The following is a 115,343-nucleotide window of genomic DNA, read 5'->3' as shown; positions in this document are numbered from 1 at the left end:
CTTCCCGCCCGCTGGGGAGCTTCTCGACCGAGACGGTCGGTGCGCCCATCTGGGCGGTCGGGATGACGAAGTCGTCCGCGTCCAGTTCGTCCGGGGGGAGAAGCTCGACGGGGCCGAACTCCTCGATGGCCTGTTTCGCCACGAGCTTGCCGACGTGGGGGTCGCCCCCGCCGCCGGTCCCGAGGACGGTCGCGCCGAGCGCGATGTCCTCTATCTCCTCGACGCCGATTTCGACCGTCATCAGTGGTCGAGCGCCCCGGCGGCCTTCACCTTGATTCGCACCGCGTTGCCGGGCAGGTACGAAAGCGGGACCTCCTCGACGTCGACGATGTCAACGCTTTCGGGGTCCGCGCCGGCCGCAAGCGCGTTGTCGGTGGCCTCGTCTTTCGCGTGCTGGATGGCCTCCTCGCGGTCCATCTCGTCGAGGCTGTAGATGCGGTCGACCTCGCCGGAGACCTGCGCGATGGCGACGCCGACGGCGTTCGCGACCTCGTAGTGGTCGGGCTTGTGGACCTCGCTCGCGCCCGCGATGTCGTCGGGGACGAGGATGCTCCCGCCGCCGACGATGACCACGGGGACCGGCTCGGCGCTCGTCTTCATTCGGTCGACCTCGCGCTCGACGCGCTCTCTGACGTACTCGCGGGCGGCCTCGACGATTTCACCGTCGACGTCCGGCGTCTCGGAGCCGATGTCGATGGTGCCCGCGGCGACTTCGAGGTCGGTCGCGGTCAGCGTCTCCCCGCCGAAACACTTCGCCTCCTCGGCCAGCTTGTAGCCGACGCTCTGGGGGCCGACGGTGACGCCGCCGTCGGTCGAGACGATGGAGCCGCCGCCGATGCCGATGGCGATGATGTCGGGCATGCGGAAGTTGGTCTTCACCTCGCCGATTTCGACGGCGACGCTGCTCTCGCGGGGGAAGCCCTCGGTGACCGCGCCCACGTCGGTCGTCGTGCCGCCGACGTCGACGATGATGCCGTTTTCGACCGCCGAGAGGTACGCCGCGCCGCGAACCGAGTTCGAGGGGCCGCTGGCGACCGTGAAGATGGGGTAGCGGATGGCGTAGTCGACGCTCATCAGCGTCCCGTCGTTCTGGCCGAAGTAGAGGTTCGCGTCGATGCCGCGTTCGTCCATCGCCTCGACGAAGGCGTTCGCGGCCTCCGAGGCGACGCTCGTGAGCGCGGCGTTGAGCGCCGTCGCGTTCTCGCGTTCGAGCAGGCCGACGCTCCCGATTTCGTTCGAGACGGAGATGGGCACGTCGTCGCCGACCTCCTCGCGGATGAGTTCGGCGACCCGCGTCTCGTGGTCGTCGCGGACGGGCGAGAAGACGCTCGTCACGGCGAAGGCGTCCACGTCGGCGAACTCGCGAACCTGCGCTCTGACCTGCTCCTCGTCGAGGTCGTTGAGGAGTCGGCCGTCGAACTCGTGGCCGCCGTCGAGGATGGCGACGTTGTTGCCGATCGCCTCGGCGAGGTCGTCGGGCCACTCGAGAAGCGGGCGGATGCTCTGGGTCGCGGGCGCGCCGATTCGGATGACGCCGACCTCGTTGAGGCCGCGGCGCTCCGTGATGGCGTTCGTCGCGTGGGTGGTGCCGAGCATCACGTAGTCGAGTTCGTCCTCGGAGACGCCGCTGTCGTCGAGGACCACGTCGAGGGCGTTGAGGATGCCCGACGTGATGTCTTCCGTGGTGGGGGTCTTCGTCTTCGCGAGGAGGTTGTCGTCGCCGTCCATGACGACGGCGTCCGTGTTGGTGCCGCCGACGTCGATTCCGATTCGGTAGTCAGTCATGTTTGGGTTGCTGGAGAGTTTCGATTGGTTCGTAGTCGATGCTGTAGTCGAAGTACCCCGGCCCGACGAGGTCGAGTCCCTCGTCGGTTCGCCACTTCGGCGAACACGGCATCCCGATGACCCGCACCCGGTGGCCGTAGGCGAGTCGCTCGGTGGTGACGGGGTCGCCCGTCTCGGCGTCCAGGACGGTAATCAGGTCGGGGGTGCTCGCCACGACGCCGCGCTCCGAGTCGCGGGCGACGAGGTTCTCGTTCTGGAAGTCGAGGGTGAACGTCCGGCCCTCGCAGTCGTCGATGCCGTCGAGGGTCGCCTCGCCGACCGCGAAGCCGCCTTCGGTTCGGCGCTCCACGTCGGTTATCTTCCCCGCGAACAGCTCGTAGCCGTCGGTGAGGTCGAGAACCGCCTCGACGGGGTCCCGCGAGCGGTGCTTGGCGGTGCGAATCGCCTCGCCGATGTCGTGGGCGAGGGACATCGAGTCGAGAATCGCGTGCTCGCGGACCTCCGAGCCGGAGAGCGCGTAGGTGCCTATCATGCACGCGCCGCCCATCTCGATGCTCGTCACGCGGGCGAACGCCTCGGCGTACTCGTTGCTGACGGTGTTCACGAGAAGCGAATTGCCCTTCTCGTCGGCGATGCTCATCGGGGTGGCGCTGACGCCGCCCATCGTGAGCGTCACCATCTGCACCTCGGGGAACGCCCGGCCCATGCCGTCGGCGTCCACGAGGGGGAGTCCGAGCGCGGCGGCGACGGCGATGGGGACGGTGCTGTTCAGCCCGCCCGCCTCGATGCTCATCGTCGCGTAGGCCTCCTGTCCGAGGTGCGTTTCGAGCGCCTCGAAGGCGGAAAGCGCCTCGGTTCCCTTCGGCATCTTCTCGACCATCACGGTCGGCGCGCCGAGCATCGCGCTCGGGATGACGAGCGCGTCGTCGGGCACGTCGCGCGGGTCGATGAGGTCGACGGGACCGTGCTCTTCGATTGCCTGCTGTGCCATCAGCTTCCCGATGTAGGGGTCGCCCCCGCCGCCGGTCCCGAGGACGGTCGCGCCGGTGGCGAAGTCGTCGATGTTGTCTGTGGTTATCTTCATGGTTCGTGGGTGTTCGATGCGACCGTCTCGTCGGCGACCGCCGCGACGGCCACCTCGGGCACGTCGTCGAACGCGTCGGCGTACGCCTCGTCGTAGATGTGACACCGGACGCTGGGGCCGGCGTCGACCGCGACGAACTGCGGTTCGTCGGTCGAACACGCGTCGGTCGCGTAGGGACACCGCGTGTGGAACCGACAGCCCGCGGGCACGTCCCGCGGGCTCGGAATCTCGCCCCGGAGCGGCTCGTGCCGCGGCTTGTACGCCTCTTCCTCGTCGGTCGTGACGGGAATCGCGGACAGAAGCGCCCGCGAGTAGGGGTGTCGCGGCCGCTGGAAGACCTCCTGCGTGGGGCCGCGTTCCTGAATCTCGCCGAGGTACATCACGGCCGTCTCGTCGGCGAAGTTGCGGACCAGAGACAGGTCGTGGGTGATAAACAGGTAGGTGAGGCCGAACTCCGCCTGTAAGTCCTCGAGGAGCGCGATAATCTTCGCCTGCACGCTCACGTCGAGGGCGCTCGTCGGCTCGTCGAGCAACAGCAGTTCCGGCTCGACGGCGAGCGCGCGGGCGATGTTCACCCGCTGTTTCTGCCCGCCGGAGAGCTCGTGGGGGTACTTGTTCCAGTACTCGTCGTTCAACTCGACGCGTTCGAGCAGGTCGACCACGCGCTCCCGGAGGTCGGACTTCGCCACGCCGCGGGCCTTCAGCGGGACCGCGAGCGACTTGCCGATGGTCCGCCGTGGGTTCAGACTCGACGTGGGGTCCTGAAACACCATCTGGACGCGCGACCGGAGGCGAGCCAGTTGCTCGTCGGTCGCGTTCGTGATGTCCTCGCCGTCGAACCTGACGGTCCCGCCGGTCGCGCCGGTCAGGCCGATAATCGTCCGCGCGACGGTGCTCTTTCCGGACCCGGACTCGCCGATGAGCGCGAGGGTTTCGCCGCGCTCGATGTCGAACGAGACGCCGTCGACCGCCTTCACGTAGTCGGACGTGCGCTTGATGATGCCGCTTTTGACGGGGAAGTACTTCTTCAGGTCGTCGACTTCGAGCAGGGGTTCGGACACGTCAGTCACCCCCCGTCTGCTTGCCCGGTCGCCGGGTCATGTGGCTCCGGGTCTCCTCGACGGTCGGCCGCTCGGACGCCGGCACGGCCTCGTCGTAGAGGACGCACTCGACGCCCGTCTGCGGGCCGCGCTCGTACATCTCCGGGCGGGTCTCCTCGCACTCGGCGGTGGCGTAGGGACACCGCGGCGCGAACCGACAGCCCGCCGGCGGGTCGAGGTACTCGGGAATCGAGCCGTCGATGCCGGTCGCCATCTCGTCGCCCGTCAGGCGCGGAATCGACGCGATGAGGCCCTGCGTGTAGGGGTGTTTCGGGTTCTCGAACAGCTCGTCTGTCGGCGCGGTCTCGACGATGCGGCCGCCGTACATGACGTACACGCGGTCGCTCACCTGTCGGGCGACGCCGAGGTTGTGGGTGATCATCAGGACGCTCAGGTCGTGGTTCTCGATGAGGTCCTTCAGCAGGTCGAGAATCTGGTCGTGAATCGTCACGTCCAGCGCGGTGCCGATTTCGTCGGCGATGAGCAGGTCCGGCTCGTTCAGCAGGGCCTGCGCGATGAGCGCGCGCTGGCGCATCCCGCCGGACAGTTGCGACGGGTACGAGTCCATGATGTTCTCGGGGTCCGGCATCTGGACCTCGCGGAGCATCTCCAAGACGCGCTCGCGGGCCTCGTCGCGCTCGCCGCTGAAGCGGCGGCGGAAGAACTCCACGACGCCCGTGTCGCTGTCGCCGCCGAACTGCGCGGTGTCGGTGAGCTGTTCGCCGATGGTGAACGTCGGGTTCAGACTCGACATCGGGTCCTGGAAGACGAGGCTCATCCGCTGGCCCTTGACGCGCTCGAACTCCCGGTCCGAAAGCGACAGCAGTTCCGTCCCGTCGAACGTGATTTCGCCGCTGACGCGGGCCGGCGGCTGATTGAGCAAGCGGAGGATGGACTTCATCGTCACCGACTTGCCACAGCCGGTCTCGCCGGCGATGGTGACGACCTCGCCTTTACCGATAGAGAGGTTGACGCCGTCGATGACCTCCGCGAGGCCGTCGAACGACTCGAAGCCGACTTCGAGGTCTTCGACGGTCAAAAGCGGGTTCTCGGCGACCGGCTCGTCGAGTCTCATCGGTTCACCTCCACGTCGAAGAGGTCACGCAGGCCGTCGCCGAGCATGTTGAACCCCATCACGAGGACGAAGATTGCGAGCCCGGCGAAGACGCTCACCCACCACGAGTCGGGCAGGTAGGACGTTCCTTGGCTGACCATCGTGCCGAGGCCGGGCTGGGGCGGCTGGACGCCGACGCCGATGAACGACAGGCCCGCGCCGATGAGGATGACGAAGCCCGCGTCGAGGGTCACCTTGACCAGAATCGGCGACAGCGTGTTCGGGAGAATCTCCCGGAAGAGGATGTGCGGCGTGCTCGCGCCGGCGAGCTTCGCGGCCTGCACGTACTCCTCGCTTCGCTCGCTGGCGACGATGCTCTGGACGAGGCGGGCGTGCCACGTCCACCACAGCGCCGCGATGGCTATCATCGCGTTCGTCAGCGTCGGCTCTAGGGCCGACGTGATTGCCAACGCCATCACGAGCGGCGGTAAGGCGAGCGCCGTGTCGGTCGCCCGCATGATAATCGTCTCAGTCCAGCCGCCGTAGTAGCCGGCGACGAGGCCGAGCAGCACGCCAACGGGGACGCCGAAGCCGAGGACGACGCCCACGAGCATGAGCGACAGCCGGTAGCCGAAGAGGATGCGCGAGAGCACGTCGCGGCCGACGTGGTCGGTCCCCAGCGGGTGGTCGACACTCGGCGGCTGGAGCGTGTTCGAGAAGTCGGTGAACTTCCCGGCGTGTTCGGGGTACGGCGCGACGACGGGCGCGAAGACGGCGAGCAGGACGATGGCGACGATGATGCCGAGACCGATGACGCTCATCGGCCTGCTGGTAAAGCGCTTCCACGACCGTTGCCAGAGTTCGCGGCGCTCGGCCGAGACGACCCGGTCGAGGACGCTCGCCGGTTCGGCGCTCATGTCGCCTCCTCCATCGCCAGTCTGATGCGCGGGTCGACGCGACCCAACAGCACGTCGACGAGGAAGTTGATGCTCACGAACGCGACCCCGATGGTCATCGTGACGCCGACGACGGCGTTGAAGTCGTTGTTCAGCACCGCGGTGACGCCGTAGGACGCGAGGCCGGGCCACGAGTAGACGAGTTCGATGAGGAACGCGTTGCCCAGAAGCGAGGCGTACAACAGCCCCAGAATCGTGAGCGTCGGAATGAACGCGTTCTTGAGCGTGTACTTGTACGTGACGAGCCACGAGGGGAGGCCGAAGCCGCGTTCGGCCTCGACGTAGTCCTGGTCTTTCACGTCGATCATGCTCGACCGGGTGATGCGCATCACCTGTCCGATGCCGGCGAGCGAGAGCGCGAGCGCCGGGAGGATGATGTGCGCCCACGCGTCGACGTGGGCCGCGAGGTTCCCCGACAGCAGGGTGTCCACGAGCAGGAAGCCCGTGAACCGCGAGACGCCCGAGCCGAACTCCGAGCCGAGTCGCCCCGTGATGGGGAGCCATTCGAGCAGGTAGCCGAATATCAGCTGGAACATGATTGCGATGAAGAAGCCGGGCACGCTCACGCTGAAGAACGCGACGAGCCGGGTCGCGTTGTCGGCGAGGCCGTCTTTGTTCTGCGCGGCGACGACGCCGAGCGGAATTCCGATGACGACGGTGAGGAACATCGACACCGTGATGAGTTCGAGCGTCGCCGGCAGGTAGTAGACGATGTCGGTGCTGACCGCGCGCTTCGTCTCGAGGCTCGTGCCGAGGTCGCCGACGAGCAGGCCCCGCATGTAGTCGAGGTACTGCAGGGGAATCGGCTCGTTCAGGCCCATCTCGGCCGCGAGCGCCTGCACCTGTTCTTCCGACGCGAGCGCGCCGAGGGCCATCCGCGCGGGGTTCCCGGGGAGCACTCGTGACGTGGTGAAGATGATTATCGACAGGCCGATGAGACTCACGAGGATGCCCGCGAGCCGGCGCACGAGGTACTGCCAGTACTTCATTCTTGGTAGAAGTCGGGGAACCAGTAGTCGAAACTCATCGACGGGCGGAAGGTGTAGCCCCGCACGTCGTCGGCGAAGGCGTGTTTCTTCGACTGGACGAAGATGAACAGGTCGGGGTACTGGTTCGCGATGCGTTCCTGTACCTCGGCGTACAGTTCGGCGCGAGCGTCGGCGTCGACCGTCGAGCGCGCCTCGTCGATGAGAGAGTCGACGTTCTCGTCTTCGAGGTGTTCCATGCTCATCCACGTCGAGGCGGCTTCAGAGTGGTACTGGTTGTAGAAAACCGTGTCCGGCGAGGGATACACCGGGCCGTAGAACACCTGATTGATGTGCGGCGTGTCCTCGACGCTCGTGGCGAGTTCGGTCATCGTCCCCCACGTCTGGGGGTTCAACTCGACGTCGATGCCGATTTCGTCCATGTTCTGCTGGAACAGAAGCCCCATCTTCTCTTCGAGGCCGTAATCTTTCACGTAGGTGTTCTGGACGGTGATGTCGCCCTCCTCGTAGCCGGCGTCGGCGAGAATCTGCCGCGCCTTCTCGGGGTCGTAGGTCGGCTGGACGATGTCGTCGTTGTGGACGCCGAACGAGGTCGGGAGCGGCCCCTGCGCGGGGAGCGACCCCGGCGCGATTTCGTTGCGCGCCGTCTCGTAGTCGAAGCCGTAGGCCATCGCCTCGCGGACGGCGGGGTCGTCGGTCGGGGCCTTCTGGGTGTTGATTTTGAAGTAGAACGTCGTCACCGTCGGGACCGACTCGACGCGGATGTCGTCTTCGGCCGCGAGCGCCTCGTAGGTCTCCTCGCTTTGGTACTGGCTCGACATGTCGAGTTCGCCCGTCTTCATCAGCGAGCGAACCGTCGGGTCGTTGGTGATGATTTGGACGGTGACGTTGTCGTACGCGCCGTCTTTGAACGAGCCCCAGTAGTCGGCGTAGCGGCTGAACGAAATCTGCGCCTGCCGCTCGAAGCCCGCGAGTTCGTACGGCCCGGAGCCGGCGTCGTTGTCGTTGAGGAACGACTGGCCGTAGTCGCCGCGGTCGCCGAAGTCGCCGTCCTCGGCGTTGTCGAGGACCTGCTGTTTGTCGACGACGAACAGTAACACGAGCGTCGCGAGGAACGGCGAGTGGACGCGGTCGAGCGTGAACGACACCGTCCGCTCGTCCTCGACGGTCACGTTCTCCTTCGAGAGCACGTTCCCGAGTAGCGACGAGTAGCCCTGATTGATATCGAGGAAGCGCTCGGCCGAGAACTGCACGTCCTCCGCCGTGACGGGGTTGCCGCTGTGGAACGTCGCGCCCTCGCGGAGCGTGAACGTGTATGTCTGGTTGTCGTCCGAGACGGTCCAGTCCTCGGCGAGGTGTCCCTGTAGGTTCCCCTCCGTGTCGGGGAACACGAGCGGGTCGTAGAGGTTGACCAGCGCGAGCACCTGCGTGTAGTCCGTCCCCTTCGCGGGGTCGACCGTCCCGAAGCGCTGGGTCGCGCTCATGCGGAGCGTCGAACTCCCGGAGTCGCCGCCGGACGACGTCTCCGTCTCCGTCCCCTCGCCGTCGCCGCCCGAGGCCGTCGTCTGCTCTTCACCGTTGTAGCTCTCACCGCCGCCGGAACAGCCGGCGAGACCGGCGATGCCGGCCGTCCCGAGGACCTTGAGGAAGTTCCGACGACTCGCCGCGTCTCCGAACCGAGCGCGGATTGACTCCGATTTCGACCCCACCTGCGACCGCGTCTGTGTGATGTCTTTTCTCGACATACGTTACTCATTCTCACAGAGTTGCAATGGCACATAAAGATACCGTATAGTAACCTAAAACAATATTCTCGGTTCAAAGTGGAATGCTGTATGAACAATATGGAACAACGTGGTTGTGTGTCTTCTAGCACACCACTCGGTTTGCGGTGGTAATCGACCGACACCGCCCTCCTCTACGGAACCACGTCCTGTCGCGGGTAACGACCGGGGCCGGTTTCTCCGCCGTCGACTGCTCTCCCACGCGCGCATCCGCGATTCATCCCTTTGTCTCCGCGACGAGTCGCGATTCCCGGGGATACCGTTATCGGTTGGTCTTCCACGAAGATTTATCAAAATAATATATAACAATCCTCGTTGGTATTTCTAAACGAGATATACCTAAAATAGAATAAGTCCCTGAAAAACAGTACATTTAGAATCTATATCCGAATAAATATAGATAAAATTATTTAATTAGGGTATATATTCGAGCAAAGTATTCTAAAATATATTCTTCTCGGAAACTCAATATGACATTTCGAACGTTGCTTACTCAAACTATCAAAATAATTTTATACTTCTTCTCGGATTCTGTTCTGTGCCAAGTCCGTAATTCGGACAGTGCTGTGTCGCTTCCGTTGGACAACGTCCCTCTCTATCTTGTTTCTAAAATTGGAATTGTAATTGACAAAACGGAGCCTCACGACCGGGCGACCGACTCCGAGCCCGTCGGACGACGTTTAAGCCCCCGTGGAAAGAACGACCACTCGATGGCATGGAAGTTCGAGCGAGTCGCGGGTCCGTTCCGGGCGACTGAGGGCCCGATTTGGACCGGCGACGCGGTTCGATTCACGGAGATAACGGAGCATCGGGTCCTCGAATACGACCCCGAGACGGGGGAGACCGGCGTCTACATCGACTCGACCGCCGGCGCGGTCGGGCTTCACGAGGGCCTCGACGGCGAGCTGTACGCCTGTGAGGCCGAGGGCCACCGCATCGCCGCGCTCACCCCGGACGAGCCCGCGACGGTCGTCGTCGACGAGTTCGAGGGGACGGCGCTCAACGGGCCGAACGACCTCGAAATCGACCGCGACGGGGATATCTGGTTCACCGACCCGGACGACAAGGACCGGGGACTGCTCGGCCACACCTCCGTCTTCCGGGCCGAGCGAGCGGACCCGAGAGACGACTGGCGACTCGTCCAGCTCACCGACGAGATGGACCGTCCGAACGGCATCCTCCTGTCGCAGGACGAATCGCGGCTCTACGTCGCCGAGTGCACCTACGGCCCGGACCAAGACACCGATTTGCGAGCCTACCCGATTCGGGACGACGGGTCGCTCGGCCCCCGCGAGATACTGCACGACTTCGGCGACCACCGCGGCATCGACGGCATGACGCTCACGGAGTCGGGCGAAATCGTCGCCTGCGCCGGGTGGGAAAAGGGCGGACCGGGGCCGTCGATTTACGTCTTCTCCCCGTCGGGCGAGGTGCTGGAACGCCACCCGTTCCCCGAGAACCGCCCGACGAACTGCACGCTCGGCGGGCCGGACGGCTCGACGCTCTACGTCGCGGACATGACGGGGTGCCTCTACGCGGCCGAGACCGACCGCTCGGCGTACGTCCGCTTCTGACCGAAAAGGGACCGTGAGGACAGATACGCTGGATTGGGTGTCGTCGGAACCGAACCCGAACTCGACGACTCCGACGCGGACGTCTCAGCGGAGCGGTTCGAACGCGTCGAGCCCCGCTTGGGACGCTTCCATGTCCTCGGACACCGCGCCGCCGCTCGCGCCGACCGCGCCGACGACGACGCCGTCGTGTTCGACCGGGAACCCGCCGCCGAAGACGACGACGCGACCGTTGTCGGTGGTGTGGAGGCCGTACACGTCGCCGCCGGGTTCGGCTCCTTCCTTCAGTTCGTGGGTCGGCTTCTTGACCGCGGCCGCGGTGTAGGCCTTGTTCTGTGCGATGTTGCTCGCGACGAGCTTCGCGCCGTCCATCCGGCGGAACCCGAGGAGGTTCCCCTCGCTGTTCGTCACCGCGAGGTTCAGCGGGACGCCGAGTTCTTCGGCTTTCTCCTCCGCCGCGTCGAGAATCGTCTTGGCTTCGGCTAGCGTTAGCTCTTGAACCATCGACTCGACCGTCGACCGCTCGGGAGAAAAAACCACCGTTCACGGGGAGAACAGCCGTCTTAGCGGACATAGCCGGCGATACGGCTATCCGAACCGAATCGAACGCCGCGCGCTCGACTGCGCGTTTTCGCGTTCGTCCGTCGTTGTCGCGTCGGCTTGAACGTACGGGTTACCGCGGGAGGGCGTTCCCCGACCGCTCGAACGACTCCACGTCGCCGGCGTCGGCGGCGTCGATGAGGTCGTTGTTGACGAACAGGCGTTCGCCGTCCGTGTTCGACAGCGAGAGGAACGTCCCCGTCCCCTCGGTCGCCCGCGAGTTCCGAACCGTGATGTCCGTCGTGTCGGCGAGCGAAATCGCCGCCGCGTCGTCGTCGGTGTGGGCCTGTCGGCCGACGAAGCCGTCGACGAGCAGGCCGTCCACGTCTTCGCAGGCCAGCCCGCTCCGGTAGTAGTCGGGCAGGTCGCCGTCGTCGTCCCACTCGACGGTCACGTCGCGCATCGTCACGTCGCGGGCGTTCTCGACGTGGACGCCGGCGATGTCGTTGGCGAAGATGGGCGTGACGACCGAACTCGGCTGGAGGTCGAAGTTGCCGCCCACCTCGTCGGCGTGCTCGCTCCCGGTGAGTTCGATGCGGACGTTGTCGAACTCCACGGTCTCGATGTCGGAGTCCTCGGAGCCGTAGACGAGCGCCCCGTTCTCGCTGCGCGCGACGATGTTCGAAAAGCGCACGTTCCGAATCCCGCCGAGGTCGGTGTCGTCGTCCCGCGGGACCGACGTGACGTAGATGGGTTCGCCCTTGCCCCACCACGGGCCGGGGAGCATGTTGGAGTTGACGACGATGTCGGTGAAAAGCACGTTCTCGACGACGCCCGAGTCGCGGTGCTGGATGCCGAGGCCGCGGTTCGACTCCTGGACGACGATGTTCTGGAACAGGCAGTCGCGAATCGTGTCGTCGGTGCCCGAGCCGAACTTGATTGCGCAGGCGCTCGACCGGAGCGTGCAGTTCGTCACGACGATGCCCTCGCAGGTCACCGGCTCGTCGGGTCGCGCGCCGAAGGTGATGCTGTCGTCGCACGACTGGATGGTGCAGTCGGAGATGTGGACGTTCTTCGTGTCGCCGAGCGCGATGCCGTCGCAGTTCGGGATGAGCAGGTGGTTGAGGATGTCGACGCCGCGGATGTCGACCTCCTCGGTCCCGTGGAACGACAGCGTCCACGCGGGCATGTCGCGGATGGTCACGTCGCGGATGCGGACGTTCGTACAGTTGTTGAATCGGAACATCGGACCGGGGCGGAAGTCGGGCTTCGCGACGGGCCAGCCCTCGGTCCCCTTCGTCCGCGAGAGGTAGGCGTCGCCCTGTCGCGCCTCGTGGGGGCCGTTCGAGATGAGCGGGTGCGACGCGCTCTCGTTGGAGTGGCCCTGAATGGGCGTGTCCATCCGCATGAACTCGGTTCCGAGGCCGTCGAACTCGCCCTCGCCGGCGATGGTGACGTTCTCGACGTCCTCGGCGAGGAAGAAGATGCGCTCGTTGTCGGGGCCGATGAACTTGTCCGTGTACTCGGCTTCGTCCTTCGCGGGGCTGACGACCGCGCCGGCTTCCAGATAGAGCGTCACGTTACTTCGGAGATGGACGGTTCCGACGGTGTACGTCCCGCTGGGGACGGTAACGGTTCCGCCGTCGGACTCCGAGCAGTCGTCGATGGCGGTCTGGAACGCCTCGGTCTGGAGGTCGTCCGTCTCGTCGGCGTAGGCTGTCACGTCGAAGGCACTCGCTGTGGGCGGCATGTACGCGTACCGTCGCGGTGGCCTATCTTTATACTACTGGTGGTCGGAGTTCGGCCGTGAGTGATGCTCGCCCAAACGTCCTGTTCGTGATGACTGACCAGCAACGGTCGGACACGATTCGGGCGCTCGGAAACAGTCGAATCCACACCCCGAACATCGACCGACTGGTCGACCGCGGCGTCTCCTTTACCAACGCCTACTCGCCCGACCCCATCTGTATCCCGGCGCGACACACGATTCGAACCGGCTGTGAGGCCGTCTCGACGGGCTACCTCGGGAACGAAAAGCGCGACGCGCGACATCTCGAAGACCGGTGCGGCCCCTTCCTCGCTCGGAGCATGCGCGAGCGTGGCTACCGGACGTTCCTCGTCGGGAAATATCACGCCCAGCCCCACGACATCGACCTCGGCTACGACCACCACCTGAGCTTCGAGGCGTTCCGCGAGGAGACCGGCCACGAGGTCAAGACGACCGCCCGGCAGGGCGCGATGGTCCACCTCCCCCAACAGAACCGACTCCCGCCGGACGACAACTACGAGGCGTGGATGACCGACCGCGCGGTCGACCTCGTCGGCCGCGACACCGACGAGCCGTTCTTCGGCCTCGTCTCGTACGAACCGCCGCACCCGCCGTTCGCGCCGTCGCCGCCCTTCAACCGGATGTACGACCCCGAGCGGCTCGGAAACCCGGTGAAAGGCGACCGCGAAACCGACCACATGGACGAGAAGATACCCGCCCAGAACCACCACTTCTGGACGACCCGCGAGGGCGGCATCGACGACACCACCGTCCGGGTCATCAAGGCGTACTACTACGGGATGATTTCGGAGGTCGACCGGCGCATCGGTCGCCTGCTCGACGCGGTCGAGGCCCGCGACGACGCCGACAACACCCTCATCTGTTTCTTTTCGGACCACGGCGAACTCCTCGGCGACCACCGCGGCTGGGAGAAGTCGTCGTTCTTCGAGTCGTCGTGTCGCGTCCCGTTCCTCGTGAGCTGGCCCGCGGAGCTTCCGGAGGGCGACCGCCGCGACGACCTCGTGGCGCTGACCGACCTGTTCGGCATCGCGACGACCGCCGCGGGCGACCAGGAGCTCCGCGACGGCGTCGACGTGCTCGGGACGATTCGGGGCGACGCGGAGCCCCGCGAGCGGCTGTTCGGCTACCACCGGACGCCGCGGCTCCCGCCGAACTTCACCGGGATGGTCCGCGAGGGCCGCTGGAAGTACGTGTTCATGCGCAACGGCGGCCGCGAACAGCTGTTCGACCTCGCGGCCGACCCGAACGAACTCGACGAGTGCGCCGCCGACAACCCCGAGGTCGTCGACGGCCTTCGCGACGCGCTGGCGGAGAAGCTGACCGACGCGGGAGCGGACGAGTTCGTCGAGAACGGGACGCTCCGGCGCGCGCCGTACCAGGAAATCGACATGGGTCGGCTCGTCCGCGAGCCGTACCCCGAGGAGCCGGCCGACGTGCTGGACTGACCGACCGGCGTCACCGGGTTCTTTCCCCCGCTCTCCCCGGGTTCTCTCCCCCGCACTCCTCGCCGTCCGGTCCCCGAAATCGCCGGTCCCGCCGTACTTTTATGAGCGTTCCGCGTAACCGACTACCACGAATGGAGATCAGCGACATCCGTACCATCCGGTTCAGCTGTGAGTCCTACATCGACCCCGACGAGAAGGGCCACGGCCACCCCGGCGAGCCGAGGGAGTCGACGCGGACCATCACGCACGTCGTCGTCGACGGCGGCCCCGACGGCTACTGCCGCGGCGGTCACGAGGCGGCCAACGAGTTCGCGAAAAAGCACCTCGTCGGCGAGAACCCGCTGTACCGCGAGAAGCTCTGGCAACTGCTCTGTCGGGCCGAGCGACTGAACAAGGGGACGCTCACCGACAAGCGCGTCGCCCCCATCGACTGCGCGCTCTGGGATATCGCCGGCAAAGACGCCGGCCTCCCGGTCTACCAACTCATCGGCGCGGCCCGCGATTCGGTCCCGGCCTACGGCAGTACGATGGTCGGCGACGACGACCCCGACGGACTCGGCTCGTCCGAGGCGTACGCCGACTTCGCCGAGGAACTCGTCGAGGAGGGCTATCAGGCTATCAAACTCCACACGTGGATGCCCCCGTTCGGCGATGACCCCGAACGGGACATCGCCGCCTGCCGGGCGGTCCGCGAGCGCGTCGGCGACGACATCGACCTCATGCTCGACGCCCATCACTTCTACAGCCGAAGCGAGGCCAAGAAAATCGGGAAGGCGCTCGAAGACCTCGACTTCCGCTGGATCGAGGAGCCGATGGACGAACACTCGATGTCATCCTACGAGTGGCTCTCGAACGAACTCGACATCGCCGTCGTCGGCCCCGAGACCGCCGAGGGCCGGATGCACACCCGAGCCGAGTGGATAAAGCGGGACATCGCCGACATCATCCGCGTCGGCGTCTACGACGTGGGCGGTATCACGCCCGCGCTGAAGGCGGTCGGCCTCTGCGAGTCGTTCAACATCGAGTGCGAGATTCACGGCCGCGACGCGCCCAACCTCCAACTGCTCGGGACGATGGCGTTCCCCGGCCGGTACTACGAGCGCGGCCTCCTGCACCCGAAACACGACTACGAGACGTACTTCCCCGGTCTCGAACACCCGCCGGACGAAATCGACGACAACGGCGTGGTCGAACTGCCGCAGACGCCCGGCCTCGGCTACGCGTTCGACTGGGACTACATCGACGCCAACCGCGCCGAGTAACTGCCTCGGCAGGCGGGACGGAACGACCTCGGACGCGACGAGAGCGAACGACGACGCGACGGCGGTCGCTCGCGGAACGCTATACGCTGTTTTTCCGGTCGGCGATTCAGTTCGACGTTCGGCGTCGGTGACGGAACTTCGGGGTCAATTGTACGCACCCCAGAGTCGGAGCAACAGGTAGCCGCCGACGCCGACGCCGACGAGCGAGATGCCCCAGACGCCGAACATCCCCGCTAGCGTCCCGTCGAGGACGAAGCGAGCGAGGAGAATCATGAAGACGCCCGAGAGCACGGTCATGATGAAGTTGCGGTTCGACGACGCGGCCTTCCGGAGCGAAGGCACGCGCGATGCGTTGACTGACATACGTACTCACACGGTCACTCTCCGAACACAAATAGATACTGTTCGCTCGGGCGTCGTTCGACCGGCTCAGACGGCTCTGCGGGGCGAAAACGGGACGGTTGGAACGAGGGTTGCGGGGTCGCGACGTCCGCGAACGGGGCCGGGTGGCTCAGTCGTTGACGATGCTCGGACTGTCCCAGTACTCGTGGGTGTCGTCGGCGCGGAAGCACCGCGCGGCGTGGCCGTCCTCGTCTTCGAACGCGCCCGGGTCGTTGGTCTCACAGACCTCACGCGCCTTCGGACAGCGCGGGTGGAAGTGACAGCCGCTCGGCCGGTTCGTCGGGTCGGGAATGTCGATTTTCCGAATCGGGAGGTCGTCGTCTCCCTCTCCCTCGTAGAGGTTCGGCGTCGCCCACTTCAGCGCCTGCGTGTAGGGGTGCTGGGGGTCGCCGATGACCTGCTCTATCGGCCCGACTTCGACGATGCGGCCGAGGTACATGACGGCGATGCGGCCGCCGGACTTCTCGGCGATGTACCGGGCGTTCGAGAGGTCGTGGCTGATGAAGACGTAGGAGGTGTCGAACAGGTCCTGCAGTTCGAGCATCAGGTCCATCATCTCCACCCGGAGGCTCACGTCGAGGGCGCTGATGGCCTCGTCGGCGAGGATGACGTCCGGGTTCAAGAGTAGCGACCGGACCAGCACGACGCGCTGTTTCTCGCCGCCCGAGAGCTGGTGGGGGAACCGCTCGACGAAGTCCTCGGCGGGCGTGAGCCCGACGCGTTCGAGGAGCGCGTAGACGCGCTTTCGGCGCTCTTCTTCCCCGAGGTTCGGGTTCCACTTCTTCAGCGGGAGCATCAGCGAGGTGAGAATGCGCTGGTTCGGGTTCAGCGCGCTCCCGGGGTCCTGGTGGATTATCTGGAGCGACCGCCGAATCTCCGAGAACGGGATGTCCGGGTCGCGGCCGTTTTTGGCCTCCCAGATGTCCTGTCCGCGGTAGGTAATCGAGCCGTGGGTCGGCTCCTGCGCGCCGATGATCGTCTTGCCCAACGTCGACTTTCCACAGCCGGACTCGCCGATGAGCGTGACCACGTCGTTCTCGCCGATGTCGAGCGAGATGCCGTCGACGGCGCGGACCGTCTGCCGCTCGCCGAACAGGCCGAGGAAGCCGCTACTGTCCGTGAAGTGGACCGACACGTCGTCAACCGAGAGGATGGAGTCGTCGACGCTCATTCCGACTCACCGCCCTCTTCGGCCGCTTCCATCGCGGGAATCGGGATTTCGTCGGACACGTCGTCGTGGTAGAAACACGCGGTTCGGTGGCCGTTGCCGCGGTCCGCCATCGGCGGTTCCGCCTCCGCGCAGGACTCGTCGGCCATCGGGCACCGCGGCCGGTACGAACAGCCGGGGATGTTGGTCACCGGGTCGGGCTTCGAGCCCGAAATCGACTGCATCTCCTCGATGGGCGCGTTCAGGTCCGGCGTCGCGTTGAGGAGCGACCGGGTGTAGGGGTGCGCCGCGTCGTAGAGAATCTCCTCGGTCGAGCCGACCTCGACGATGTCGAACGCGTACATCACGACGAGCCGGTCCGCGAGCTTGGTGAGAAGCGGCAGGTCGTGCGTGATGAAGATAATCGTCAGCTCGTACTCCTCTTTGAGCTCCTTGAGCAGGGAGACGATAGAGCGTTGCATCAGGAGGTCGAGCGCGGCGGTCGGCTCGTCCATCACGAGCACCTCCGGTTCGAGGATGAGCGCGAGCGCGACGAGCGCGCGCTGTTTCATCCCGCCCGAGAGCTCGTAGGGGTACGAGTCGAGGACGCGGTCGGGGTCTAAGTAGAGGTCGCCCAGAATCTGGTGGGCTCGTTCGAGCCCCGCCTCCACGTCGCGATTGTGGTCTTCGAGGGTCTCCCTGAAGTGGCCGCGGACTTTCTTGACGGGGTTGAACGAACTCATCGCGCCCTGGAACACCATGGCGACTTCGCCCCAGCGGAACTTCCGAAGCTCCTCTTCGTCGAGGTCGAGCACGGAAATCGGCTCGCCGCCGTCGGGCGGGTAGTAGGTGACTTCGCCGGAGGTCTCCCCCGGGCTGACGACCGCGTTCATCAACGCGGACGAGGTCATGGACTTGCCGCTCCCGCTTTCGCCGACCATGCCGAGCGTCTCGTTGCGGTAGATGTCGAAATCGACGTTGCGGACGACTCTCGATTCGCCTCGGTTCGTCCCGAAGGTGACCTCCAGGTCGCGGACTTCGAACACGACGTCTTGGTCCGGGTTCGAGTCGTTCTGATTCGACGTTCGCATTGTTTGGTTGGTAGTCATCGTCTGGTAATAGGTGTTGGCACGGGGTCAGTCCCCGCCGGTCGCCTGCGATTGGTTGTTCTTCGAGGTGCCTTTCTTCTTCGAGGTTTTCGCGTGGCGTGCCCGGAGGCGGACGTTGAACAGGCTGTCGAGCCCCTGCGATAGCAGGACGAGTCCGAACGACAGCAGGAAGATACAGACCATGGGCGCGACCATCCACGGGAGCATGTCCGGTCGGGTGAGCGCGTTGCCCTCGTACGCGAGGTTCATCATCACGCCCCAGTTGAACGTGGTGAAGGGCAGGATGCCGAGGAAGTACAGACCCACGGACTCGAAGATGATGCGTCGAGAGGTGAGCGCCCCGTTTATCATCACGTACGGCATGAGCTGCGAGAGGATGTCCCGCCGGAGAATCGACGACAGCGGGATGCCCATGATTTCGGACGCCTCGACGTAGGACTCCTCGCGGATGCTCAGCACCTGCGAGCGGACGGTCCGCGCCAGTCCCGGCCAGTTGTCGATGCCGAGGAACACCCCGACGATGTAGGGGTTCTCGGGCTGGAAGATGGCCGTGATGACGATGATGAGCGGCAGCCCCGGAATCGTGATGACGACGTCGGTGACGGTCATCAGGAACGAGTCGATACGCGTGCCGTGTTCGAAGCCGGCGACGACGCCCACGAGGGCGGCGAAGCCGACGCTCACGACCGCGCCCGCGAAGATCATCTTGAACATGCCCGGCGTCGCGTGGATGAGTTGGGCGTGAATCGGCTGGCCGAACACGTCGGTGCCGAGCGGGTACGCGAGCGATTCGAACGGCGCGGCGAGGACGGGGGCGTCACCGCTCGTCGGCCGCTCGACGAGCCAGACGCCGACGGTTCCCATGAGGAGGAAAAAGGCGAGAATCGCGCCGCCGACGAGCGCGCGCCAGTCGTCGACCGCGATGCGCGCGGGGGCGACGATATTCATTTCGAGGAATCGCTTCGTGCGGTCGGCCCGCGATTCGGGGTCCGGGTCGATGTCCTCGTCGTAGAGGTCCTTCAGGTCGAACGAGTCGGAATGTGCTTCGCTCACAGTTACTCCTCACCCACCGAGATGCGCGGGTCGATGAGCGTGTACGTGAGGTCGGCGATGAAGATGGCGGTCAGCGAAATCGCCGTGAACACGAGGAGCGTGCCCATCAAAAGCGGGTAGTCCTGCGTCTTGACCGCCTCGAACATCAGGAGGCCCATGCCCGGGTACGCGAACACCTCCTCGACGATGACGGCGCTACTGAAGACGCCGGCGATGCCGATCATGAACTGCGTGTACATCGGGAGGATGGAGTTGTGCCCGAGGTACTGCGTGGCGATGCGGGTCTCGCGGAGGCCCCGCAGTTGCGCCACGCGGATGTAGTCCTCGCCGAGGACGCGAATCGCGTTGCCGCGCATGGCGAGCGCGCCGGAGGTCGCGAGCGCGCCCATCGAAATCGCCGGGAGCGCCGCGTGTTGCACGAGACTGAGCATGAACTCGGGGTTGTACCCCGCCGCGATGCCCGAGCCGATGCGGCCGCCCGTCGGGAAGTAGTTGTTCTGGATGGCGAGGAAGTAGATGAGCACGACGCCGACGATGTAGTACGGAATCGAGTTGAGCCCGATGATGAGTGATGACACCGTGGAGTCGAACCGCGACTTCTCGCGGTAGGCCGTCATCACGCCGAGGAAGATGCTCAGCGAGTAGCCCAGAGCGAGCGCGTAGACGCTGATGAACATCGACCACGGGATACGCTGCATGATGAGCGTCGTGACCTCCTCGTTTTTGAAGAACGAGGTGCCGAGGTCCTGCCGGAGAATCACGTCAGACGCGTAGTTGAAGTACTGTACGTGCATCGGCTGGTCCGGATTCACGTTCGTGTAGAGCTGTATCATCCTGTTCAGTCGGTCGATGTCGACGCTCCCGCCGCTCTGCGAGAGGATAACGCTCCGCATCGCTTCCGTCGGGCCACCGGGCATGGCCTGATACAGCAGAAACGAGACCGTCATCGTGACGAAAAACGTCAGTATCGCTTGCCCGAGACGCTTCAACAAATACTTTGGTGTCATTATTAATAGTTTGGCTTCTAGCGTGAGAGAGCTTAATTGTGGTGGTTAAGCCCGTGGGGGGTGCCGTCTCACCTCACTGCGAGTTGGAGCTAATCCATCCGTTCTTGAACGAGAACTCGCCCGGCCGGTTCGTGTTGAGTTCGTAGTCGTCGCCCGTCGGCATGGAGAAGTCCCGCGTGTCGCCCCAGTAGCCGGAGTCCTCCTCGACGAAGACGAAGTCGGGAAGCGCGTAGTTGAACCACTGGACGAGGTCGCGGGTCCGCTCTTTGACCTGTTCTGCCGACTCGGAGTTCGGCAGGTCGTTCATCAGCTGTGCGGGCTGAATCTCCTTGCCGCTCCCCGAGATTTCGGTCGCGCCGACCTCGCTCGGGATGGTCGTCGTGAAGGGCTTGCCCGTCGGACCGGTCTCGTTCCCGCTGGAGGGGTCGCCGACCTCGATGCCGTAGAAGTTGTTCGAGAAGTACGCCGTCGGGTGCCAAAGCGCCTTCGCGACGTGCCATATCCAGAAGATGTCCGCCTCGTACGTTTGGAGGCGCTGGTAGTAGTCGGTCGAGCTGACCGTGCTAATCTCGGTCTGGAGGCCGAACGCGTTGAGCTGGTCGTTGAAGACCTTCGTCGCCTGCACCTGGGTGTTGTTGTTCTGCGTGAGCACGGTGAAGGTGAACGACTCGCCGTTCGGGTCGACCCACGTGCCGTTTTCCTTGGTGTAGCCGGCGTCTTCGAGCAGTTGCGTCGCGGCGTCGAGGTCCTTGCCCACCGGGTAGTCGATGAGCTGGTCGACGAACTCCTCGCCGAGGTACTCCTCGTGAATCGTCGAGCGCAGTGCCGTCTGGTTCTCGGCGGGCGCGCCGACGGTTCCGGCCTGTCGCATCGCGGCGACCATCGACTCGAAGTCGACCGCGTTGACGATGGCGCGTCGGACGGGAAGCCGCGCGATGTGCTCGTTTTTGAAGTTGAACGTGAACTTCTGCGTGCGGAACCAGTTGAGCCGGTAGACGTTCTCGATGTTGTCCGGGTACCGAGACTGCTGGGACTCCGACATGAGCACGTCGGGGTTCATGTCGAGCTGGTCGTTCACCGACAGCGACTCCACGTCGGCGGTCGTCTCGGGGATGATGCGCACCTTCGGGATGTCCGTGCGACTCGCGTACGGGTGGTCTTCGAACTTCTCGAGGACGGTCTCCGAGGAGTTGAAGCCGGTGACGCGGTACAGCGCGTTGCCGAGCCCCTCGTCGATGAGCTGTTGGGTCGTGATGCTCATGTCGAGGAGGTCGCTCGTCACGCTCTCGCGCTCGCTCTCGCTCGACGCTTCCTCGTAGCGGGTGAGGTACTCGCGGTAAATCGACCGCGGGGTGTTGACGAACGTCTCGGCGACGTTCGCCTTCATCAGGTTGGGCGAGACGGCCGTCTTGAACGTCCGCTCGATGGTGTAGTCGTCGACCAGCGTGTTGCTCTCGATGGGCGACTGCTCGGGCGACTGCAGGCGGTCGATTTCGAGGCCGATGTAGTAGTCTTCGGCCGTCAGGTCGTCGCCGTTCCACCACTTGAACCCCTCGGGGAACGTCAGCGTGAGGGTCCGCCCGTCGACGGTCATGTCTTCGAGCAGGTCGGGTCGGACCGTCCCGTCGGCGTAGCCGCGCGCGACTTCCTCGAACAGTTGGTCCTGCAGGGTGTGCGCGTAGTTGCCGAGGCTGTACCGGTTGAACTGCACGTCGGTCGCGGGTCGGCCCGCGGGGTAATCGAGGGTGTCGTCGGCGAGGCTCGCCCCGGATTCGGTGTTCGTGCCTCCGTCCGTGCCGTCTTCGCCGCCTCCGTCTTCGGTCGTCTGCCCCGAACTATCGAAACAGCCGGCCAGTCCAGCCGTCCCGGCCACCGCCCCGTACTTGATAAGGTCTCGTCTACTCCAGTTGGTTGAACGCTTTCCAGCCATGCGGTATCATCTATCATGATACTCCCGGTTAATATAGATACTGGATTTACCCATACTGACCATGATAGAGAAAATACCTGTTCTGCTCGGTCACGACGGTCGCGTCGGCGTCCCCGTCACGCGCTCCTCGCCGTCCACAGCAACAGTCCGAGCATCAGGACCGCTAACCCGCAGAACGTCGTCAGCTGGAGATAGACGAGCGCGTGAGTCGTCGTCCCCGGCTCGATAGACGGAAGCGAGACGAGAAGCAGGGCGATGGAGGCGAGCGAGATGACGAGGACGAACTTCATCCGGGTCTCGTAATCGCGGAGCACGTCGGCGAGACTCGTTTCGGGCATGTCTGCGTAGAGTACCGCGGTGTATTTCAGTATACTGCCCCGGCCAGCCTCACCCTCGCCGTCCCTTTCCCCGGTAGACTTAGATAAGGCGAGACGGAATGGGGGTGCATGGATAGAGGCTTAGTACTCATCGAGAACACCGACTCGCACGCCGACCTCCTGCGGGAGGCCAGAGAACACGCGCTGGGCGCGGACGCCGACCTCGTCCTCCTCGTCACGCTCACCGAAGACGAGTTCGAGGAGACCCAGGAGGTCCTCGACACCATCGGCGACGTCGAACACACGTCGTACACGGAACAGGACGCCTTCCGGGGCGCGGTGAACGACGCCGAGGAAGTCGCCCGAGAGGTCTTCGGGACCGACGACGAGGTGTCCTACGACATCGTCCCGCGAATCGCCAGTGAGAAAGAGCGTGCCGAGACGGTCATCGAAGTCGCAGAAGCGGAGGGCGCAGACCACGTGTTCATCCTCGGTCGGAACCGGTCGCCGACCGGGAAGGCGCTGTTCGGCGACCTCGCGCAGTTCGTGATTCTCAACTTCGACGGCTACGTGACGCTTCACACCGAGTGAGCGCCGCCGCGGCGGACTGACCCGACTCTCGTTTTTTCTGACCCCGCGACCGCGTAGTCGCCTGTACTCGGACGTTCGAGACTACTCCGGCGGGCTGTCCCACTCCTCGCCGTCGTCCTGCGGGTGGTAGCCGATTTGCGAGCGGGCGTGTTCGAGGTCGTACCATCGGCGCTGGTTGTCGCTCACGCCGCTGAAGATACCGAACTCGACGGTGTCGTCCTGCAGACAGCAGTCGATTTCGTGGGCGAAGTCGCGGCGGGACTGCCACATCGCCTTCATGCGACCGACGGTCTCCTCGTACTCGGCGCTCCCGCGCTCGAACTCGCCGTTCTCGACGGCGGCCTCGGCGTCGCCGTAGGGGTGGTCGTACTCGGGCATCCGGACACTGCACACCCGGAGGGCGTAGAACTGCTTGGGGTATTCGTAGTTCTCGACGTAGTACCGGCCCATGTCCTCGCCGTAGGCCTTCGACGCGCCGTAGAACGAGTCGGGGCGGACGGGGTCTTCGTGGCCGATGACGAGGCCGTGACCCGGCTCGTAAATCTCGGGGGAGAACTCGTCCTCGTAGCCGCCCATGACGTGGTTGGTCGAGAGGAGGACGAACGACTCGATTTCGTTCTCGCGGGCGACTTCGAGCGCGTTGTACATCCCGATGATGTTGGGCTCGAAGACGTCCTCCCACGTGCCGTCGGTGTAGGGGTACGCCGCCATGTGGATCATGGCGTCCTGTCCCGCCGCGGCGTCGTTGAGGGCGTCGTAGTCGGACACGTCGCCGACGACGGTGTCGTAGCCGCCGTAGGGGTGGTCGTCGGGTCGGTCGGAGCGGTTGAAGTACGTGAAGTCGTAGTCGTCGTCGTCGTGCAGGTGGTCTATGACTGCGGTGCCGCACCGGCCATAGACGCCGGTCATCAAGACGTCCATACGAATCCACTCTGACCAAATCGTAATAAATTGATGGGTGACCGCGAAATCCGACTTCGCGCCGGCGTCGCTCGTCGGCCGGGAGTCGACCCCCCGACCGTTTCGATAGTTCACAAAGCCTGACTGTTGATTCGCGGATGGGCCACTCGCGGGCGCTCTCGCGCGCGAACACCGGATTCAGGGGTTGACGATGCCTTTATCACGGTTGACTCAGATTGACTGTACCATGCCACTCGCAGACGACCGTGTACGTAGTCGTCTCCGTGGCGTCGCCGTCGGCTTGCTCACGCCGTTCGACGACGACCTGGAGATCGAACACGACAAACTCGAAGCTAACGCGAAGTCGCTTTCCGGCGACGGTATCTCGTCGTTCCTCGCGGCCGCGAACATCAGCGAATATCACTCGCTGACCCAACAGGAGCGCGTCGACGTGACGGAGACGAGCGTCGAAGCGCTCCCCGACAGCGCCTGCGTCCTCGCCGGCGTCGGCGGGTCGACGAAGGCCGCGACCGACCTGATGGAAGCCTACGACCGCATCGGCGTGGACGCGATGATGGTCATGCCGCCGGACCACACTTACGTCCACGAGCGCGGACTGCTCCGCTACTACGAGAAGCTCGACGCCGCGACCGACACGCCGCTCGTACCCTACGTCCGCGGCTTCGACCCCTCGGTCTCTTTCCTCCGCGACCTCTCGCGCATCGAGGGCGTCGTCGGCGTCAAGTACGCCATCGAGGACCCGGTCAAACTCGGCTCGGCCGTCGCCGCCGCGGACGACGACGTGGTCTGGGTGGACGGCCTCGCCGAACCCTTCGCCGTCTCGTTTTGGAACGAGGGTATCGAGGGCTTCTCGGCGGGCGTCAGCAACTTCCGCCCGGAAATCGGCCTCGCGCTGTTCGACGCGCTCACCGAGGAGAACTGGGAGCGCGCCCGCGAGATTCGCGACCTGACGCTTCCGTTCCAAGCCCTCCGCGGCGAGACGGGCCAGGACAACGACCTCCCCGGCGCGATAAGCGTCCCGGTGGTGAAGAAGGGGCTCGAACTGGCCGGCCTGCACGGCGGGTCGGTCCGCGAGCCGATTCGGTCGCTGTCGGCCGAAGACGAGCGCCGCGCCGAGGAACTGTACGAGGAACTCGACGACGGTATCGCCCGCGTCATCGACTGACCGACGGCCCGACCCGAGCGCGCCCGACGATCCGGACCGCACCGAAACCGACTGCACCACCCACACTGCCTGACGCCTCCCGACTGCGCCCGTCGGGGCACCCCCAACCGCCTTCTGCCGTCTCACCGCCGAGTCGCTTCCGCGCCGCTGTCCTCCGCATCTCTGTTCTTCTTCGACACCGTGCCGTCCTCCCGGCCGCGACGGTCAGCCACGCTCGCTTGCGTCCGACGGCGGAGCGGGTGAACCGGCCGAACCGACCGTCACGGCGTCGTCGTATTCTCGCGCGGCGTTCGCGGGTGGGGAACGGACTCCCGGCGAATTATGCCCGATTATTCATCTGCAATGGTTTCCCTGTTCCCACCTTGCGAACGTGCTTGTTCGAGGTCTGTAACTCCGGAATACGAGTGAATCGGTGATTTATCGCTTCCGGACAGTCGTCCGGCGTCGACGCCCAACGCGCGAATTCGGAGCCACAGTCGCCAGACTATTACAATCGTACGTCTGTAATTTTCCCGCCTCGGGAACCCGACTGCCGAATCGGGCTTCTTTCGCCCCGAGTCCCGCGGCGCTCGTCGCCGCGTGTCGGCGGTCGGAGGTAGGGATAAGTAGGTGCGGCGTGTGCGTGACTCACACGGCATGCAGCACGACGATATCCAGCACGACGACGTTCAGTTCCACAACGTCAGGGCGCTCCAGCGGGTCAGACCGCACGAGGGACTTCGACTGCTCCGCGTCCCGGAGGCCGTCAGGAGCGGCCTGAACACCGGCGCGCAGACGCGGATGTCCCACCCGGCTGGGACCGAGATTCGGTTCGTCCCCGAGGAGACGGTTCGAATCACGCTCTCCTCCGAGGAGCGAAACAGCCTCGTTCGCCCGTTCTGGGGGGACTTTCAGGCCAGCGGCGAGGAGTTCACGCTCGGGCCGGAACCGAAGACGGTGGAACTGTCTCTCCCGGAGTCGCTTTCCGACCTCGACCCGGTGGCGACCGGCGAGATGCGCTACGCGCCCGAGGTGTGTCGACTCGTCTTCCCCGGCGACCACCGCGGCGGCCACATCTACTATCACGACGTCGAGGGCGCGTGCCGGCCGCCGACCGCCGACGAGGTGCCGAGCCTCCGATACCTCGCGTACGGAACGTCGATTACCGAGGGCGAGGCCCCGTCGGCGGAGATGCTCACGTACGTCAACCAGACGGCTCGCCGACTGGGCGCGGACCCGATAAACCTCGGCTCCTGCGGGACCGCCTACTGCGACCCCGCGATGGCCGACCACATCGCCGCCCGCGACGACTGGGACGTGGCGACGCTCTCGCTTTCGGTGAACATGGTCGGTCGATTCTCGCCCGACGAGTTCCGCGAGCGGGCCGCTGACATGGTCGAGACCGTCGCCGCGGCGAACCCGACCAAACCCGTCGCCTGCATCACGCTGTTCCCGCACGTGCGCGAGTATCAACGGGACCACGAGGAGGCGACGCTGTCCGAGACGTTCCGCGACCACCTCCGCGACGTGGTCGCCGACTGCGGCTACGACAACGTCCACCTCGTGGAGGGACCGGACCTCCTGCCGACCGCCAGCGGGATGACGACCGACCTCGTCCACCCCGGCGACGACGCGATGATTCGCATCGGCGAGCGCCTCGCGCGCGAGCTCGAATCCCTCATGGACGATTAACTAGAATCCGTGCGATTCAGGCGCTCTCGTGCTCGAATTATCCGAACGAAATCTCCGCGAGCGTAACACGGAAGGACCCCCCTGTTCGATGGGAGGGTATGACCGTCGCCGCAAATCTGGGCTACATGCTCGGGGTGCTCTGCCTCGGGGCGCTAGCGAAGCGTCTCGGCCTCCTCGACAGCGGCCGTCGCGACAAACTCACGTTCTTCGCGTTCGCCTTCGCGCTCCCCGCGCTCGTGTTCACCTCGACGTACGACCAGCCGATTCGCGAGGTCATCGAGCCGACGCTCCTGCTGGGCTTCTGGCTCGTCCTCTTCACCATGCTCGCCGTCGGCTGGGTCGTCCACCGCCGGGTGTCGCCGGACTCGGTTCGGAGCGTCGCCATCGTCCAGTCGTACTACTCGAACCTCGGCTTCCTCGGTCTCCCGCTCGTCAGTTCGACGTTCGGCTCGCTGGCGTCGGCGAAGGCGGCCGTCATCCTCGGCGTCGGCGCGCTCACCCACGTCCCGCTGACTATCAGCGTCCTCGTGCTCGTCAACGGCGCTGACGTGTCGTTCAGAGAGGAGTTCGTCGGCGTGCTCAAGACGCCGGTCATCCCGGCGCTCGTGTTGGGCCTCGTTTTCTCCGGGCTCGGCCTCGGCGTCCCCGGCGTCCTCCTGACGGGCCTCGACGCGCTCGCCTCGCTCGCGCTCCCCGTGGCACTGCTCTCCATCGGGGCGTCGCTCACGATTTCCACCGAGTCGTTCGACTTCCGCACCGTCGGCGCCGTCGTCGGGAGCAAGGTCGTTCTGATGCCGCTTCTCGCCTTCGCGGTGTTCTCGACGTTCGCGTCGAGTTGGTCGACGGTCCAAGCCGGCGTGACGATGCTCGCGACGCCGACCGCCGTCTCGTCGTTCGTCTACGCGAACGAACTCGGCGGCGACGCCGACCTCGCGTCGATGAACGTGTTCGCCACCACCGCCGTCTCGGTCGCGACGCTCTTCGTCGTCCTCCAGTTCCTTCTCTGAGGCGGCGGCTCGTCGCTCTTTCTTTGAACGGTCCGAATTCGCGTTGCTCACGCCCTGAGTTGCCCACGAGCGCACAGCGAGCATCCACGTTCGGCATGAGAAGCTTACTTAGTGATGGGTGTGCATGGCTAGGTCGAATGTCGAGAACCTACGGTAACTTCATCGACGGCGAATGGACAGACTCCCAGTCGGGAGAGACGTTCGAAGTCACGAACCCCGCGGCGGCCGGCGAAGTCGTCAGCGTCCACCCGGCGTCCTCCGAAGCGGACGTCGAGGCGGCGCTCGACGCGGCCGTCGCCGCACAGGACGAGTGGGCGTCGACGTCCGGCCCGTCCCGCGGCGCGGTGCTCCGCGAGGCCGGCAACAACCTCGAAGCGCGCAAGGAAGAGGCGACCGAGGTGCTCGTCCGCGAGGAGGGCAAGACGCGCTCCGAGGCGGGCGGCGAGGTACAGCGCGCCATCGATATCTTCCACTACTACGGCGCGAAGGCGCGGGACGTCGGCGGCACCGTCAAGTCCGCGAGCGCCCCCGGGAAGGACCTCTACACGAAGCACGAACCCCTCGGGACGGTCGCGCTCATCACGCCGTGGAACTACCCCATCGCCATCCCGGTCTGGAAGCTCGCCCCGGCGCTCGCCGCCGGCAACACCGCGGTCCTCAAGCCGGCGTCCGAGGCCCCGGGTGTCGTCTCTATCGTCCTCGAATGCCTCGACGACGCCGGACTCCCGGCCGGCGTGGCGAACGTCGTCACCGGGTCCGGGAGCGAGGTCGGCGGTCCGCTCATCGAGAGCGAGCACGTCGACGGCGTCTCCTTCACCGGGAGCACCGCCGTGGGGACGATGGTCGCCGAGACGGCCGCCGTCGACCTCACGCGCGTCCAGTGCGAGATGGGCGGTAAGAACCCGACCGTCGTGATGCCCAGCGCGGACATCGAAGACGCCGCCGAGACCGTCGGCGTCGGCGCGTTCGGCACGACCGGCCAGTCGTGTACGGCCACCTCGCGCGCTATCGTCCACGAAGACGTCTACGACGAGTTCGTCGCGGCCGTCTCGGACTACGCCGAGTCGCTCGTCGTCGGCGACGGACTGGACGACCCCGACATGGGCCCGCACGTCTCCGAGAACGAACTGTCTTCCACGCTCGAATACATCGACATCGGCTCCGCCGAGGGCGCGACGCTCGAAGCCGGCGGGGGCAGGCTCTCCGGCGACGACTACGACGACGGCTACTTCGTCGAGCCGACGGTGTTCTCCGGCGTCGAAAACGACGCTCGCATCGCCCAAGAGGAGATTTTCGGCCCCGTGCTGGCGGTCGTCGAGGCCGACTCGTTCGAGAACGCGCTCGACCTCGCCAACGACGTCGACTACGGCCTGTCGGCCAGCATCGTCACGCAGGACCTCAGCGAGGGCAAGCGCTTCGTCAACGAGGTCGAAGCGGGCGTCGCGAAAATCAACGAGAAGACGACCGGCCTCGAACTCCACGTCCCCTTCGGCGGCTACAAGGACTCGTCGACCAACACGTACCGCGAGCAGGGCGACGCCGGACTCGACTTCTTCTCGTCGGTGAAGACCATCTACGAGAACTACTGAGCCGCGGGCCCCCGCGCGCTCAGGAGAACTTCGTGTTCAGTTCGATGACGTTCGCGGCGCTCCGGACGTAGTCCGCGAGTTCGCCGTGCAGGCGGTCTTCGGTGAACCGACTCGACGGACCGGTGATGCTTATCGCGCCGAGAATCGTCTCGTCGTTCTTGACGGGCGCGGAGACGCACCGCAGGCCGTCGATGTTCTCCTCGTCGTCGATGCCGTACCCCTGCTCGCGAATCGTTTCGAGCTCCGCGAACAGCTCTTCGGGCCCGGTGATGGTGTTTGCCGTCTTGGGTTCGTACTCCATCGCCGCCGCGATTTCCTCGATGCGCTCGGGGGGCAGGTACGCGAGAATCGTCTTGCCGAGCGACGTGGAGTACATCGGCTGTTGGGTCCCCACCCGCGACAGCGTCTCGACGGCGTGTTCCCCCTGCGCCTTGTGGAGATACGACACCTTGCCGTACTCCTCGACGCCGAACTGGACGATTTCCCCCGTCTCCTCGGCCAGCGAGTCGACCTCCTTCTGGACGATGTCGAAGTTGCCTATCTGGTCGCGGACGTGCGAGGCGACGTCGAGAAAGCGCAGGCCGAGACGGTAGCCGTCGCCCTCGCGCACGATGACGCGCCGCTCTTCGAGCGTTCGGAGGTGGCTGTGGACCGTGCTCTTCGAGTGGCCGAGTTCGTCGGCGATTCGCGTCACCCCGATGCCCGCCTCCTCCTGCAGGAGGTCGATGATATTGAACGCTATCTGGACCGAGCGGATGGTCCGGCCGGGGCGTTTGTTCGGTTGGGGGCTCATGGTGTGACAGTCGAACCAGAGCCGTATATATTTGTTCCCGCCTGGGGAACGTGCTGGCTCGGGCGACCGGGAGTCCCGAAGCGCGTCCCGGCCGGCTGGTTGACGCACGCGCCGGGCGAACCGCGGTGGCACGCGGGGTATGGGATACATTTTTCATCCCCGCACGTCTTCGTGTGGGTACTGTACCCATGCCAGCAGACGAGCTTACACCAGTCCAGCGCGCCGCGTCGTATCTCCGGTCGCTGGACATCGACGGTCAGTCATGGATTACCGGCGTCGCTATCAACGGCCTGCTCGCCGAGGGGGGAGACGAGTCGGTCGAGCGCGCGAAGCACCTCGTCGACACCGCGGTGGCGACCCAGAACGACGCCGGGCAGTTGAGCTACGGCCCGAGCTACCCGATAGAGGTCTTCAGCCACGGCCGCGAGTACGAGGCGAGCTGGGAGCTGACCGTCAAGAAGTGCATGAACACGAACAACAGCACCGCCATCGGTCACGGCGTCCTCGACTTCTACGACCGCACGGGCGAGGACCGCTACCTCGACGCGGCCGAACGCGCCTACGAGTCGCTTCTGTCCTTCGACCGGACCGAAGACGGCGGCATCCCTCACCACGACCCCGACCTCGCGGGCATCAAGTCGCTGTGGATAGACTCCGTCTACATGATGTGCCCGTTCCTCGCGCGCTACGGCGCGGCCGCGGGCGACGACGCCGCCTTCGACGAGGCGGTCGAGCAGATTCTGATTCACGCCGCGCACCTCCGCGACGGCCACACGGGGCTGTTCCGACACATCTGGGTCGAACAGCCGAACCACTACCCGCAGGGCGCGTTCTGGGCGCGCGGCAACGGCTGGGCCGCCGCCGCGTCGGCTGACGTGCTCGAACGGCTCCCTGAGGACCACCCGAAGCGCGACGACCTCCTCGACCTGTTCCGGTCGCACTGCGAGGCGCTCCTCCCGCTTCAGGACGGCAGTGGCTTCTGGCACAACCTCGTCGACGACCCGCACACGCCGCTTGAGTCGTCGGGGACGCTCATGTTCGCCTACGCGTTCGCCCGCGGTATCGACCTCGGTCTCCTCGACGAGGAGACCTACCGCCGACCCGCCGAAGACGGGCTCGCGGCCGTCTCCCGCGTCGTCGGCGAGGAGGGCGCGGTCAACCGCGTCGCCGGCCCGCCGGGCGGGCCCGAGGCGCCCCTGACGGACACGCCCTACGGGCAGGGCTGGTTCCTGATGGCCGCGGCCGCGCTCGACTGAGGGTCCGACCCGTCTTTCGTTTTGGCCCGCTCGGGGCCGGCACCACAGTTATACGCCCCGGCATACATTGACAGACGAACGCGAGCGACACAAACACTATGACCTACCACGCAGGCATCATCGGCACGGGCGGAATCGCAGGGATGGGCATCCTCGGCATGCACGACGAGGGGGCCATCGGCAGAGAGAAAATCGACGCGAGCCACGCGGGCGGCTACGCCGCGACCGACGACATCGAACTCGTCGCCGTCGCCGACGTGGACGAGTCGAAACTGGACACCTTCGGCGAGGCGTGGGACATCCCCGCCGACCGCCGGTACGTCGGCCACGAGGCGATGCTCGACGCCGAGGACCTCGACGCCGTGTCGGTCTGCACGCCGTCGTTCCTCCACCGCGACCACGTCGTCGACGCCGCGCGCTCCGCGGCCGACCCCTCAGTCGTCTGGTGCGAGAAACCCATCGCGTCGTCCGTCAGCGACGCCGAGGAGATGGTCGAAGTCTGCGACGAGACCGACACGGAACTCGTCGTCAACCACTCCTTTCGGTTCACGGACAAGCTTCGCCGACTCCGCGACCTCGTCCGCGAGGAGGGCATCCTCGGCGACGTGAAGTCCGTGAGCGCGCAGTACCGCATGGAGCTCATGCGGAACTCCACGCACGTCCTCGACACGCTCGTCTACCTCCTCGACGCGCGGGCCTCGCGGGTGAGCGGCCACATCACCGGCGAGAACGAGGCGCTCGACGCGTTGGACGCCACGGAGTCGGTCGACGACGCCGGTGGCGGCGGACACGTCGTCATGGACGACGGCACGTTCGTCACGGTAGACTGCACAATTCCGCGCGATATCTCGTCGATGACGCTGAGCTTCATCGGCACCGAGGGCAAGCTCTACATGAACAACGACGATGGCGAGTGGCGCTACTGGTCGCTCGAAGACGGCGAACACGTCGAGCGACCGCTCCCCGGCATCGAGGGCGCGTGGACGTGGGAGGACGACTACAAGGGGTCGTTCGCCAACGCGGCGGCCCACGTGCAGGACCTCCTCGACGGCGACGCCGAAAACTACTCGCCCGGCGTCGCGGCGACTCGCTCGCTCGAAATCATCGTCGGGTTCTACCTTTCGCACTACACCGACTCGACGGTCGACGTTCCGCTTCCGGGGCCGCTCCGCGAGGTGCCCATCACGTCGTGGTGAGTGCGGTCGGGTGATTAGTCGCTCACGCCGGAACGGTGTCCGGCATCACCGGACGCGAATCCGCGGTCGGAACTCTTCGGAGATACCGCGAATATCCGCGATAGATGCGGCGTCAGTACAGAAACGCGCCGTTTCGTGACACGCGACCACGGTGGTCGGTGTCGCCATCGATTCGAGACTGACCGCGAACTGTCTCTCAGAAGTCGACTGACCGGAGTTAGCTCTGAATTACAGTTCTATGAGCGTAATCTTTCGGGCGTATGGCCCGCCTCGAGGACGGGAACGTGCAATTATCGTCGTCGACCTCACCTCGACGGACGACCACCGCTGGTCGATTCAGTCCCGAATGAATTTCCGACACCACCGGACAGATATCCGGCAGGACCGGATTCGCAGAGAACTCCGAGAATCGTCCCGATATACGGGCTGATGCGGTCGAAAACGAGAGTCTATGGGGATTCATTCGATGGTGATGGTGTTGATAAATTCGGTCGGCACGACGTTTCGTCCGCCATGCCCGGACGTTTCTCGGGGCTTCGACCGTCAGACCATCCGGTAGACTTCCTCCATCCAACTGTCGTCGGTTTCGACGGTGATGCCGCTCATCTCCTCGGCCCAGTCGGCCTGCGCCTCGCTGTTGTCCATCACGTCTTGGATGGCCTCGGGGTCGTCGACTTCCATGAAGCCGAAGACGTGGCCGTCTTTCTCGAAGACGCTGTAGGTCTGCAGGCCGGCGTCGGAGTCCAAGTAGGCCGATTCGAGCGCCTCGGGGACGTTCTCGTGTTTCGTTCGGTACTCCTCTCGCTTGCCGTCTTCTATCTCCAAGTGGAACGCGATTCGCGCCATGCGGCCTCCGATTCGGCGGCACCCGTCTTAGCTTTTCGGCGGGTAAGATTTAGTACGGGGTCGGCCGTCGTCGACTGTAATGATAGATTCCCACACCCACGCGTGGGGTGCCGCGAGCCCGGAACACCCGTGGACCAACGGCCCCATCTTGGACCTCGTGGACAGCTTCGACGTACACACCGTCTACACCGCCGAGCGCCTGCTCGCCGACATGGACCGAAACGGCGTGGACGAGGCGGTCGTCGTGGGCTACCCTATCTGCGACTGGACGGACAACTGGTACACCCGACGGGTCGCCGCCGAGTACGACCGACTCCACGGCATCGTGATGCTCGACCCCTTCGCCGACGACGCGGTCGAGCGTCTCGACCGCTGTATGGAGACCGACGGCGTCCTCGGCTTCCGCCTCGGCGCGGCCTGCCCGTACGATCGCATGTGGGAGACGTTCGACCCGAGCGTGACGTGGCTCCGAGAGAGCGTCGAGGAGACCGCGTTCTGGGAGGCCGCGGTCGACCACGACGCGACCGTCCAGATTCTCTGCGACCACGGCCAACTCGACCAGGCGCTCGAACTCGTCGAGGCGTATCCCGAACTCACCTACCTGTTCGACCACTTCGCCCACGCCGGCCCCGAAACCCCCACCGACGAGGGGACGTTCGGCCGGTTCGCCGACCTCGCGGAACACGACTCGGTCGCGGTGAAGGTCTCGGAAATCGTCCACATGTCCGACTCGGCGTTTCCCTACGCCGACATGCACGACCACGTCCGGTGGCTCCTCGACACCTTCGGTCGCGAGCGGGTCGTCTGGGGCTCCGACTACCCCAACGTCAGCGACGTCGCCAGCTACGCCGAGGCGTGTAACTGGCTCAAGCAGGTCGACTCGCTGTCGGCGGCCGACCGGTCGTGGCTGACCGGGAAATCGTTCCGTCGGCACGTCGACCTCGGGTGAGCGTAACCGGTCGTCACCGCGTGCCTCGCTCGCACTGTCGTCGATCCGGTGGCTGAACTCTCCATCTCCGAATGACACCGGTATATTTATTATAATGAATCATAGTGGTTTGTAATGGCACATCATGACTGATAGTGGTTCACAGAACCGGCTCAGTAGGCGGCGGTACGTGACCGGACTCGGAGCAGGTCTCACAGCGGCACTAGCGGGTTGTATGGGTGGCGGGAACGGCGGTGGCAGTGGTTCCGATGGCGGTTCCGACGGGGGAGGCTCCGGCGGCGGTGGCGGCGACTCCGGGTCGCAGTCACTCGACTTCTGGCTGTTCGGCGGCATCCCCGCCGAACGTGAGTACATCAGTAACCACTACAGCAGTTACAGCGACCACGACGTCACCTACCAGCACCAAGAGTGGGGGCAGAAGTACCAGATTATCGCGTCCGCGGCGGCGAACAACAACCTCCCGGACGTGATGGCCGGCCAGACTCAGCAGATTCCGGATTACGTCGGCGCGAGCGCCATCCAACCGCTCGACCAAGAGCAGTTCGCCGACCAGTTGGAGGAGATAAACAGCCGGTTCATCCAGGCGAACGTCGACACGCAGATTTACGACAGCCTCGGCGACACCGAAGGAGAGCGGCAGTGGGGGCTTCCCGGCGGCTACGCCGACCTCGGTCCGTTCGTGGACATCCGAACCGACTACCTCGAACAGACGAGTTTCGACAGCCCGCCGCGCAACTGGGAGGAGCTCATCCAACTCGGCGAGGAGATGCAGGAGCTCGACGAGGTGTCGGCGGCGATTACCGCGCCGGGGACCGACTTCGGCCTGACGACCGGCTACTTCATCGGCTTCGTCTACGCCAACGGCGGTCGGTACTTCGACCCCGAGACGCTGGAGGCGACGGTCGACCAACCCGGCTTCGTCGACGCCGTCAGGCTCTATCAGGACATCGCCGAGGCCGGTCTGTTCCCCGACTCGATGGCCGAGAACGACCACATCGGTGCGGGACGGCTCCTCCGCGAGGGCGAGTCCGGCATCTTCATCACGTACTCCCACGCGAACGCGGTCTACCAGACGACCGGCGCGCCGCAGGCGTGGCTCGACGGCGAGGGCCACACCGTCACCCGCGCGCCGCTTCCGGACAGCCCGTCGGGGAGCTTCGAACCCCGCGACCTGCTCCTGCAGAACGCGCAGGGCTTCATGCTCGGCAACGGCACCGACTCGGAGGCCGAACTGCAGGCCGCCTTCGACTTCACCGAGTGGTGGAACTCCGAAGAACAGCTCGCGCCGTGGACCTACGACGCCGAGAACGACGTGGGCATCCGCGGGCGCGTCCCGACGCTCGAAAGCGCCTTCGAGGACCCGAGCGACCTCTTCCGGAGCCAGTTCGGCGACCTCGTGACGCTGTACGAGAACGACGACCTGTTCACGCGCACCTCGCGGTTCCCGTCGTTCTCGGGCATCGCGTCGGTCCAGAGCATCATCAACACCGAGGTCATCCAGCCGGTCGTCCTCGGCAACGCGACGGCAGAGGAGGCCTGTAGCGCCGCCAACGAATCGGTTCAGGAAGTCATCGACGAGGAGCTGGCCTGACGATGCGACTCGAACCGTCGCTCGAACGACGGCGGCCCAACGGCGGTGAGTTACGACCATGAGTTACTCGAAGCAGGCGAGGGGCTCGTTCGAGAGCGTCTCCGAGCGGATTCCGGAGGGCGTCAAGGTGTACCTCCCGGTCCTGCCGGTGACGGCGCTCGTCGGGCTGTTCATCCTCTACCCCATCGCGCAGGCGATCTATTCGAGCTTCTTCAACAAGGACCTGCTCGCGCCCAGCGAGGCCGAGTTTATCGGACTGGCGAACTACGCCGAAATCTGGTCGAATCCGACTATCCATCAGGTGCTGTGGAACACGCTCATCTGGGTCGTCGTCGGCAGTTCCGCCGCTATCGTCCTCGGCTTCCTGATGGGTTGGCTCCTCCACGAGAAACTGCCGTACACGAGCGTCGCGAGCGCAATCGTGCTCATCCCGTGGGTCCTCCCGCGGGTCGTCGGCGCGTCCATCTGGCAGTTCATGTTCGGCGGGTCGCAGGGCATCATCAACGAACTGCTCGTCCAGCTCGGCGTCATCGACGAGTACATCGTCATGCTCGGCTCGACGGAGCTCTCGCTGTGGCCGCCCATCATCGGGATGATTTGGCGGCTCGCACCGCTTTTCGCGCTGTTGACGCTCACGTCCCTGCAGGGCATCGACGAGCATCTCTACGAGGCCGCGCGCATGGACGGCGCGACGCCGTGGGAGCAGTTCCGGTTCATCACCATCCCGATGATGCGGTACAACCTCGCCATCGGGTTCCTCCTGATGCTCATCTACAACATCAGGAACTTCTCGATGATTTGGGTGATGACGAAGGGCGGCCCCGGCGTCTCCAGTAGCACGCTCCCGGTCATGATCTACCGGACGGCGTTCGTCGACTTCGACGTGGGGCTGGCGTCGGCGCTGTCGCTCATCCTGTTCGTCGTCCTGCTCGTGTTCTCGTACTACTACATTCAGGTGTACGACCAAGTGCGGGGTGACGTCTGATGGCGGCGAAAGACCCCGACACGGCCGCCGAGTTCCGGCGGAACGAGTCGTGGCTGTTCGACACCACGGCGGGCGCGTACGTCCGCAAGACGGCGGTTTCGCTCCTGACGCTCGTCGTCTTCGCGTTCGTCCTCTTCCCGCTGTACTGGATGGTCGTGACGGCGTTCAAGACCACCGCGGAGATTCAGCAGATTCCGCCGACGGTGTTCCCGAACGATTTCTCGTTGGAGGGCTTCCGGCTCGTCGTCGAGTCGTCGATTCAGGCGGGCGGCTACACCTCGCTTTTCGCTAACCTGTTCGGCTGGCAGGCGTCGTCGGCCATCGACATCGACATCCTGTCGCTCGTGCTGAACAGCCTGAAAGTCGCGATCGGCGCGGGCGCAATCGCGCTCGTCTTCGGGACGGCCGCGTCGTACGTGCTCTCGCGCCGCGACTTCGCCGGGAAGAACGCGCTCATGAGCATCTTCCTCGCGTCGCTGATGTTCCCCGGGACCGCCATCATGGTCCCCGAGTGGGAACTCGTCTCGGCGCTCGGCCTGTTCAACACGCACCTCGTGTTGATCTTCATCTACGGCGCGATGACCGCGCCGTTCGTCGTCTGGCTGATGAAGGGCTTCTTCGACGACTTCCCGGACTCGATTATCGAGGCCTCCCGCATCGACCAGTGTAGCTCGATAGAGACGTTCTGGTACGTCATCGTCCCGATGGCGCGGAACTCGCTCATCGCATCGTTCATCTTCGCGTTCCTCCTCGCGTGGAACGAGTTGGTGTTCGCGCTGACGCTCCTCGACAACTCGCGGTACACGGTTCCGCCGGGACTCCTGACGTTCGTACAGGGGTTCAACACCCAGTGGAACGTCGTCGCCGCGGCCTCGATTATCATCTCGCTTCCCGTCCTGCTCGGACTGGCCTACATCCAGCGCTACTTCGTGCAGGGGCTCACCGGCGGCGCGATTAAGGGATAACACCCTTCGCCCGCCGTCTCTCGGTGCCGCACGTCGCGGTCAATTTTCGTCGTCAGTCGCTAGGTTTAAGGGGTGTTCTACGGTAATGTTTTACAATGACACACCTAACAGTAGACGGTGTCACGAAGATTTTCGGCGACCCCGACAAGGACGGTGTCGTCGCAGTCGACGACCTCGACATCGACGTCGAAGACGGGGAGTTTCTAGTTTTGCTCGGCCCGAGCGGGTGCGGGAAGACGACGACGCTCCGGATGATCGGCGGACTGGAGACGCCGACCTCCGGTGAAATTCGCTTCGACGACGTCGTCGTCAACGACATCAAAGCCCGAAACCGCGACGTGGCGATGGTGTTCCAGGACTTCGCGCTCTACCCGCATATGACCGTCCGGGAGAACCTCGGGTTCGGCCTCAAGCGGGAGGACAACGGCATGTCGACGGCGGACGTCAACGAGCGGGTCGAGGAGGTGGCGACGATGCTCGAAATCGAACAGCTCCTGAACAACAAGCCCGCACAGCTCTCGGGCGGACAGAAACAGCGCGTCGCGCTCGGCCGGGCTATCATCCGCGAGCCGCGGCTGTTCCTCTTCGACGAGCCGCTTGCGAACCTCGACGCGAAGCTCCGCAAGACGATGCGGACCGAAATCGACGAACTGCAGTCCGAGGTCGGCATCACCTCCGCGTACGTCACCCACAACCAGGAGGAGGCGATGACAATCGCCGACAAAATCGCCGTCCTCAACGACGGCGCGCTCCAGCAGTTGGGTCGCCCGGAGGAGGTGTTCAACGAACCGGCGAACCTCTTCGTCGCGCAGTTCGTCGGCAGTCCGGACATGAACATCTACGACGGCGTCGTCGAAGAGGCCGCCGACGGCGTTCGCGTCGAACTCGACGGCGTGAGCTTCGAACTGCCGAGCGACGCCCTCGACGCGGAGGTCCCGCCCGGCGGCGTCAACGTCGGCTTCCGGCCGCAGGACTTCTACCAGACGGGCAAGCGGCGCGCCGACGGACTGACCTTCGACGTCGATATCCGCGTCATCGAGCCGGTCGGAACGAAAGCCATCGTTCACGGCGACGGCCCCATGGGCGACGTCACCGCCGAAATCGGCGAGTTCCACGGGCTATCGGCCGGCGACACGCTGTCGCTTTCTATCGCGCCCGAACACGTCTACCTGTTCGACGCCGAGACGGAGGCACTGCGCAAGGGCCGGCGTATCGAGAACCGGGCGTCCGTCCAATCGCAGTCCCAGTCGTCGGAGTCGGACGGCGTCGAAATATAACTCGGCGCGACTGCCCCCATCGAACGTCAGCGGGCGTGGTGTCTCGCGGCACCCAGAGCCGCGGCTTCAGCCGCGCTACCGCCGAAATTCCCCGCCCGCACCCAAACATATTAATCGGTGTGTTCACATGGTGTAACCGAGACGAACTCACACGGTTATTCGCAACTATGAAAGCCATCATTCAGACCGGGCCGCGCTCGGTAGAGACACAGGAGCGGGAGGTTCCCACTCCCGACGCAGACGAACTGCTCATCAAGGTCCACTCCGCGGGACTCTGCGGCAGTGACGCTCACGCCTATAAATACGACGGCGGCTACGAGTGGATTCCCATCCCGCGCGTCATGGGCCACGAGTACTCGGGGACGGTCGCGGAGGTCGGCGAGAACGTCGAGACGTTCGACGTCGGCGACAAGGTCATCGAGGAACCGATTCACGACTGCGGTCACTGTTTCCAGTGCAAGAACGGCCAGCCGAACGTCTGCCAGAACTTCTCCATCACTGGCATGCACCGCGACGGCGCATACACCGAGTACGTCACCGTCGCTCCCGAACACGTCCACGCGGTTCCCGAGGACGTGCCGCTCCGGCACGCCGCCATCACCGAACCGACGAGCATCGCCACGCGAGCGGTCCTCGACCAGTCGGTGACGACGCCGGGCGACAACGTCCTCGTCGAGGGGCCGGGCCCAATCGGCGTCCTCGTCGCCGCCGTCGCCGACTCGCTCGGCGCGAACGTCGTCGTCTCCGGGCTCGGGCAGGACGCGTCGTATCGCCTCCCACTGCTCGAAGACCTCGGCATCGACACGGTGAACCTCGAAGAAGAAGGCGGTCTCGACGAGCGGGTGGAGTCGCAGACCGACGGCATCGGCTTCGACGTGGTCTTCGACGCGACGGGCCACCGAAGCGGCGTCGTCTCCGGGAACGACGTGGTCCGCAAGGGCGGCCAAATCGTCGTCGTCGGCATCCCGAACTCGCCGAGCGAACTCAGCCTCACCTCGACCGTTCGCGGTGAAATCGACATCAACACCTCCTACGGCTCGACGTGGACCAACTTCGAGCAGGCGCTTCGACTCATGGAGCGCGGCGAAATCGCGGTCGACAAGATTCTCGACACCTCCTACAGCGTCGACGAACCGGCCGAGGCGTTCGAGGCGTTCCTCAACTCCGAGACCTGCAAGCCAGTCTTCCAGTTCGACGACTGAACGACCCCGCTATCCGGCCGCGAACCGCTCGACGACAGAAACTATTTTACCCGTGCCGATTGGATGTGAGATCGTACCAAACAAATCATGGAGATTACAGACATCTCAGCGACGAAAATCAGCAACGAATCGTGGGGCGAGTTCATCGAGTTCCCGCTCGTCACCATCATGTCGAAGTACGACGAGTACCGCAACGTCGACGGTGAGAACCCGCAGGCCCGCCGCAAGTGGATGGGTCCCGTGGGTGACGTGGTGGTCGAAGTCGAGACGGACGCGGGCATCACCGGCGTCGGCGTCGGCAACTGGGGTTCCGGGGCCATCGCGACCGTCGTCGAGGAGACGCTCTCGAAAATCGTCGTCGGCGAAGACCCGGTACAGCGCGAGCTTCTCTGGGAACAGATGTACCGCGCGACGCTCCCGTTCGGCCGGAAGGGCGTCGCCATCATGGCCATCAGCGCGGTCGACCAGGCGCTGTGGGACATCGCGGGGAAGGAAGCCGGCAAGCCGGTGTACGAACTGCTCGGCGGCCCCACCAAAGACGAGATTCCCGCCTACGCGTCGAACCTCCACCCCGTCGACATGGAGAAACTCGAACGCGAGGCCATCCAGTACGTCGAGGAGGGCTTCGACGCGATGAAGCTCCGTTTCCTTCACGGCCCCGAGGACGGCCGCGCGGGCATGAAGAAGAACGAGGAAATCGTCGCGACCGTCCGCGACGCCGTCGGCGACGAAATCGAAATCGCGGGCGACGCCTACATGGGCTGGTCGGTCAAGTACGCAAAGGAGATGACCCAGCGCCTCGGCAAGTACGACATGGCGTGGGTCGAGGAGCCGGTCATCGCCGACGATATCTCCGGCTACGCCGAGGTCCGCGAGGCCGCGCCGATGCCGATCTCGGGCGGCGAACACGAGTTCACCCGCTGGGGCCACGAGGACCTCCTCGAGGAGGGCGCGGTCGACATCCTCCAGCCCGACGTGGGTCGCGTCGGCGGTATCACGGAGCTCCAGAAGGTCGCAGACATGGCCGAGGTCCACGACGTGCCCGTCATCCCGCACGCCGGCACGAACCCGACGCTCCACGCCATCGCCGGGCACACGAACATGCCGATGGCGGAGTACTTCCCGACCCCAGAGTGGTTCGAGGAGCGCCAGGAGGAACGCGAGTCCACCTACGCCGACGCCATCTTCCAGAACCCGCCGTCGCCCGAAAACGGGTCGATTCCGCTCCCCGACGAGTCCGGCGTCAGTACCCAACTGAACCGCGAGGCGCTCGAACACTTCGCCATCGAGTAACGATGTCTGACATCAGCTTCGAGTACAACGTCCCCGTCTTCGCCGGCGCGCCCGACGAGGGGACCGAGCCGACGCACCGCGACACCCCGGCGTACGAGTCGCTCGACTGGGAGGCGACCAAGATGGGCGTCCAGAAGGCGGAAGAACTCGGTTTCGACGCGGTGTGGGCACCCGACCACCTGCTGTTGGGTCGCGACCACGCCGAGTACGAGTGCTGGACGCTGCTGTCGGCCATCGCCGGCTTCACCGAGGACATCAACCTCGGCTCGCTCGTCCTCTGTAACGACTACCGCAACCCGGCGCTCGTCGCCAAGATGGCGGCCACGCTCGACGTGATCTCCGACGGCCGACTCGAACTCGGCCTCGGCGCGGGCTGGCACGAACCGGAGTACGACGCCTACGGCTGGGAGTACCGCGACGGCTTCGAGCGCCTGATGCGGCTCGACGAGTCCATCCGCCTCATGAAGCGCATGTGGGCCGCCGGGACCGACGGCGCGAGCTTCGACGGGAAGCACTACCAGATAGAGGACGCTTACTGCGTCCCCGGGCCCGTACAGGACCCCCACCCGCCCATCCTCGTCGGCGGGCAGGGCGAGGAGGTCACGCTCAAACTCGTCGCCAAGCACGCCGACGTGTGGAACACCGACGTGTTCAACGGCGACGTGGAGACGCTCGAACACAAAATCGGCGTCATCGAAGACCACTGCGAGACCGTCGGCCGCGACCCCGACGAAATCGAGTACTCGTGGGACGGCCACGTCATCTGCACGCGCGACGAGGAGAAGTTCGACCGCCTGCTCGACCTGATGACGCCCATCCAGTTCGAAGAGGAGTATCAGGACCAAGCGCCCATCGTGACCGAGGAAGACGCCCGGGAGTACTTCATCATGGGGACGCCCGAGGAGTGCGCGGAGGCCATCGAGCGCCGAATCGACGCGGGCGTGACGAAGTTCCAAGGCTGGTTCATCGACTTCCCCGATACCGACGGGATGGAACTGTTCGCGGACGAAGTCATCCCGCAGTTCAACTGAGGCGTCCCGCGAGTCGAGCGCGCCGCGCTCGGTTCGCGCTCGCACTCGCGCTCTCGTTTTCGTTTCCGTCTTGGTTTCGCCGTTTCTGTCATTCGTCTATTCGAGCCCTCGTGGGGACCGAACCGTCCAGATTCTCCCACACGTGGTGGGTTCCGACTCGACGCACGACCCACGGAACATTTCCGGCGATAGCGGAAAGACATTTGAGGGATGAGGATTCATAACCAACTATGGCGAAGGACGTTCCGGTCAACGCGGTCAAAATCTCGCTCGAACTCGTCGACCTCCTGCGGGAACTCGACGGGGCGGGCGTCTCGGAGGTAGCCAAGCGGCTGGACAAGCCGACCAGCACGATTCACGACCACCTGCGGACGCTGGAGCAACAGGAGTACCTCGTTAAGGAGGGCGACACCTACTACGTCAGCACGCGGTTCCTCCAGTTGGGCGCTCACGCGCGGTCGCGACAGAAGGTGTTCAACATCGCTCGCCCCGAGATAAACGAACTCGCGCAGGTGACCGGGGAGCACGCGAACCTGATGATAGAGGAACACGGCGTCGGCGTCTTTCTGTACCGTTCGCGGGGCCCCGACGCCGTCCGCCTGGACACCCACGCCGGGATGCGCGTCCCGTTGCAGACGACGGCGCTCGGGAAGTCCATCATGGCGAACCGGCCGCGGGAGGAAGTCGAGCGAATCCTCGACCGCCACGGTTTGGAGTCGGTAACCGACCGCTCTATCACGGACCGCGAGGAGCTGTTCGACGTGTTGGAGCAGGTCCGCGAGCGCGGCTACTCGTACGACGACGAAGAGCGCGTCAAGGGCATGCGCTGTGTGGCCGCGCCGATACTCAACGAGGACGACTACGCCATCGCCGCCGTGAGCGTCTCGGGACCGAAAAGCCGGATGCGCGAGGAGCGCTTCACCGAGGAACTGCCGAACCAGATTCTCAAGAGCGCGAACGTCATCGAGGTGAACCTGACGTACTCGTAGTCGACGGGCCGCGGACTCATCCCCGTCGTCGCAATCCTGCGTAGAGCGCAACAGTTACGTATCACGCTGTGGCAGAGTGTAACGATGCAACTCGTTCGATACACCGCGGGCGGTGCCCCCGAGTGGGGCGTCCGCCGCGACGACGACGTCGTCCCGCTTTCCGGCCTCCGCGAGGACGTCACCGTCCAGAACCTCAACAGCCTCGGCTTCCTCACCGTGGTCGAGGACGCCGCGGACGCCGCCGAGGACCAGTCGGTCCCCGTCGAGGACGTGAAGCTCCTCGCGCCCGTCCCGCGCCCCGGCAAAATCGTCTGCGTCGGGCTCAACTATCACGACCACGCCGAAGAGCAGGACGAGGAAGTCCCCGAGCGCCCGCTCCTGTTCGGCAAGGCCGGCACGTCCGTCACGAACCCCGGCGACCCCATCGTCCACCCGGCGGCCATCGACGAGGTCGACTACGAGGTCGAACTCGGCGTCGTCATCGGGCAGACGGCAAAGAACGTGGACGCCGAGGACGCCTTCGACTACGTCGCGGGCTACACCGCCATCAACGACGTGAGCGGCCGCGACGCGCAGTTCGACGACGGGCAGTTCTTCCGCGGCAAGAGCTACGACACGTTCGCCCCGATGGGGCCGACGTTCGTCCCCGAGGACGACCTCGACCCGCACGACCTCGACGTCGCCTGCCGCGTCAACGGCGAGACGAAACAGGAGTCCAACACCGCCGAGTTCATCTTCGGCGTCGACGAGGTCGTCGAGTACATCAGCGGCATCACGACGCTCCGACCGGGCGACGTCATCTCCACCGGCACGCCCGGCGGCGTCGGCATCTTCCGCGACCCGCCGGAACTGCTCGAACCGGGTGACAGCGTCGACGTGGAGATCGAGAGTATCGGCACGCTCACCAACCCCGTCGTCGCCGAGCGCGACGAGTAACCGGCCGCAGTACAACGCAATTATTTATAGGATATCGCGGTACTACCGACTATGAGCACGCACACAGATACCCGACTGAGAGACAGGCATATCGTCGTCACCGGCGGCGCGCGCGGCATCGGCCGCGGCATCGCGGTCCGGTGCGCCCGCGCCGGTGCCGACGTATCGATTTTCGACACGAAACCCGAAGTGGCCGCCGAGACGGCCGAACTCGTCCGCGAGGAGGGCGGCGAAGCCGAGGTGTACGAGGTCGACGTGACCGACGCCGCGGGCATTGAAACCGCCGTCGACGCCGCAATCGAGGCGCTCGGACCTATCCACGGCCTCGTGAACAACGCGGGCGTCCAGCAGGCAATCCCGCTCCTCGAAACGACCGAAGACGACTGGGACCTCCACTTCGAGGTGAACGCCAAGGGGACGTTCCTCGTCTCCAAGGCCGTCGCCGCCCGGATGGTCGACGGCGAAATCGAGGGGAGCATCGTCAACATCTCGTCGGTCGGCGCGGAGCGACCGTTCGCCGGACAGGGCGCGTACGGCGCGTCCAAGGCGGCCGTCCTCGCCTTCACGACCGTGCTGGCGAAGGAACTGAGCGACCACGGCATCACCGTCAACGCGCTCAAACCGGGCACCGTCGAGACGCCGATGGTCGAGGAATGGCTCGACGAACACGCCGAGCAGTCCGGCAAGTCCCCGGACGAAATCCTCGCGGAGACGCTCGACGCGCACATCCTCGACCGAATCGGCCAACCCGAGGAAGTCGGTCACGTTGCGGTCCTGCTCCTCTCCGAGGAGGGCGACTGGATAACCGGCGAGTCAATCGCCGTCGACGGCGGCTACCTCAAACACTAGCGTTCGCCGCGACGTCTTCGAGAGCCGTCCGAAGCGCCCCGAACCGGTGCTTTCAATCGCTCATCTCTGGACCGCGCTCTCGGCCACAGCCACTCACTCGCTGTCCGGAATTGCCGGATATCGATTGTGTAGGACTCCGGTAGCCGGACGGACTGAAAGCGCCGTGTAAGCGTCGCGGCGCGCGCGACTGCCGCGGTGATGCGATGTCGGAGCGGCTCGGAGACGCCTACATCACCTCGCACCAGCGCACTTGGTGGTCTGTCGTCGACTCCGCGACACGCACGAGTCGTTTCAGAGACTCAGTGGCGGGCTCGCGGCGTTGAACCCCAACTCTCGCCTATTCGGCAATAATGGTCACAGTCGAAACATCGATATTGGTGTGCCGCACAGTAGCACATGGTCGGAGCAATCTGACCCATGCGCAATCAGCATCCCGTGCGACCAGCACGATAGCCATCAGTACGTCAGTCAAACTGTACGCGCGGTAGCCTCCACGAGTACGCCTGCCAACGAGTACTCATGAACACGTGGCGCGCTACCGATTGAGCACAACGTCCCATTGATGCTCTATTTTTTCGACTGCTTCGCGGTGAGTTGTGACTGTCTGCTCGCTTCGGAGTCGCCCGTCAGCGCCCGCTCGGTTCTCGTTCGAGGCCTCTCCGTGTCCACCTCACCATCCGGCATCGTCGGATGACTCCCGGGCGCTCGGGCCGTCGACCCGGGCTCCGAACCTGAAGATATTTCACGCCACCGTGTGAAAAGCGGGTAATGGGTACCGACCAAAGCACGAACCGTCGCCTAAGCAAGGTCGAACGGGTTATCGAAACGTACGATTTAGACGGCTTCGGCGAGCGACTCGCCGAGCGGTGGACGGCTCCCGAGGACAGCGACAGCCTCCGGGACCTCGCGGACCTGATGAACGAGAAGGTGCTCGACGCCGCGCTCCGGGAGGCGGGCGAAGACGTCCTCGAAGGCGAGGTCGAGAACCTGTACACGCTTCTCACCGGCGACGAGACCACGGAGGGGATGCGCGTGCAGGCGAAGAACACGCTCCAGTCCCGCGGCGTCGACGTCGACCAACTGCTCTCGGATTTCGTCTCTCATCAGGCGGTCTACACCTATCTGACGGAGATTCGCGGCGTCTCGAAGGACTCCTCGTCCGGAAACAGAATCGACAACGTCATCGAGTCCATCCAGCGACTCCGCGGCCGACTGGTCGCGGTCATCGAACAGAGCCTGAGCTCGCTCCGCAACACGAGCAAACTCCGGCTCGGCGACTTCGACGTCCTCGTGGACACGCAGGTGTACTGCCGCGACTGCGGGACGCAGTACGAGGTCATCGAACTGCTCCAGCGCGGCGGGTGCGACTGCGACGAGAGCGCATCGAACTAGACGATTACATACTTAGTTCTGTCACATTCTCTCTAATTCAACGGGTGATTTTATATTGGTGTACCTATTGGGTCAAGGTATGAGCTCAGAACAAGTGTCAAAATCGAAAGTCCACCTTTCGGTCGAGAATATCGGTGGCATCGACAACCTGTCAACGTCGTTCGAGCCGGGCGTGACGGTGTTGGCGGGTCGGAACGCCACGAACCGAACGTCGCTCTTGCGGTCCATCATGGCCGCCCACGGAAGCGACGACGTCGCGCTCAAGGGCGACGCCGACGAGGGGTCGGTGGAACTCACCATCGGCGACGAGACGTACACCCGGACGTTCGAGCGGCAGGGTGACGCCGTCATCTCCGGCGGAGAGCCCGTCCTCGACGACCCGGACCTCGCGGACCTCTTTTCGTTCCTGCTCGAGACGAACGACGCCCGACAGGCGGTCGCCCGCGGCGACGACCTCCGCGACCTCATCATGCGTCCGGTCGACGTCGAGTCCATCAACGAGCAGATCGAGTCGCTCCAGCAGGAGAAACGCGACATCGCCGACGAGCTCTCGACGCTCAGCAACCTCTCCGACCGCCTGCCGCAACTCGAACGCCGGCGGACGAAGCTCGAAGGCCAAATCGAGGAGAAAGAAGACGAACTCGCCGAGAAAGAACAGGAGGTCGAGGAGTACGACGCCAGCGTCAGCGAGCGTCAGGAAGTCGAGAGCGAACTCGAATCGAAGCTCGGCGACCTCCGGAGCAAGCGCCGCGACATCAACGACGTCGACCGCCGCATCGAGACGGAGAAACAGAGCCTCGACGCGCTCGAATCCGAGGAAGACGAACTAGCGGACGACGCCGAGGACCTCCCGGAGGTCGCCGGCGGCAAAATCGACGAAATCGAGTCCGAAATCAGCCGGCTCCGGACGCGCCGGCAGGAGATTCAGTCGACCGTCAACGAGCTTCAGTCCGTGATTCAGTTCAACGAGGAGATGCTCTCGGGAACCTCCTCGGACGTCGTGGACGCGCTCCGCGACGCCGACGACGCCGGCGGGAGCGTCACCGACCAGCTCCTCGGCGACGACCAGGTCGTCTGCTGGACGTGCGGCTCCGAGGTCGACAAATCGGAAATCGAGGGGACGCTCGAACGTCTCCGGACGCTCCGCGAGGAGAAACTCGAAGCTAATCGCAATCACCGCGAACAGCTCTCCGAACTCGAAGACGAGAAGTCCACCCACGAGCGCCGCCAGCGCGAGCGCGACCGCATCGAGCGCCGCCTCTCCGAAATCGAAAGCGAGCGCGAGACCCGCCAAGAGCGCATCGAGGAGCTCAAATCCGAGCGCTCGGACCTCGAAGCCGAAATCGACTCGCTCGAACAGACCGTCGACGAACTCGAAAGCGAGGAACACGGCGACCTGCTCGACCTCCACCGCGAGGCGAACCAGCTCGAATACGACCTCGGACGCCTCCGCAGTGACCTCGAAGACGTCGAAGACGAAATCGACGACATCGAGCGCAAACTCGACGAACGCGACGAACTCGAAGCGGCCCGCGAGGACATCGAAGACGAACTCGAAGAGCTTCGGACGCGCATCAAGCGCCTCGAATCCGAGGCCGTCGAGGAGTTCAACACGCACATGGACGACGTGCTCGACGTGCTCGAATACGACAACCTCGACCGCATCTGGATCGAGCGCACGGAAAAGCGGGTTCGGGAGGGCCGAAGGAAGGTCACGAAGTCCGTCTTCGACCTCCACGTCATCCGGACCAACGAAGACGGCGTGAGCTACGAGGACTCCGTCGCCCACCTCTCGGAGTCCGAGCGCGAGGTGACCGGCCTCGTGTTCGCGCTCGCGGGCTACCTCATCCACGACGTCTACGAGACGGTGCCGTTCATGGTCCTCGACTCCCTCGAAGCCATCGACTCGAACCGCATCTCGCGGCTCGTGGACTACTTCGCCGACTACGCCGACTACCTCGTCGTCGCCCTCCTCGAAGAGGACGCGCAGGCCGTCGACAGCGCGTACCCGCGCTACTCGCCGGCGTAACGTCGCAGACGCCGGTTGCATTCTTCGTTTTTCCCACCCGCGACGAGTCGCGTCGCGAACGCGACGTCTCGTTTCGAGTTACACTATTAGCGGTGTCACGAGGCGGGACCGGCGGCGACGTGGCGGCGCGCTCAGGAGAGCGCGATGCTCAGTTCGAGTTCCTCGGCGATGCCGAGGAGGACCTCGGTGAGACGGTCGAACTGCTCGCCTTTCATCCGATTGGACGGGCCGGCGACGCTCAGCGCGCCGAACACGTCGCCGTCCGGTCCCATGACGGGAGCCCCGACCGCGCGGACCCCGCTAATCTGCTCTTCGACGTTGAGCGCGTAGCCGCGCTCTCTGATTTCGGCGAGTTCGTCGAACAGCGCCTCCTCGTCGTGAATCGTCTGTTCCGTCTCCTTGGGGAGGCCGACCCGGTCGATGATTTCGCGGACCCGCGCTGTCGGCATGTGGGCGAGAATGGCCTTCCCGCTCGCCGTCGAGTGGAGGTAGACGCGCTTCCCCACGGTCGACTGCGTCCAGACGCCGTGTTTTCCGGGTGCGGTGTGGACGTACACGCCCCGTCCGTGCTCCTCGACGGTGAAAATCGAGCGCCGTTCCGACTCCTCGGAGAGGACGTTGGTGTAGTGTTCGGCCTTCCCGAATCTGCGTTTCCGCGTCCGGACGAAGTTTCCGAGACCGAGGAAGCGAAGCCCGAGATGATACGTATCGCCCTCTTTAACCACGTATTCCTGCGCTTCGAGGGTCGTCACGTGGGTGTGTGCGGTGCTCGGCGCGATGTCGAGTTCGCGGGCGATTTCGGTCACGCCCGCCCCGTCGCGTTCCCTGAGTAATTCGACGATTCTGAGGGTCGTGACCGTCGTTTTGAGCGAGCGGTCGTTCGCGGTTTCGGTCATTACCTGCGGGTCGTCACCATCGCACATAGTCGTTTCGCCTCTCCCGAATACCAGTTGTTAGATAGCGAATGCGGGCCACGCTGACGCCGAAACGAGTCGTTTGTGAACGATACGCATGCTTTGCGGCCGGATCGGTTTTCGAATCCCCGCCCCAGAGACGGCGAAATCGGCGACCGAAATCGGCAGAAAGCGGTTCGAGAACACCCGAATCGCCGGGATTAGGTCGCGCTCTCGATTTCGGCATCTCCCGCCCCTTCCATTCGTTCCTCGTGAATCGCAATCCGTATACCGTATTTAGAGCCCGAACGTCCACCGCTCCGGAAGTGTTATTATCGTTTCTCCAGTCCAATCGAACGAGACTCAATGAACCACAACGAGACGTTCGAGGCGGTCGAGTCGCTGGAGGCGGAACTCGTCTCACTCACCGAGTCGCTCTGGGAGACGCCCGAACTCGGGCTTCACGAGACCGAGTCCGCCGAGTTGCTCTCGTCGGTCCTCCGCGACGCCGGATTCGACGTCACCGAGGACATCGGCGGGATGCCGACGGCGTTCAAAGCGACCTACGGCGAGGGCGAGCCCCACGTCGGCATCCTCGGCGAGTACGACGCCCTGCCCGGACTGTCGCAGACGGTGTCGTCGAACAGGGAACCCGTCGAGACTGGCGCGCCGGGCCACGGCTGTGGCCACAACCTGTTCGGCGTCGCCGGCGTCGGGGCCGCGCTCGCCGCGAAGCGCGCCATCGACGTCGGGCGGGCCGAGGGGACGGTCACGTTCTTCGGCTGTCCCGCCGAGGAGATACTCGTCGGCAAGGTGTTCATGGCCCGCGACGGGGCGTTCGACGACCTCGACGCCGCGCTCACGTGGCATCCGAGCCACCTCAGCGCGCCGTTCATGGCCCAGACGCTCGCGATGAACTCCGTCGAGTACACCTTTCACGGCGAGTCGGCCCACGCCGCCGACAGCCCACAGTCCGGGCGGAGCGCGCTCGACGCCGTCGAACTGCTGAACACCGGGTCGGAGTTCATGCGCGAGCACGTCTCCGACGACGCCCGTATCCACTACACCATCCCCGACGGCGGCGGCGCGCCGAACGTCGTCCCCGCGGAGGCGACGGCGTGGTTCTACGTCCGCGCGCCGACCCGCGACGAGGTCGACCGCATCACCGACTGGCTCGACGACGTGGCCGAGGGCGCGGCGCTCATGACCCAGACGACGGTGTCGCGGCGGTTCCACACCGGCTGTTACGACTACGTGGCGAATCACGCGCTGTCTGACCAACTGTTGGAGAACATGCGACTCGCCGGTCCCATCCCGTACACCGACGAGGACCGCGAGTTCGCGGCGGAGCTTCAGGAGACGCTGTCGGCGGAGACCATCGAGGCGCGGACGGCGCAACTCTCCGAAGAGCGACGCGAGGCGGCGCGCTCGTCGGTGCTGTATCCCGACGCCCAACCCTCCTACGACGTGGGGACAGTGCTCAACGGCTCCACGGACGTCGGCGACGTGAGCTGGATTACGCCGACCGCGCAGTTCTGGGCGGCGTCGTGGCCGGTGGGGACGCCCTCGCACACGTGGCAGGCGGTCGCCGCCAACGGGAGCTTCGGGTCGAAGGCCGCGGTGTACGCCGCGAAGGTCCTCGCGGCGACGACGCTCGACCTCTTTTCGGACGACGAGTTGGTGGCGGCGGCCCGCGAGGAGTTCGAGGCGTCGGTCCCCGGCGAGTACGAGACGGCGCTCCCGGAGGGGACGGAACCGCCGTTCCACCTCACGCTGTAGGCGTCGAGCGTCGGGAAAATCAGCTCTCGTTCCGGTTCCGGTTTCGGGTCGCGGGTTCGTTCGCTTCTGTCTGTCACTCCGTCGCCGAGGCTCGCGTTACTCCAGTTCCGACCGGAGATGCGTCAGGATGCGGTCGGTCGTCGCCTCGATGACCTCTTCGAGGAACTCGGGGTCGGACTGCGTCGGGTCGCCGAGGCCGCCCTCGACGGTCAGGTCGTCGAAGTGGGCGTACTGGCGGACCTCGTAGCGGTTCTTCTTGGTCTGCGGCGTCTTGCGGTCGCCGCGGACGAGGTCGGGCCGGTAGTGCTCGATGACGCTCGTCTCGTACTCGCCGGCGTGGCCCCACTCGGTGCCGAACCGCGCCTCTAACTGGTCGCGGGCGAAGTCGGTCCAGTGGGCGTAGTACGAGTCGAGTCCGTGGTCGCGCTGGAGTCGGTCGAGAGCGAGTTTATGCGGCTCGATGTTGCCCCCGTGGAAGTTGGCGACGAGAAACCGGGTCCCGCCGTGGCGCTGGACCGACCGCCCCACGTCGATGATTATCTCCTGGTACGTGTCGGCTCCGAGCGAAATCGTCCCCGCGTAGTTGATGTGGTGCTCCGAGTAGCCGTACGGGAGGACCGGGAGAACGAGGAGGTTCAGGTCGTGTTCCGGGGCCGCCGCGGCGAGCTCCGCGGTCAGGTTCTCCGCCCGGATGGAGTCGACCGAGGTCGGGAGGTGCGTCGAGTGCTGTTCGGTTGCCCCGCAGGGGAGCACGACGAAGTCCGCCTCGTCGAACGCGGTTTCGGCTTCCTGCCACGTCATCTCCGCTAGGAGTGACTGTGACTCCGTTGAGTCCATACGGAGATACGCACAGTTGTCGTATATAATAATTTACCATCCGGCAGTATGAGTGGACAAGGGGAAACGAACACACCGTATGCAAATGCTTATGTTGGTGATGCCGAAATGATTCGGCGTCAATGATGAGAGAGAGTGTCTCACGTAGAGATATACTGAAAACGACGGGTGCGTCGATACCCGTCTTGCTCGCCGGCTGTACGTCCGACTCCGGGTCCGAAACGACGACCGAGGGTGACGGCGGCGGCACAACCACGAGCGGCGGAACGGAGACGTCCGCCGGTAGCTCCGACGCGACGATAAACATCGGACAGTCGCTGAACCCCGTCCGATTCGACCCGATAACGCAGCTTTCGAACCCCGACGCGCTCGTCGCAAACCGGGTGTTCAGCCAGCTGTACACCTACGGGGAGGGGACCGACGTGGTCCCGAACCTCGCGACGAGCATGCCGACCATCGAACGGGACAACACCCGTTATATCGTCGAAATCGTCGACAACGTGATGTTCCACAACGGCGACCCGGTCACCGCCGAGGACGTGGCCTACTCGTTCCGCGCGCCGATAGAAGAGGAGACGCCCCTCTTGGGCATCTTCAGCGTCATCGATTCGGTCGAGGCCATCGACGAGACGACGGTCCAGTTCGACCTCTCGAACCCCTACGCGATGTTCCAGCACGTTCTCACCCATCAGGTCGTGCCGGAGGCCGTCCGCGAGGAGGACAAAGAGGCGTTCAGCACCCAACGGCCCATCGGTTCGGGGCCGTTCAAGTTCGTCGAGTGGGAAGAGAGCAACTACGTCACGCTCGAACGCTGGGACGACTACTGGGGCGACGAACTGCCCAACGTCGCGGGCGTCGAGTTCACGCCCATCACGGAGTCGACGACGCGCGTCACCAACCTCCGGACGGGCGACGTGGACGTCATCGAGACGATTCCGCCCCGACTCTGGGAGACCGTCGAGAGCACCGACGACACGAGCATCTCCGAGGTCGAGAGCGTCGGCTACTTCTACGTCGCGTTCAACTGCAACGAGGGGCCGACCGCCGACAAGCGCGTCCGCGAGGCCATCGACTACAGCTTCTCGATGGACGACGCGGTCGACCGCTACATCGACCCGGCCGGACTCCGCCAGTACGGCCCGCTTCCGGGCCCGATGGTCGAAGAGTGGGATATGCCGCTCGAAGAGTGGATGGAGATTCCGAACGACAAGGACATCGAGCAGGCGACGGCGCTGTTCGAGGAGGCCGGCGTCCCCGCCGACTGGGACGCGAAAATCATCGTCCCGCCGGACGACAACCGCGAGAACATCGGTCTCTCCATCGCCAACGGCATCAAGGAGGCCGGCTACGAGGCCCACGTCGAACGGCTCGACTGGGGCGCGATGCTCAGCCGCGCGTACACCGGCAACGCCTCGGACTACAACATCTACGTCCTCGGGTGGGTCCGCTACCCCGACCCGGACGACTTCATCTACAACCTGTTCCACGAGGACTCGGAGGGCGTGAACCAGGGCGTCTACTACCGGAACGACGAGGTCATGGAGCAGATTCAGGGCGCGCGCGAGTCCACCGACCGCGACGAGCGCCAACAGCTCTACCAGTCGGCCATCTCGACGCTCTTGGAGGAGAAGGTCCACCTCCCGGCGTTCAACTACAAGAACTCCTACGGCGTGAAATCCGCCGTCAGCGACTTCCAGGTCCACCCGGTCTCGCCGCAGAACCCGCGGCTCCTCACCGACTACAACAACGTCTCGGTCGACAGATAAACGCTCACAGTCGGTAACAGTTACCAAACGTTATATGCTCACTCCCCATCCACTCCACCCATGACGACAACCGGTTACATCGGACGGCGATTACTCCAAATCGTTCCGGTCATGCTGTTCGTCGTTACGGTCACGTTCGTCCTCATCAACTCGATACCCGGCGACCCGGTTCGAATCCTCGTCGGGCCGGCCGCCGACGCGGCGGCTATCGAGGCCGCCCGCGCGAAGTACGGCCTCGACCAACCGCTGTACGTCCGGTACGTCAGGTACCTCGCGGCGGTCGCGACGGGCGACTTCGGGACGAGCATCCACTACGGTGGGATCGCGGTGACGGAGAAAATCTTCGAGCGGCTCCCGGTGACGCTCTTGCTCCTCGCGTCGAGTTTCACCCTCGCAATCGGCACCGCAATTCCGCTGGGCATCTTCGCCGCCAAGAACCGTAACAACGGCTACGACCACCTCGCCCGCGTCACGTCGCTCATCGGCGTCAGCACGCCGAGCTTCTGGGTTGGCCTGCTGCTCATCATCGTGTTCGCGTACTACGGCGACCTTCTGCCGCCGAGTGGGCTCATTATGCCGTGGGCCGACCCCGCGTCGGTCGACGGGGCGACGTCGAGACTGGACGTGCTCGTGACTGCGGCGTCGCATCTGATACTCCCCTCCATCACGCTGGGGACGCTCCAGATGGCGGCCATCACGCGCATCGAGCGGTCGTCGATGCTCGAAGTGCTCAACAAGGACTACGTCCAACTCGCCCGCGCCTACGGCGTCTCAGAGCGGACGATTCTCCGGCGGCAGGCGTTCAAGAACGCGCAACTGCCGGTGCTCACCGTCATCGGCATCCAGATGACGACCGCCCTCGGCGGCGCGGTGCTGACCGAGACGGTCTTCAACATCAACGGGATGGGGAACCTCATCATCACCGCGGTCCGGGCGCAGGACTACCAGCTCATCATGGGCACGACGATATTCTTCGCCATCGTGTTCGTCCTCGGCGTGCTCGTCGTGGACGTGCTGTACGCGGTCATCGACCCGCGCATCTCCTACGGGGGTGGTTCCGGTGAGTGATTCGACGGCCGCCGTCGGCGACTCGACCCGCGCGGGCGGCGTCGCGGACGCCGACGAGCGCTCCGCCGTCTCGCGCTCCTCGCAGGTGCTCCGACAGCTCAAGCGCAACTCGGCGTCGCGCGTCGGCCTCTACGTCATCGGGCTCGTGACGCTCGTCGCGCTGTTGACGACTATCGACGCCGACCTGTTCGACTACCAGTTCGCGGCGACGTTCTGGTACCACCCGGAGAACGACCCGGCGGGAAGCACCATCCTGCTTCCGCCGGTCGGCATCGAAAACAGCTTCGGGACGGGGTCGTGGGCGCATCCGCTCGGGACGGACCACCGCGGCCGCGACGTGCTCGTCAGACTGGTGTACGGAACGCGCATCGCCGTCCAGGTGGGTCTCATCGCGACGGGCATCGGGATGACCATCGGGACGGTCGTCGGCGCGGTCTCCGGCTACTACGGCGGCTGGGTGGACGACGTGCTCCAGCGGTTCGTCGAATCGCTGTACGCGATTCCGTTCCTCATCCTCGTCATCGCCATCATGTCCGCGTTCGGCCGCGAACTCGGCATCGCCATCGTCGGCGTCTCCATCACGACGATTCCGGTGTTCACGCGGCTGATTCGCTCACAGGTGCTGAGCGTCCGGGAGATGGAGTACGTCGAGGCCGCGAAGGCCGCCGGCGTGCGCGACCGCCACATCATCTTCCGCCACATCATCCCGAACAGCTTCGCGCCGGTGCTCGTCCAGTCGACCTTGCAGGTCGGCGTGAACATCCTCATCGTCGCGTCGCTGTCGTTCCTCGGGTTCGGGGTCCAACCCCCGACGCCGTCGTGGGGGCAGATGCTCGCCCACTCGCGGCAGTACATGATCGTCAACCCGTGGTTCAGCATCTGGCCCGGCCTCGCGATTCTCGCGACGGTCATCGGCTTCAACCTGCTGGGCGACGGCCTGCGCGACGCAATCGACCCGCGGTCGAACGACTGACGATGAACGGACCACACGTCTCACCGACCGTCCGCCGCGGGGCCGGGAGTAGCCCGGTCTCCGCCGCTCGCTCGCCCGCCGAACTATCGCTCCCTTCCCGGGACGGCGTCGGAACTCGCTCTCGCGGTTCTGCAGAGGCACCCATCTCACGCACCGACGCCCCCCACCACTCCACGACCAATGTCTGATACGCTACTCACCGTCCGCGACCTGCACACCCACTTCCGCACCGACGCGGGGACCGTTCGGGCCGTCGACGGTATCTCGTTCGAGGTACAGCGCGGCGAAGTGCTCGGTATCGTCGGCGAAAGCGGCGCCGGAAAGAGCGTCGCGGCGCGGAGCATCATGCGCCTCATCGACTCGCCGGGCGTCATCGTCAACGGCGAGGTCCGCTTCGAAGACGACCTCCTCGTCGGCGTCGAGCGCGGCGACGACCCCGACGACGAACCGCGTCAGGACCCCGAGATGCTGTCGAGCCGCGAGATTCGCGAGCGCGTCCGGGGCCGCGAAATCGCGATGATATTTCAGGACCCCACGGAGAGCCTCAACCCGGTGTTCACCGTCGGCGAGCAGTTGAGCGAGATTATCGGGCTCAACCGCGACGTGTCGGCGGCCGAGGCCGAGGCCATCGCCGTCGAGCGCCTCCGCGAGGTCGGCATCCCCGAGGCCGAACGCCGGATGGACGACTACCCCCACGAGTTCTCCGGCGGGATGCGCCAGCGCGTCCTCATCGCGATGGCGTTCGCGTGCGAACCGAGCCTCGTCGTCGCCGACGAGCCGACCACCGCGCTCGACGTGACCGTCGAGGCGCAGATTCTCGACCTCGTGAAGGACCTCGCGGCCCGCTACGACACCTCGTTCGTCTGGGTCACCCACGACATGGGCGTCGTCGCCGAGATATGCGACCGCGTCGCCGTGATGTACCTCGGCGAAATCGTCGAGCAGGCGACCGTCGACGACCTCTTTCACGACACGAAACACCCCTACACCGAGGCGCTTCTCGGGTCGATTCCGCGGCCCGACCGCGACGTGGACGGCCTGTCGCCCATCGAGGGCATCATGCCGGAGGCCATCAACCCGCCGAGCGGCTGTCGCTTCCACACGCGGTGCCCGCACGCCCGAGAGGCGTGTCTGCACGTCCACCCCGACGCCCGACTCGTCGACGAGGGCGGCGAGGGAGACGGCGACGTGGCGATACAGGCCGGTGACGGAACCGCCGTCACCGAAGTCGCCGCCGCGCCGCACCGGGCGGCGTGCCTGCGCAACGACTCGTTCGCCGAGGCGGGCTACTGGGAGAGCGCCCCGCTCGACGACGCCGAATCAGCCTCCGGGTCGGCCGCCGCCGAGTCGGATTCCGCCGAGACCGGTGACGCCGCCGAGACTGGGACCGGTTCAACGTTCGACCCCGACGCCGACCCGCTCCTCAGCGTCCGCGACCTGCGGAAGTACTTCGACGCGAGCGACGGCTTCCTCGACCGCCTCCGGTTCGACCGCGACGCGGGACTGCTTCCCTTCTCGGTCGACCGCGAGCACGTCCGCGCGGTCGACGGCGTTTCGTTCGACATCCTGCCCGGCGAGACCCTCGGCCTCGTCGGCGAGTCCGGGTGCGGGAAGTCCACGCTCGCGCGGACGCTCCTCCGGTTGGTCGACCCGACGTCCGGCGACATCGTCTTCGACGGGGAGAACCTCGCCGAACTGTCGAAAGAGGAGCTTCGCAAGCGCCGCAAGCGAATGCAGTTCGTCTTTCAGGACCCGCAGGCGTCGCTCGACCCGCGGATGACCGTCGGCGAAATCGTCGAGGAGCCGATGCAGGCCCACGGGCTCTACGAGGGCGAACGCGAGGCCCGGGCGCGCGAACTGCTGGAGACGGTCGGCCTCGACGCCGACCACTACAACCGCTACCCCCACCAGTTCTCGGGCGGCCAGCGCCAGCGGGTCAACCTCGCGCGGGCGCTCTCGGTCGACCCCGACTTCATCGTCTGCGACGAGCCCACCTCGGCGCTCGACGCGTCGGTGCAGGCGCAGGTGCTCAACACGATGAAGGAACTTCAGGACGAGTTCGGGCTGACGTACCTCTTCATCAGCCACGACCTGAGCGTCATCCGCCACGTCTGCGACCGCGTGGCCGTGATGTACCTCGGCGAACTGGTCGAACTCGCGGACAAGGACGACCTGTTCGAGTCGCCGAAACACCCCTACACGCGGGCGCTCCTCTCGTCGATTCCGGTGCCCGACCCGCGGGTGTCCCGCGAGACTGTCCCGCTGTCCGGCGACGTTCCGTCGCCTATTCACCCGCCGACCGGCTGTCGGTTCCACACCCGGTGTCCGAGCCTCGTCGCCCCGGGGGACCTCGACCTCGGCGACGAGGAGTGGGACCGCGTGCGCCGGTTCGTCAGAGCCGTCCAGCGTGAATCCCCGGATATCGTCGCCGACGACGCTCGCGCGACCTACTTCCCCGACGGGCTCCCCGCCGGCGACGCCGGCACGACCGTGGAGCGCGCGCTCTCGCTCGCGGCCGACGGCGCGTGGCGCGACGCCGCGTCGCTCCTGACGGAGACGTTCGTCGAGCCGAGCGTCTGTACCTCCGAGGTGCCGACGCTGGAGTCGCCCGACGGACTCGACCGTGTCGTCAGCTGTCACCACTACTCCTGAAAAAGCGCCGCCGGCTTTACCTCGCCCTCACGCCGACCCGAACCGGTCGGCGACTTCGGCCACGGTTTCGAAGGCGACGCCCGGCGCGTCGGCGACGTGTTCGACGAACGATTCGAGCCGGGCGAGCCGGTGGGACTGCCCGATGACCTGCGGGTGCATCGTGAGGACGAACACGCCGCCGTCGACGTTGTCCACCATCCAGTCGAACTGCTCGCGCCACTGGCGGAACACCGCTTTCTCGTTCGCGTAGCCCCGCTTTCGGTTGAAGGCGAACGCCGGGAAGTCGTCGCGTTGCCACGAGACGGGCACCTCGACGATGTCGGTCTCGGTGCCGCGTTCGAACGGCGCGTCGGCGGGCGCGGCCCACCCCTCGCGGACGCGGTACGGCTCGAAGTCGGTCGCCATCTGGCTCGAGTCCCACTCGAAGCCGAGTTCGTCGAGGATGCCGAGCGTGTGGGTCGAAAAGTCCCACGAGGGCGAACGGTAGCCGGTCGGCCGCCGACCCGTGAGGTCGACGATGCTCTCGACGCCGCGTTTCACGTCGTCGTACTCCGCCGCTCGCGACTCGTACTGTCGCGGGCGGGTGTGGGACCAGCCGTGGTGCTGGACGTCGTGGCCGCGGCTCCACACCTCCTCGGCGGCCTCGGGGAAGCTGTCGATGGTGTGGCCCGGCGTGAACCACGTGGTCTCGACGCCGAACTCGTCCAAGAGGTCGAGGACGCGGGGCGCGCCCACGTCGACGCCGAAGAGTCCTCTCGACAGTTTCGTCGGGCTGTCCGGCGATTCGAACGAGTGTATCCACGAGGAGACGCCGTCGAAGTCGAAGGTGAGGCAGACGCTGTGGTGAGTCACGCTTCGACGTACGAAAATAGATGTGATAGCTGTTTCCATGCCGCACTCGCGGGACGCGGCCCACGCCGGGTCGATTCGCGGACTCCCGACCCGCAGGTTACCGAAACGCCGGCGCGACGCGCTCGGCGAACAGCTCGGCGCTCGTGGTCTCGGGGAAGTCCACGAACTCCACGACGACCTCGCCGAAGCCCATCTCGTCGAACGTCTCCAGTCGCTCGCGGACCTGCTCCGGCGTGCCGACGAGCGGGTACTCGCTGTCGGCGACGTTCTCGGGCTTGAACCGCGGGAAGTGCTCGTCGAGCAGGGCGTCGAGTTCCGCCTCGTCCTCGCGGAGCAGACACCGCGCGAACCACGAGCGCTCTATCTCCTCGAACGGACGGCCGTAGCCCTCGCAGTGGCGTTCCAGCACGTCCAGTTTGTGTTGCATCACCTCCGGCGGCCCCCAGAAGTTCCACGAATCGGCGTACTGGGCGGTGATTCGGAGCGTGAACGACTCGCCGCCGCCGCCGACCATGATGGGCGGATGCGGGTCTCGGACGGGATGCGGCTGACACATCGCCTCGTCGAGGGTGTAGTAGTCGCCGTCGAAGCTGACCGTCTCCTCGGTCCACAGGCGCTTGAGTATCCGAATCGACTCCTCCAGCATCCGGAGGCGGGTCGGCGCGTCCGGCCAGTCGTAGCCGTAGGCCCGCGCCTCGCTCTCCTTCCAGCCGGCACCCATGCCGAGTTTCAGCCGTCCGTCGCTCACGGCGTCGAGCGTGGCGGCCTGCTTGGCGAGGAGCGCGGGGTTTCGGAAGTGGTTGTTCACCGTCTTCGGGTAGAGGTACACGTCCTCGGTCTCGCGGGCGATGGCGGCCAGCGTGACGAAACACTCCGTCGTCGGGCCGCTACCGGTCATGACGTGGTCGGGGACGGCGACGCCGTCGAAGCCGAGACCTTCCACCGCCACGGCGAACTCGATCTGCGCGTCCCACGAAATCTCGTCGCAGAACGCCAACTGGGAGTGAACGGAGTCGCCGGCGCTGGTCGGAACGTTGACTGCGAACTGCATACGAACGGCTCACGCGCGACCACGAAAACAGTTACCACTCCACTCACCGCGTTATTCGCCTCGACCGCGGCGCTCGCACCGCGCTCGGCTCCGACAGTACCGCTCGTCGGCACCCCGACAGTACCGCTCGCCGCCACCCCAACACGTACTACGGTTCGGGCCCTCCCGAACCACATGACGGACAATCAGCGCGCGGCAGTCGTGACCGGCGCGTCCAGCGGTATCGGGCGGGCGGTCGTCGAGCGACTCCGAGCGGACTACGACTACGTCGCTTGCTTCGATATCGAGACCGGCGAGACCGACTGGGACGACGAGCGCGTCCACGAGTTCGCCGTCGACGTTCGCGACCCCGACGCGGTCGCGGACGCGGTGGCGGCGGTCGAATCGGTCGCCGACGTGGCGGCGCTCGTGAACAACGCGGGCATCTCGCGGGCCGTCTCTCTCGCGGACCTCGACCCGGACGAGTGGGACCGCGTCCTCGACGTGAACCTCAAGGGGCAGTACGTCGTCGCCCGCGCCGTCGCGCCGGCCATGGTCGAGCGCGGCGAGGGTGCCATCGTCAACGTGTCGAGCGTCGCCGGCCTCCGCGGGAGCGCCACCGGCGGCGTCCACTACTCCTCGTCGAAGGCGGGCGTCTTCGGGCTCACGAAGGGGCTGGCGAAACAGCTCGGCCCCGAGGTGCGCGTCAACTGCGTCGCGCCGGGGCTCGTCGAGACGCCGCTTCTCACCGAGTCGAACCTCTGGACCGAGGAGGCGCTCGCCGAGTACGCCGCCGACCTCCCGCTCGAACGCATCGGGACGCCCGAGGAAGTCGCCGACGTGGTCGCGTTCCTCTGCGACGGCGCGGGCTACGTGACGGGCACGGTGCTGACGGTCGACGGCGGGTCGATGCTCCGGTGACGCGTTGAGTGACTGCGGCCGCGGTCGGTCTGGCCCATCGCCCGGACCGAGTGGATATCTCAATCATATAAAATATCGAGCTATAATCTATTTCTTATACTTTTGTCGAACGGGCGGTCGACTTCGGACACGTCGTCGTCTGCGGTCGCTTCGAGTCCCGCCCTCGGTTCTGTTTCGACCGATTCGCCCGTTTCGAGTGTCGACACCGGTCTCGACTCGACGTTCACGTTTCCGTGGTGACTCCAGTCTCTCCCCTCCCGCGGGTGTTCGAGTAACGACCGACTGCGAGCGCGATATGGTTCATTTGCCCCGTGATTTTCCTGTTTTTGGCGACGAACCTGATGACTGGTGGTCGTCTTATTCGAGACGGATTTCGTCGTGACTGGGGTTATTCTCCGAAACTGGCGAACTGAGCGTTCGAAGCGACTGAGACGACGGTTTCGCGCCGATGTGGAGGTCAGTTGGCTCTCAAAGACATGACCCGTTGTGATTACTCAAAATACAGTACTGTCTACTTAATAGTCAGGGAAACAAGATTTCTCTCCGCTCGTCCCGCAACGTTGAGCCTTTCAAAACATATTACGCCGCCGCCGCTGTACCGGACGCTCGGGCACAACCATGGACTACGTCAAAGAAGACGACACGGTCGTCGTCAGGCTGGACCCCGGCGAACAGGTCCTCGACTCGCTCGCGACGGTGCGCGACGAGTTCGACATCGAACACGGCTTTCTCACGGGTATCGGCGCGGTCGACTCCGTCACGCTCGGCCACTACGACGTGGGCGACCAGGAGTACCTCGAAGAGGAGTTCACGGGCCAGTTCGAGGTGACGAGCTTCCTCGGCAACATCGGCCCCGACAAGATTCACACGCACATTCAGGTCGGCACGCGCGAGTTCGAGACGCTCGGCGGCCACTGTTCCGGTGCGCGCGTCTCCGGGACGTTCGAAGTCGTCATCCATCTCGGCGAGACGCCGCTGACCCACCACCTCGACGAGCGGACCGGTCTCGACGTGTTCGACATCTGAACCGGGCCGGACCGGGGCGGGCCGAACTGAACCGGACTGACCCGAGTGAGCCGCAGTGCGGACACTCGGTTTCTTTTCTGCGCGGCTGTCGCGGGTCGAGAGCGGCGCGCTCGTCGGGCGACGAGTGAGGTTCGGAGAAAGAAAAGACGGTGCTGTCGGGGCGTCGGCCGGCGGTGGAGGGCCGAAGCGAGGGGGGCTGGAGGGCGCGTGTCGGCGGACTGGCCGACGCCCCGAGCGCACCGGGCGAAGGTTCCGGGGGTCGTCCGCCGACGCGGGTTCCGCCGCGGGGACGCGACCGGGGACCGCTGGTCGCGCCGCCGTCGGCGGGTCGCAACCGCCGGTCCGTTGGAGCGCGGCCGGCGGCAACTATTCGTAGTCGGTAACCCACATTGGCGGTTCCTCGGTTACTACCGTTAGTTACGTGAGTAGCATGAATAGCGTGTGTTTCTCGGAGTCTCGGGTGTACGGGTGCAGTATCAGTCGTCTACGGGTGAATTACTCAATCGAATGACTTTCGACGCGGGGGGTCGTGGCCGAGAGTGACAGATGAAACGACATCTCCGCGTTCACATTGTCCCCCTGTGGCGCGAACACGACCGCATCGTCGGCCCCATCGAGGACGACCGGCCGGACAAGGTCTACCTCCTCGAACACGAGGACCCCGCGGTCGAGCGCCCGACCTACCACGAGGCGGTCGTCGACCGCATCGCCGACGTGGTCGGCACCCCGCCTGACGTCGAGTACCTCGACCTCTTCGACATGTACGAGGTGATGGGCGCGATTACGACCATCGCCGACTGGCACCCCGACGACTTCGTCCGCGTCAACGTCACCGCCGGCACCAAGCGCGCGGCCGTCGGCGCGACGATGGCCTGCATGGACGAACACACCGACGCCGAACCGTACGTCGTCGACCCCGAGGTCCGGCCGCACGGCCTCGACGCGCCGGTCACCGAGGGCTTCGAGCGGGCGTCGCTCCTGACGACCTACCAAATCGACTCGCCCTCCCCCGACCAGGTCGCCGCGCTCGCCCTCATCGAGGCCCACGACACCGACGCCAAACGCGCGAAGAAGAAGACGCTCATCACCGAAGCGGCCCGCTACGGCCTCGAGTTCATGCGCGGCCGCGTCGACGGCGAGGTCGAAGACTACGACCCCGTCACCGGGGACTACAACGTCCTCGACAACCGCGTCACCGCGACGCTCGAACATCAGGGCTACGTCGCGGTCACCCAGCGCGGAACCCGCCGCTACCTCGAACTCACGGAGGAGGGGAGACAGACGCTCCGCGCGTTCCGCCACCGCGCCGAGTCGGTCGTCTCGGACCTCGAAGCGCGGACCGACGACCCCTCCGACAACGTCGATTTCGCCCTCGACAACCCGGTCGACGCGCTCGTGGAACACCGGTAGGGCGAGTCGTCGCGCCCGTCGCGCACCGTTCTCCCTGCGACGCTCGCCGTCCCCTCGCGCGCTGAGGACAACTGTTAGTACGGTAGCGACGGGACACAGACATGTATGCCCTCCAACATGCACACGCGCAGAGCCGTCCTCGCGGCCGGCGGCGCGACCGCCCTCGCGTCGCTCTCAGGCTGTGTCGCCCGCGCGTTCAGCACTCTCGACGTCGAGCGCGACTACCGACGCGACGCGCCCGTCGGCGACGTGACAGGCGCGTGGCCGACCTACCAGCGCGACTTCGCCAACACCGGTTACACGACCGGCCCCGGCCCCTCGGCGGACGCGGGCGTCGAGCGAATCGCGTCCGGCGACGCGGCGCTCGCCACCTCAGTCGCGGTCGCCGACGCCCGCGGCGTGCTCGGCTACAGCGACGGGGACGGCGAGGACGGCGTGTATCGCGCGCTCGACCTCGACGCCGAGACCGCTCCCGCGGACTCCGACCGCGCGTGGACCGTCGACTACGCCCACGCTCGCCGGCGACGCGATGTTCGTCTCGACCGCGGAGTTCGTCGCGGCCTACGACGCCCGGACCGGCGAGCGGTGCTGGCGGACGAGCGAGGGCGGGTACGGGACCCCCGCGAACGCGCCGGTGCTCGCCGCGGAAACGCTCGTCGACGGCGGCGGTTCGACCGTCTTCGGGCGCGACCCGGCGACTGGCGAGGAGCGATGGAGCTACGACGCCGGCAGGGCCTCGCCCGGTCTCGCCGCCCGCGACGGCGTCGTCTACACGCCAATTGGCGTCGACCACGAGCAGACCGGCGTCGCCGCGCTCGACGCCGCGACCGGCGAGGAGCGGTGGCGACGCGAGGACCTCCCGCAGAGCGCCGTCCCGCTCACGGTGGACGACGCCCATCTCTACTACAGCGCTCACCGCGGGAACGTGTTCGCCCTCGCCCTCGAAGACGGGTCGACGCAGTGGCGGGCGTCGGTCCCGCTCCCGGAGAACGGAAGCCCGCAGACCGCCGTCGCGGACGACACGCTTCACGTCCAGTCCTCGCGGGGGAGCCTCGCCGCGTTCGACGCCGGCGACGGCGCGACGAAGTGGACGCTGTCGCTCGATGCCGATACGTTCGCCCGGCCGCCGGTCGTCGCCGAGGACACCCGATTCGTGGCGAGCGACGACCGACTCTACGCCGTCTCGGCGGCGTCCGGCGATGAACTGTGGTCGAAGGCGCTCGACGTCCGACCCACCGGCGGCCTGTCGGTCCGCGGGTCGGAACTCTACTTCGCCGGGACGGGCAGGAACCCCGGCGTGTTCCGCGTAGCGGACTGACGCCCGCGGGCCGCCGCCGTCGCGATTGCGTTCCGCGCCGACCGACGACGCCAGCCCCCGTCAGTCGAACGTGTACGTCCGGTACCGTCGAACCGCGTACCGGTACGAACCGTAGGAGACGCCGACGGTCACGAGGAGGTACAGCCCGAGTCCGGCGGCGAGAAGCGGCGTCGGAGCGAGGTGTCCGGTGACGCCGAACCACGTGGCGACGAGTCCGATGACGGTCCCGGGGCCGACGACGAACATGAACGCCATCAGCACGAGCGTCGAGGGAACGACGGTCGTCGCGCCCCAGAACTCGCGTTCCTCGTATATCGGGTAGGCCGCGCCGAGGCCGACCGCGAAGGCCGCCGCGGCGAGGCACATGAGGACGCCGACGAGCGCGAACGTGACCGCCGACAGCGGCGGCGTACCGAGGGCGACCGTCGCCAGCGGGAGCGCCGCGGCGACCGGGACGCCGAGAATCACGCCGGCGAGGACGCGCCCCCGAACCAGCGCCCGCGGCGCAGTCGCGGTCAACAGTAGTATCGGGAACTGCGGGCGGTCGTCGCCGATGGGGTTGAGGCCGAACGTCGCGCCCGCGAGGTAGGTCCCGAGGCCGGCCCCGCTCGCGGCGAGTATCGGGCCGAGTCCGTCGGCCGAGGACTGGACGATGGTCGTGCCGAGCGGGCCGAGGAAGAACACCAGCATGACGAGGTGCGTGAACTTCTGGGGGTGGCGGACGCCGCGGACGAGCAGGCCCCACGCGACGTGGCCCCCTTTCGTCGCCGACAGCGGCCTCGGCGTCGAGAAGCCGCCGGCAGACCCGTCAGCCTTCGCGCTCGCCGCCGAGACTCGGTCGCCCCCGGTCGCGTGGTCGGTGAACCAGAGCGCGCTGGCCTGCCGGGTGGCGACGACGAGGCCGACGGGCGTGAGTGCGACGATGGCCGCGAAGGTGACGACGGCGGCCGCCGAGGACGGTCGGGCGAGTGGAGTCCCGACGAACGCGAGCGCGAGGTAGTCGGCGAGCGGGTCGAACGTCAGCGTCGCCGCCAGCGTGTCGACCGGGAGCGAGCCGTCGGCCAGCGACCGGCCGAACGACTGCGAGACGAGGACGACTCCAACCATCGCGACGAAGCCGACGACCTTGAGCGTGCGCCGGACGCCGGGCAGGCGCTCGAATCCGCGGAGCACGGCGACGCCGGCCGCGTAGCCCCAGACGGTCGTACAGCACGCGAGCGGGACGACGACGGCGGCCGCCGTCACCAACAGCGACGGCGCGCCGAGCCCGGCCGTGAACGTCGCGGCGACGACAGCGAACGGGAGTCCGAACCAGAGGCCGATTCGACCGACTTCGGCCGCGATGAGTCCGATGACGACGGCCCGCGGGTGGACCGTCGTGAGCACGAGCGACTCGTTTTCGACGCGGCCGATGCGTTCGAGCGTCCGGAACGTCGCGAGGAGGATCAGCACCACGGGGACCGCGGTGGCGACGAGGCCGAAGAGTGGAATCTCGGTCACGGACTGCGCGCGCCGGCCGGCGACGTAGACGACCGGGAGCGAAAACAGGAGGTTGCCGCCGAAGACCAACGCGAGAAGCAGGAGGCCGACGATTCGGCGCGTCTCGGAGGTGTACCCGCGGACGCTCCGCACGAACTCGGCGCGCCCGATTCGCAGGCCGTGGCGAACGTCTCGTCGGAGATTCATTCGTCGGCGACACCCGATAGATGCGACTCGTCGCTCGTGACCGCGAGGAACGCGTCTTCGAGCGAGCCCTCGCCGCCCGTCTGGGCGCGCGATTTCACCTCGTCGGGCGTCCCCTCGGCGACGACGCGGCCGTCGAACAGGACGCCGACCTCGTCGGCGACGGCCTCGACCACGGGGAGGATGTGCGTCGAGAGGAAGACGGTCGACCCCGAGGCGGCCACGTCGCCGATGGACGTTCGAATCTGTCTCGCCGCGCGGGGGTCGAGCCCGGAGGTCGGCTCGTCGAGAAACAGCACGTCCGGCTCGTGGAGCACGCTCTGGATGAACGCGGTCTTCTGTTTCATCCCCTTCGAGTACGTGCCGATGCGCTTGTTCGCGTCGCCGACGAGGCCGAACCGGTCGAGCAGGTCGTCGATGCGCGCCTCGGCGGTCTCCGCCGGGATGTCCCGGAGGTCGGCGACGTAGTCGAGTTGCTCGCGGGCGCTGAACTCGTCGTACAGCGGCGGCGTCTCCGGGAGGTAGCCGACGTGCGGCGCGAGCTTTCCGCGGTCGCTCACGTCGAGCCCGCAGATTCGGACCGAACCCGAGGTGGGCCGTGAGAGCCCCGTCAGGATGCGCATCGTCGTCGTTTTCCCCGCGCCGTTCGGTCCGAGAAAGCCGTACACCGTTCCGCTCGGAATCGACAGCGAGACGCCGTCGAGCGCGACCTCGGAGCCGTAGGACTTCCTGAGGTCGACCGCTTTAATCGCGGCGTCCGGGTTCGTGGAGGGCATGGGACGACCCCCGATTCACCCCCCGGACGCCTAACGGTTGCGAATGACACGTGAGCGACAGAATCTGCGGCGACTCGGCCGTCGCCTCAGGGTGCCGTCGTCTCGGGATTCGTCGGGCGAATCGACCGGTAGAACGCCGTCGAGTAGGCGGCGAAGAAGCCGCCGACGAGGCCGCTGACGAGCACGAGTCCGACCGCGATGGCGACCATGCCGACGACGCCGACCGTCGGGAGACTCGAAAACGCCGACGCGGCGGGAGCGCCGGAACCCGCCCCGCCCACCGCGGCCCCCTGATGTCGGAGCGACGGGGTGAGAAGGAGCGAGATGACGACGGCGAACGCGCCGGCGAGGACGCCGCCGAGGCCGGTGATGACCGAGTAGCCGAGGACCGACACGATGTTGTTCCTAACGCAGGAGACGCTCCGCTTGATGCCGTCGACCGCGCCGAGGTCGTCGATGACGATGGCGTGGCCGAAGAACTGCACGACGAACACCACGGCGAGGTAGGTGAGAGCCACGGCGAGGACGACGACGCCCAGAACCGCGAGCGCGACGGTACTCATCTCGCCGTTGCTCCCGAGGACGGCGATGCCGACGAACACCGAGGCGAAGACGCCGACGAACGACAACACGAAGTTGACGACGAGCAGGGAGAAGTACACCACGAGCAGTGAGACGTAGTGTGTCTTCCCCTCGCTGACGAACGTACCGAGCGAGGTGCGACCGTCGATGGCCTCGTTGGCCATACCGAGAACGCCGCCGAGGAAGAACGGGACGATGAATATCGTGAGTCCGCTGAACCCAAGCGAGACGATGCTCCCGATGAGCGGGCTGACCGCCTGCGCGAATATCGAGGGGAGTTGAATCAGGCTGAACGCCGTGGCGACGACGAACAGTATCGGGTTCCGTCTGAGCGACCCGGCGGCTGTACCGATGGATTGGAGGGCTGTCATACTGACCACGTCTCCGCATCGAGCAAAGAATGTTTGGTTGACAGGTCGTCGCACGCCCTCCACGCATCGAACCGCGAGCCTGCCGGAGACGACTGCTACACGGCTCGTACTTCCGCAATTGTCGTTAACACGACCCTCCGCGTGGTCGGCGTTTTCACGGGTAACCGACCCGGTCACGGAGGAACGAATCGACCGCGGCCGCGACCCGCTCGGGGTCGTCGCCGGGGCCGCCGTGACCGAGCGCGTCGAACTCGACGAACCGACTGGCCGGCAGGGCGTCGTGGACGTTTCGGGCGCTCTCGCGGAGGAAATCGGGGCCGTCGGTGCCGGCCAAGACCACGGCGGGTGCGTCCACGTCCAAGCGGGCCGGAAGCCGGTACTGCTCGACGGCGCGGTTCATCCGGACGACCTCCTCGGCGAGGGCGACGCAGTCGGGCCAGACGGGCCACTCGTCGAGCCACGCGTCGAGGTCGTCGATGCCGTCGGGGTGGAGCACCTGCTCGACGTAGCGTTTGACCGCCTCGCGCCGCTCTCCCGCCCCCACGAGCGCGGCCATGCGCTCCGAGAGGTCCGCCTCTCTCCGGTACGCTTCCGGGAGAACCGCCGGCTCGTAGGCGGCGACGGCGGCCACCCGCGCGTCGGTCGCCGCTTCGAGAGCCGTGAGCGCGCCGAAGGAGTGACCGAACAGCGCCGGGTCGCGCCCGGTCGCCGCGCGAATCTCGTCGACGAGTTCCCGGACGGTCTCGGCCTCGCGCTCCAGCACCGCCTCGGCGGGCGTCGTCTCGGCGTCGTCCAGACAGGTGCCGAAGCCGGGTCGCTCCGGGACGACGACCTCGTAGCCGTCGAGGTGCGGGACGACCGGGTCCCAGAACGCCGGCGGTGCCATCCCGCCGTGACAGCACAGGAGCGGCGCGCCGCTCCCGAATCGCTCGTCGGACAGTTCGGTTCCGCGTTCGAATCGAATCGGTTGCATCGCACCCTCGCTTGTCGCCGGCGGCGGCTAAGTCGCACTCTCAGCCGTGCGGCCGTTTACATGGGGGCCGAAGAGGGAGCCCCGACTCGGCCGCTTCGACACGCCCTTGGCCGACCGCCGAGACAGCGGACGTATGGGGCTCATCGCCGAGTTCGACATCGACTGCGACGCGCTCCCGCTGACCGGGGTCGCGGCGGCGGTCCCGGAGGCGACGCTCGCGCTGGAACTCCAGTACAACCACGGCGAGCGACCGATGTTCGTCGTCACGGTCACGGGGGGTTCGACGCGGGCGCTCGAAAGCGCCATGGACGACTCCCTCGACGTGGCCGACTGGACCCGGATCGGCGAGTCGGGCGAGACGCGCCGGTATCAGGCCGTCCCGGCGCTGAGCTTCGAAGAACAGCTCGGTGACAGCCTCGACGACCTCGCCGGGCTGGAGGCCCTCGCCACCGCCGACGCCATCATCGAGCGCATCGAGGTCCGACCGGCGGGCTGGCGACAGACCGGCTGGTTCGCGGACCGCGACGCGTTCGGGCGGTTCGCGTCGTTCTGGCGGCGGAACGCCGGCTTCGACCTCCGGCGCCTCGCCCGCGACGGCGACCCCGAACCGCCGGGCGAGGGGCTCACCGACCGACAGGACGAGGCGCTCCGGACGGCGTACGAACTGGGCTACTTCGACATCCCCCGCGGGGCCACCCTGCGGGAGGTCGCCGACGACCTCGGCATCACCGCCTCCTCGGCCTCCGAGCGACTCCGACGGGCGCAGACCCGGCTCATCGCCGAGACGGTGGCGACGACGTGGCCGCCGCTTCCGAACTGACGGGTCGACGAACCACTCGGGTCGGTCGCGCCCGAAGACCGACCTAACTGAGTCGGACGACGGCGCCCCGGCCGGCGAAGTAGACGCCACCCTCGGCGACGCTCGGGCCGATGTCGAAGCGCTGGCGTTTGCCCGCCGCCAGCTCTTGCCGCGTGTTTCCGGTGGGGGCGTCGAGGACGGTTATCGCATCCCCGCTGTCGTCGTGCGTCGGGACGAACACGGTCCCCGCGCCGACGGCGATGCCGCTCGCGTAGCTTCCGGCGTAGTTCAGGTTGTCCCAACAGCGGGTGCCGTCCGCCAGCGCGAGCGCGACCAGTCGGTCGTCGGTCGCGACGTACACCCGACTGCCGTCGGTCGCGATGGTCTCGGGCCGCCTCGGTCGGCGTTCGCCGCCCGCTCGCCGCGGTTCGAGCCGGTAGCGCCAGCGCTCTGCACCCGTCTCGGCGTCGAGTCCGAGCACGCTCCCGGCACCGGTCCCGACGAGGACGGTTCCCTCGACCACCGAGACGTTGCACGCGATTCGGGCGCCCGTCTTCGCGCGCCAGCGCTCCGTCCCGTCGGCCGTCGCCAGCGCCCGGACGTAGGTGTCGTCGCCGGCGGTGTAGACGGTGTCGCCGGCGACGGCGGGCGTCGAGTCGGAGGGGAACCCGGTCGCGGCCCGCCAGCGGGTCTCGCCGGTCGAACGCGACAGCGCGTGAGTCGCGACGCCCGCTTGGACGTAGACGGTGTCGCCCGCGACGATGGGGCTCGCACCGAAGATGCCGCCGCCGAGTCCCTCCCGCTTCCAGCGTCGGTCACCCGTCGCCGCGTCGAAGGCGTGGGTCTCCTCGCGGGTCACGACGACGAGCGTTCCGTCGCCGACTGCGGGCGCGGGCTCGGGGTCGGTGAGCGGTCTGGTCCACGTTCGCTCGCCCGTGTCGGCGTCGACCGCGGAGAGTCCGTCGTCCATGTCGTGGACGTAGACGGTGCCGTCGGCGACGACCGGGACGTGGTGGCCCACGTAGGTCTCCACGGGCACCGTCCAATCGACGGCGAGGTCGCCCTCGGGGACGGCCTCGGACGCGACGGCCCCGGTGTTCGTCGTCGGACCCATCACGCCGCGCCAGTCCGCGGTCGCCGGCTCGACGGGGTCGTACTCGGGGCACTCCCCGCTCGTCGGATTGTGCTCCGACCGCGTTCCGAGACAGCCCGCCGCGCCGACGGCGGCGGCGCTTCCGAGACTCGCCAAGAGTCGACGCCGAGTCGGTCGCTGGCCGGTGTCGGTCATGCGACCTTCACCACCCCGCGGTGCGCGTGGGTCAGATACATCGCCTCCTCGGTGATGACCGGCGACGCCATCGGCCGCCTGTAGTACGGTTGGGCGAAGTAGTTCCCCGACTGGAGCCACTCGTCGGCGTCGCCGCCCCACAGCCGCGTCCCGTCGGCGGCGTCGACGGCTCCGGTTCGGAGGTAGACTCGCCCGTCGGCGACGGGCGGGCGAGCGAGATACGGGAGCTCCGTCGGGTCGCGGTCGTGGCTCGGCGGCGCTTCGTTCACCACGCGCCAGCGCTCGCCGCCATCGGTCCGGGAGAGCGCGTAGAGGTTCTTCGCGCCGACGTAGACTCGCTCGCCGTCGACCGTCGGCGGGCCGGCGGCCTCCGAGCCGGTCACGAACCGCCAGCGCTCCTTGCCGGTGTCGGCGTCGAGCGCGTAGACGGTTCCGCCGACGGTCGCGTACAGCGCGTCGTCGGTGACGGCGAGGCCCCCGGGCGACCGGCCGTACCGGCCGTCGAGCACCGTCCGCCAGCGCCGCCCGCCGCCGTGGTCGTAGCCGAGGACGACGACCGCCTCGCGATCCCGCTCGAACGGCGTGAAGGCGGCGTAGACGCCGCGGTCGTCGGCGACGGGCATCGTGGTTTCGACCGGTTCGTCCGGGCCGACGAGGTGCTCTGTCGGCCCCGGTCTGTCGGCGGTCCACAGTCGGCTTCCATCGCTCCCGACGGCGTGCAGGCGGCCGTTCCCGCTTTCGACGTACAGTCTGTTCCCGTACGCCGTCGGGGTTCCCAGCCGGCCGCCGAGGTCCGCGGCCCACTCGCTCGACCCGTCGCTTCCGACGGCGTGGAGGGTGCCGTCGTAGCCTCCGACGACGACGATTCCCGGGTCGTCGCCGACGACCGCGGGGCCGCCGCTGAGCCCGTCCGGGAAGCCTTCGACCCACCGGACCGACCCGGACTCGGCGTCAATCGCGGCCAGCGGGCTGGTGAAGTCGTCCGGCCTGTAGTGTCGGGTCGCGAGTCCGGTCGCGTAGACGGCCCCGTCGGCGACGACCGGCGGGGCGAGCGCGCCGTAGAGCGGCGGGTCGAGGCTCCCCCGCGAGACGCTCCACGAGACGGTTCCCTCGGGCGGGCCGGCCGGTGCGTGGCCCGTCGCCTGCGGGTCGTAGCCGGCGGTCGGCCACGCCCTCGTCGGCGCGTCGAACGTCGCGTCCGGAGACGGTGGTGAGCCGCCGCACCCGGCGACCCCGCCCGCGAGCGCGACTCCGCCGGCGGCCAGTACCTCGCGTCTGGAGAGCATACGACCGCCGTCTCGGCGCGGGATAAAAACCTTCGTGGCTCCTCGCTCGAAGGGTTCGCCGGCCGCGGCCGGTCGCGCCGCCGTCGAAACCAACAGGAGTATTATCAGCCGGACCACACGTCCTCGCTGATGCCCTCCTATTCGAGACGCGACGCGCTGAAGGCTCTCCCGGCGCTCGCCGCCGGTCTCGCCGGCTGTGCGAGCCTCACGGGCCGCGACGACTCGCTTCCGATGCCGACCGCGTGGACGGCGGGCGTGCGGACTCCGACCCGCACCCTGCGCCCGCCGTCCGGCCCCCTGCTCGTCGGAACCGGGAGCCCGTTTCACGCCGACCCGATGGTGTCCGCGCTCGACCCCGAGACCGGCGAGGAGCGCTGGGCGATGACCGGCCGGAAGGGCTACCGGTCGCCGCTCGGCGTCGACGACCAGTATGCGTACCTGTTCTCGAAGGCGGGACGGGCCACGGCGGTCGATTACGAGGCGGGCGAGCGAGCGTGGAACACTGGGTTGACGGGCGTCGATAGAGCCGACCCGGGCGTCGTTCAGTACCCGCCGGTCGTCGCCGACGACACCGTCGTCCTCCCCATCTCGGGCACCGAAAACGACGTGGTAGACCGACTGCTCGGGCTGTCCCGCGAGGACGGCGAGCGGCGTTTTCGCGCCGAACTTCCGGCGTCGCTGGCCGGCGCGCCCGCGTCCGCACCCGCCGGCGACGGCTCCCAAGCCGGCGTCGTCGCGCCCATTCTGGACGGAACAGTTCGCCGGTTCGCCACCGATGGCTCCGAATCGTGGCGCGTCGACGTGGGCCCGTCGCCGTCGTCGGTGGCGGTCGCCGGCGACACCGTCTTCGTCGGGAGCGCGACCGAGGAACTGTTGGCGCTCGACGCGGCGACCGGCGAGCTTCGGTGGCGCGGGTCGCTCCGAAACACCGTGTTCGCCCGGCCGCTCGTCTCCGACGGCCGCGTGTACGTCGGCGGCGCGGACTACTTCCTGTACGCCTTCGACGCCGAGACGGGAACCCGACTGTGGCGGCGCGAACTGGCCGGCCCCGTGACCTGCGGACCGACCCGCGTCGGCGACCGACTGGTGACCGTCGTGGGGTCTGACCTCCTCGTCCGGGGGCACAGCGGGACCGTCCCGTTCGAACCGACCGCGCTGTACGTCCACGCGACCGACGGCACCCTCCTCAGCGAGTACCGGTTCGAGGGCTACCTCGACGGCGGCACGGTGAACTGGGCCGTCGCCGCCGGCGACGGCGTCTACGTCGGACAGGAGTGGCAACTCGCTCGGCTCGGCGCGGAGGTGCTCGATGCCGAGTGAGCGTCCGGAGCGGACGGGTTCGGCCGGAAGCCGGGAGCAAACCGTCACCCGCCGCGAGGTGCTCGGGACGCTCGCGGCCGTCGGCTCGCTCTCCGTCGCCGGCTGTAGCTCGATTCCCGGACTCGGCGGGAGACGACCGGTCTGGCGACGCGATATCGACGGGGCGTTCATGGCCGGCCCGCCCGCCGTCACCGACGAACTGGTCCTCGCCGGGATGCAGGACAAGGCGCTGTACGGCCTGCGACGCGAGGACGGATCGACCACACTCCGGTTCGAGACGGGCGGCCCGATAGAGACGCGACCCGTCGCTCCGCCGTCCGGCGGCCCGTACCACGTCCACAGCACCGACGGCGACCTCTACGCCGTCGATGCGGCGGGCGAGGAACTGTGGCGCGACGAGGGCACGGCGCGCCGGGCGCGACTCGTCCGCACCGGGTCGCTCGTCGCCGAACTCGACTTCGCGGGCTCCGAGAACACGCTCACGGGCTACGACCCGCAGACCGGCGACCGACGCTTCGAACGGGCGGTTTCGTCGTACTTCCTCGACGGCGTCACCGACGACTCGTTCGTGGTGCCCGTGCCGGCGGGCGGGAGCGAATCGCGCGTCGTCTCGCTCTCGCCGGCGGACGGGAGCGTTCGATGGCGGACCGAGCCCCGGCGGTGGTATTCCAACGTGGCCGCGGACGTCCGACTCGCCGCCGCCGCGAGAGACGGGACGCTGACGGCCTACGAACTCTCCGACGGGAGCGTTCGGTGGCACGTCCCCATCGGCGACGTGGGGCGGACGATGGTGCTCGGGTCGCAGACGTACCTCACCCGCGACCGGGAAGACGGGCGGCAGGAACTGCTCGCGTTCGACCGGGAGACGGGCGAGCGCCTGTGGGCGAACCCCACGGGCTACCAGATTCGGGCGGTCGAGGCCACGGACGACGCGGTGTTCGTCGGGAGCCGCGTCGACGACCCCGACGGCGGGATTCTCGGCCGAGTCGACTGCTTCGGCCTCGACGGGACGCGGCGGTGGCGGACCGTGACCGGGCTCCCGTCCCTCGACTCGCTCGGCGTCACGGACTCTCGCGTCGTCGCCGGCTGGGACCGGGGCTTCGAGGTGCTTTCCCGGGAGTCGGGCCAGACGCGGTGGTCGTACGAACCGGACTCGCACAGCCGACTCTCTCTCCGCGTCGAGCCGTCGTCGGTGTTCGTCTCGTACGTCGGCGACGGCGCAGTCGCGCGGTTCCCGCTGGACTGACTCCGCGTTCCCGGCCCCTGCCCTGATTCGACGACGTACTCCCCACCAACTTATTGCCGTGCCGAGGGGATACTGCGCCAACGAGGCACACGAACCGATGGACGACACACGCCGCGCGTCTCCGCTGAAGCGCCTCGTCGAATCAGTCGAGACCCGAGCCGACGAGGAGGTGAGCGACTCTCTCGGGGCGCTCCGGACGGCGTCGGCCGAGGACCGCAAACAGGCCCTCCACGAGCTTCGACGCCTCGCCGACGACCGGCCGATCGCGTTCGAGTCGTTCCTCCCCGCCGTCACGCCGTTTCTCACCGACGACGACCGCGCCGTCCGGCTGTTGACCGCGAAGGCGCTCGTCGCGGTCGCGGAGGCCGCTCCCGATGCGGCCGCTCCCGCGGTTCCGGCGCTCGCCGAGCGCCTCGCCGACGAAGACGAGTTCTACTACGTCCGCGCTCGGTCGGCCGAGGCGCTGGGCTACGTCGCGCTCGAACACCCCGACGCGGTCGCCTCGCCGGAGATGCTCGCGGACCTCCGCGTCGGTCTCTCGTTCGACGAACCCGAGGTGAAACAGAAGCTGGCGAAGGCGCTCGAATGCGTGGCGCTCGGCGACCCCGGTCGACTTCGCCACCGCGTCTCGACGCTCGTCGAACACCTCGACGACCCGGACGTACTCGTCAGATACCACCTCTGTACGGCGATGGCGGCCATCGGCTGTGACGCCCCGGACTCGCTCGGCGCGGGTCGGTCGGCGCTCTCCGCTCGGCTCGCCGACGAGAACGCCTTCGTCCGGGGGCGCGCCGCCGAGGCACTCGGGCTGTTGGCCCGCGAGCGCGGCGAGTCGGTGACGGTTCCGGACTCGGTACTCGATACGGAGTCAGACGCGGCGGCCGAGTTCGTCGCCGAGCGGGTCCGCTTTCTCCGGGCGTCGGGTGACGGCGATGGCAGTGACTCGCCGGCCGACGGCGTCGGGACGCTCGCCGGCGTTCGAGACACGACCGCGTCCGCGGTCGCCGAGATTACGTCGCCCGACGCGGACGGGGAGTGTCCCCATTGCGGTGTCGACCTCCCCGAGGGAGCGCCGCCGATGTGTCCGAGTTGCGGCGTTCCGTACTGAGTTGACCGTCTCGCCCTCCGTGCGCCGTGTTCACGCCCGGCCGTCGGCGAAGTCGACGCCCGTGATTTCGAAGCGAGTGCCTCCCTCGGCGGACTCGGTGACGCGGACCTCCCAGCCGTGGGCTTCCGCCACCTGCTTGACGATGGCGAGACCGAAGCCGGTCCCCGAGCGCGAGGTGGTGTACCCGGCCTCGAAGACCGTGTCGAGGTGGTCGGCCGAGATACCGTCGCCGTCGTCGGCGACGTAGAAGCCGTTCGGGAGGTCGCCGACCGTCACCGTCACGCCCGGGCCGCCGTGCTCGACCGAGTTACGGACGAGGTTCTCGATGAGTTGCTGGAGCCGGCTCCGGTCGGCGACGACGGTCGTCGTCAGGTCGTTTCGGAGGTCGGCGTCCGCCGTCTCGACGGTCCGCCAGCAGTCGTCGACGAGCGACGACAGCGCCACGGTTTCGCAGTCGCCGACGTCGTCGCCCTCGCGGGCGAGCGTCAGCAGGTCGTCGATGAGGTCACCGATGCGGTCGAGCGCCTCCGCGGCGGTGGCGAGTCGGTCGCTGTCGTGTTCCTCGCGCGCCAGCTGAACGTTGCCGGTGGCGACGTTCAGCGGGTTCCGCAGGTCGTGGCTGACGACGCTGGCGAACTCGCTCAGCCGCTCGTTTTGCCGCTGGAGCTGTCGTTCGCGCTCGCGCTGTTCGGTCGTGTCGCGGTACATCCAGAGGTGGCCGGTCCCCTCGGGCAGTTCGATGGGTTCGTAGCTTCGGGCGAGCGTCCGGCCGCGCGCCAGTTCGACCGACTCGGAGTAGTCGGATTCGGACCCGGATATCAGTTCGTCGACGCGCTCGACGAAGCCCTCGGGGTCGGTGGTGAGTTCGCCGGCCTCTCGCGCCAGTTTCCGACAGTCCGCGTCGACGAGCTCCGCGGGTGACGCCTGGATATCGAACAGTTCGAGCAGTCGGTCGTTGACCGCGAGGACGGTCCGGTCGCTGTTCTCGGCGAGGACCCCGACCGGGAGCGCCCCGACGAGCGTCGAAAGCAGGACGTTGGTCCGTTCGAGTTCGTCTTCGTGGTCGACGCGCTCGGAGATGTCGCGGCTGATGGCGACGAAGCGGTCCTCGCCGGCGAGGTCGAGCCGGCGGACGTGGACCTCGACCGGGAACGTCGAGCCGTCCTTGCGGGTGTAGGTGCCCTCGATCCGCCGCCTGTCGCCTTGCTCCATGTCGTTCCAGATGTCCGTGGCTCGCTCGGCGCCCAGCGTTCGGTCCAGGTCCCAGACCTTCATCTCGGTGAGTTCCGCGGCGCTGTAGCCGGTCGCCTCGCACAGTTGGGGGTTCGGGTCGAGGATGTCGCCGTCGACGTTGTGGACGTTGACCATGTCGGGCGACTCCTCGAAGAGCGCGGTGACCCGCGCCGTCGTCTCCCGGAGTCGCGCCTCGCGCTCGATGCGCTCGGTCACGTCCTGAAACAGCGAGAAGACCGCCACGACCTCGCCGTCGTCGTCGGTGACGACGCGGTTGTGCCACTCGCAGTGGATGTGTTCGCCGTCCTTTCGGACGTTCTCGTCGACGCTGTGGTAGCCGCCGGTGTCCGTGGCGAGCTGGTCCGTGACGGTGTCGACGTTGTCGTAACTGCCTTCCGTGACGATGGCCTCCCAGGTGTGGCCGCGCAGTTCCGCCTCGGAGTAGCCGAGAACATCTTCCGCACGCTCGTTGAGGCCGACGATGCGGAAGTCGCTGTCGTACTCTAAGACGCCGAGAGGCGACTGTTCGATGAACAGGGAGAGCCGTTGTTCGCTCGCCTCGAGCGCGCGCTGTGAGCGGTACTGTTCGACGGCGTTCTCGATACGGTTGGCGAGGACGGTGTACTGGCTGGTCCCGTGTTCCTTCTGGAGGTAGTCGGTGACGCCCGCGGAGATGGCGTCGCTCGCGACCTCCTCGCTTCCTTTGCCAGTAAAGAGGATGAACGGGAGGTCTGGGGCGTCCTCGCGGAGGGCTTCGAGGAAGTCGAGACCGTCGAGGCTTGGCATGTCGTAGTCCGAGACGACGCAGTCGAACTCCTCGTCGGCAAGTCTGTCGAGTCCCGCCGCCACCGACGTTTCGGTCTCGACCCGGAACCGGTCGTGCATCCGTTCGAGGAACGCGGCCGCCAACTCCGCGAAGGCCTCGTCGTCGTCGACGTGCAGGACGGCCACCTCGTTCACCGTCTCACTCATAGCTGTTCTCCGTGAAAGTTCGACGGGAGATACTTAACCGTGACTGGCCGGCCGCTCAGTCGGAGACGCCGACGTTTCGCCTCGGTGAACTGTTCGCTCGACTCGCGGGCGGTCCCGGATATCCGGACGAGTTCCACCACCGGCGTCTCGGACTCGTCGCCCCGACGGTTGCGGTAGATGGTCGTTTCGCTCGCGCATGCGGTCGAACTTTCACCGCCGGACGGGCGACGTAGCGACGGCGTTCGACGTCGAATCAATATTATCAGTATACGATTATGTATAGTTAAATATACGTAAAATGACTATTATTCGGCTCGGTTTTCCTCGGCGTGTTCGGCGCTGGTTCACGTTTCGTGATACCCGCGTTACGACAGAGGCCTGTGCGGGTCGAACTCACTTTCGGGGTTGCGTGAGGCCGACGAGACGACTTTCACGGGATAGTTTATCTCGACTCAGATTGGCGCGTGGGCCACCTTTCGACCAGAATCGTGGGTGAAAGGGAGTCGTGACGGCCTCTGTCGCGGCGGACGGTCGGGGCTGGTATCCATCGAGACGAATCGGGTCTCGCCGACGCACCCCCTCCGAACCACGCCCGTTTGAGTGTCGCTCGTCTCCGACGACACACGGTTGACGAGGCGGCGCTTGTCTCCAATACTATCAGATAACAGTATTATATATGTGTCTGTCTGTTTCGCCCCGAAAAGCGACGAGCGAGCAAGTGAAACGGCGCGGGCGTCACCCCAACTGTTCTCGCTCATTCGTCGCGTACTCGCCCCGCCTGTGGTCTGGCGTCCGCGATACTGGGATGACATCCCCGTACAACTATACTAATTGCCAGCAATCACCATGGTACGATGCGCGCAGTAACTTTCACAACTCCCGGTGAGCCGCTCGAAATTCGGGAGGTCGACGAACCGGGACTAGACGAGGCGGGTGTCATCGTGGAGACGGAGGCGTGCGGAATCTGCCGAAGCGACTGGCACGCGTGGCAGGGCGACCCGCTCTGGGAGTCTCGGGATTTCGACGACGGACACGTCTTCGGTCACGAACCGGCCGGCGTCGTCGTCGAGGTCGGCGACGAGGTTGAACACGTCCGCGAAGGCGACCGAGTGACAGTCCCCTTCAACCTCGGCGACGGGACGTGTCCGTCCTGTCGTTCGGGTCGCTCGAACGTCTGCGATAACCGGGTCCCGCTCGGACTCGCACCCGAGGCCAACGGGGCCTTCGCCGAACGATTCCACGTGCCGTGGGCGGATTACAACGTCGTCCAGCTCCCGGACAGCGTCGCGTCGGTCGAAATGGCCGGTCTCGGCTGTCGGTTCATGACCTCGTTTCACGCTCTCGTCCACCGCGCAGACGTCACCGCGGGCGATTGGGTGGTCGTCTACGGCTGTGGTGGCGTCGGCCTGTCCGCCGTTCACATCGCCGACGCGCTGGGGGCCAACGCCGTCGCCGTCGACCTCTTCGACGAGAAACTGTCGTTTGCGCGCGAACTAGGCGCTGTCGAAACGCTCAACGCAAACGACCTCGCTGACGTTCCGTCGGAGGTGCGAGGGCTGACAGACGGCGGCGCTCACGTCTCGGTCGACGCCCTCGGAATCGCCGAAACGTGCCAAAACGCGGTCAAGAGCCTCCGAAAGAGAGGTCAGCACGTGCAAGTCGGACTCACGTCGAACGAGGAGGGCGGCGAGGTCGCGCTCCCGACGGACCGGATGGTACTCGACGAACTCCAGTTCATCGGTGCGGTCGGGATGCCTCGACCGCGGTACGACGAAATCTTCAGAATGATGGACCGTGGTGCGCTCGAACCGGCGGCAGTGATATCCGAGACGGTGTCTCTCGACCAGACCCCCGAGATACTGGCTTCGATGACGGACTTCGACACCGTCGGAATCCCAGTGATTGACACGTTCTGACGGCGGAGCGCGAACCGAGGTGCTGGCAAACGCGCCCTCCGTGCGCCACACCGACAACAGAGCCCACCTTCGTCAGGCCGAATCGACTACTCTGGAATCCCGTACACCTCCCGAGACCAATCTCGTTCGAGCGTATCGTAGACCGGTTGGTTCCGGTCCAACTCGTCGATACGTCGTTGGTCTTCCGTATCGAGTTCCCAGTCGAACAGCGCACCGTTTTCGGCGATGTGCGTCGCGGAACTCGATTTCGGTAGGACGACGATGTCCTTCTCGACGGCCCACTTGAGGACGATTTGCGCGGGAGATCTGTCGTACGTCTCTGCGATATCCTGAATCGTCGAATCTTGGAGCACCTTCGTCCGCCCGAGCGGTGCGGCCGCTTCGACGGCCACCCCGTTCGACTGGCAGTAGTCGACCAAATCGCGCCGCTGGAACCACGGATGGAACTCGATCTGATTGACGGCGATGGGGACGTCGGTGACGTGCAACGCGTTACTAAGCTGATAGCCGCTGAAGTTGGATACGCCGACGTTGCGCACCTTCCCGTCGTCGGAGAGCGTCTTCATCGCGTCGAGCGTCTCTCGGAGCGAAATCGCCGGGTTCGGCCAGTGAATCAGATACAAATCGAGATAGTCGGTGCCGAGTCTGTCGAGCGAGTTCTCACACGACTCGATGACGCTCTCGTAGTTGAGGTTCGCCGGCAGTACCTTCGACGTGAGAAACAGGTCTTCGCGGTCGTAGTCCGCGAGCGTCTCACCGATTTCGCCCTCGTTTTGATATCCCTCGGCCGTGTCGACGTGGGTGTAGTCACCGTCGAGTGCGGCGCGTACAGACGCGCGAACGGTCGCGCCATCGATATCCCACGTTCCGAGGCCGACCTTCGGAAGGTCGTCCCCGCTTGGAAGTCTGACAGTCAAACTCGTCATCGGACCGTACATTCGTCCGCCATCGTATCAATCTACCCCAGCGCGCGGAGACGAGACTCCCCGCTCCGGATTCGTCCCGGTGGGCCGGCGGGGGCACGCCGACGGCGAAAGAGTTTACTTGCAGATACGGGTGATACGTCGTATGGTATCACCTCTGCCACCAATCGGGCTCGGAACGTGGGAAAACGACGACCCGACGCAGTGCGCCCGGTCGGTCCGGACCGCCATCGAACTGGGGTACAGACACGTCGACACCGCAGAGCACTACGGGAACGAATCGGCCGTCGGCGACGGCATCGAGGAAGCCGACGCGCCTCGTGACGAGCTGTTTCTCGCCACGAAAGTCCACCCGATAAGCGGTGGGCTGACCCACGACGAAGTCCTCGAGGAGGCCGACGCGAGCATGGAGCGACTCGGCGTCGACTATCTCGACCTCCTGTACGTTCACTGGCCGGTCGGGGAGTACGAGGCCGACGAAACCCTCGGCGCGTTCGAACGCCTCGTCGAAGCGGACCGCGTCCGACACATCGGCGTGTCGAACTTCGACGTCGACCTCCTCGACGAGGCCCGCGAGGTCCTCGAATCTCCGCTTTTCGCACACCAAGTAGAGATGCACCCGTTTTTGCCGCAACGTGAGCTCGTCGAAGACGCACAGCGACGCGATTACACGCTCGTCGCGTACTCGCCGCTCGCGCGCGGCGAGGCTCTCACGAACGCGACCATCCGTGACATCGCCGAACAGTACGGGACGTCGCCCGCGCAGGTGTGTCTCGCGTGGGTGACGAGCCACGAGAACGTCGTCGCGATTCCAAAAGCCACCTCCAGCGCCCACCTCGAAGACAACCTCGGTGCCGCCGCGCTCGAACTGGACGACGAAGACGTCGCCCGCATCGACGACATCGAACGGCGCACGCGCTTCGTCGAGCGCGACGGTGCGCCGTGGCAGTGACCCCTCCGGCGGTCGCCGCAGAGATACTGAGAGACGGTTGCATCGGAGCCACCGGCTTCGTCGTCGGGAGCGTCGACTCCTCCGATTAGCGGCGACGCCAATCGGTCGACTCCCCCGTACGCCATCTCTGAGACCCGTCTGTCTCCGGGGAGGAACGTGGAACGACTGTTCGAAACTCCACTCCGGCGGGGGTAGTGGCGTGCCGGCTGGTCGGTGTGCGACGAGAGCGAACGTGCTCGCTGTTCACCGCGAGCACGTCGAGAGACGCATTACAGGCGTACTCGTGTAATCGTTCGAGGACTGAGGCCCTCCGTGTTCGATGATAGTAAACCGCGATACGGCGAGCGGCGGCCACGCGGAGCGTTCACAGCTACGGTTCGCTCCGCTACTCCGGGGAACGGCGCTATCGACGCCGTCGCGTCACTCCGTGGGAACGTTCAGTCGTGTCGAACGTGACTCGAACGCACCGAACACGGGGGACTGGTTAAGTCCATGCCGTACGAGACGCTCGTATGGACGTTCAATCGATGACGGACGACGGCGAGGAGGTTCTCGACGGGGTCCACCTCGCACAGCTTGCGACGGGGCGTCAGGGCAGTGTTCAACACTTCCGTATCGAGTCGGGCGCGCTCGTCGGAACGCACAGCCACGAACACGAACAGATCGGATGGGTGTCGTCGGGGGAGTTGCTGTTCACGGTCGACGGCGAAGAGTACCTCGTCGGGCCGAACACCTCCTACGTCATTCCCGGAGCGGTCCCACACTCGGCCGAGAACCGCGGCGAGGTCGACGCCGTCGGTATCGAAGTGTTCTCACCGCCGCGGGTGACACCGCCGTGGGAGGGTGACGACGAGTAACCGAACTCACACCCGAAACTGACCGACGCGACCCCGCGGACGAACCCGCGTGAGCCGAGGCGCGATACCGGATTCCGGTCGCTTTCGTCAGGTCGATATCGCCTCCTCCGGACATACGTCAGTAAAAATATGCATAGTTTTTTGTATATGCTTGTGTCATGAGTTCTCGTATGACATCCAATCAGGATGACGATAGCCCAAGCCGCAGAGATATTCTGAAATACGGGGGTCTCGCCGGTCTCGCCAGCCTCGCCGGCTGTATGGGCGGCGGTGGCAGTCCCAGTGGGGGAGGCGGTGGCGGCGGTACCAGTGAGGGCGGCTCCGGCGGATTCATGGAGGAAGCCCGTTCAATCGGCTTCACAGACAACTGGGAGGAGCGCCGACTGACGACACTCGACGAGTGGCCCCTCGAACAGCGACAGGCGATTCCCGAGGAGGGCCAACGCGCCGATTCGAGCGCGTGGGCCGAGTCCGAGGCCGTCCAGTCCGCCCCGTGGAGCCCCCCGGAGGGATGGGACGAAACGGCGGCCGGAGAGATCGACGAGATTCAACTCCTCAACTTCGGCTCGCTGGAGTACGACCCGGGGACGGCGGCGGCACACGGGATGTTCGAGGACCGAACAGGGATAACGATAAACCCCCTCGAAATCACCGTCGACCAGGCGATTCCGAAGGAGACGGCGTTCCTGCAGGCCGGTGAGGGCGAACCCGAGGGATTCCAAGTCGTCGTGGCCGACTCGCTGTCGTCGTTCGCACAGGCGGACCACCTCCAAGCGGTCGACCCGCTTTTCGGTGAGGACTCGATGTGGGAGCCGATTCAACCCGTGGCCCAGCAGACGATCAACTACGACGGGAACCTCTGGGGCGGTCCCGCCTACCTCGAGGGCGATCTGGTCCACGTCAACGTCGGCATGCTCGAAGACCAGGGCGTCGACCAGGCCGTCATCGACAAAATCACGAACGGCGAGTGGTCGTGGGACGACCTCGAGACGTGCATGGAGGCGTTCGAGGGAACCGACGCGTACGCGTGGGCGTACCGGGGCGCATCGCGGACGTACACGATGCGCGACTTCAACAAGCACTACTACCAGGCCGGCGGCGAGTTCGTCAACGACGACGGCTCCGTCACGGTCAACGACGAGGCCGGCTACTACGCCCTCGGCAAGATGGTCGAGTGGCTGGACAACGGCTGGGTCCCCGAGTCCGTGGTCAACTTCGGACAGGGCGACCTGGCCGACGGCTTCACCTCCGAACAGTTCGCGATGGTCCCCGTGTACGGCGACCTGACCGGACAGGCCAAGAGCCAACTCGGAGACGCCTACACGCCGACGCTCACCCCCGAGGGCGGTTCCGACGCGCCGAACCCGACCCGCGCCGGACTCGCTTCACCGAACGTGATGGCCATCAACTCGAACGCCTCCGACGCGGCCAAACTGGCCGCGATGGTGTACCTCGACGCGCGCATCTCCCAGCCCACCGCGTGGTGGGAGTTCGTCGTCGAGGGGAACCAGTCGTGGCACAAGCGCGTGTACGACGAAGCGGCCGAGACGGGTGCCGCGCTCTACCCCGAGATTCGCGGTCAACAGGCAAATCTCAACAAGACCGAGGTGTTCCCGCAACAGCGCTCTATCAAACAGCGAATCAGCCAGGAGTGCCAGCAGGCCATCGCCGGATCGAAGTCCCCGGAAGAGGCGCTGGACGCCGCACAGGGATTCATCGACACGGTCCTCGGGCAGTAACCAACGCGGCTGAATCTCAGTTACCATGTCCCTCGAATCAGAAACTAGCTTCACAATACCCGAGACGAAATACGAGCAGATACGGTATCGGGCCTCCCAGTTCGCAAACGACCATATCCTCCTGGTGTTGCTGGGCCCCGCGATACTGGCAATTACGGCCATCTTCGTCTACCCCGTCTTCTATCTCTTTCGGCAGTCGCTGTACCTGACCATCCCGGGTTCGGTCGAGCGGTTCGTCGGGATTCAAAACTTCGTCACCATGTTCCAGCGGGCGTCGTTCTGGGATTACTTCCTGAACACGCTCATCTACTCGTTCGGGTCGCTGGTGATTAGCCTCGGGACCGGTCTCGTTATCGCGCTGGCGATTAACCACGTGACCCACTCGAAGCTCCGAGACGTCTACTCGACGCTGTTGATGTTCTCCTGGGCGATTCCGCTCGCGGTCGTCGCCCTCATCTGGAAGTGGATGTTCACCGGCAACCAGCTCGGGTTCTTCAACATGGCGTTGATGGACCTCGGTCTCATCTCGTCTCCCATCTCCTGGCTGGCGACCCAGGAGTTCGCCATGCTCGCCGTCACGCTGACCGACGCGTGGGCTCGGATGCCGTTCGCGATGTTACTCCTGTTGGCCGGGTTGCAGTCCATTCCGGAACACATGTACGACGCGGCGAAGGTCGACGGCGCGACGACGTTCCAGACCTTCCGCGCTATCACCGTCCAGTATCTCCGCCCCTACATCGCCATCGTCGCGCTGATAAACTGGATGTTCGCGTTCCGCGCGTTCGCCGTGGTCTTCCCCATGACCAAGGGCGGCCCCGGAACGTCGACGACCATCTTCAGCATCCACATCTACCGCGAGGGGATGATTAACTTCAACTACGGCTACGCGTCGGCAGTCGCGGTGTTCATCATCGGGATTACGCTCGTCGTCGCGACGTTCTACGTTACCAAGGTCATGGGAGGGATGGAAGAATGAGCAACGCAGACGAAGGCCACGAACGACTCAGCTACGAGACGCGACAGGGGTTCTGGGACCTACTGGAAAGCCCGAAAGTCATCCACTTCGTGTTGGCTATCGCGGTCCTGACCGTCATCGTTCCCATCTTCTGGGAGGTACTGACCTCGCTGAAGACCAACGAGGCGGTCTACGACCTCACCTACTTCCCGCGGAACCCGACGCTCTCGTCGTACTACGAGGTGCTCATCGGAGAGAGCTACTGGCGGGCGGTGGTGAACAGCATCATCATCTCGACGTCGACGACGATTGCCGTCATCGTGCTCGCTGTCCCGGCAGGGTACGCGTTCAGTCGATACCGGTTCAGGGGCGACAACGTCCTGTTCATCGGGGTGTTGTTCTCCCGCCTGTTCCCGCCCATCGGCCTGATCGTTCCCTACTACCAGATCATGTCGTGGCTCGGCCTGCTGAACTCGCTTCCAGGCATCATCATCGCACAGGTCTACCTGTGGTTGCCGCTTATGATCTACATCATGCGGAACTTCTTCATGTCGATTCCGACGGACCTCGACGAGTCGGCGCGGGTCGACGGTTGCACGCAACTCCAGGCGTTCCGGAAGATAGCGCTCCCACTGGCGCTCCCGGGCGTGGCCGCGAGCGCAATCCTGACGTTCCTGTACTCGTGGCGGGAGTTCCTGTTCTCGCTTATCGTCACGACGGACCTCAGTTCGATGCCGATTTCGGTGGCGGTCTACCAGTTCGTCGGCGACGTCTCGGTGCAGTGGGCGTCGCTGGCCGCGGCAAGCGTCATCGCAATCGTCCCCACCATCCTCGTCGTGGTGTTCTTCCAGCGGTACATCGTCAGCGGACTGACGGCCGGAGCACTGAAAGAATGACTAATCAGAACCAAACAACGACAATGAGTAATTCGGAATCGAGGCCGGTTGAAACGCCGGACACAAACGACGGTACCGCCGGTGAAAACGAAGACATCAACGTCCAAATCGAGGGCGTGACGAAGGTCTTCGGGGACCAAGACAGCGACGAAATCGTCGCCGTCGAGGACCTCAATATCGATATCCGCCGAGGTGAGTTCCTCGTATTCGTCGGCCCCTCGGGGTGCGGCAAGACGACGTCACTGCGGATGGTCGCGGGGTTAGAGAACCCGACGGAAGGACGCATCCGCATCGAAGACGAGGACGTGACGGGATACGACCCCCGCGAGCGGGGCATCGCCATGGTGTTCCAGAACTACGCGCTCTATCCGCACATGACGGTCGCGGAGAACATGTCGTTCCCCCTTCGGATTCGGAACTATCCGGCCGACGAAATCGAGTCTCGGGTCACCGAGGCCGCGGACCTCTTGGAGATCGACGACCTCCTCGACCGGAAGCCGTCACAGCTCTCCGGCGGCCAACAACAGCGCGTCGCCCTCGGGCGCGCCATCGTCCGCGAGCCGTCGGTGTTCCTGATGGACGAACCGCTCAGCAACCTCGACGCGAAGCTCCGCGTCCAGATGCGGACAGAGCTCAACGAGATTCACCAGCGCGTCGGGAAGACGACGATTTACGTCACCCACGACCAGGCGGAGGCGATGACGCTCGGTGACCGCGTCGTCGTGTTGAACGACGGAAAACTCCAGCAGATCGGCCCACCGCAGTATCTCTACGACAACCCCGTAAACCGGTTCGTCGCCGGCTTCATCGGAGAACCGCCGATGAACTTCCTCCCGGTATCCATCCGGGAGGAAGACGGCGGTTATACGGCCGTCGGGGAGTTCTTTGAGTTCGGCCTCCCGGTGGACGTCGAGCGGGCGGTCGACGAGTGGGACGGCTCCCTCGACAGCCTCACGCTCGGCGTGCGCCCCGAGGACCTGAGCGACCTGTCGGTCCTCGACGAGGACGAGTACACCGAAAACAGCACTCTCGACGCACAGGTGAAAGTCGTCGAGCCGATGGGCTCGGACAAGTTCCTCACGGTGACCTCGAAGACCGACGAGGACACGGAGTTCAGCGCCCGCGTCGCCCCCGAGAGCAGTGTCGAGCCGGGCGAATCGATTTCGCTTTCGGCCACGCTCGACAAGATTCACCTGTTCGACGACGAGACCGGTCAGAACATCACCTACTGACCGCCGCCGGTTCGTTTTCAGCGGACGTTTCTCTCGTCTCAGCCGCTGGTGAGCACGCACCAGAAACGACGGGCGGGCCGACGACAGCACCCAGCGATACCAATCGCGCACCGGACGCCGCAACCGTCCGGAATCGAGACGGACTCCTCCGAGTCCCATGACAACAATTATCATTTTCGTCCCGTATGGTACTGCTATGGCTATCGGTACTATCGGGGCGTTCGAACGGTCGCTTACAGACGTCGGCGTGGAGTTGACGCGCGCGACCCCCGCGACGTTCTCCGAGACGCTCGCGAGCGTCGTCGACGAACCGGCCGTCGGAACCCCGCTCGGCTTCGACGGCGTCTCGCTGAAGGACACTCCCGTAACGACGGAACTCACGCCGAGAGACCTCACCGAGGCGCGGACCGGCGTCACGCCAATCGGGCGCGCAATCGCACAGTACGGGACGCTCGTCGTCGAGTCGAACGCCGCCGGGAACGAACCCGTCTCGCTTTACCCGCCGACACACGTCGGCGTCGTCCGCGAGAGCGACGTTCTCGAGGACGTGACCGAGGCGATGCCGAAGCTCGCCGAGCAGTTTTCCGACGGCGGGTCGGTCGTCTTCGCCACGGGAGCGAGCGCGACCGGCGATATGGGCGCACTCGTGAAAGGGGTCCATGGACCGAAGACGGTTCGCGTGGTCCTCGTGGAGGGACTATGAGCCTCGAAGAGCGCCGGGCGAAAGCGAGACACATCCGTCACTTACTGGAGACCGAAGGCCGCGCGATTCGCGAGAACACGACCGTGTTCAACGAAGACCGCTACGAAGTCTCCGAGAGCTTCGACGGCTACGAGGGGCTCCGCAGTCGGGCGCGCCGAATCAAGGAAGACGCAATCGACCGACTTCCGGAGCTCATCGACCGGCTCCGCGAGAGCGTCGAGGCCAACGGCGGCGAGCTCTACGTCGCCGACGACGCGGCGGACGCCAACCGGTACATCGAAGCCGTCGTCGACGACGAGGACGCGGACACCGTGGTGAAATCGAAGTCGATGACGACCGAGGAGTTGGACGTCAACGACCACCTCGAAGCCGCCGGCGTCGACGTCTGGGAGACCGACCTCGGCGAGTTCGTCCTCCAGGTCGCAGACGAGTCGCCGTCGCATCTCGTCGGCCCCTCGCTCCACCGCTCACAGGAAGACGTCGCTCGACTGTTCAACGAACGGTTCGACCCGGACGAGCCGTTCGAGACGGCAGAAGAGCTCACGGCGTTCGCGCGTGATTACCTCGGAACCCGCATTCGCTCTGCAGACGTGGGGATGACCGGTGCGAACTTCGTCCTCGCTGATTCGGGCACGATTACGCTCGTCACGAACGAGGGGAACGCCCGCAAGACGGCGGTGACCCCGAACACGCACATCGCGGTCGCGGGCGTCGAGAAAGTCATCCCGAGCGCCGACGAACTCCAACCGTTCGTCGAGCTCATCGCGAAGGCGGCGACGGGACAGCCCATCTCCCAGTACGTCACGATGCTCACCCCGCCCGTGGAGTCGCCGACTATCGACTTCTCTCGGCCGACCGAACCGCTCGGGTCGGGCGACGACGACAGAGCGTTCCATCTCGTCCTCGTGGACAACGGTCGGATGGCGATGCGAGACGACGACCAACTGCGCGAGACGCTCTACTGCATTCGGTGCGGGGCGTGCGCGAACTCCTGTGCGAACTTCCAGCACGTCGGCGGGCACGCGTTCGGCGGCGAGACCTACACCGGCGGTATCGCGACCGGGTGGGAAGCCGGCGTTCACGGGCAGGACTCGGCGGCGACGTTCAACGACTTCTGTACGGGGTGTTCGCGCTGTGCTGACGCCTGCCCCGTGAAAATCGACATTCCGTGGATAAACACGGTCGTCCGCGACAGAATCAACCACGAGTCGGACGGGGCCGCCTTCGACTTCCTCGTCGAGGGGTTGACTCCCGATGCGGAGCCCGGGGGCCTCGACGTTCAGAAGCGTCTCTTCGGGAACTTCGGGACGCTGGCACGGGTCGGGTCGGCGACGGCACCGCTCTCGACCCGACTCGCGGAGCTCGGGCCGGTGCGGTCGGCGATGGAGCGGTTCTTCGGCGTCGACGCCCGGCGCGACCTCCCGACGTTCGAGCGGGAGACGTTCGCCGACTGGTTCGACGCCCGCGAGTCGCCGGACAACGACGGGCGCGAGGTGGTCGTCTACCCCGACGCGTACACCAACTACGTGCTCGTCAACCGGGGGAAGGCGGCGGTGAGAACGCTCGAGGCGCTGGGCGCGCAGGTCGAACTCGCGGCGCCACAGGAGAGCGGCCGGGCACCGCTCTCACAGGGGATGATACGGACGGCAACCCGGCGGGCGTCCGAGGTGAGTGCCGACCTGACGACGTACATCGACGACGGGTTCGACGTCGTGGTCATCGAGCCCTCGGACCTCGCCGCGTTCCGCCGAGAGTACGGGAAGCTCCTCGACGGGGAGACACACGAACGACTCGCAGGGAACTCCTACGACGTTATGGAGTACGTCTACGGCTTACTCAACACCGGTGCCGACGCGAGCGTTCTCGCCGAGCCGTCGGAGCCGCTTGCGTACCACAGCCACTGTCAGCAACGCACCATCGGCGTCGAGACGTACACCGAGGCCGTCCTGACGGACCTCGGCTTCGACCTCATCACGTCGGACGTCGAGTGCTGTGGGATGGCGGGGAGCTTCGGCTACAAAAGCGAGTACTACGAACTCAGCATGGACGTGGGGAGTGACCTCGAAGCGCAGTTCGCAGACGCGACCGACCGCACGCTCGTCGCGAGCGGGACCTCCTGTACCGAACAGCTCGGCGACCTGTTCGAACGGGACGTCGTCCATCCGGTCGAACTCATCGCACCGGAGTAAGAGACGGGTCGGAGCTTCCCGCCACGGAGCGGGTTCCCGCACGCCCTCAGGGCTGTGCGTCGCGGCTTCCGCGGGGAAGATTATTGACGGTGGCCCGCGACCATCACGACGATGCCTCACTCGAAGTACGAGCATCTCGTAACGGAGATGAACGCAGGAGTCGGATGGCGGAACCTCGCGGACGACGGGCTGTCCCGCGACCCGACACGGGACGTCGAGATTACGGCCGTCGACTGCCGAGTGCTCGGCGGGAACTTCCCGTGGAACCTCGTGACCGTCGAGACGGACGCCGGCGTCCGCGGATACGGTGAAGCGTTCGCCGGACCGGTCAGCGAACACGTCGAGTTCCTTGAAAACGGCCTCGTCGGCGAGAACCCCTACGACGTCGAGCGCCTTACCGAGCACATGACCCAGATGCTGTCCGGACTCGCCGGGGGCGAAGGCTACTCGCAGGCGGCGGTGTCCGGTATCGAAACCGCCCTCTGGGACGCCGTCGGGAAGCTCACCGGCCTCCCAGTCTATCAGTTGCTCGGCGGGAAGTTCCGCGACTCGGTCGCCATCTACTGTGACTGCCACGCGGGCGAACACCTCGGCGAAGGCGGCGACGACCCCCACGAAACGTACGACCCGGCCGTGTACGCCGACGTCGCCGAAGCCGTCGTCGGTGAGGGGTTCGACGCGCTGAAGTTCGACCTCGACGTCGCGCCGGGGGACACTGACACGGCGACGCGTCGCCTCACGAACGCCGCCGTCCAACACAAGGTCGATATCGTGGACGCGATTCGGGAGCGGATTGGGGTGGAGCCGACGCTCGCGTTCGACTTCCACTGGAGTTTCACCGTCGAGACGGCCCTTCGACTCGCGCGCAAGCTCGAACCGTACGACCTCGCGTGGATAGAAGACCCCGTCCCGCCGGAGAGCGCCGACGCGCACCGGCGAGTCACGGCGGGGACGACCACCCCAATCCTCGCCGGGGAGAACCTCGTTCGCACGGAGGGTTTTCTTCCGTTTTTCGAGGCGGGGGCAATCGACATCGCCGCCCCGGACATCCAGAAGTGCGGCGGGTTGAGCGAGTTCCGGAAGATTGCGACCGTCGCCGACGCGTACGACGTGCCAATCACCCCGCACAACGTCGCGAGCCCGCTCGGAACCATGGCGTCCGTCCACGCCTGTGCGACGGTTCCCAACGCGTTCGCGCTCGAATACCACGCTCGCGACGTCGACTGGTGGGACGACCTGCACACGGGCGGTCCACTCATCGAAGACGGAGCGATCGCGGTTCCCGAGCGGCCGGGCCTCGGCATCGACCTCGACGTCGGCGAGGTAAACGACCGACTCGCCGCCGGCGAAGAACCGCTGGAAGCCGAGGGCTGACGGCGGCAGACTTTTCTTCGAATGTGCAAACATAAATCACATGGTAGACGGTGACAATCGTCGGGACGGACCAGTCCCGATCTCGGAGGCGACTGTTCTCGAAGCGAGCGGCATGGACTCGGTCCCGGAGGTGGGCATCGTCGAACAGTTGTGGGAGACGGACCCGATTCCGGACGCGGAGCTTCGGGACAGCGTGTTCGACGCCGTCGAACAGCTCGAATTCGACGGGGTACCGGACGGCGGCGAAGTCGCCGTCGGGGCGGGGAGCCGGGGTATCGCGAACATTCCGACCATCGTTAGCGCCGTCGTCGACGCGCTCGACGACCGCGGGTACGAGCCGTTCGTGTTCCCGGCGATGGGGAGCCACGGGGGTGCCACCGCCGAGGGCCAACGCGAGATGCTCGAAGCGCTCGGGATAACCGAAGAGCGCCTCGGCTGTGAGATTCGAGCGACGATGGATACGGTCGTCATCGGGAAGACACCGGACCGAGACGTCGAGGTCCACGCGGACGCGAACGCGGCGGCCGCGGACGCGATAATCCCGGTCAACCGCGTGAAGCCCCACACGGACTTTCGGGGCGACGTGGAGTCGGGGCTCTCGAAGATGCTCGTCATCGGGATGGGCAAACAGCGCGGCGCGAAAACGGCACACGACTGGGCCGCCGACTGGAGTTTCCGGGAGATGCTCCCCGAAATCGCGCGCCTGCACGTCGAGAACCTCCCGATTGCCGGCGGCATCGCCATCGTCGAGGACGAACACGACGACACCGCATTCATCGAGGGGGTGCCGCCGTCGGGCTTCTTGGACCGAGAGGCGGAACTCCTCGAACTCGCCTACGAGCACCTCCCGACCATCCCGTTCGACGAGGTCGACGTGCTCGTGGTAGACCGGATGGGAAAGGACATCTCCGGGGCGGGCATGGACACGAACGTCATCGGACGAATCGTGTACGGGTTCGAACCGGACCCACCGAAACCGGACATCACTCGGATATTCGTTCGCGGGTTGACGCCGGCCTCCCACGGGAACGGTTCGGGGCTCGGGTCGGCGGACTTCATCCACGCGGACCTGTTCGAGGAACTGAACTGGAGCGACACGCTGGTCAACGTCCTCACCGCGAGCACCCCGCGGGCCGCCCGGATTCCGCCGGCCGTCGAAACCGACCGGACCGGTCTCATCGCCTCGCTGTCCACCATCGGCGTGGGGGCCCTCGAAGCCCCGCGCGTCGTTCGCATTCGCGACACGATGCGTCTCGGCCGCCTCGCCGTTTCGGCACCGCTCATCGAGGAGGCGCGCGACCGCGACGACCTGCGCGTCGTCGAAGAGCCCACACCCGTCGAGTTCGAAGACGGGCAGTTCGTCGACGACGTCCTCGAACCGGGCGACCACTGACGGGGCGGAAGACGAGAAACACTGATAACACTCGAACGAAACCGTGTGGTATGGAGCCATCACTCATACTACCGCCGGAGCGCGACGAACGGTGGGACCTCGCGAAACAGGTCGGCGTCGAGACCGCCGTCGTCCACACGCTTGAAATCGGTGACGGGTCGCGCCCGTGGAAGTACGACGAACTGCTCGCGTTGACTCGGGAGTTTCGCGACTACGGTCTCGACGTCGGGGTTATCGAAGGCTGTGTTCCGATTTCCGACGACACTCGACTCGGTCGCGACGGTCGCGACGAGGAGATAGAGCGGTTCAAGCAGTACCTTCGACATCTCGGTTCGCTTGACGTGCCGGTCGTCGCCTACGACTGGATGGCGGGCAAGCGGTGGGCGCGGACCTCCACGGCGCTCCCCGCCCGCGGTGGGTCGCTGACGACGGCGTACAGTAACGAGTTCATGGAAGACGCGCCCGAACAGGAACTCGCCCCCGTCCACGCGGACGAGCTGTGGGACGCCCTCGAACATTTCCTCAACGAGGTCGTCCCAGTCGCCGAGGAAGCGGGCGTGAAACTCGCCTTGCACCCCGACGACCCACCGATTGAGAACCTCCGCGGCGTCGACCGAATCGTCACGTCGCCGGAGCACTACGAGCGCGTGATGGAGATGTACGACAGCGAACACAACGGAATCACCTTCTGTCAGGGCAACTTCGCCGCGATGGGCGCGGACATCCCGGAGACGATTCGACGCTTCGGCGACCGAATCAACTTCGTGCATTTCCGCGACGTCGAGGGAACGAACGAGCGGTTCGTCGAGACGTGGCACGACGAGGGGCCGACCGATATGCGCGCCTGCATCCAGGCGTACCGCGACATCGGGTTCGACGGGCCGGTTCGACCCGACCACGTCCCGACGATGGCCGGCGAGGAGAACTCGAACCCAGGGTACATGACGCTCGGGCGACTGTACGCGACGGGGTATCTGAAAGGCCTGCTAGAGGCGGTCGAGTAACGGCCGGACACTCGCGGTGTGACCGCTCTCGACCGATGTGAGACGGCGCGTCCACGGGCGCATGCAGGCGAATATCGGATACCTGCACGCAGAACTCAGGTCTGGTTCCGGCTAGGCGATTCGGTTGTCGGGGTCCACGCCACCGATGAGGCTCTCTATTCCCTCGGCAATCATGCGGGGACCGTTCGTCACGGCGTCGCGCGTCGACCCCGCGGTGTGCGGTGAGAGGACGACGTTGTCCATTTCGAGGAACGGGTGGTCCTCCGGGAGGGGTTCGGTCTCGAAGACGTCGAGCGCCGCCCCCGCAATCGACCCCGTTCGCAACGCGTCGACGAGCGCGGCTTCGTCTACGAGCCCTCCACGGGCGGAGTTGACGAGTATCGCGGACTGGTTCATCCGAGCCAACTCGCCTTCGCCGAGCAGACCTTGCGTCTCCTCGGTCAGTCGCGCGTGAAGCGTCACGGCGTCCGCGCGTTCGAGCAGGCCGTCGAGCGTCGCGCGTTCGACACCGGCGTCGTCGAACGCCGCCTCGTCCTGATAGGGGTCGTACGCGAGGAGTTCGGGACCGAACCCGGAGAGGCGTCGAGCGACCTGTTGGCCGATGTTTCCGAACCCGACGATACCGATGGTCATCGCCTCGATGTCGCGGGGTAACCGGCTCGGGTCGAACTCTTGGCTCCACTCGCCGGCGTGGAGCGCCCTCGTGTGGTGCGGAATCTCGCGGACCGTCGTGAGCAAGAGGCTGACGGCGTAGTCGGAGACCGCATTCTTGTTCCGTCCGGGCGCGTGGAGGACGGCGACGTCGTTCGTCTCGGCCGTCTCGATGTCGACGTTCTCGACGCCCCCCCGGGCGGCCCCGACGACCTGCAACGAGTCGCCCGCTTCGATTACCGACGCGGAGACGGGCGCCTTATGGACGACGAGAGCGTCCACGCCATCGAGGTTCGCTTCGATTATCGACGTGTCGTAGGCGGACGGGCCGCGCGACTCCATCTCCATCGTGACCTCCCGGAACCGTTCCGCGGAGACGTCGCCTTTCCAGTCGATGCGGGAAAACGACACGCCTTCTGATTCGAGGAACGAGGCCGCCTCGTACATGTACTCGCTCGGCTGTTGTGGGTCTCCACAGAGGAGCACGGTTTCAATCGTCATTCGTTTGGGTCTCCCGCTCAATCGACGTTAATTTTTCCCAGGCCGGGGCGATCCCCTCGGCGGCCAGTCGGTATGCCTCGTGGACCTCCCGGTAGGCGTCGGTGTGCGCGGGCGTCGGGTCGTGTCGACGTTCGACCCCGACGACGTGCTCGACGGCGGATTCGACGTCGTCGTACAGGCCGACGGCGAGGCCGGCGCAGATAGCGACACCTCGGGCACCCGCTTCTCGGCCCGCCGGGACGACGACCCGTTCGTCGAGAACGTCGGCGAACATCTGGGACCACACCGCGCTCTTCGCGCCGCCTCCACCGAGACGGACGTCGGTGAGTCCGTCTTCGGACGCGAGTTCGAGCAACCGGTCGCTCAACGAGAGGGCGACGCCTTCGTATATCGACCGTAACATCTCGCCTCGGTCGTGTTCGATTGTCAGCCCGACGAACGCGCCGCGTTCGTTCGGGTCGTCGGTCGACCCCTGAAGGTTCGGGAGGAACACGACCCCGTTCGAGCCGATTGGGACCTCCGCGACCGTCTCGTTCAGTCTGGCGTAGAACGCGGCGTCGGACGCCGCCTCGTCGTGCCAATCGCGACAGCATTCTCGGGTGAACCAGTCGACCGCGGCCGCGGCGGACCTGCTTCCGCGGTACCGGAGCCACGCGTCGCCGAGGTACCGCCGACTCAGCCCTCCGCCGTCGGCGCTGTCCGGGTCGGCGGAGACGTAGATACTCTGCCCCCAGGTGCCGACGATGAGCGACCCCTGCCCCGGTCGAACCGCACCCGACCCGAGCGCGACAGCGCCGACGTCGTGAAGTCCGGAGGCGACGGGCGTGCCGGCTTCGAGTCCGGTCTCGTCGGCCGCCGACGCGGTCACCTCGCCACAGACCGCCGTACTCCGGACGACGGGTGGCAGTGCGTCAGCGCAGTCGCCGAGGCCGAGTGTGTCGAACAGCTCCGACGAGTACGCCTCGTCTTCGATGTCGTAGAAAACGCTCGCCTCCATCTCGTCCGTACAGACGACGTCCGTGAGTCGGTATTTGAGGTAGTCCTTGCAGAACAGGAGTCGGTCGATAGCGCCGTAGACTTCCGGTTCTTCCTGCCGAATCCATCCGAGGATGCTCAACGGGTCGGCGACGAAAGGTTCGTACCCCGTAATCGAGCGAACCGCCTCCGAGCGGCCGCTTTCGTCCCACGACTTGACGACGTCACTCGCGCGGCTGTCCAACGACGTGATGCCGTCTCTGACCGGCTGTCCGCGGTCGTCGAGCGCGTACAGTCCGTGTCCGTGGCCGGCGACGCCGACCCCGGCGATGGCCCCCGCCTCGACGGTGGACTCCCCGAGAACCTCGCGAATCGTCTCACACGTCACGTCCCAGAACGCCGAGAGGTCGCGCTCGACGCGGCCGGCGCGGGGGCGCTCGTTCGGGGTCGGTCGAACCGCGACTGCCCGCTCTCTCCCGTCGGTATCGAACACCGCGGCTTTGACGTTCGTCAATCCCGCGTCGACTCCGAGGAGGAGTGGGTCGTCTGCCGTCTCCATGGCACTCACACGTACAGGCTCTCGCCGGCGCTCCCGGAGAGTGCGGCGACCTCGGTCATCACGTCGGCGATTCGGTCCTGAACCTCTCGACAGACCCGGTGAGGCGTGAAGTCGCGTTTGTTCGGCGACCACTCCGCGTCGCCGAAGAACCCCTGTCGGTCGTCGTCGACGCCCTCGGGTGGGAGGATGCTCGACTCGTGGTCCCGATAGAACTCGCAGGCCGTTCTGGCGAACTCGTACTGGTATCTGGTGTTCTTGTTCAGCTTACACACCCCGGTCGAGAGGAGGTCTTGGACCTGCCTATCGGAGAGTCCAGACGACCCGTGGACGACAAGCGGCGTATCGAGGCCGTGGTCCGCCAGCGCCTGCCCCACGTCGCGTGCGATGTCCGGACGGAGTTCGAGGTCGCGGCCCTTCGAAACGCCGTGTTCCGTCCCGATGGAAATCGCGAGGAGGTCGACGCCCGTCCTGTCGACGAACTCGACGGCCTGTTCGGGGTCGGTGTAGTACGCCTCGGTCGTCTCGACGCCGCCCTCGATGCCCTTAATCATCCCGAGCTCGGCCTCGACGAGCATGTCCTGTTCGCGGTTTCGAACCGTCTCGACCACGTCGCGGGTGCGCGAGACGTTCTCCTCGAACGGTTCGTGCGACACGTCGACCATCAGCGAGGAGGGGACCCCGGAAGCGACGCAGGATTCGAGGAACGCGCGGTCGTCTGCGGGGACGTGGTCGACGTTGAGGAACACGCCGACGTCAGCGTCTTCGCCGAGTTTCTCGACGTGCGTCGCTAAGATATCTAACCCCGTGTGGGGGTCGCCGTTCCCGGCGAACGCGGCGGTGTCACGTTTCACCTGCACGACGAGGTCCGAATCGACGCGCTCCGCGCCGCGGACGAGTCCGGTCAGGATGTTCGTCTCGGTGATGTTGCTCGCGACGAACCCGTACCCGCTCGTTCGCGCCCGCTCGTAGACCGTGGATAGCTCCGACCCGCGTGAATATGGCATTGGGTGTCAATCTCACGGTGTGCTGAAATACGTGTCGGATACTGTTCGAACGTCCCGACGGTCACTGCGCCCGAACCCAGTGGCGACGTCCCGTTCAGCGATGGTGAACACGACCACGGTCTCCCCGCGTCACTGTGTCACATTGCATCTCGTCTCCCTCGGTCGATTCGGCTCGGCCGCCCCAATCTCGTTACGGACGCAGAGCTGTAATTCGGACGCCTCTGACTCTGTAGACATCCGTGCGACGATACTGAACGCTCGAACTGTGTGCGGGCCGTCTCTCCGGTAAGTTCGTCGAAAAACGCGGGGCGGGCGCGTGAAATCGCGTCGCCTCGAACTCAATCAGTCTCGGTCGTGGGGCAGGACCGTCCGGTGATGGGAAACGGAGTTCGGGGGACGGGGCGAGTCGAAGTCGAGAACGGTTCGGCCGGGAGGTTGTTCCCGAACCACCCGTTCGTCAGACGGCCGTGACCGTGTTTTCGAGGACGCCGATGTCGTCGATTTCGATGCTGACGTCGTCACCGGGTTTCAGGGTGAACCCCTCTTCGGGGACGAGTGCCGTCCCGGTCAACAACACCACCATCTCCGGGACGGAGTTGTGTCGGGTGAAGTACGACACGATTTCCTCGCACGACTTCACCATCTCGGATGTCGAGGTCGACCCCTCGTAGAGGACGGTCCCGTCGCGTTCGATGCGCATCGACATTTCGAGTCCGTGCGGGTCGCTCACCGACTCGGCGGACGCGACACACGGTCCGATAGCACAACAGCGGTCGTACACCTTCGCCTGCGGCAGGTACAGCGGGTTTTCGCCCTCGATGGAACGACTGCTCACGTCGTTGCCGACAGTGTAGCCGACTATCGCACCCCGATGGAGGACCACCGCGAGTTCGGGCTCCGGGACGTCCCACGTGGAGTCGCCCCGGACGCCCACAGCCTCGTTCGGACCGACCGTCCGGCTCTCCGTCGCCTTGAAGAAGATTTCTGGACGCTCCCCATCGTAGACGTCGAGGTAGACGTCCGGCGTCTCGCTTTCGGCCTCTCGCGCCTGTTCGCTGATGTGGTACGTGACGCCCGCGGCCCACACCTCGTCGGGAACCACCGGACGCTCGATTCGCTCGTCGACGTACTCAGAAGAGAGACGCTCCGCGTCGTCGAGGAGTCCCGCGGCCACGTCGTCGATAGTCCGCCCAGTGATGTCCGCCGCCCGAGCGAGGTCACAGAAGGTCTCTACGTTGGAGTTGGCGCTCGTGAGGTCGTAGACGTCGCCGCCCTCGGACACAGCGAGTGCTGACCGCTCTGTCCCCGCGAGTGCGTGATATCGCATGAAAAGACGGAACGGCCACTACTACATAATTGTTACCGAGGAACGAGATCTCCGCACCGCCGCGAGTGGACGAGGGCCTCGCTCACGCTATGGATGGGTGGAAATACGGGAAGAAGAGACGGGCTGGTTGCGGCGGTATCGCAATTAGTCACGCGATTGATGGTTGATAGTCTGACGAGTCGCCTCTCTTTCCCGTACGAAATACTGTGTGTTACCGTTGCACATGAATCTTTGGGCTGAAACCGACCGCTCGGTCAGTCGGCCCGGACGGTGTGTTCCAGCGTCCGAATCCCCTCGATATCGACTTCGACACGGTCGCCGTCGGAGAGCGGGCCGACGCCTTCGGGGGTCCCCGTGGAGATGACGTCTCCCGGTTCGAGCGTCATGTACGACGTAATCTCCGCGACGAGTTCTGGAATCGTGAAGATGAAGTCTGCCCGCGAGGAGTCCTGTCTCGTCTCGCCGTTGACTCTGAGTTCGATGCGCGCGTCGGCAGGGACCTCGTCGGGCGTCGAGACGACGGGTCCGAGCGGCGCGCTGTTGTCGAACGCCTTGCCGCGAATCCAGTTCTGTTCGACCTCTTGGTCGTCTCGGTTCGAGATGTCGTTCAGACACGTGAAGCCGGCAATCACGTCCATCGCGTCGTCCGGTTCGACGTTCCGGCATTGCTCTCCGATGACGACGCCCAGTTCGGCTTCGTAATCGACGCGCTGTTTCCCGGCGGGGAGGGTGACCGTGTCTCCGTGCGCAGCGAGCGCGTTCGGCGGCTTGAGAAACAGCAGGGGCCGCTCCGGGATGTCCATCCCCGACTCCTCGGCGTGCTTTTCGTAGTTCAGGCCGACGCAGACGATTTTCGACGGCTCGCACGGCGGGAGGACGTCAACGGTCGCCGGGTCGAACGTTTCGCCGCCGAACGAGATACCGTCGTCGGTCCATTCGCCGGTTCTGACACTCCCCGCTGGGTCGCGAAATCTAACGCGTTGCATGTCTAACGGCGACACGCGCACCCGGCAAAACGGTTTCGCCTTCGACAACTTCGGGCGCGACCGCCTAGCGATGACGAACAGACATACGACAATCGTGAACAACAATTATTAACGATGAATGTCAACAGGTGGGTAGCATGGGAACGAACATGGCAAACACGATCGGGGCGTTGGGAACCTCGCTCGAGATTCTCGAAGCGTTGAAAGAACGAGGGTCGGCGGGTGTCACAGAGTTAGCCACCGAACTCGACCTCCCGAAGAGTACGGTCTACAGTCACCTTCGGACGCTCCGAGAACACGGATACGTCGTCCAGCGCGACGAGCGTTACTGCATCGGACTCAAGTTCCTCAGTCTGGGCGAGCACACCCGCGACCGGATGCCCCTGTACGAGGTGGCGAAGCCCGAAGTGAAAGGACTCGCCGAACAGACGGGAGAGCTCGCGAACCTGCTCGTCGAAGAGCACGGCGAGGGCGTCTACCTCTTCCGCTCGAAGGGCGAACAGGCCGTCTCGCTCGACACGCACGCCGGGATGCGCGTCAAGCTCCACTGTACGTCGCTCGGGAAGGCCATTCTCGCGTACCTCCCCGAGGTGCGAGTCGACGAAATCATCGAGCGCTGGGGCCTCCCCGCACAGACGGCGACGACCATCACCTCGCGCGAGGCGCTCGAAGAAGAGCTCGCGGCGGTTCGCGAGCGGGGGTACGCCTACGACAAGGGAGAACGCCTCTCTGGGCTTCGGTGTATCGCGGCGCCCATCAAGAACCCCGACGGCCACGCCATCGGTGCCGTGAGCGTCTCCGGCCCGACGAGTCGGATGAAGGGCGAACGGTTCGAATCGGAAATTCCGGAACAGGTCATGAGCGCCGCGAACGTCATCGAACTCAACCTGACGTACTCATAGCGGTCCGCGCGCCGACAAGCGTCTCTCACCGAACGTCGCACGACCGCCCTTCGTTTCCCCTCCCGTCCGGCCGCCGTGCCCGCCGGCTCTCTCTCGCGAGCGCGTCCACCCGTCGAACGCACCCGAGCCGCCGCGCCGTTCACATCGACGGGCCGACGCGGGTGATTGCGAACTCCGTCAAGCCGTGTTCTTCGGCGAGACACGCCGTTCCGTTCGCCACGTCGACCAGTCGCTCCAGTACGTCGTCCGGGTCGGCACGCCGCGCGGAGAGGCTGATGTCGTTCGGGAGCGCCGCCGCGGTCCCCGGGTCGCCGGTCACCTTGACGACCGGGACGAGCGGGTGCCCGGAGAGGATTCCGTCGCCAGTGACGTGCACGACGACGTTCGCCCCCGCCGCGGCGAGCGCAGTCGTCGCCTCGCCGAACCGAGACGGGGCGTCGACGGCGGCGAGGCCCGACGAGAGGGTCGCACGCTCGCCGTACGGGAGCACTTCTGAGACGGTGTTTCTCCCCCACGCTCGCGTGACCTCCTCGAACGGGCGGTCACGCGCGAACTGGCCGACGCGGGTCGCCCGGGCCGGGTGTCCCTCGTGTCTGTCGAGAAGGGCCTCCATCGCATCCCGCGCCTCGTCCATTGCGGCGTCGCGCGCCCCGTCCGGGTTGGCGACCAACCGCTCGTTGCCGGCGGCGACCACGCGACCCCCGGCGTCGACGATTTCGTCGGCGACGCGGCCGACGAGCGGGTCGGCCGACGCGACCGTGGACGCGTCGAGGTCGCTCGACACGACGCCGAGCGTCAGGTCGCTGAGGTCGGCGACCGTCTGCGACGTGCGCCGCGACTGGACGAGTTCGGTCGCGGCTTCGACTCCCCGTTCGATGCACTCGTCGGTTCCGCCGACACCCTGAATGGACAGTTCGCGGACGGCGACGTCGCGGGATTCGAGCGCGGTCGCCACCTCGGCGCTCTGGACTTCCTCACAGCCGAGTCCGACCACGACCGTTCCGGCGACGTTCGGGTTCTGCGCCATCGAGAGGAACGTCCGCCGGGTCTGCTCGTTGTCGGCCCCGAGCTGGGCACAGCCGTGGTCGTGCGGGGTCGCCACGGCGTCGTCGACGCGCTCGGCGATTCGTTCGGCGACGAAGTGTGAACAGATGACCGACGGGAGGACCAAGACGTTGTCTCGGACACCGACCGTTCCGTCCGCTCGCGGCGTCCCCTCGAACGTCCGACCGGACGCGCTCGGCGTGCTCATGCGGACTCACCTCTCGCGGCCGCCCGGTCACCGCGACCGCGCGTACTCTCGCAGTTGTGGGTGTGGACCCACTCGCCGACCTCTATCGCCTGCGTCGCCGTTCCGATGACCTCGCCGTACTTTCGGACTTCGCCGCCCGAGTCAACCGGTTCGAGCGCGACCTTGTGCCCGAACGGGACGTCCTCCGCGAGGACGACGGTTCGGCCGTCGGCGTCGATTTCGGTTCCCGATTCGAGGTCGTCGACCGTCGTTCCGACGTTGTCGGACGTGCTCAGTCGAAGGAGCGCGCCGTCCAAGACGCGGCCCTTCATCCGTCCACCTCCACGGTCAGCTCCTCGGGTTGAATCTCGTTTATCGCGAACTCCTCCAACCGGCGGTGCTCGGCCTCCGTGCGGCGGCCGTTCGCCACCTCGACGAGCGTCTCGAAGATGCGGGCACCGACCGAGTCTATCGACTCGCCGTCGAACACCGTCCCCGCGTTCACGTCGATGTTGTTCGACATCCGGTCCCACGTCTTGGGGTTTCCGGTCACCTTGATGACGGGCGCGAGCGGGTTTCCGGTCGTGCTTCCCCGACCGGTCGTGAACGCGACGACCTGCGCCCCGCCAGCGACCTTCCCGACGACGCTCTCGACGTCGTACCCCGGCGTGTCCATGAGGACGAGCCCGCCGTTCGTCGGCAGTTCGTCGCCGTAGTCGACGATGCCGCGAATCGGCGTCGTCCCCCCTTTGGAGATGGCTCCGAGGCTCTTTTCTTCGATAGTGGTGAGTCCGCCCTCCTGATTTCCGGGCGTCGGCTGTGCACCGCGGAGGTCGACGCCCATCAACTCGGCCATCCCCTCGCGCGCCTCGACGCGTTCGAGGATACGCTCCCGCGTCTCCTCGGAGACGCATCGGCCGGCGAGGATGTGCTCCGCGCCGATGAACTCCGGCGTCTCGCTGAACGAGGCGGTCCCGCCCGCCTCGACGAGGCGGTCGCACGCGGCGCCGACGGCGGGGTTGGCGGCGATTCCGCTCGTCGCGTCGCTCCCGCCGCATTCGACCCCGAAGACGAGTTCGGAGACGTCGGCGTCTTCGCGCCTCGCGCGGTCCGCTTCCGCTTTCAGTCGGTCGAGACGGTCCGCGCCTTCCGAAAGCGCGTTCGCGGTTCCGCCGGCCTCTCTGATGGTGAGCGTCTCCGTCGCCTTGCCCGTTGCCGCGATGTCGTCCGCAACCGTTTCGGCGTCGATGTCTTCGGTCCCGAGTTCGACGACGAGCGCCGCGCCGACGTTCGGGTTTCGACCGATTCCAACGAGGACGCGCTCGGTCTGTCGCCGTGCCGGGTCGGGCTGGCTCGTTCCGAGTTGGTGCGGCGTCGCCCGTGCCCACGCCCCCGCCTCGTCTGCGACCGCGGAAGCGACCGAAGACGCCGCGACTGACGTTGGAATGACGGCGACGTGATTTCGGACACCGACCCGGCCGTTCGACCGTCGGTATCCTTCGAACGAATGTCCCATGTTCACAGTTCATGGCAAGTACCGTGTTAGTCTTTTCGCCGATGGGGGTGGGATTTTAGTAGTAGTCTCTCCGTCTCCACGTACATGCTTTCGTCCGGACTCGTCATCGCAGACGACCTCACCGGGGCGACGGACACGGGCCACGAGTTCGCCGCTCGCGGGCTCCGAACGCTCGTCTCGGCGTCGACCGCGCCGTCGGACACGCCGAGTGCCGACACGGACGTCCGGGTCGTCGATACGGACAGTCGATACGCCGACCCGTCGAGCGCGGCGGCGGCAGTCCACGACGTCGTCGGAACCGACGACCACTCGTTCGTCTACAAGAAGGTCGATTCGACGCTCAGGGGGAACCTCGTGGGAGAGACCGACGCCGTCCTCGACGCGACGGCGGCCGACCTCGCGCTCGTCGCACCCGCCTCCCCGAGAAACGGGCGGACGACCGTCGAGGGCTACCATCTCGTCGACGGCGTCCCGGTCGCGGAGACCGCCGCCGGCAACGACCCGGACAAGCCCGTCGAGACGTCGCACCTCCCCACGCGGTACTCCGCGTCGTCCTACTCCGTCTCTCGTCTGCCGGTGAACCGCGTGGCAACGGGGCCGGCGGCCGTCGCGGACGCGTTACGGGACCGGGCTCGGACGGGTCGCGGAATCGTCGTCGCCGACGCGTCGCACGAGCGGCATCTCGAAGCCCTCGCGGACGGCGCGGCGCGCTCGGGATTGAACGTCGTCTACGTCGGGAGCGCGGGGCTCGCGAGGTACGTCGAGACGCCGCCCCCCCGCGGTGCCGGGCCGGCGTCGGTCCCCACGCGAGACCGAACGGTCCTGTGTGTCGTCGGGAGCACGAACCCGACCACGCTCGACCAACTCGACGGGCTCCCCGCGGAGCCGGTCGTCTCGCTGGACCTCGATGCGGCCGTTGAAGACCCGGCCGGTGCGAGTGCCGAGGCCGCGGCGGCCTGTTCGTCACGCCTCGCGGACCGCGGCGTCGCGGTGCTGGTCTCCGCGCCTGACGAAGACGCCCCGCGCCGCGCGCTCGACGCGGGCCGACGGCTCGGCATCGACGACCAGACGGTCCGCGCTCGGGTGGCCGAGACGCTGGGTTCGACCGTCGAACGGCTCTGGGTCGGGGGACCCCCGGCACCGGAGTCGGTGTTCGTGACCGGCGGTGCGGTCGCCGCCGACGTCTTCGAATCGCTGGACGCGGCCGGCGTGGTCCTCTCCGGGACGGCCGTCGAGGAGGGCATTCCGCTCGGCCGTCTGTCGGGCGGCGTCGCCGACGGCACCCCGGTCGTGACGAAGGCCGGCGCGTTCGGGACTCCCGGGGCAATACGTAAGTGCATCGCCCGTTTGGGTGGGGACGATGCGTACGAGTAAGCCCCTGATTGCCGTGACGATGGGCGACCCCGCGGGTATCGGTTCTGAAGTCGCCGTCAAGGCGTTCCCGTCCGTGACGGAGTTCGCGCGCGTGGTCGTCGTCGGCGACCTCGGCGTGATGCGACGAGCGAGAGACGCCTGCGACGCGGAGTTCGAGATGTGCGCGGTCGATTCCGTCGACGCAGTCGAGGACGACCCGACCGCGCTGTCTGTCCTCGATTGCGACAACGTCGACGACCTCGTCCACGGCGAACTCCGCGAGGAGTACGGTGCCGCGAGTCTCGAATACGTCGAACGCGCCATCGACCTCGCGGTCGAAGGGGAGATAGACGCAATCGTCACCGCCCCCATCAACAAGCAGGCGACGCGGCTGGCGGGAAGCGAACACGCGGGTCATACCGGGCTCCTCGCCGCGCGGACCGGCACGGAGAACTACTCGATGATGCTCATCGAAGACGACCTGCGCGTGACTCACGTCAGCACGCACGTCCCGCTCCGAGAGGCGTGCGACCTCGTGACGACGGAGAACGTCCTCGAAACCGTCCGCGTGACCGACGACGCGCTCCGGAACCTCGGTATCGACTCCCCCCGCGTCGCCGTCGCCGGGTTGAACCCGCACGCCGGCGACGGCGGCCTCCTCGGCGACGAGGACGACGACGAGATCGCGCCCGCGGTCGAGCGTGCCGTCGCAGACGGCATCGACGCGACCGGACCGATAAGCCCCGACACCGTGTACGTCCGCGCCGCTCGAGGCGAGTTCGACTGCGTCGTCTCGATGTACCACGACCAGGGTCACATTCCGTTGAAGATGCTCGGCTTCGACGCGGCGGGTGGCGTCAGCGGCGTCAACATGACTATCGGGTTGCCCATCATCCGGACCAGCGTGGACCACGGAACCGCCTTCGACATCGCCGGCCAGGGGGTCGCCAGCGAGACGAGCATGGTCGATGCGATTCGGGTGGCCGCCGACGTCAGCCGTCACCGCTGATATCGACGACGGCGATGGCGACGGCGACGACGACGAACCCTGCCGAACCGGCGCTCACCACGACGTGATTTCGACGTCGCGCAGGGGTCGTTCGAGGGGAACGCTCACCTGCCCGCCCGTGTACTCGGAGACGTACAGCGCGACGATAATCTCCAGCGACCGCGTCGCCTCCTCGCCCGTCGATGGGTTCTCCGCGTCGCCGCGGAGCATCGCCTCGATGTGTCTCGCCGCGTTCGGGAACGCGTTGCGGTAGTCTTCGTCCCAGGTCCACGCACCGTCGATACCGGGGAGGTCGGTCTCGACGTGCTCTCCGTCTTCGAGACGCCAGTACCGCCACTCCCCGTCGTCGTTGTTCATGTACAGTTTCCCCTCGGTGCCGATGAACTGGAGCGTCATCGACGAAATCTCGCGCGGGATGGTACAGTCGACGGTGACGAACGTGTCGTCGTCCATGACGACGAATCCCCCACCGCCAGCGTCGTCGACGTCGGCCGCCGCGTCGAGCGAGTCGACGGCCTCGTTCTCCCCGTTGATGTAGCCGGCGACCCGGTCGGCGCGGGCGTCGAGCAGGTAGACCAGCGTGTCGAGGAGGTGGGTGGAGTTACGCATGAGTTCCATACGGAACTGCGTCGCCACCGAGCGGACGTCGCCGAGAAGTCCGTCTTCGACGAGGTGGTCGCGTAGGCGGCGAAGCTTGTCGGTGAACCGAAACGAGTGGTTCACGACGAGTTCGGTGTCCGTCTCGTCGCAGACGGCGACCATCTCCTCCGCGTCGGAGACGGCCGACGCGATCGGTTTTTCACACCAGATGGCCTCGGGGTCGGCCGCCGAGCGGGCCGCGTCGATGACGTGGTCGGCGTGGAGGTACGAGGGCGTACAGACGGAGACCACGTCGAGGTCTTCGTTCGCCAGCATAGCTTCGTGACCGAGGTACCGCCCTTCCTCGGGGACGTCCCACGCCTCGCCGAAGCGGTCGAGTTTCGTCTCGTCGACGTCGGCTACCGCGACGAGTTCGATGTCCTCGGTCTCGTCGTACCCCCCGGCGTGACTCGCACGCACTTTCGCTTTCCCGATTTGCGACTCGTCGTGCATCCCGAGGATTCCCATGCCAGCGATGCCCCCGGTTCCGATGATTCCGGCCCTGTAGGTCATGATTACTCGTAGCTGTGGACACTGCCGGTCGCGTTCGCTTCGACGTACTCCCAGTCGTAGTCGACGCCGAGGCCCGGCCCGTCCGGGACGGGAACGGTTCCGCGTTCGTCGATGGTATCGAACATATCCGAGTAGTCACCGCGGTAGACAGGGGGCTGGGTGTTGTTTGCGAGCGGGTGGACGAGCGCGAGTTCGTAGTAGTTCGCGTTCCGGGCGGCCGCCATGCACTGTCTCTGTGCGGGGCCGGGCGCGTGGAACTCCACGTCGAGGCCGAAGCCCTCGGCGACGCGGACGATTTTCATCGCGCCGGTGATACCGCCGTCGTACTCGGGGTCCGCGCGGACGAAGTCGGTCGCCCCGCTGGCGACGAAGTCGGTGTGCGGTTCGAGCCCGCGGACGTGCTCGGTCTGGAGGAGCGGCGTGTCGATGAGTTCGCGGAGCTTCTGGTGGCCGTGCTGGGAGATGCCGCCGTCCCGATAGGGGTCTTCGAGCCAGAGGTAGTCGTACTCGTCGCACGCGCGGCCGACTTTCAACGCGTCGGCGAACGTCGCCAGTTCGCACGCGGGGTCGACCATCAGGTCCATCTCGTCGCCGACGCGTTCGCCCACCGCCCGGACCGTCTCGACCTCTCGGCGCACGTCCCGTGCGTCGTCGCCCCCGCCCCAGCCGTGAATCTTGAACCCGGGGAACCCGGCGTCGCGACACTCCTCGGCGAAGTCGGCGTAGGCCTCGGGGGAGTCGAGACCGCCCGCATCGTCGCCGTGATACGTCGACGCGTACGTGGGAAGCCGTGTCCGGTACGTCCCGAGGAGTTCGTGGATTGGCGCGTCGTAGTACTTCCCGGCGAAGTCCCACAGCGCGATGTCGACCGGGCCGATTCCCATCCGGTCGTACTTCCGGAGCGCCCGCTTTATCTCGCTCCAGTGACGCTCTCGTTCGAGGGGGTTCTTCCCGACGAGGTAGTCCGCGAACGTGTTAATCTGCGCCGCGCCCGGCGAGTTCCCACCGATGTACTCGCCGGTGATTCCCTCGTCGGTGTGAATCTGTAACGCGAACAGTTTCCGCTCGGTCGTTTCTCCGGGGTCGTAGACGAGATTGAACCCGTGTCCGTCCGTCCCGACGTCGTCGAGCGTGTAACTGAACTCTGTCGACTCTATCTTCGTGATAGTCGGTGCCATACGTCGGCTCACACAGGGGCACCTAATAAATGCTCTCACGTCACCGGCTCCCGGTCTCCCGAAATGCACCGTGCGTTCGCCTTCTGAGAGAACGACGCTCGAACCGCACGACTTCGGTGAGCCGTCGACACCGGTCGGCGGCCGATGACCGCCCCCGCGACCGCGGAATCAGATGGTCCCAGCGCCCGCCCTGCCGAATCCGTCTCACGGCTCCTGTTTACTATCGTCGCACAGAATCACGATTCGTTCTTCTGAGGCGGTTCTACGTGGCTTGAGCGGCGTTCCAAATTCTCCTTTACAGTTCTATGAGTGTAATCTACAACTTTGAGGCAATTATTGCGAGGGCAGTCCAAGTCCATGAACGATTGCACTGTGTGCTTCGAGTTTATAATTATAGTTCATGGTCGGGTCGCGAAGAAACCCACTGAACGTACACATATTTTGGTCTCGCAATCGGCGCGTCGCCGTCAATCTCACTCAGACGTCGACGATTCTCACGTTCACCATGGATAAACGGCCGTTGGCAGGACCGATGAAGACGGTTCCGTGGAGGCGACTCCGAATCGCCGTTCGACCGAGTCCAACGCGTCTTTTCGAGTAACGACTAGCGGAGCAGTCCGGCGGTTTTCGGCGGACCGTCGACTGACCGAATCAACGGCGTTCGATTCCACGGCCGGCCCCTGTTCGATACTGTCGCACGAATTTCGCGAACGGGTATGGGTGCGGATTTGGCTCCGTGTGGTGCCCGCCGTTTCGTCAACCGGGCCCTCTAGAAGGAGGGCGGGTGGTGCGGGAGATTCTCGCGCTTCGGACGCCAACGAACCGGACAGCGTGTGGTCTCGCCCCCCTCGATTCACCTCTCGGTCATTTGGTTGTCGAGGTGAGAGTCGGAGAACAGAACATAGATTTATATACTGTGGTACGTTGCGGCACACTATGGCTCACGATACGAACGCGGAGACGGGCGACTGGCTCGCCCGCGACGAGGCGGCACGAGCGTACGTCGTCGGAGCGACCCGTGCGGTCGAGTCTCTCCTCGCTTCGACCTACGGCCCCCAGGGGTCCACATCGCTCGTGCAGACGGTCGACGGGCAACAGGTGCCCGAGACCGTCGTGACTGCCGACGCGGGTCGACTCCTCGACGCAATCGAACGCGGTGACGGGTTCGTTCACCCGATTGCCGCGCTGTTCGTCGACGGACTCGACTCCGTCCGGCGCGGACTCCACGACGGGACCACGACCGCCGCACTCCTCGCCGCCGGCCTCGTCGACGAGGGCGCGCGACTCGCCGAGACGGGCCTTCACGAGGGCACGCTGACTGTCGGATACGCGATGGCGGCGAACCGTGCGGGCGAGGTGCTCGACGACCTCGCCCGCCCGATATCCCCCACCGACCGCGACCGCCTTCGCGAGGTCGCCGAGACGTCGATGACGACCGACCTCTCGCCGTCCCGTCGAGACGCGTACGCGGACGTCGTCTCGACGGCGGTCGCCGAACTCGCGGGGTCGACAGAGGGACAGTGGTTCGACACCGACGACGTCAGCGTGCGAACGCGCGCAGGTGACGGGGTCGAACTCGTCCGCGGTCACGTCATTCGGCGGCGACCGGGTGCACACGAGACGAGCGAGAAGAGCCGGCTCTCGTTCGACTGGACACCGTCAGTCGAGGGTGTTCTGTCGGACGCCAGAATCGCCGTCCTCGAACGCGACATCGATGTCGAAGCGACGGCGACAAACTTCGGAAGCGGCGGCGCGGCCGTCTCGCTCGGCTCTGCGGGGTCGGTGGCGGCCTACACGGCGGCGCGCACCGACGCGATAGACGACGTTGCGGCGAGCGTGGCCGACCTCGGTGTCGACGTGCTCGTCGTGCGCGCCGAACTCGACGATGCGGTCAAGACCGCGCTCGAATCGCGGGGCGTCGCGGTCGTCGACCGCGCGCAGTACCCGAAATCTGACATCCACCGCGTCGCCCGTGCGACGGGCGCACAGGTCGTCGGCCACGTCTCCGACCTCGACGCCTCGAAGCTCGGACGGGCGGGGCGCGTGACCGAGCGACGAGTCGGTGACGAGAAGTGGACGACCATCGGGGAGTGCGAGGGGTCGGTGTTCACCGTCATCGTCGGGACACCGACCGAACAGGGGCGGACGGCTCACGAGCGACTCGTCGAAGACGCCGTCGAGACGACGGCGATTGCGGCGCTGGACGGACAGGTCCTCCCGGGCGCTGGCGCGGCGCCGCTCGCGGTCGCTCGGGACCTCCGACGGTTCGCGGGCGGCGTCCGGGGGAAAGAGCAACTCGCAATCGAGGCGTTCGCCGACGTGTGCGAATCGCTCGTGCAGACGCTCGCCCGTAACGCCGGCGACGACCCGCTCGAAGTCGTCGCGGCCGTTCGAACCGCACACGCCGACGCGGCGGCCGACCCGGCACCGGTCGGTCTCGACGTTACACGAGGTGAACCGGCCGACGCGTGGGAACTCGGCGTCGTCGAACCCCGCCGAGTCTTCTCACAGGCGCTCGACAGCGCCGTGGCGACGTCGGAACAGCTCTCGACCATCGACGCCGTCGTCTCGCCCGGTCTCGATTTAGACGAACTCGACCCGCAGATAGAACACGACTAGCTCGAACGCGATTTTCAAACTCCCGCAGAACAGAGATAGTGACGACCGACCGTTCGGTTACTGCACCGGCGGCGACGGTTCGTCGTCCGCGAGGTTCGACGCGGAAAGCTGGCCGTCGATTCGGATGAGTTGGACCGCGAGGTCGGTCGCCGCGCCGAGGATAGCACGCTGGAGGCGACGGGGTTCGACGACCGGGTCGGCGTCGAGAACGTCCCGAATCTCGCCCGAGAGCGCGTCGACGCCCATCGACGAGCGGCCCTCCGTGTGGGCGACGCGCAGGCGGAGCACGCTCGTCCACCCGTCGAGTCCCGCGCTGGCGGCCAACCCTCGCGGGATTTCCGTGAGCGCGCGAGCGAACCCCTCCATCGCGAGCTGTTCGCGGCTCGCGGTCCCGCGTGCGGCCTCCCGAACCGACCGTTCGAGGTCGATTTCCGTCGCCCCGCCTCCGGGGACGACCCGCTCGTCGGCGAGCGCCTGAAACGTCGCGCTAATCGCGCTCGTTGCACTGGCTTCGAACGCCGAGACCGACCGCGGGTCGGGTGCCCGACACAGGAGCGTGTACATCCGCTCGGCGGTCCCTTCGACGGTGACGAACTCCCGTCCGGCGAGTCGCTCGAACCCCACGTCGGCGGCTCCCATCGTCTCGGGCGTCACGTCTTCGAGCGTGGGGACGACCCGCCCACCGGTGTTGCGAACGAGACGCCGCATGTCGTCGTCGACGCGCTCGATAGCGGTGATTCCCGCGTCCGCCACCCGCGTCTTCACGCGGTCGTTGACTGCGCCCTGCGTCGCGATGAACCGACACCCGGCGTCGGCGGCGTTCGACAGCATCCGTCGGAACTCGTCGCGCTCGTACGCACCGACGTCCGCCCGGTCTTCGAACGACTCCACGTCGAGGGAAATCGACTGCTTGGACGAGTCGGTGGCCCCGCCCAGTCGGGGGACGTCCACCGTCGACGAGAGGAGCGCGACGCCCGCGTCTCGTTGTCGACGGGGCATCGCATCCGAGACCGGTGGCGTCTCGATGACGACGCCGTCGACGAGTTCGGTGTCGCCGACGCCGCCGATTCGCGCGACCACGTCGACGTTCGTCCGACCGCCGTCGACGGAGTCGTCGGCCGCCGCGTTCGTGACGGCGCTCGCGATGGCTTCGCTCACACGTCGGCGAGTGGCCGGGTTCCGCGTCCCCGTGAGTGCGGTCTCCGCAACCCGCTCGGCACCGACGAGTGAGAGCGGGCGGGCACGCGCGTCGAGTCGTTCGCTGGCGATGTCGAACGCGTCTCTGTACCCGCGTGCGACGGTCGTCGGGTGAAGTCCCCGTTCGATGAGGTCGTCCGCTTGGCTGAGCAGTGCACCCGTCAACAGCACCATCCGAGTCGAGCCGTCTCCCCACTCGTCACGGAAGTCGGTCGCCGCGTCCCGGAGAAGGGTCGTCGCGGGGTCGTCGAGTTCGAGGCGTTCGAGGAGCAGGGTACTCGAAGCGGTCGTGGTCACACGCCCGCCCGATTCGACGACGAGTTTGTTCGTCCCGAACGGCCCCAGCGTCGTCCCCACGAGGTCGCACACGCGGTCGACGTCGGCGAGGAGCGCGTGCCGTGCGTCGGAGTCCATAATCGTCCTGTCGACGGTCACTCATCATAAGTGTACGGGACTGACACACAATGGCATTCTCGGATTGTATATGATAATTCGGCAATAATGGGGAAACATTTAAGCCCTTCCTGTATGTTGACCTTACCACAATGTCACGTAGTGGCACGGGCAGTGGTGAACGTAGTGAAGACGCCAGCAACGAGACCGACAACCAGCCATCGAGACGACGATTCATGCAGTCGGCGGCGGCCGCGTCGACTGTCGGGGCACTCGGTGCGCTCGCGGGTTGTACTGGTGGCGGCGGAGAGAACACCGACGATAGCGGGTCCGACTCGAACACGGACTCTGGATCAGACTCGAACACGGACTCGGGGTCCGACTCCAGCGGTTCCGAGAGCATTACCATCGACTACCTGAACGCACAGGCGGCCGAGAACTCTTCGATTAAGTCGCACTTCCAGGAGTCGCTCAGCACCTTCGAAGAACAGCAGGGTAACGTGACGGTGAAGATGCAGACGGCGTCCTACGGGGACATTCGGTCGAAGCTCGCCTCGACGGTGTCGAGCGGGAACCCGCCGACGATGGCCGAGTCCGGCGGTGGTGGGCTCCAGTTCTACCTCGACGGGAAGGTGCCCGACCACTCTCCCTTCATCGAGGGGACGGACCGACTCCCCGGAGACTACACGGCGGCGAACCTCGACTCCGCGAAGTACCGCGGTGAGTACTGGTCCGCGGGCGGGATGCGCCACACGAACAGTAACCTCGGAATCAGTCCGAAACTGTTCAGCCAAGTCGGCGTCAGCGACCCAGCCTCGGAGCTCTCGACGTGGAGCGGCTTCCTCGACGCGGTCCGTCGAATCGACGAGCAGACCGACGCCATCGCCTACGAGGAAACCGGCGTCCCCGGCGACCTCGAATCCTACTGGGGGTACGCGCGGACCGCGTACACCGGCGGTACCGACCCGTGGATGCGTCAGAGCGACGACCCGGAGAACCCGACTATCGTCGTCGCCAACGAGGACCACGAAGACCAGGGCAAGACCGACGGCATGATCAAGACCTGCGTCAAGATGGCCCACGAGTTCAGCAGTTCGGAGTCCGCCCAGCGCGGTGACGAGGAGATTCCGTCTCTCATGCTGACCGGCAAGGTCGCGTCGTTCAACTACGCCGTCCCGACGGCGAACCGCTGGCGCGCCATCAAAGAGGACGTCCAGTTCGGCTGGAACGACGGCGAGGGCGACTTCATGCTCCTTCCGCACCCGAAGGTCGACGCTGAGTTCGGTAGCAACTTCGGCATCAGCGAACTGGAGGGCGTCGAGGGCGAACACGGCGGCCACATGTGGGCGCTCGAACAGCAACAGACGCTGTTCAACGCGAGCGACGCGGAACAGAACGCCGCGTGGGACCTCAACATGTTCCTCCTCGGCGACGACGAGTTCGTCCTGCCCGCGTGGGGCGAACACTACGAGTCGCTCCCCGGACTCCAGCCCAAACTGCAGAAGATTCTCGACGAGTACGAACTCGCACAGAGCACCGAGCAGGCCTACAAGAACGCCGACACCTACGGCAAGCAGTACTCGACGACGGGTGCGTCCTGGGACGTCAGAGACACCGACCCGATTCGGTGGACCGACATCAACGAGACGAT

Annotated in this window: 96 protein-coding genes (2 of these 96 cut by a window edge); 53 read left to right on the top strand and 43 right to left on the bottom strand. The window is 66.0% G+C overall.

Translation table 11 applies throughout. The annotated features are described in order from the left end of the window. The 8 genes in view from IEV64_RS14625 to IEV64_RS14590 are tightly spaced (each overlapping or abutting the next) and all read right to left on the bottom strand, a layout consistent with a single transcriptional unit that may run on beyond the window. Positions 1-241, bottom strand: the beginning of a protein-coding gene (locus IEV64_RS14625) for an S-methyl thiohydantoin desulfurase family protein (RefSeq protein WP_007274224.1). The gene continues 848 nt to the left of window position 1, outside the view; the window shows 241 of its 1,089 coding nt (coding positions 1-241); the start codon lies at positions 239-241; the stop codon falls past the left edge of the window. Further along, on the bottom strand, positions 241-1,785 hold the full coding sequence (locus tag IEV64_RS14620; RefSeq protein WP_188424228.1) for a hydantoinase/oxoprolinase N-terminal domain-containing protein: 1,545 nt from the start codon (positions 1,783-1,785) through the stop codon (positions 241-243). The genes IEV64_RS14625 and IEV64_RS14620 overlap by 1 nt, the downstream gene beginning before the upstream one ends. Continuing rightward, positions 1,778-2,869: an S-methyl thiohydantoin desulfurase family protein gene (locus tag IEV64_RS14615; protein ID WP_188424227.1), complete on the bottom strand. Its 1,092-nt coding sequence runs from the start codon at positions 2,867-2,869 to the stop codon at positions 1,778-1,780. Before IEV64_RS14615 ends, IEV64_RS14620 begins: the two co-directional genes overlap by 8 nt. Then, entirely contained in the window at positions 2,866-3,939 is a 1,074-nt protein-coding gene (locus IEV64_RS14610) for an ABC transporter ATP-binding protein (RefSeq protein WP_188424226.1), read from the bottom strand. The genes IEV64_RS14615 and IEV64_RS14610 overlap by 4 nt, the downstream gene beginning before the upstream one ends. Beyond that, entirely contained in the window at positions 3,932-5,044 is a 1,113-nt protein-coding gene (locus IEV64_RS14605; protein ID WP_188424225.1) for an ABC transporter ATP-binding protein, read from the bottom strand. Before IEV64_RS14605 ends, IEV64_RS14610 begins: the two co-directional genes overlap by 8 nt. Further along, a complete protein-coding gene (locus IEV64_RS14600; RefSeq protein WP_007274228.1) occupies positions 5,041-5,940 on the bottom strand; it encodes an ABC transporter permease in 900 nt (299 codons plus the stop codon). Before IEV64_RS14600 ends, IEV64_RS14605 begins: the two co-directional genes overlap by 4 nt. Then, a complete protein-coding gene (locus tag IEV64_RS14595) occupies positions 5,937-6,968 on the bottom strand; it encodes an ABC transporter permease (RefSeq protein WP_007274229.1) in 1,032 nt (343 codons plus the stop codon). Before IEV64_RS14595 ends, IEV64_RS14600 begins: the two co-directional genes overlap by 4 nt. Next, positions 6,965-8,710, bottom strand: a complete 1,746-nt coding sequence (locus IEV64_RS14590) for an ABC transporter substrate-binding protein (protein ID WP_188424224.1) — start codon at positions 8,708-8,710, stop codon at positions 6,965-6,967. Before IEV64_RS14590 ends, IEV64_RS14595 begins: the two co-directional genes overlap by 4 nt. A 749-nt stretch (positions 8,711-9,459) precedes the next feature. On the opposite strand from IEV64_RS14590, the gene IEV64_RS14585 reads away from it, so the two are divergent. Beyond that, positions 9,460-10,323, top strand: a complete 864-nt coding sequence (locus tag IEV64_RS14585) for an SMP-30/gluconolactonase/LRE family protein (RefSeq protein WP_188424223.1) — start codon at positions 9,460-9,462, stop codon at positions 10,321-10,323. A gap of 84 nt (positions 10,324-10,407) precedes the next feature. Here the strand turns inward: IEV64_RS14585 and IEV64_RS14580 are convergent, their stop codons facing one another. Together IEV64_RS14580 and IEV64_RS14575 are read right to left on the bottom strand one after the other, a co-directional pair. After that, positions 10,408-10,824 carry a GlcG/HbpS family heme-binding protein gene (locus IEV64_RS14580; protein WP_188424222.1) on the bottom strand — a complete coding sequence of 139 codons (417 nt, stop codon included), beginning with the start codon at positions 10,822-10,824 and terminating at the stop codon, positions 10,408-10,410. A gap of 169 nt (positions 10,825-10,993) precedes the next feature. Beyond that, positions 10,994-12,610 carry a glycoside hydrolase family 28 protein gene (locus tag IEV64_RS14575; RefSeq protein WP_306452315.1) on the bottom strand — a complete coding sequence of 539 codons (1,617 nt, stop codon included), beginning with the start codon at positions 12,608-12,610 and terminating at the stop codon, positions 10,994-10,996. Positions 12,611-12,627: 17 nt separating this feature from the next. Between IEV64_RS14575 and IEV64_RS14570 the strand changes: the two genes are divergently transcribed. Both IEV64_RS14570 and IEV64_RS14565 read left to right on the top strand, forming a co-directional pair. Next, positions 12,628-14,094 carry a sulfatase family protein gene (locus IEV64_RS14570; protein ID WP_483867022.1) on the top strand — a complete coding sequence of 489 codons (1,467 nt, stop codon included), beginning with the start codon at positions 12,628-12,630 and terminating at the stop codon, positions 14,092-14,094. Between the two features lie 131 nt (positions 14,095-14,225). After that, positions 14,226-15,356, top strand: a complete 1,131-nt coding sequence (locus tag IEV64_RS14565) for an enolase C-terminal domain-like protein (RefSeq protein ID WP_188424220.1) — start codon at positions 14,226-14,228, stop codon at positions 15,354-15,356. Positions 15,357-15,500: 144 nt separating this feature from the next. Here the strand turns inward: IEV64_RS14565 and IEV64_RS14560 are convergent, their stop codons facing one another. From IEV64_RS14560 to IEV64_RS14530, 7 genes are all read right to left on the bottom strand, one after another. Then, positions 15,501-15,719: a hypothetical protein gene (locus tag IEV64_RS14560; RefSeq protein WP_049917800.1), complete on the bottom strand. Its 219-nt coding sequence runs from the start codon at positions 15,717-15,719 to the stop codon at positions 15,501-15,503. Positions 15,720-15,867: 148 nt separating this feature from the next. Next, positions 15,868-16,929 carry an ABC transporter ATP-binding protein gene (locus IEV64_RS14555; protein ID WP_188424219.1) on the bottom strand — a complete coding sequence of 354 codons (1,062 nt, stop codon included), beginning with the start codon at positions 16,927-16,929 and terminating at the stop codon, positions 15,868-15,870. Then, positions 16,926-17,996, bottom strand: coding sequence for an ABC transporter ATP-binding protein (locus tag IEV64_RS14550; protein WP_188424218.1), 1,071 nt, complete (start codon positions 17,994-17,996; stop codon positions 16,926-16,928). The genes IEV64_RS14555 and IEV64_RS14550 overlap by 4 nt, the downstream gene beginning before the upstream one ends. Before the next feature lie 45 nt (positions 17,997-18,041). Continuing rightward, entirely contained in the window at positions 18,042-19,067 is a 1,026-nt protein-coding gene (locus IEV64_RS14545; RefSeq protein WP_007274238.1) for an ABC transporter permease, read from the bottom strand. Positions 19,068-19,069: 2 nt separating this feature from the next. Continuing rightward, positions 19,070-20,074 (bottom strand): ABC transporter permease, encoded by a 1,005-nt coding sequence (locus IEV64_RS14540; protein ID WP_239640814.1) that lies wholly within the window; start codon positions 20,072-20,074, stop codon positions 19,070-19,072. Positions 20,075-20,147: 73 nt separating this feature from the next. After that, entirely contained in the window at positions 20,148-21,947 is a 1,800-nt protein-coding gene (locus tag IEV64_RS14535) for an ABC transporter substrate-binding protein (RefSeq protein ID WP_188424217.1), read from the bottom strand. Between the two features lie 173 nt (positions 21,948-22,120). Then, on the bottom strand, positions 22,121-22,342 hold the full coding sequence (locus IEV64_RS14530) for a hypothetical protein (RefSeq protein ID WP_007274241.1): 222 nt from the start codon (positions 22,340-22,342) through the stop codon (positions 22,121-22,123). 108 nt (positions 22,343-22,450) lie between these two features. Between IEV64_RS14530 and IEV64_RS14525 the strand changes: the two genes are divergently transcribed. After that, positions 22,451-22,912, top strand: coding sequence for a universal stress protein (locus IEV64_RS14525; RefSeq protein WP_188424216.1), 462 nt, complete (start codon positions 22,451-22,453; stop codon positions 22,910-22,912). An 81-nt stretch (positions 22,913-22,993) separates the two neighbouring features. Here the strand turns inward: IEV64_RS14525 and IEV64_RS14520 are convergent, their stop codons facing one another. Continuing rightward, positions 22,994-23,833 (bottom strand): NAD-dependent epimerase/dehydratase family protein, encoded by an 840-nt coding sequence (locus IEV64_RS14520; protein ID WP_188424215.1) that lies wholly within the window; start codon positions 23,831-23,833, stop codon positions 22,994-22,996. A 226-nt stretch (positions 23,834-24,059) separates the two neighbouring features. On the opposite strand from IEV64_RS14520, the gene IEV64_RS14515 reads away from it, so the two are divergent. The 4 genes from IEV64_RS14515 to xacF all read left to right on the top strand — a co-directional run bounded on the left by IEV64_RS14515 (position 24,060) and on the right by xacF (position 29,265). Next, positions 24,060-24,998 carry a dihydrodipicolinate synthase family protein gene (locus tag IEV64_RS14515; RefSeq protein WP_188424214.1) on the top strand — a complete coding sequence of 313 codons (939 nt, stop codon included), beginning with the start codon at positions 24,060-24,062 and terminating at the stop codon, positions 24,996-24,998. Positions 24,999-25,634: 636 nt separating this feature from the next. Then, a complete protein-coding gene (locus IEV64_RS14510; RefSeq protein WP_188424213.1) occupies positions 25,635-26,669 on the top strand; it encodes an SGNH/GDSL hydrolase family protein in 1,035 nt (344 codons plus the stop codon). Between the two features lie 98 nt (positions 26,670-26,767). Then, positions 26,768-27,676, top strand: coding sequence for an AEC family transporter (locus IEV64_RS14505; RefSeq protein WP_007274246.1), 909 nt, complete (start codon positions 26,768-26,770; stop codon positions 27,674-27,676). 137 nt (positions 27,677-27,813) lie between these two features. Further along, positions 27,814-29,265, top strand: a complete 1,452-nt coding sequence (xacF, locus tag IEV64_RS14500; protein ID WP_188424212.1) for a 2,5-dioxovalerate dehydrogenase — start codon at positions 27,814-27,816, stop codon at positions 29,263-29,265. 19 nt (positions 29,266-29,284) lie between these two features. Here xacF and IEV64_RS14495 read toward each other — a convergent pair whose 3' ends face one another. Beyond that, entirely contained in the window at positions 29,285-30,058 is a 774-nt protein-coding gene (locus IEV64_RS14495; RefSeq protein ID WP_004968552.1) for an IclR family transcriptional regulator, read from the bottom strand. Between the two features lie 188 nt (positions 30,059-30,246). Here IEV64_RS14495 and IEV64_RS14490 point away from each other — a divergent pair, with 188 nt between their 5' ends. Together IEV64_RS14490 and IEV64_RS14485 are read left to right on the top strand one after the other, a co-directional pair. Further along, entirely contained in the window at positions 30,247-31,314 is a 1,068-nt protein-coding gene (locus IEV64_RS14490; RefSeq protein ID WP_188424211.1) for a glycoside hydrolase family 88/105 protein, read from the top strand. Positions 31,315-31,412: 98 nt separating this feature from the next. Continuing rightward, positions 31,413-32,510: a Gfo/Idh/MocA family protein gene (locus tag IEV64_RS14485; protein ID WP_188424210.1), complete on the top strand. Its 1,098-nt coding sequence runs from the start codon at positions 31,413-31,415 to the stop codon at positions 32,508-32,510. 543 nt (positions 32,511-33,053) lie between these two features. Here the strand turns inward: IEV64_RS14485 and IEV64_RS14480 are convergent. After that, entirely contained in the window at positions 33,054-33,356 is a 303-nt protein-coding gene (locus tag IEV64_RS14480) for an L-rhamnose mutarotase (protein WP_007274250.1), read from the bottom strand. 79 nt (positions 33,357-33,435) lie between these two features. On the opposite strand from IEV64_RS14480, the gene rhcC reads away from it, so the two are divergent. The 13 genes from rhcC (at position 33,436) to IEV64_RS14415 (ending at position 48,844) form a co-directional block, all read left to right on the top strand. Then, positions 33,436-34,305 (top strand): L-rhamnono-1,4-lactonase, encoded by an 870-nt coding sequence (gene rhcC, locus IEV64_RS14475; RefSeq protein WP_188424209.1) that lies wholly within the window; start codon positions 33,436-33,438, stop codon positions 34,303-34,305. Between the two features lie 214 nt (positions 34,306-34,519). Further along, the gene (locus IEV64_RS14470) at positions 34,520-35,896 is read left to right on the top strand and encodes an ABC transporter substrate-binding protein (RefSeq protein WP_004041049.1); all 1,377 of its coding nucleotides are present in this window, start codon (positions 34,520-34,522) and stop codon (positions 35,894-35,896) included. Between the two features lie 58 nt (positions 35,897-35,954). Then, positions 35,955-36,881: a carbohydrate ABC transporter permease gene (locus tag IEV64_RS14465; RefSeq protein WP_007274252.1), complete on the top strand. Its 927-nt coding sequence runs from the start codon at positions 35,955-35,957 to the stop codon at positions 36,879-36,881. Further along, positions 36,881-37,846: a carbohydrate ABC transporter permease gene (locus tag IEV64_RS14460; protein WP_004041047.1), complete on the top strand. Its 966-nt coding sequence runs from the start codon at positions 36,881-36,883 to the stop codon at positions 37,844-37,846. The genes IEV64_RS14465 and IEV64_RS14460 overlap by 1 nt, the downstream gene beginning before the upstream one ends. A 95-nt stretch (positions 37,847-37,941) precedes the next feature. Next, positions 37,942-39,123, top strand: a complete 1,182-nt coding sequence (locus IEV64_RS14455; protein ID WP_007274253.1) for an ABC transporter ATP-binding protein — start codon at positions 37,942-37,944, stop codon at positions 39,121-39,123. Positions 39,124-39,290: 167 nt separating this feature from the next. Beyond that, entirely contained in the window at positions 39,291-40,325 is a 1,035-nt protein-coding gene (rhcE, locus tag IEV64_RS14450; RefSeq protein ID WP_007274254.1) for a 2-keto-3-deoxy-L-rhamnonate dehydrogenase, read from the top strand. 87 nt (positions 40,326-40,412) lie between these two features. Then, a complete protein-coding gene (gene rhcD, locus IEV64_RS14445) occupies positions 40,413-41,618 on the top strand; it encodes an L-rhamnonate dehydratase (RefSeq protein ID WP_188424208.1) in 1,206 nt (401 codons plus the stop codon). A gap of 2 nt (positions 41,619-41,620) precedes the next feature. Continuing rightward, positions 41,621-42,649 carry a TIGR03560 family F420-dependent LLM class oxidoreductase gene (locus IEV64_RS14440; protein WP_007274256.1) on the top strand — a complete coding sequence of 343 codons (1,029 nt, stop codon included), beginning with the start codon at positions 41,621-41,623 and terminating at the stop codon, positions 42,647-42,649. A 230-nt stretch (positions 42,650-42,879) separates the two neighbouring features. Continuing rightward, the gene (locus tag IEV64_RS14435; RefSeq protein ID WP_188424207.1) at positions 42,880-43,638 is read left to right on the top strand and encodes an IclR family transcriptional regulator; all 759 of its coding nucleotides are present in this window, start codon (positions 42,880-42,882) and stop codon (positions 43,636-43,638) included. Positions 43,639-43,722: 84 nt separating this feature from the next. After that, positions 43,723-44,574: a 2,4-diketo-3-deoxy-L-rhamnonate hydrolase gene (gene rhcF, locus IEV64_RS14430; protein ID WP_188424206.1), complete on the top strand. Its 852-nt coding sequence runs from the start codon at positions 43,723-43,725 to the stop codon at positions 44,572-44,574. Between the two features lie 51 nt (positions 44,575-44,625). After that, positions 44,626-45,423: an L-rhamnose 1-dehydrogenase gene (gene rhcB, locus IEV64_RS14425; RefSeq protein WP_188424205.1), complete on the top strand. Its 798-nt coding sequence runs from the start codon at positions 44,626-44,628 to the stop codon at positions 45,421-45,423. A 768-nt stretch (positions 45,424-46,191) separates the two neighbouring features. Then, on the top strand, positions 46,192-46,815 hold the full coding sequence (rdfA, locus tag IEV64_RS14420; RefSeq protein ID WP_004968569.1) for a rod-determining factor RdfA: 624 nt from the start codon (positions 46,192-46,194) through the stop codon (positions 46,813-46,815). A gap of 79 nt (positions 46,816-46,894) precedes the next feature. Next, entirely contained in the window at positions 46,895-48,844 is a 1,950-nt protein-coding gene (locus tag IEV64_RS14415) for an archaea-specific SMC-related protein (RefSeq protein WP_188424204.1), read from the top strand. A gap of 131 nt (positions 48,845-48,975) precedes the next feature. On the opposite strand, the gene IEV64_RS14410 is transcribed toward IEV64_RS14415, so the two are convergent. After that, positions 48,976-49,740 (bottom strand): IclR family transcriptional regulator, encoded by a 765-nt coding sequence (locus IEV64_RS14410; RefSeq protein ID WP_007274261.1) that lies wholly within the window; start codon positions 49,738-49,740, stop codon positions 48,976-48,978. Between the two features lie 363 nt (positions 49,741-50,103). Between IEV64_RS14410 and IEV64_RS14405 the strand changes: the two genes are divergently transcribed. After that, entirely contained in the window at positions 50,104-51,516 is a 1,413-nt protein-coding gene (locus IEV64_RS14405; RefSeq protein WP_188424203.1) for an amidohydrolase, read from the top strand. Between the two features lie 96 nt (positions 51,517-51,612). Here the strand turns inward: IEV64_RS14405 and IEV64_RS14400 are convergent, their stop codons facing one another. Beyond that, on the bottom strand, positions 51,613-52,317 hold the full coding sequence (locus IEV64_RS14400) for a creatininase family protein (protein WP_007274263.1): 705 nt from the start codon (positions 52,315-52,317) through the stop codon (positions 51,613-51,615). Between the two features lie 221 nt (positions 52,318-52,538). Between IEV64_RS14400 and IEV64_RS14395 the strand changes: the two genes are divergently transcribed. The 4 genes from IEV64_RS14395 to IEV64_RS20025 all read left to right on the top strand — a co-directional run bounded on the left by IEV64_RS14395 (position 52,539) and on the right by IEV64_RS20025 (position 58,812). Beyond that, positions 52,539-54,119 carry an ABC transporter substrate-binding protein gene (locus IEV64_RS14395; protein WP_188424334.1) on the top strand — a complete coding sequence of 527 codons (1,581 nt, stop codon included), beginning with the start codon at positions 52,539-52,541 and terminating at the stop codon, positions 54,117-54,119. A 60-nt stretch (positions 54,120-54,179) separates the two neighbouring features. Beyond that, positions 54,180-55,187, top strand: coding sequence for an ABC transporter permease (locus IEV64_RS14390; protein ID WP_188424202.1), 1,008 nt, complete (start codon positions 54,180-54,182; stop codon positions 55,185-55,187). Then, positions 55,180-56,160, top strand: coding sequence for an ABC transporter permease (locus IEV64_RS14385; protein ID WP_007274265.1), 981 nt, complete (start codon positions 55,180-55,182; stop codon positions 56,158-56,160). Before IEV64_RS14390 ends, IEV64_RS14385 begins: the two co-directional genes overlap by 8 nt. Positions 56,161-56,340: 180 nt before the next feature. Further along, positions 56,341-58,812: a dipeptide ABC transporter ATP-binding protein gene (locus IEV64_RS20025; protein WP_188424201.1), complete on the top strand. Its 2,472-nt coding sequence runs from the start codon at positions 56,341-56,343 to the stop codon at positions 58,810-58,812. 27 nt (positions 58,813-58,839) lie between these two features. On the opposite strand, the gene IEV64_RS14375 is transcribed toward IEV64_RS20025, so the two are convergent. Both IEV64_RS14375 and IEV64_RS14370 read right to left on the bottom strand, forming a co-directional pair. After that, positions 58,840-59,664: a polysaccharide deacetylase family protein gene (locus tag IEV64_RS14375; RefSeq protein WP_007274267.1), complete on the bottom strand. Its 825-nt coding sequence runs from the start codon at positions 59,662-59,664 to the stop codon at positions 58,840-58,842. 97 nt (positions 59,665-59,761) lie between these two features. Then, positions 59,762-60,715: a TIGR03560 family F420-dependent LLM class oxidoreductase gene (locus IEV64_RS14370; RefSeq protein WP_188424200.1), complete on the bottom strand. Its 954-nt coding sequence runs from the start codon at positions 60,713-60,715 to the stop codon at positions 59,762-59,764. A 174-nt stretch (positions 60,716-60,889) separates the two neighbouring features. Between IEV64_RS14370 and IEV64_RS14365 the strand changes: the two genes are divergently transcribed. From IEV64_RS14365 to IEV64_RS14350, 4 genes are all read left to right on the top strand, one after another. Next, positions 60,890-61,615: an SDR family NAD(P)-dependent oxidoreductase gene (locus tag IEV64_RS14365; RefSeq protein ID WP_004971995.1), complete on the top strand. Its 726-nt coding sequence runs from the start codon at positions 60,890-60,892 to the stop codon at positions 61,613-61,615. Between the two features lie 618 nt (positions 61,616-62,233). Then, positions 62,234-62,641 (top strand): PPC domain-containing DNA-binding protein, encoded by a 408-nt coding sequence (locus IEV64_RS14360; protein ID WP_007274270.1) that lies wholly within the window; start codon positions 62,234-62,236, stop codon positions 62,639-62,641. Between the two features lie 546 nt (positions 62,642-63,187). Further along, entirely contained in the window at positions 63,188-64,051 is an 864-nt protein-coding gene (locus IEV64_RS14355) for an HFX_2341 family transcriptional regulator domain-containing protein (protein ID WP_007274271.1), read from the top strand. Positions 64,052-64,490: 439 nt separating this feature from the next. After that, on the top strand, positions 64,491-65,369 hold the full coding sequence (locus tag IEV64_RS14350; protein ID WP_342765494.1) for an outer membrane protein assembly factor BamB family protein: 879 nt from the start codon (positions 64,491-64,493) through the stop codon (positions 65,367-65,369). A 60-nt stretch (positions 65,370-65,429) separates the two neighbouring features. Here the strand turns inward: IEV64_RS14350 and IEV64_RS14345 are convergent, their stop codons facing one another. The 4 genes from IEV64_RS14345 to IEV64_RS14330 form a co-directional block, all read right to left on the bottom strand. After that, entirely contained in the window at positions 65,430-67,055 is a 1,626-nt protein-coding gene (locus IEV64_RS14345) for a hypothetical protein (RefSeq protein ID WP_188424199.1), read from the bottom strand. After that, complete coding sequence (locus IEV64_RS14340) at positions 67,052-67,828, bottom strand: ABC transporter ATP-binding protein (protein WP_007274274.1); 777 nt, start codon at positions 67,826-67,828, stop codon at positions 67,052-67,054. The genes IEV64_RS14345 and IEV64_RS14340 overlap by 4 nt, the downstream gene beginning before the upstream one ends. Positions 67,829-67,914: 86 nt before the next feature. Further along, positions 67,915-68,781: a DUF7847 domain-containing protein gene (locus tag IEV64_RS14335; RefSeq protein WP_188424198.1), complete on the bottom strand. Its 867-nt coding sequence runs from the start codon at positions 68,779-68,781 to the stop codon at positions 67,915-67,917. A 154-nt stretch (positions 68,782-68,935) separates the two neighbouring features. Beyond that, complete coding sequence (locus tag IEV64_RS14330; RefSeq protein WP_188424197.1) at positions 68,936-69,754, bottom strand: alpha/beta fold hydrolase; 819 nt, start codon at positions 69,752-69,754, stop codon at positions 68,936-68,938. 133 nt (positions 69,755-69,887) lie between these two features. Here IEV64_RS14330 and IEV64_RS14325 point away from each other — a divergent pair, with 133 nt between their 5' ends. Then, positions 69,888-70,574: a helix-turn-helix domain-containing protein gene (locus IEV64_RS14325; protein WP_007274277.1), complete on the top strand. Its 687-nt coding sequence runs from the start codon at positions 69,888-69,890 to the stop codon at positions 70,572-70,574. A 43-nt stretch (positions 70,575-70,617) separates the two neighbouring features. Here IEV64_RS14325 and IEV64_RS14320 read toward each other — a convergent pair whose 3' ends face one another. Together IEV64_RS14320 and IEV64_RS14315 are read right to left on the bottom strand one after the other, a co-directional pair. Continuing rightward, complete coding sequence (locus IEV64_RS14320) at positions 70,618-71,841, bottom strand: outer membrane protein assembly factor BamB family protein (protein WP_188424196.1); 1,224 nt, start codon at positions 71,839-71,841, stop codon at positions 70,618-70,620. Then, positions 71,838-73,127, bottom strand: a complete 1,290-nt coding sequence (locus IEV64_RS14315) for an outer membrane protein assembly factor BamB family protein (RefSeq protein WP_188424195.1) — start codon at positions 73,125-73,127, stop codon at positions 71,838-71,840. Before IEV64_RS14315 ends, IEV64_RS14320 begins: the two co-directional genes overlap by 4 nt. A 129-nt stretch (positions 73,128-73,256) precedes the next feature. Here IEV64_RS14315 and IEV64_RS14310 point away from each other — a divergent pair, with 129 nt between their 5' ends. The 3 genes from IEV64_RS14310 to IEV64_RS14300 all read left to right on the top strand — a co-directional run bounded on the left by IEV64_RS14310 (position 73,257) and on the right by IEV64_RS14300 (position 76,801). Beyond that, positions 73,257-74,447, top strand: a complete 1,191-nt coding sequence (locus IEV64_RS14310; protein WP_188424194.1) for a PQQ-binding-like beta-propeller repeat protein — start codon at positions 73,257-73,259, stop codon at positions 74,445-74,447. Continuing rightward, on the top strand, positions 74,437-75,693 hold the full coding sequence (locus IEV64_RS14305) for an outer membrane protein assembly factor BamB family protein (RefSeq protein ID WP_188424193.1): 1,257 nt from the start codon (positions 74,437-74,439) through the stop codon (positions 75,691-75,693). The genes IEV64_RS14310 and IEV64_RS14305 overlap by 11 nt, the downstream gene beginning before the upstream one ends. Positions 75,694-75,790: 97 nt before the next feature. Beyond that, a complete protein-coding gene (locus IEV64_RS14300) occupies positions 75,791-76,801 on the top strand; it encodes a HEAT repeat domain-containing protein (RefSeq protein ID WP_188424192.1) in 1,011 nt (336 codons plus the stop codon). A 30-nt stretch (positions 76,802-76,831) separates the two neighbouring features. On the opposite strand, the gene IEV64_RS14295 is transcribed toward IEV64_RS14300, so the two are convergent. After that, entirely contained in the window at positions 76,832-79,006 is a 2,175-nt protein-coding gene (locus IEV64_RS14295) for a hybrid sensor histidine kinase/response regulator (protein ID WP_188424191.1), read from the bottom strand. An 854-nt stretch (positions 79,007-79,860) separates the two neighbouring features. Here IEV64_RS14295 and IEV64_RS14290 point away from each other — a divergent pair. Further along, entirely contained in the window at positions 79,861-80,922 is a 1,062-nt protein-coding gene (locus tag IEV64_RS14290; RefSeq protein WP_229722652.1) for a zinc-binding dehydrogenase, read from the top strand. Positions 80,923-81,008: 86 nt separating this feature from the next. Here IEV64_RS14290 and IEV64_RS14285 read toward each other — a convergent pair whose 3' ends face one another. After that, complete coding sequence (locus IEV64_RS14285; protein ID WP_049920474.1) at positions 81,009-81,848, bottom strand: aldo/keto reductase; 840 nt, start codon at positions 81,846-81,848, stop codon at positions 81,009-81,011. A gap of 142 nt (positions 81,849-81,990) precedes the next feature. Between IEV64_RS14285 and IEV64_RS14280 the strand changes: the two genes are divergently transcribed. The 11 genes from IEV64_RS14280 to IEV64_RS14230 all read left to right on the top strand — a co-directional run bounded on the left by IEV64_RS14280 (position 81,991) and on the right by IEV64_RS14230 (position 95,139). Beyond that, on the top strand, positions 81,991-82,797 hold the full coding sequence (locus IEV64_RS14280) for an aldo/keto reductase (RefSeq protein WP_188424190.1): 807 nt from the start codon (positions 81,991-81,993) through the stop codon (positions 82,795-82,797). A gap of 512 nt (positions 82,798-83,309) precedes the next feature. Further along, the gene (locus tag IEV64_RS14275; protein WP_188424189.1) at positions 83,310-83,654 is read left to right on the top strand and encodes a cupin domain-containing protein; all 345 of its coding nucleotides are present in this window, start codon (positions 83,310-83,312) and stop codon (positions 83,652-83,654) included. 170 nt (positions 83,655-83,824) lie between these two features. Continuing rightward, a complete protein-coding gene (locus IEV64_RS14270; RefSeq protein ID WP_188424188.1) occupies positions 83,825-85,393 on the top strand; it encodes an ABC transporter substrate-binding protein in 1,569 nt (522 codons plus the stop codon). A gap of 25 nt (positions 85,394-85,418) precedes the next feature. After that, positions 85,419-86,369 carry a carbohydrate ABC transporter permease gene (locus tag IEV64_RS14265; RefSeq protein WP_188424187.1) on the top strand — a complete coding sequence of 317 codons (951 nt, stop codon included), beginning with the start codon at positions 85,419-85,421 and terminating at the stop codon, positions 86,367-86,369. Next, entirely contained in the window at positions 86,366-87,244 is an 879-nt protein-coding gene (locus IEV64_RS14260) for a carbohydrate ABC transporter permease (protein WP_188424186.1), read from the top strand. Before IEV64_RS14265 ends, IEV64_RS14260 begins: the two co-directional genes overlap by 4 nt. A gap of 23 nt (positions 87,245-87,267) precedes the next feature. Then, positions 87,268-88,476: an ABC transporter ATP-binding protein gene (locus tag IEV64_RS14255; RefSeq protein WP_188424185.1), complete on the top strand. Its 1,209-nt coding sequence runs from the start codon at positions 87,268-87,270 to the stop codon at positions 88,474-88,476. Positions 88,477-88,672: 196 nt separating this feature from the next. Beyond that, positions 88,673-89,179 (top strand): LUD domain-containing protein, encoded by a 507-nt coding sequence (locus IEV64_RS14250; RefSeq protein ID WP_188424184.1) that lies wholly within the window; start codon positions 88,673-88,675, stop codon positions 89,177-89,179. After that, entirely contained in the window at positions 89,176-91,368 is a 2,193-nt protein-coding gene (locus tag IEV64_RS14245) for an LUD domain-containing protein (protein ID WP_188424183.1), read from the top strand. The genes IEV64_RS14250 and IEV64_RS14245 overlap by 4 nt, the downstream gene beginning before the upstream one ends. A gap of 111 nt (positions 91,369-91,479) precedes the next feature. Then, complete coding sequence (locus IEV64_RS14240; RefSeq protein WP_083874902.1) at positions 91,480-92,742, top strand: mandelate racemase/muconate lactonizing enzyme family protein; 1,263 nt, start codon at positions 91,480-91,482, stop codon at positions 92,740-92,742. Positions 92,743-92,782: 40 nt separating this feature from the next. Next, positions 92,783-94,135 carry a nickel pincer cofactor-dependent isomerase, group 22 gene (locus tag IEV64_RS14235; protein WP_188424182.1) on the top strand — a complete coding sequence of 451 codons (1,353 nt, stop codon included), beginning with the start codon at positions 92,783-92,785 and terminating at the stop codon, positions 94,133-94,135. A gap of 50 nt (positions 94,136-94,185) precedes the next feature. Then, on the top strand, positions 94,186-95,139 hold the full coding sequence (locus tag IEV64_RS14230; protein ID WP_007274292.1) for a mannonate dehydratase: 954 nt from the start codon (positions 94,186-94,188) through the stop codon (positions 95,137-95,139). Positions 95,140-95,250: 111 nt separating this feature from the next. On the opposite strand, the gene IEV64_RS14225 is transcribed toward IEV64_RS14230, so the two are convergent. From IEV64_RS14225 to IEV64_RS14205, 5 genes are all read right to left on the bottom strand, one after another. Continuing rightward, positions 95,251-96,291, bottom strand: a complete 1,041-nt coding sequence (locus IEV64_RS14225; RefSeq protein WP_188424181.1) for a 2-hydroxyacid dehydrogenase — start codon at positions 96,289-96,291, stop codon at positions 95,251-95,253. Continuing rightward, entirely contained in the window at positions 96,281-97,825 is a 1,545-nt protein-coding gene (locus tag IEV64_RS14220; protein ID WP_007274294.1) for an FGGY-family carbohydrate kinase, read from the bottom strand. The genes IEV64_RS14225 and IEV64_RS14220 overlap by 11 nt, the downstream gene beginning before the upstream one ends. A gap of 5 nt (positions 97,826-97,830) precedes the next feature. Beyond that, complete coding sequence (gene fba, locus IEV64_RS14215; protein WP_188424180.1) at positions 97,831-98,829, bottom strand: class II fructose-bisphosphate aldolase; 999 nt, start codon at positions 98,827-98,829, stop codon at positions 97,831-97,833. A gap of 457 nt (positions 98,830-99,286) precedes the next feature. Beyond that, the gene (locus IEV64_RS14210) at positions 99,287-100,156 is read right to left on the bottom strand and encodes a fumarylacetoacetate hydrolase family protein (RefSeq protein WP_049920465.1); all 870 of its coding nucleotides are present in this window, start codon (positions 100,154-100,156) and stop codon (positions 99,287-99,289) included. A 254-nt stretch (positions 100,157-100,410) separates the two neighbouring features. Further along, positions 100,411-101,142, bottom strand: coding sequence for a fumarylacetoacetate hydrolase family protein (locus IEV64_RS14205; protein ID WP_004968610.1), 732 nt, complete (start codon positions 101,140-101,142; stop codon positions 100,411-100,413). 137 nt (positions 101,143-101,279) lie between these two features. Here IEV64_RS14205 and IEV64_RS14200 point away from each other — a divergent pair, with 137 nt between their 5' ends. Continuing rightward, on the top strand, positions 101,280-102,044 hold the full coding sequence (locus tag IEV64_RS14200; RefSeq protein ID WP_188424179.1) for an IclR family transcriptional regulator: 765 nt from the start codon (positions 101,280-101,282) through the stop codon (positions 102,042-102,044). A gap of 139 nt (positions 102,045-102,183) precedes the next feature. On the opposite strand, the gene IEV64_RS14195 is transcribed toward IEV64_RS14200, so the two are convergent. From IEV64_RS14195 to IEV64_RS14185, 3 genes are read right to left on the bottom strand one after another with little or no spacing between them, the layout of a single operon-like run. Next, entirely contained in the window at positions 102,184-103,296 is a 1,113-nt protein-coding gene (locus tag IEV64_RS14195; protein WP_007274298.1) for a UxaA family hydrolase, read from the bottom strand. Continuing rightward, a complete protein-coding gene (locus IEV64_RS14190) occupies positions 103,293-103,607 on the bottom strand; it encodes a UxaA family hydrolase (protein WP_188424178.1) in 315 nt (104 codons plus the stop codon). Before IEV64_RS14190 ends, IEV64_RS14195 begins: the two co-directional genes overlap by 4 nt. After that, positions 103,604-104,791 carry a UxaA family hydrolase gene (locus tag IEV64_RS14185; protein WP_188424177.1) on the bottom strand — a complete coding sequence of 396 codons (1,188 nt, stop codon included), beginning with the start codon at positions 104,789-104,791 and terminating at the stop codon, positions 103,604-103,606. Before IEV64_RS14185 ends, IEV64_RS14190 begins: the two co-directional genes overlap by 4 nt. An 84-nt stretch (positions 104,792-104,875) precedes the next feature. On the opposite strand from IEV64_RS14185, the gene IEV64_RS14180 reads away from it, so the two are divergent. Together IEV64_RS14180 and pdxA are read left to right on the top strand one after the other, a co-directional pair. After that, complete coding sequence (locus IEV64_RS14180; protein WP_188424176.1) at positions 104,876-106,165, top strand: four-carbon acid sugar kinase family protein; 1,290 nt, start codon at positions 104,876-104,878, stop codon at positions 106,163-106,165. After that, positions 106,152-107,153, top strand: coding sequence for a 4-hydroxythreonine-4-phosphate dehydrogenase PdxA (pdxA, locus tag IEV64_RS14175; protein ID WP_229722650.1), 1,002 nt, complete (start codon positions 106,152-106,154; stop codon positions 107,151-107,153). The genes IEV64_RS14180 and pdxA overlap by 14 nt, the downstream gene beginning before the upstream one ends. A gap of 54 nt (positions 107,154-107,207) precedes the next feature. Here pdxA and IEV64_RS14170 read toward each other — a convergent pair whose 3' ends face one another. Together IEV64_RS14170 and IEV64_RS14165 are read right to left on the bottom strand one after the other, a co-directional pair. Continuing rightward, on the bottom strand, positions 107,208-108,305 hold the full coding sequence (locus tag IEV64_RS14170; protein WP_188424175.1) for a Gfo/Idh/MocA family protein: 1,098 nt from the start codon (positions 108,303-108,305) through the stop codon (positions 107,208-107,210). 2 nt (positions 108,306-108,307) lie between these two features. Then, complete coding sequence (locus tag IEV64_RS14165; RefSeq protein ID WP_007274304.1) at positions 108,308-109,483, bottom strand: enolase C-terminal domain-like protein; 1,176 nt, start codon at positions 109,481-109,483, stop codon at positions 108,308-108,310. A 936-nt stretch (positions 109,484-110,419) separates the two neighbouring features. On the opposite strand from IEV64_RS14165, the gene IEV64_RS14160 reads away from it, so the two are divergent. Further along, positions 110,420-112,102, top strand: a complete 1,683-nt coding sequence (locus tag IEV64_RS14160; RefSeq protein WP_188424174.1) for a TCP-1/cpn60 chaperonin family protein — start codon at positions 110,420-110,422, stop codon at positions 112,100-112,102. A 57-nt stretch (positions 112,103-112,159) separates the two neighbouring features. On the opposite strand, the gene IEV64_RS14155 is transcribed toward IEV64_RS14160, so the two are convergent. Beyond that, the gene (locus tag IEV64_RS14155; RefSeq protein ID WP_188424173.1) at positions 112,160-113,713 is read right to left on the bottom strand and encodes a TCP-1/cpn60 chaperonin family protein; all 1,554 of its coding nucleotides are present in this window, start codon (positions 113,711-113,713) and stop codon (positions 112,160-112,162) included. Between the two features lie 131 nt (positions 113,714-113,844). Between IEV64_RS14155 and IEV64_RS14150 the strand changes: the two genes are divergently transcribed. Continuing rightward, a protein-coding gene (locus IEV64_RS14150) for an ABC transporter substrate-binding protein (protein ID WP_229722648.1) crosses the window boundary here: on the top strand, positions 113,845-115,343 show its 5' portion. The gene runs 85 nt beyond the window's last position; 1,499 of the gene's 1,584 nt are visible here — the first part of the coding sequence; its start codon is at positions 113,845-113,847; its stop codon lies beyond the right edge, outside the window.

Source organism: Haloferax sulfurifontis, assembly GCF_014635105.1.
Taxonomy (GTDB): domain Archaea; phylum Halobacteriota; class Halobacteria; order Halobacteriales; family Haloferacaceae; genus Haloferax; species Haloferax denitrificans.
Note: the sequence above shows the minus strand (reverse complement) of the source record. Positions and strands in the feature narration are given on the sequence as shown.

Coding starts and splice junctions, on each gene's coding strand:
- IEV64_RS14400 (WP_007274263.1), bottom strand. CDS start 52,317: ATGACGTGGCAGGAAGCCGAAACCGCGTTCGACGAGGCGGACTTCGTC.
- IEV64_RS14205 (WP_004968610.1), bottom strand. CDS start 101,142: ATGCAACGCGTTAGATTTCGCGACCCAGCGGGGAGTGTCAGAACCGGC.
- IEV64_RS14195 (WP_007274298.1), bottom strand. CDS start 103,296: ATGAGCACGCCGAGCGCGTCCGGTCGGACGTTCGAGGGGACGCCGCGA.
- IEV64_RS14365 (WP_004971995.1), top strand. CDS start 60,890: ATGACGGACAATCAGCGCGCGGCAGTCGTGACCGGCGCGTCCAGCGGT.
- IEV64_RS20025 (WP_188424201.1), top strand. CDS start 56,341: ATGTCTGATACGCTACTCACCGTCCGCGACCTGCACACCCACTTCCGC.
- IEV64_RS14330 (WP_188424197.1), bottom strand. CDS start 69,754: ATGCAACCGATTCGATTCGAACGCGGAACCGAACTGTCCGACGAGCGA.
- IEV64_RS14225 (WP_188424181.1), bottom strand. CDS start 96,291: ATGACGATTGAAACCGTGCTCCTCTGTGGAGACCCACAACAGCCGAGC.
- IEV64_RS14410 (WP_007274261.1), bottom strand. CDS start 49,740: ATGACCGAAACCGCGAACGACCGCTCGCTCAAAACGACGGTCACGACC.
- pdxA (WP_229722650.1), top strand. CDS start 106,152: ATGCGTACGAGTAAGCCCCTGATTGCCGTGACGATGGGCGACCCCGCG.
- IEV64_RS14340 (WP_007274274.1), bottom strand. CDS start 67,828: ATGCCCTCCACGAACCCGGACGCCGCGATTAAAGCGGTCGACCTCAGG.
- IEV64_RS14605 (WP_188424225.1), bottom strand. CDS start 5,044: ATGAGACTCGACGAGCCGGTCGCCGAGAACCCGCTTTTGACCGTCGAA.
- IEV64_RS14290 (WP_229722652.1), top strand. CDS start 79,861: ATGCGCGCAGTAACTTTCACAACTCCCGGTGAGCCGCTCGAAATTCGG.
- IEV64_RS14415 (WP_188424204.1), top strand. CDS start 46,895: ATGAGCTCAGAACAAGTGTCAAAATCGAAAGTCCACCTTTCGGTCGAG.
- rhcB (WP_188424205.1), top strand. CDS start 44,626: ATGAGCACGCACACAGATACCCGACTGAGAGACAGGCATATCGTCGTC.
- IEV64_RS14515 (WP_188424214.1), top strand. CDS start 24,060: ATGCCACTCGCAGACGACCGTGTACGTAGTCGTCTCCGTGGCGTCGCC.
- IEV64_RS14235 (WP_188424182.1), top strand. CDS start 92,783: ATGGTAGACGGTGACAATCGTCGGGACGGACCAGTCCCGATCTCGGAG.
- IEV64_RS14580 (WP_188424222.1), bottom strand. CDS start 10,824: ATGGTTCAAGAGCTAACGCTAGCCGAAGCCAAGACGATTCTCGACGCG.
- IEV64_RS14590 (WP_188424224.1), bottom strand. CDS start 8,710: ATGTCGAGAAAAGACATCACACAGACGCGGTCGCAGGTGGGGTCGAAA.
- IEV64_RS14320 (WP_188424196.1), bottom strand. CDS start 71,841: ATGACCGACACCGGCCAGCGACCGACTCGGCGTCGACTCTTGGCGAGT.
- IEV64_RS14575 (WP_306452315.1), bottom strand. CDS start 12,610: ATGCCGCCCACAGCGAGTGCCTTCGACGTGACAGCCTACGCCGACGAG.
- IEV64_RS14220 (WP_007274294.1), bottom strand. CDS start 97,825: ATGGAGACGGCAGACGACCCACTCCTCCTCGGAGTCGACGCGGGATTG.
- IEV64_RS14390 (WP_188424202.1), top strand. CDS start 54,180: ATGACGACAACCGGTTACATCGGACGGCGATTACTCCAAATCGTTCCG.
- IEV64_RS14155 (WP_188424173.1), bottom strand. CDS start 113,713: ATGGACTCCGACGCACGGCACGCGCTCCTCGCCGACGTCGACCGCGTG.
- rdfA (WP_004968569.1), top strand. CDS start 46,192: ATGGGTACCGACCAAAGCACGAACCGTCGCCTAAGCAAGGTCGAACGG.
- IEV64_RS14325 (WP_007274277.1), top strand. CDS start 69,888: ATGGGGCTCATCGCCGAGTTCGACATCGACTGCGACGCGCTCCCGCTG.
- IEV64_RS14280 (WP_188424190.1), top strand. CDS start 81,991: ATGGTATCACCTCTGCCACCAATCGGGCTCGGAACGTGGGAAAACGAC.
- IEV64_RS14335 (WP_188424198.1), bottom strand. CDS start 68,781: ATGACAGCCCTCCAATCCATCGGTACAGCCGCCGGGTCGCTCAGACGG.
- IEV64_RS14620 (WP_188424228.1), bottom strand. CDS start 1,785: ATGACTGACTACCGAATCGGAATCGACGTCGGCGGCACCAACACGGAC.
- IEV64_RS14370 (WP_188424200.1), bottom strand. CDS start 60,715: ATGCAGTTCGCAGTCAACGTTCCGACCAGCGCCGGCGACTCCGTTCAC.
- rhcF (WP_188424206.1), top strand. CDS start 43,723: ATGCAACTCGTTCGATACACCGCGGGCGGTGCCCCCGAGTGGGGCGTC.
- IEV64_RS14555 (WP_188424219.1), bottom strand. CDS start 16,929: ATGAGCGTCGACGACTCCATCCTCTCGGTTGACGACGTGTCGGTCCAC.
- IEV64_RS14435 (WP_188424207.1), top strand. CDS start 42,880: ATGGCGAAGGACGTTCCGGTCAACGCGGTCAAAATCTCGCTCGAACTC.
- IEV64_RS14200 (WP_188424179.1), top strand. CDS start 101,280: ATGGGAACGAACATGGCAAACACGATCGGGGCGTTGGGAACCTCGCTC.
- IEV64_RS14550 (WP_188424218.1), bottom strand. CDS start 17,996: ATGCGAACGTCGAATCAGAACGACTCGAACCCGGACCAAGACGTCGTG.
- IEV64_RS14190 (WP_188424178.1), bottom strand. CDS start 103,607: ATGAAGGGCCGCGTCTTGGACGGCGCGCTCCTTCGACTGAGCACGTCC.
- IEV64_RS14315 (WP_188424195.1), bottom strand. CDS start 73,127: ATGCTCTCCAGACGCGAGGTACTGGCCGCCGGCGGAGTCGCGCTCGCG.
- IEV64_RS14600 (WP_007274228.1), bottom strand. CDS start 5,940: ATGAGCGCCGAACCGGCGAGCGTCCTCGACCGGGTCGTCTCGGCCGAG.
- IEV64_RS14615 (WP_188424227.1), bottom strand. CDS start 2,869: ATGAAGATAACCACAGACAACATCGACGACTTCGCCACCGGCGCGACC.
- IEV64_RS14510 (WP_188424213.1), top strand. CDS start 25,635: ATGCAGCACGACGATATCCAGCACGACGACGTTCAGTTCCACAACGTC.
- IEV64_RS14300 (WP_188424192.1), top strand. CDS start 75,791: ATGGACGACACACGCCGCGCGTCTCCGCTGAAGCGCCTCGTCGAATCA.
- IEV64_RS14310 (WP_188424194.1), top strand. CDS start 73,257: ATGCCCTCCTATTCGAGACGCGACGCGCTGAAGGCTCTCCCGGCGCTC.
- IEV64_RS14185 (WP_188424177.1), bottom strand. CDS start 104,791: ATGGGACATTCGTTCGAAGGATACCGACGGTCGAACGGCCGGGTCGGT.
- IEV64_RS14255 (WP_188424185.1), top strand. CDS start 87,268: ATGAGTAATTCGGAATCGAGGCCGGTTGAAACGCCGGACACAAACGAC.
- IEV64_RS14540 (WP_239640814.1), bottom strand. CDS start 20,074: ATGACACCAAAGTATTTGTTGAAGCGTCTCGGGCAAGCGATACTGACG.
- IEV64_RS14345 (WP_188424199.1), bottom strand. CDS start 67,055: ATGAATCTCCGACGAGACGTTCGCCACGGCCTGCGAATCGGGCGCGCC.
- IEV64_RS14460 (WP_004041047.1), top strand. CDS start 36,881: ATGGCGGCGAAAGACCCCGACACGGCCGCCGAGTTCCGGCGGAACGAG.
- IEV64_RS14295 (WP_188424191.1), bottom strand. CDS start 79,006: ATGAGTGAGACGGTGAACGAGGTGGCCGTCCTGCACGTCGACGACGAC.
- IEV64_RS14560 (WP_049917800.1), bottom strand. CDS start 15,719: ATGTCAGTCAACGCATCGCGCGTGCCTTCGCTCCGGAAGGCCGCGTCG.
- IEV64_RS14480 (WP_007274250.1), bottom strand. CDS start 33,356: ATGGCGCGAATCGCGTTCCACTTGGAGATAGAAGACGGCAAGCGAGAG.
- IEV64_RS14285 (WP_049920474.1), bottom strand. CDS start 81,848: ATGACGAGTTTGACTGTCAGACTTCCAAGCGGGGACGACCTTCCGAAG.
- IEV64_RS14565 (WP_188424220.1), top strand. CDS start 14,226: ATGGAGATCAGCGACATCCGTACCATCCGGTTCAGCTGTGAGTCCTAC.
- IEV64_RS14250 (WP_188424184.1), top strand. CDS start 88,673: ATGGCTATCGGTACTATCGGGGCGTTCGAACGGTCGCTTACAGACGTC.
- IEV64_RS14260 (WP_188424186.1), top strand. CDS start 86,366: ATGAGCAACGCAGACGAAGGCCACGAACGACTCAGCTACGAGACGCGA.
- IEV64_RS14230 (WP_007274292.1), top strand. CDS start 94,186: ATGGAGCCATCACTCATACTACCGCCGGAGCGCGACGAACGGTGGGAC.
- IEV64_RS14355 (WP_007274271.1), top strand. CDS start 63,188: ATGAAACGACATCTCCGCGTTCACATTGTCCCCCTGTGGCGCGAACAC.
- IEV64_RS14405 (WP_188424203.1), top strand. CDS start 50,104: ATGAACCACAACGAGACGTTCGAGGCGGTCGAGTCGCTGGAGGCGGAA.
- IEV64_RS14240 (WP_083874902.1), top strand. CDS start 91,480: ATGCCTCACTCGAAGTACGAGCATCTCGTAACGGAGATGAACGCAGGA.
- rhcD (WP_188424208.1), top strand. CDS start 40,413: ATGGAGATTACAGACATCTCAGCGACGAAAATCAGCAACGAATCGTGG.
- IEV64_RS14210 (WP_049920465.1), bottom strand. CDS start 100,156: ATGCGATATCACGCACTCGCGGGGACAGAGCGGTCAGCACTCGCTGTG.
- IEV64_RS14520 (WP_188424215.1), bottom strand. CDS start 23,833: ATGGACGTCTTGATGACCGGCGTCTATGGCCGGTGCGGCACCGCAGTC.
- xacF (WP_188424212.1), top strand. CDS start 27,814: ATGTCGAGAACCTACGGTAACTTCATCGACGGCGAATGGACAGACTCC.
- IEV64_RS14455 (WP_007274253.1), top strand. CDS start 37,942: ATGACACACCTAACAGTAGACGGTGTCACGAAGATTTTCGGCGACCCC.
- IEV64_RS14360 (WP_007274270.1), top strand. CDS start 62,234: ATGGACTACGTCAAAGAAGACGACACGGTCGTCGTCAGGCTGGACCCC.
- IEV64_RS14275 (WP_188424189.1), top strand. CDS start 83,310: ATGGACGTTCAATCGATGACGGACGACGGCGAGGAGGTTCTCGACGGG.
- IEV64_RS14265 (WP_188424187.1), top strand. CDS start 85,419: ATGTCCCTCGAATCAGAAACTAGCTTCACAATACCCGAGACGAAATAC.
- IEV64_RS14470 (WP_004041049.1), top strand. CDS start 34,520: ATGGGTGGCGGGAACGGCGGTGGCAGTGGTTCCGATGGCGGTTCCGAC.
- IEV64_RS14585 (WP_188424223.1), top strand. CDS start 9,460: ATGGCATGGAAGTTCGAGCGAGTCGCGGGTCCGTTCCGGGCGACTGAG.
- IEV64_RS14525 (WP_188424216.1), top strand. CDS start 22,451: ATGGATAGAGGCTTAGTACTCATCGAGAACACCGACTCGCACGCCGAC.
- IEV64_RS14495 (WP_004968552.1), bottom strand. CDS start 30,058: ATGAGCCCCCAACCGAACAAACGCCCCGGCCGGACCATCCGCTCGGTC.
- rhcC (WP_188424209.1), top strand. CDS start 33,436: ATGATAGATTCCCACACCCACGCGTGGGGTGCCGCGAGCCCGGAACAC.
- IEV64_RS14165 (WP_007274304.1), bottom strand. CDS start 109,483: ATGGCACCGACTATCACGAAGATAGAGTCGACAGAGTTCAGTTACACG.
- IEV64_RS14485 (WP_188424210.1), top strand. CDS start 31,413: ATGACCTACCACGCAGGCATCATCGGCACGGGCGGAATCGCAGGGATG.
- IEV64_RS14530 (WP_007274241.1), bottom strand. CDS start 22,342: ATGCCCGAAACGAGTCTCGCCGACGTGCTCCGCGATTACGAGACCCGG.
- IEV64_RS14595 (WP_007274229.1), bottom strand. CDS start 6,968: ATGAAGTACTGGCAGTACCTCGTGCGCCGGCTCGCGGGCATCCTCGTG.
- IEV64_RS14180 (WP_188424176.1), top strand. CDS start 104,876: ATGCTTTCGTCCGGACTCGTCATCGCAGACGACCTCACCGGGGCGACG.
- IEV64_RS14170 (WP_188424175.1), bottom strand. CDS start 108,305: ATGACCTACAGGGCCGGAATCATCGGAACCGGGGGCATCGCTGGCATG.
- IEV64_RS14245 (WP_188424183.1), top strand. CDS start 89,176: ATGAGCCTCGAAGAGCGCCGGGCGAAAGCGAGACACATCCGTCACTTA.
- IEV64_RS14440 (WP_007274256.1), top strand. CDS start 41,621: ATGTCTGACATCAGCTTCGAGTACAACGTCCCCGTCTTCGCCGGCGCG.
- fba (WP_188424180.1), bottom strand. CDS start 98,829: ATGCCATATTCACGCGGGTCGGAGCTATCCACGGTCTACGAGCGGGCG.
- IEV64_RS14270 (WP_188424188.1), top strand. CDS start 83,825: ATGACATCCAATCAGGATGACGATAGCCCAAGCCGCAGAGATATTCTG.
- rhcE (WP_007274254.1), top strand. CDS start 39,291: ATGAAAGCCATCATTCAGACCGGGCCGCGCTCGGTAGAGACACAGGAG.
- IEV64_RS14490 (WP_188424211.1), top strand. CDS start 30,247: ATGCCAGCAGACGAGCTTACACCAGTCCAGCGCGCCGCGTCGTATCTC.
- IEV64_RS14160 (WP_188424174.1), top strand. CDS start 110,420: ATGGCTCACGATACGAACGCGGAGACGGGCGACTGGCTCGCCCGCGAC.
- IEV64_RS14465 (WP_007274252.1), top strand. CDS start 35,955: ATGAGTTACTCGAAGCAGGCGAGGGGCTCGTTCGAGAGCGTCTCCGAG.
- IEV64_RS14305 (WP_188424193.1), top strand. CDS start 74,437: ATGCCGAGTGAGCGTCCGGAGCGGACGGGTTCGGCCGGAAGCCGGGAG.
- IEV64_RS14505 (WP_007274246.1), top strand. CDS start 26,768: ATGACCGTCGCCGCAAATCTGGGCTACATGCTCGGGGTGCTCTGCCTC.